This is a genomic window from Falsiroseomonas ponticola (assembly GCF_016805305.1).
GTDB classification, from domain to species: domain Bacteria; phylum Pseudomonadota; class Alphaproteobacteria; order Acetobacterales; family Acetobacteraceae; genus Falsiroseomonas; species Falsiroseomonas ponticola.
Window position 1 is genome coordinate 886131 of sequence record NZ_JAERQN010000001.1, and the last position, 108975, is coordinate 995105.

114 protein-coding genes (2 of these 114 running past the window's edge) are annotated in these 108975 nt (G+C 72.5%); 72 read left to right on the forward strand and 42 right to left on the reverse strand.

From position 1 onward, the window contains the following. From JJI54_RS04250 to JJI54_RS04260, 3 genes are all read left to right on the forward strand, one after another. A protein-coding gene (locus JJI54_RS04250; RefSeq protein WP_203071229.1) for an NAD-glutamate dehydrogenase crosses the window boundary here: on the forward strand, positions 1–3721 show its 3' portion. It extends 941 nt beyond the left edge of the window; 3721 of the gene's 4662 nt are visible here — the last part of the coding sequence; its start codon lies beyond the left edge, outside the window; the stop codon is at positions 3719–3721. Between the two features lie 74 nt (positions 3722–3795). Beyond that, the gene (locus tag JJI54_RS04255) at positions 3796–4293 is read left to right on the forward strand and encodes a mismatch-specific DNA-glycosylase (RefSeq protein ID WP_203071231.1); all 498 of its coding nucleotides are present in this window, start codon (positions 3796–3798) and stop codon (positions 4291–4293) included. Further along, positions 4290–5558, forward strand: coding sequence for an MFS transporter (locus JJI54_RS04260; protein WP_203071233.1), 1269 nt, complete (start codon positions 4290–4292; stop codon positions 5556–5558). The genes JJI54_RS04255 and JJI54_RS04260 overlap by 4 nt, the downstream gene beginning before the upstream one ends. Here JJI54_RS04260 and JJI54_RS04265 read toward each other — a convergent pair. Then, a complete protein-coding gene (locus JJI54_RS04265) occupies positions 5548–6438 on the reverse strand; it encodes a LysR family transcriptional regulator (RefSeq protein ID WP_203071235.1) in 891 nt (296 codons plus the stop codon). The genes JJI54_RS04260 and JJI54_RS04265 overlap by 11 nt on opposite strands. A 104-nt stretch (positions 6439–6542) precedes the next feature. On the opposite strand from JJI54_RS04265, the gene JJI54_RS04270 reads away from it, so the two are divergent. From JJI54_RS04270 to JJI54_RS04285, 4 genes are read left to right on the forward strand one after another with little or no spacing between them, the layout of a single operon-like run. Then, the gene (locus tag JJI54_RS04270) at positions 6543–7088 is read left to right on the forward strand and encodes a carboxymuconolactone decarboxylase family protein (RefSeq protein ID WP_203071237.1); all 546 of its coding nucleotides are present in this window, start codon (positions 6543–6545) and stop codon (positions 7086–7088) included. A 2-nt stretch (positions 7089–7090) separates the two neighbouring features. Beyond that, on the forward strand, positions 7091–7555 hold the full coding sequence (locus JJI54_RS04275; protein WP_203071239.1) for a nuclear transport factor 2 family protein: 465 nt from the start codon (positions 7091–7093) through the stop codon (positions 7553–7555). Further along, entirely contained in the window at positions 7552–8148 is a 597-nt protein-coding gene (locus JJI54_RS04280) for a pyridoxamine 5'-phosphate oxidase family protein (protein ID WP_203071241.1), read from the forward strand. Before JJI54_RS04275 ends, JJI54_RS04280 begins: the two co-directional genes overlap by 4 nt. Positions 8149–8187: 39 nt before the next feature. Next, positions 8188–9150, forward strand: coding sequence for a tripartite tricarboxylate transporter substrate-binding protein (locus JJI54_RS04285; protein ID WP_203071243.1), 963 nt, complete (start codon positions 8188–8190; stop codon positions 9148–9150). A gap of 10 nt (positions 9151–9160) precedes the next feature. On the opposite strand, the gene JJI54_RS04290 is transcribed toward JJI54_RS04285, so the two are convergent. From JJI54_RS04290 to flgE, 3 genes are all read right to left on the reverse strand, one after another. Further along, a complete protein-coding gene (locus JJI54_RS04290) occupies positions 9161–10960 on the reverse strand; it encodes a CocE/NonD family hydrolase (RefSeq protein WP_203071245.1) in 1800 nt (599 codons plus the stop codon). Positions 10961–11008: 48 nt separating this feature from the next. After that, a complete protein-coding gene (locus tag JJI54_RS04295) occupies positions 11009–12601 on the reverse strand; it encodes an ABC transporter substrate-binding protein (protein ID WP_203071247.1) in 1593 nt (530 codons plus the stop codon). A gap of 363 nt (positions 12602–12964) precedes the next feature. Further along, entirely contained in the window at positions 12965–14272 is a 1308-nt protein-coding gene (flgE, locus tag JJI54_RS04300) for a flagellar hook protein FlgE (protein ID WP_203071249.1), read from the reverse strand. 309 nt (positions 14273–14581) lie between these two features. Here flgE and JJI54_RS04305 point away from each other — a divergent pair, with 309 nt between their 5' ends. The 10 genes from JJI54_RS04305 (at position 14582) to JJI54_RS04350 (ending at position 25593) form a co-directional block, all read left to right on the forward strand. Then, a complete protein-coding gene (locus tag JJI54_RS04305; RefSeq protein ID WP_203071251.1) occupies positions 14582–15754 on the forward strand; it encodes a flagellar hook-length control protein FliK in 1173 nt (390 codons plus the stop codon). A 13-nt stretch (positions 15755–15767) separates the two neighbouring features. Beyond that, positions 15768–16487 carry a flagellar hook assembly protein FlgD gene (locus JJI54_RS32590; protein ID WP_203071254.1) on the forward strand — a complete coding sequence of 240 codons (720 nt, stop codon included), beginning with the start codon at positions 15768–15770 and terminating at the stop codon, positions 16485–16487. Between the two features lie 235 nt (positions 16488–16722). Next, entirely contained in the window at positions 16723–18393 is a 1671-nt protein-coding gene (gene fliF / locus JJI54_RS04315) for a flagellar basal-body MS-ring/collar protein FliF (RefSeq protein WP_203071256.1), read from the forward strand. Continuing rightward, complete coding sequence (fliG, locus tag JJI54_RS04320; protein ID WP_203071258.1) at positions 18390–19406, forward strand: flagellar motor switch protein FliG; 1017 nt, start codon at positions 18390–18392, stop codon at positions 19404–19406. The genes fliF and fliG overlap by 4 nt, the downstream gene beginning before the upstream one ends. Further along, the gene (locus JJI54_RS04325) at positions 19403–20086 is read left to right on the forward strand and encodes a FliH/SctL family protein (RefSeq protein ID WP_203071259.1); all 684 of its coding nucleotides are present in this window, start codon (positions 19403–19405) and stop codon (positions 20084–20086) included. The genes fliG and JJI54_RS04325 overlap by 4 nt, the downstream gene beginning before the upstream one ends. Positions 20087–20096: 10 nt before the next feature. Further along, the gene (gene fliN, locus JJI54_RS04330; protein WP_203071261.1) at positions 20097–20438 is read left to right on the forward strand and encodes a flagellar motor switch protein FliN; all 342 of its coding nucleotides are present in this window, start codon (positions 20097–20099) and stop codon (positions 20436–20438) included. Between the two features lie 4 nt (positions 20439–20442). After that, positions 20443–21783, forward strand: coding sequence for a sigma-54-dependent transcriptional regulator (locus JJI54_RS04335; protein ID WP_203071263.1), 1341 nt, complete (start codon positions 20443–20445; stop codon positions 21781–21783). A gap of 3 nt (positions 21784–21786) precedes the next feature. Next, on the forward strand, positions 21787–23880 hold the full coding sequence (gene flhA, locus JJI54_RS04340) for a flagellar biosynthesis protein FlhA (protein WP_203071265.1): 2094 nt from the start codon (positions 21787–21789) through the stop codon (positions 23878–23880). A 4-nt stretch (positions 23881–23884) separates the two neighbouring features. Beyond that, on the forward strand, positions 23885–24853 hold the full coding sequence (locus JJI54_RS04345; protein WP_203071267.1) for a flagellar biosynthesis protein FlhF: 969 nt from the start codon (positions 23885–23887) through the stop codon (positions 24851–24853). Next, a complete protein-coding gene (locus JJI54_RS04350) occupies positions 24850–25593 on the forward strand; it encodes a nucleotide-binding protein (RefSeq protein ID WP_203071269.1) in 744 nt (247 codons plus the stop codon). The genes JJI54_RS04345 and JJI54_RS04350 overlap by 4 nt, the downstream gene beginning before the upstream one ends. A gap of 105 nt (positions 25594–25698) precedes the next feature. Here the strand turns inward: JJI54_RS04350 and JJI54_RS04355 are convergent, their stop codons facing one another. The 4 genes from JJI54_RS04355 to JJI54_RS04370 form a co-directional block, all read right to left on the reverse strand. Then, a complete protein-coding gene (locus JJI54_RS04355) occupies positions 25699–26472 on the reverse strand; it encodes a DUF1217 domain-containing protein (RefSeq protein WP_203071271.1) in 774 nt (257 codons plus the stop codon). Positions 26473–26477: 5 nt separating this feature from the next. Continuing rightward, positions 26478–26903, reverse strand: coding sequence for a flagellar biosynthesis repressor FlbT (locus tag JJI54_RS04360; RefSeq protein WP_203071273.1), 426 nt, complete (start codon positions 26901–26903; stop codon positions 26478–26480). A gap of 11 nt (positions 26904–26914) precedes the next feature. Further along, positions 26915–27301 (reverse strand): flagellar biosynthesis regulator FlaF, encoded by a 387-nt coding sequence (locus JJI54_RS04365; RefSeq protein WP_203071275.1) that lies wholly within the window; start codon positions 27299–27301, stop codon positions 26915–26917. A 108-nt stretch (positions 27302–27409) separates the two neighbouring features. Then, the gene (locus JJI54_RS04370) at positions 27410–28294 is read right to left on the reverse strand and encodes a flagellin (protein WP_203071277.1); all 885 of its coding nucleotides are present in this window, start codon (positions 28292–28294) and stop codon (positions 27410–27412) included. Positions 28295–28584: 290 nt separating this feature from the next. Between JJI54_RS04370 and JJI54_RS04375 the strand changes: the two genes are divergently transcribed. From JJI54_RS04375 to JJI54_RS04400, 6 genes are read left to right on the forward strand one after another with little or no spacing between them, the layout of a single operon-like run. Next, the gene (locus JJI54_RS04375; protein WP_203071279.1) at positions 28585–31143 is read left to right on the forward strand and encodes a hybrid sensor histidine kinase/response regulator; all 2559 of its coding nucleotides are present in this window, start codon (positions 28585–28587) and stop codon (positions 31141–31143) included. Next, entirely contained in the window at positions 31140–31610 is a 471-nt protein-coding gene (locus JJI54_RS04380; RefSeq protein WP_203071280.1) for a chemotaxis protein CheW, read from the forward strand. The genes JJI54_RS04375 and JJI54_RS04380 overlap by 4 nt, the downstream gene beginning before the upstream one ends. Then, positions 31607–32650, forward strand: a complete 1044-nt coding sequence (cheB, locus tag JJI54_RS04385) for a chemotaxis-specific protein-glutamate methyltransferase CheB (protein WP_203071282.1) — start codon at positions 31607–31609, stop codon at positions 32648–32650. Before JJI54_RS04380 ends, cheB begins: the two co-directional genes overlap by 4 nt. Beyond that, positions 32647–33447, forward strand: a complete 801-nt coding sequence (locus JJI54_RS04390) for a CheR family methyltransferase (protein WP_203071284.1) — start codon at positions 32647–32649, stop codon at positions 33445–33447. Before cheB ends, JJI54_RS04390 begins: the two co-directional genes overlap by 4 nt. After that, positions 33444–34775, forward strand: a complete 1332-nt coding sequence (locus JJI54_RS04395) for a FliI/YscN family ATPase (protein ID WP_203071286.1) — start codon at positions 33444–33446, stop codon at positions 34773–34775. The genes JJI54_RS04390 and JJI54_RS04395 overlap by 4 nt, the downstream gene beginning before the upstream one ends. Further along, a complete protein-coding gene (locus JJI54_RS04400; protein WP_203071288.1) occupies positions 34775–35194 on the forward strand; it encodes a flagellar FliJ family protein in 420 nt (139 codons plus the stop codon). The genes JJI54_RS04395 and JJI54_RS04400 overlap by 1 nt, the downstream gene beginning before the upstream one ends. Here the strand turns inward: JJI54_RS04400 and JJI54_RS04405 are convergent. The 13 genes from JJI54_RS04405 to JJI54_RS04465 form a co-directional block, all read right to left on the reverse strand. After that, positions 35188–36240: an EscU/YscU/HrcU family type III secretion system export apparatus switch protein gene (locus tag JJI54_RS04405; RefSeq protein ID WP_203071290.1), complete on the reverse strand. Its 1053-nt coding sequence runs from the start codon at positions 36238–36240 to the stop codon at positions 35188–35190. The two genes, JJI54_RS04400 and JJI54_RS04405, sit on opposite strands and share 7 nt — an antisense overlap. 3 nt (positions 36241–36243) lie before the next feature. Continuing rightward, positions 36244–37011 carry a flagellar biosynthetic protein FliR gene (locus JJI54_RS04410; RefSeq protein ID WP_226381365.1) on the reverse strand — a complete coding sequence of 256 codons (768 nt, stop codon included), beginning with the start codon at positions 37009–37011 and terminating at the stop codon, positions 36244–36246. After that, a complete protein-coding gene (locus JJI54_RS04415) occupies positions 37008–37286 on the reverse strand; it encodes a flagellar biosynthetic protein FliQ (RefSeq protein WP_164695638.1) in 279 nt (92 codons plus the stop codon). Before JJI54_RS04415 ends, JJI54_RS04410 begins: the two co-directional genes overlap by 4 nt. 45 nt (positions 37287–37331) lie before the next feature. Next, complete coding sequence (locus JJI54_RS04420) at positions 37332–37646, reverse strand: flagellar hook-basal body complex protein FliE (protein ID WP_203071292.1); 315 nt, start codon at positions 37644–37646, stop codon at positions 37332–37334. After that, on the reverse strand, positions 37643–38053 hold the full coding sequence (gene flgC / locus JJI54_RS04425) for a flagellar basal body rod protein FlgC (protein ID WP_203071293.1): 411 nt from the start codon (positions 38051–38053) through the stop codon (positions 37643–37645). Before flgC ends, JJI54_RS04420 begins: the two co-directional genes overlap by 4 nt. 14 nt (positions 38054–38067) lie before the next feature. After that, entirely contained in the window at positions 38068–38454 is a 387-nt protein-coding gene (locus tag JJI54_RS04430; RefSeq protein WP_203071295.1) for a flagellar basal body rod protein FlgB, read from the reverse strand. Positions 38455–38498: 44 nt separating this feature from the next. Continuing rightward, positions 38499–41198 carry a hypothetical protein gene (locus JJI54_RS04435; protein ID WP_203071297.1) on the reverse strand — a complete coding sequence of 900 codons (2700 nt, stop codon included), beginning with the start codon at positions 41196–41198 and terminating at the stop codon, positions 38499–38501. A gap of 63 nt (positions 41199–41261) precedes the next feature. Then, positions 41262–41777: a hypothetical protein gene (locus JJI54_RS04440; protein ID WP_203071299.1), complete on the reverse strand. Its 516-nt coding sequence runs from the start codon at positions 41775–41777 to the stop codon at positions 41262–41264. Continuing rightward, positions 41770–42156, reverse strand: coding sequence for a chemotaxis response regulator CheY (locus JJI54_RS04445; protein WP_092953897.1), 387 nt, complete (start codon positions 42154–42156; stop codon positions 41770–41772). Before JJI54_RS04445 ends, JJI54_RS04440 begins: the two co-directional genes overlap by 8 nt. 45 nt (positions 42157–42201) lie before the next feature. Then, positions 42202–42807, reverse strand: a complete 606-nt coding sequence (locus tag JJI54_RS04450) for a MotE family protein (protein WP_203071301.1) — start codon at positions 42805–42807, stop codon at positions 42202–42204. Continuing rightward, a complete protein-coding gene (locus JJI54_RS04455; RefSeq protein ID WP_203071303.1) occupies positions 42804–43232 on the reverse strand; it encodes a DUF6468 domain-containing protein in 429 nt (142 codons plus the stop codon). Before JJI54_RS04455 ends, JJI54_RS04450 begins: the two co-directional genes overlap by 4 nt. Further along, complete coding sequence (gene fliM / locus JJI54_RS04460; RefSeq protein ID WP_203071305.1) at positions 43229–44374, reverse strand: flagellar motor switch protein FliM; 1146 nt, start codon at positions 44372–44374, stop codon at positions 43229–43231. Before fliM ends, JJI54_RS04455 begins: the two co-directional genes overlap by 4 nt. Continuing rightward, positions 44371–44877, reverse strand: a complete 507-nt coding sequence (locus JJI54_RS04465) for a flagellar basal body-associated FliL family protein (RefSeq protein WP_203071307.1) — start codon at positions 44875–44877, stop codon at positions 44371–44373. The genes fliM and JJI54_RS04465 overlap by 4 nt, the downstream gene beginning before the upstream one ends. Before the next feature lie 241 nt (positions 44878–45118). On the opposite strand from JJI54_RS04465, the gene flgF reads away from it, so the two are divergent. The 19 genes from flgF to JJI54_RS04560 all read left to right on the forward strand — a co-directional run bounded on the left by flgF (position 45119) and on the right by JJI54_RS04560 (position 64132). Beyond that, entirely contained in the window at positions 45119–45862 is a 744-nt protein-coding gene (gene flgF, locus JJI54_RS04470) for a flagellar basal-body rod protein FlgF (protein ID WP_203071309.1), read from the forward strand. 22 nt (positions 45863–45884) lie between these two features. Continuing rightward, entirely contained in the window at positions 45885–46670 is a 786-nt protein-coding gene (gene flgG / locus JJI54_RS04475) for a flagellar basal-body rod protein FlgG (RefSeq protein WP_203071311.1), read from the forward strand. After that, complete coding sequence (gene flgA / locus JJI54_RS04480; RefSeq protein WP_203071313.1) at positions 46670–47653, forward strand: flagellar basal body P-ring formation chaperone FlgA; 984 nt, start codon at positions 46670–46672, stop codon at positions 47651–47653. Before flgG ends, flgA begins: the two co-directional genes overlap by 1 nt. Then, positions 47650–48369: a flagellar basal body L-ring protein FlgH gene (gene flgH / locus JJI54_RS04485; RefSeq protein ID WP_203071315.1), complete on the forward strand. Its 720-nt coding sequence runs from the start codon at positions 47650–47652 to the stop codon at positions 48367–48369. Before flgA ends, flgH begins: the two co-directional genes overlap by 4 nt. A gap of 2 nt (positions 48370–48371) precedes the next feature. After that, complete coding sequence (locus tag JJI54_RS04490; protein ID WP_203071317.1) at positions 48372–49469, forward strand: flagellar basal body P-ring protein FlgI; 1098 nt, start codon at positions 48372–48374, stop codon at positions 49467–49469. 5 nt (positions 49470–49474) lie between these two features. Continuing rightward, the gene (locus JJI54_RS04495; protein ID WP_203071319.1) at positions 49475–49780 is read left to right on the forward strand and encodes a rod-binding protein; all 306 of its coding nucleotides are present in this window, start codon (positions 49475–49477) and stop codon (positions 49778–49780) included. Further along, positions 49777–50157 carry a hypothetical protein gene (locus JJI54_RS04500; protein ID WP_203071321.1) on the forward strand — a complete coding sequence of 127 codons (381 nt, stop codon included), beginning with the start codon at positions 49777–49779 and terminating at the stop codon, positions 50155–50157. The genes JJI54_RS04495 and JJI54_RS04500 overlap by 4 nt, the downstream gene beginning before the upstream one ends. Before the next feature lie 77 nt (positions 50158–50234). Continuing rightward, positions 50235–50504 (forward strand): flagellar biosynthetic protein FliO, encoded by a 270-nt coding sequence (locus JJI54_RS04505; protein WP_203071323.1) that lies wholly within the window; start codon positions 50235–50237, stop codon positions 50502–50504. Next, a complete protein-coding gene (fliP, locus tag JJI54_RS04510) occupies positions 50504–51250 on the forward strand; it encodes a flagellar type III secretion system pore protein FliP (protein ID WP_203071324.1) in 747 nt (248 codons plus the stop codon). The genes JJI54_RS04505 and fliP overlap by 1 nt, the downstream gene beginning before the upstream one ends. 84 nt (positions 51251–51334) lie before the next feature. Continuing rightward, positions 51335–52414 carry a methyl-accepting chemotaxis protein gene (locus JJI54_RS04515; RefSeq protein ID WP_203071326.1) on the forward strand — a complete coding sequence of 360 codons (1080 nt, stop codon included), beginning with the start codon at positions 51335–51337 and terminating at the stop codon, positions 52412–52414. Positions 52415–52463: 49 nt separating this feature from the next. Next, positions 52464–52766 (forward strand): STAS domain-containing protein, encoded by a 303-nt coding sequence (locus JJI54_RS04520; protein WP_203071328.1) that lies wholly within the window; start codon positions 52464–52466, stop codon positions 52764–52766. A 1-nt stretch (position 52767) separates the two neighbouring features. After that, positions 52768–53133, forward strand: coding sequence for a response regulator (locus JJI54_RS04525; protein WP_203071330.1), 366 nt, complete (start codon positions 52768–52770; stop codon positions 53131–53133). A gap of 3 nt (positions 53134–53136) precedes the next feature. Beyond that, positions 53137–55146: a chemotaxis protein CheA gene (locus tag JJI54_RS04530; RefSeq protein WP_203071332.1), complete on the forward strand. Its 2010-nt coding sequence runs from the start codon at positions 53137–53139 to the stop codon at positions 55144–55146. Positions 55147–55271: 125 nt separating this feature from the next. After that, positions 55272–58343, forward strand: a complete 3072-nt coding sequence (locus tag JJI54_RS32915) for a methyl-accepting chemotaxis protein (RefSeq protein WP_203071334.1) — start codon at positions 55272–55274, stop codon at positions 58341–58343. 84 nt (positions 58344–58427) lie between these two features. After that, positions 58428–58967: a chemotaxis protein CheW gene (locus JJI54_RS04540; protein WP_226381366.1), complete on the forward strand. Its 540-nt coding sequence runs from the start codon at positions 58428–58430 to the stop codon at positions 58965–58967. A gap of 28 nt (positions 58968–58995) precedes the next feature. Further along, the gene (locus tag JJI54_RS32920; RefSeq protein WP_203071336.1) at positions 58996–61563 is read left to right on the forward strand and encodes a methyl-accepting chemotaxis protein; all 2568 of its coding nucleotides are present in this window, start codon (positions 58996–58998) and stop codon (positions 61561–61563) included. 3 nt (positions 61564–61566) lie between these two features. Beyond that, positions 61567–62424: a CheR family methyltransferase gene (locus tag JJI54_RS04550; protein WP_203071338.1), complete on the forward strand. Its 858-nt coding sequence runs from the start codon at positions 61567–61569 to the stop codon at positions 62422–62424. Further along, entirely contained in the window at positions 62421–63056 is a 636-nt protein-coding gene (locus tag JJI54_RS04555) for a chemotaxis protein (protein ID WP_203071340.1), read from the forward strand. The genes JJI54_RS04550 and JJI54_RS04555 overlap by 4 nt, the downstream gene beginning before the upstream one ends. Before the next feature lie 17 nt (positions 63057–63073). After that, positions 63074–64132: a protein-glutamate methylesterase/protein-glutamine glutaminase gene (locus JJI54_RS04560; protein WP_203071341.1), complete on the forward strand. Its 1059-nt coding sequence runs from the start codon at positions 63074–63076 to the stop codon at positions 64130–64132. Between the two features lie 72 nt (positions 64133–64204). Here JJI54_RS04560 and JJI54_RS04565 read toward each other — a convergent pair whose 3' ends face one another. Next, positions 64205–65197, reverse strand: a complete 993-nt coding sequence (locus JJI54_RS04565; RefSeq protein WP_226381367.1) for an NAD(P)-dependent oxidoreductase — start codon at positions 65195–65197, stop codon at positions 64205–64207. A gap of 43 nt (positions 65198–65240) precedes the next feature. On the opposite strand from JJI54_RS04565, the gene JJI54_RS04570 reads away from it, so the two are divergent. Next, positions 65241–66092: an amidohydrolase family protein gene (locus JJI54_RS04570; RefSeq protein WP_203071343.1), complete on the forward strand. Its 852-nt coding sequence runs from the start codon at positions 65241–65243 to the stop codon at positions 66090–66092. On the opposite strand, the gene JJI54_RS04575 is transcribed toward JJI54_RS04570, so the two are convergent. The 8 genes from JJI54_RS04575 to hslV all read right to left on the reverse strand — a co-directional run bounded on the left by JJI54_RS04575 (position 66077) and on the right by hslV (position 73839). Beyond that, positions 66077–67090: a sensor histidine kinase gene (locus JJI54_RS04575; RefSeq protein WP_203071345.1), complete on the reverse strand. Its 1014-nt coding sequence runs from the start codon at positions 67088–67090 to the stop codon at positions 66077–66079. The genes JJI54_RS04570 and JJI54_RS04575 overlap by 16 nt on opposite strands. Before the next feature lie 119 nt (positions 67091–67209). Continuing rightward, positions 67210–67983 carry an FTR1 family protein gene (locus JJI54_RS04580; protein WP_203071347.1) on the reverse strand — a complete coding sequence of 258 codons (774 nt, stop codon included), beginning with the start codon at positions 67981–67983 and terminating at the stop codon, positions 67210–67212. A gap of 141 nt (positions 67984–68124) precedes the next feature. Beyond that, positions 68125–70224: a DUF4214 domain-containing protein gene (locus JJI54_RS04585; RefSeq protein WP_203071349.1), complete on the reverse strand. Its 2100-nt coding sequence runs from the start codon at positions 70222–70224 to the stop codon at positions 68125–68127. A 176-nt stretch (positions 70225–70400) separates the two neighbouring features. Then, positions 70401–71222, reverse strand: coding sequence for an EcsC family protein (locus JJI54_RS04590; protein ID WP_203071351.1), 822 nt, complete (start codon positions 71220–71222; stop codon positions 70401–70403). Positions 71223–71276: 54 nt separating this feature from the next. Continuing rightward, positions 71277–71669 carry a type II toxin-antitoxin system death-on-curing family toxin gene (locus JJI54_RS04595; RefSeq protein WP_203071353.1) on the reverse strand — a complete coding sequence of 131 codons (393 nt, stop codon included), beginning with the start codon at positions 71667–71669 and terminating at the stop codon, positions 71277–71279. After that, the gene (locus JJI54_RS04600) at positions 71666–71890 is read right to left on the reverse strand and encodes an AbrB/MazE/SpoVT family DNA-binding domain-containing protein (protein WP_203071355.1); all 225 of its coding nucleotides are present in this window, start codon (positions 71888–71890) and stop codon (positions 71666–71668) included. The genes JJI54_RS04595 and JJI54_RS04600 overlap by 4 nt, the downstream gene beginning before the upstream one ends. Positions 71891–71953: 63 nt before the next feature. After that, positions 71954–73279, reverse strand: a complete 1326-nt coding sequence (hslU, locus tag JJI54_RS04605; RefSeq protein WP_203071357.1) for an ATP-dependent protease ATPase subunit HslU — start codon at positions 73277–73279, stop codon at positions 71954–71956. After that, positions 73276–73839 (reverse strand): ATP-dependent protease subunit HslV, encoded by a 564-nt coding sequence (gene hslV, locus JJI54_RS04610; RefSeq protein ID WP_203071359.1) that lies wholly within the window; start codon positions 73837–73839, stop codon positions 73276–73278. Before hslV ends, hslU begins: the two co-directional genes overlap by 4 nt. Before the next feature lie 162 nt (positions 73840–74001). On the opposite strand from hslV, the gene hisB reads away from it, so the two are divergent. The 10 genes from hisB to JJI54_RS04660 all read left to right on the forward strand — a co-directional run bounded on the left by hisB (position 74002) and on the right by JJI54_RS04660 (position 79972). After that, entirely contained in the window at positions 74002–74598 is a 597-nt protein-coding gene (gene hisB / locus JJI54_RS04615) for an imidazoleglycerol-phosphate dehydratase HisB (RefSeq protein ID WP_203071361.1), read from the forward strand. Between the two features lie 2 nt (positions 74599–74600). Then, a complete protein-coding gene (locus tag JJI54_RS04620; protein WP_203071363.1) occupies positions 74601–75011 on the forward strand; it encodes a DUF2628 domain-containing protein in 411 nt (136 codons plus the stop codon). Continuing rightward, positions 75008–75661 (forward strand): imidazole glycerol phosphate synthase subunit HisH, encoded by a 654-nt coding sequence (hisH, locus tag JJI54_RS04625; protein WP_203071365.1) that lies wholly within the window; start codon positions 75008–75010, stop codon positions 75659–75661. Before JJI54_RS04620 ends, hisH begins: the two co-directional genes overlap by 4 nt. Further along, entirely contained in the window at positions 75658–76245 is a 588-nt protein-coding gene (locus JJI54_RS04630; protein WP_203071367.1) for a GNAT family N-acetyltransferase, read from the forward strand. The genes hisH and JJI54_RS04630 overlap by 4 nt, the downstream gene beginning before the upstream one ends. Before the next feature lie 5 nt (positions 76246–76250). After that, positions 76251–76979 (forward strand): 1-(5-phosphoribosyl)-5-[(5-phosphoribosylamino)methylideneamino]imidazole-4-carboxamide isomerase, encoded by a 729-nt coding sequence (gene hisA / locus JJI54_RS04635; protein WP_203071369.1) that lies wholly within the window; start codon positions 76251–76253, stop codon positions 76977–76979. A gap of 8 nt (positions 76980–76987) precedes the next feature. After that, positions 76988–77173, forward strand: coding sequence for a hypothetical protein (locus JJI54_RS04640; RefSeq protein WP_203071371.1), 186 nt, complete (start codon positions 76988–76990; stop codon positions 77171–77173). Positions 77174–77267: 94 nt separating this feature from the next. Then, the gene (hisF, locus tag JJI54_RS04645) at positions 77268–78038 is read left to right on the forward strand and encodes an imidazole glycerol phosphate synthase subunit HisF (protein WP_203071372.1); all 771 of its coding nucleotides are present in this window, start codon (positions 77268–77270) and stop codon (positions 78036–78038) included. After that, on the forward strand, positions 78038–78661 hold the full coding sequence (locus JJI54_RS04650) for a phosphoribosyl-ATP diphosphatase (RefSeq protein WP_226381368.1): 624 nt from the start codon (positions 78038–78040) through the stop codon (positions 78659–78661). Before hisF ends, JJI54_RS04650 begins: the two co-directional genes overlap by 1 nt. A 69-nt stretch (positions 78662–78730) precedes the next feature. Further along, on the forward strand, positions 78731–79117 hold the full coding sequence (locus JJI54_RS04655; protein WP_203071374.1) for a histidine triad nucleotide-binding protein: 387 nt from the start codon (positions 78731–78733) through the stop codon (positions 79115–79117). Positions 79118–79126: 9 nt separating this feature from the next. Then, positions 79127–79972, forward strand: coding sequence for a SirB1 family protein (locus tag JJI54_RS04660; protein ID WP_203071376.1), 846 nt, complete (start codon positions 79127–79129; stop codon positions 79970–79972). A gap of 33 nt (positions 79973–80005) precedes the next feature. Here JJI54_RS04660 and JJI54_RS04665 read toward each other — a convergent pair whose 3' ends face one another. Both JJI54_RS04665 and JJI54_RS04670 read right to left on the reverse strand, forming a co-directional pair. After that, a complete protein-coding gene (locus JJI54_RS04665) occupies positions 80006–80545 on the reverse strand; it encodes a hypothetical protein (protein ID WP_203071378.1) in 540 nt (179 codons plus the stop codon). A 147-nt stretch (positions 80546–80692) separates the two neighbouring features. Continuing rightward, on the reverse strand, positions 80693–82189 hold the full coding sequence (locus tag JJI54_RS04670) for a UdgX family uracil-DNA binding protein (RefSeq protein ID WP_203071380.1): 1497 nt from the start codon (positions 82187–82189) through the stop codon (positions 80693–80695). Positions 82190–82303: 114 nt separating this feature from the next. Here JJI54_RS04670 and JJI54_RS04675 point away from each other — a divergent pair, with 114 nt between their 5' ends. The 4 genes from JJI54_RS04675 (at position 82304) to JJI54_RS04690 (ending at position 86225) form a co-directional block, all read left to right on the forward strand. After that, positions 82304–83236 (forward strand): 2-dehydropantoate 2-reductase, encoded by a 933-nt coding sequence (locus JJI54_RS04675; RefSeq protein ID WP_226381369.1) that lies wholly within the window; start codon positions 82304–82306, stop codon positions 83234–83236. Then, the gene (locus JJI54_RS04680) at positions 83233–84114 is read left to right on the forward strand and encodes an aldose 1-epimerase family protein (protein WP_203071382.1); all 882 of its coding nucleotides are present in this window, start codon (positions 83233–83235) and stop codon (positions 84112–84114) included. Before JJI54_RS04675 ends, JJI54_RS04680 begins: the two co-directional genes overlap by 4 nt. A 102-nt stretch (positions 84115–84216) precedes the next feature. Next, entirely contained in the window at positions 84217–85914 is a 1698-nt protein-coding gene (locus tag JJI54_RS04685; RefSeq protein ID WP_203071384.1) for a methyl-accepting chemotaxis protein, read from the forward strand. Next, entirely contained in the window at positions 85911–86225 is a 315-nt protein-coding gene (locus JJI54_RS04690; RefSeq protein WP_203071386.1) for a BLUF domain-containing protein, read from the forward strand. Before JJI54_RS04685 ends, JJI54_RS04690 begins: the two co-directional genes overlap by 4 nt. Here JJI54_RS04690 and JJI54_RS04695 read toward each other — a convergent pair. The 4 genes from JJI54_RS04695 to JJI54_RS32595 all read right to left on the reverse strand — a co-directional run bounded on the left by JJI54_RS04695 (position 86191) and on the right by JJI54_RS32595 (position 90741). Continuing rightward, entirely contained in the window at positions 86191–87645 is a 1455-nt protein-coding gene (locus JJI54_RS04695) for a class I adenylate-forming enzyme family protein (RefSeq protein WP_203071388.1), read from the reverse strand. The genes JJI54_RS04690 and JJI54_RS04695 overlap by 35 nt on opposite strands. Continuing rightward, entirely contained in the window at positions 87642–88907 is a 1266-nt protein-coding gene (locus JJI54_RS04700) for an acyl-CoA dehydrogenase family protein (RefSeq protein WP_203071390.1), read from the reverse strand. Before JJI54_RS04700 ends, JJI54_RS04695 begins: the two co-directional genes overlap by 4 nt. A gap of 98 nt (positions 88908–89005) precedes the next feature. Then, the gene (locus JJI54_RS04705; RefSeq protein WP_203071392.1) at positions 89006–89707 is read right to left on the reverse strand and encodes an alpha/beta fold hydrolase; all 702 of its coding nucleotides are present in this window, start codon (positions 89705–89707) and stop codon (positions 89006–89008) included. After that, the gene (locus JJI54_RS32595) at positions 89704–90741 is read right to left on the reverse strand and encodes a M29 family metallopeptidase (protein ID WP_203071394.1); all 1038 of its coding nucleotides are present in this window, start codon (positions 90739–90741) and stop codon (positions 89704–89706) included. Before JJI54_RS32595 ends, JJI54_RS04705 begins: the two co-directional genes overlap by 4 nt. Before the next feature lie 74 nt (positions 90742–90815). Here JJI54_RS32595 and JJI54_RS04715 point away from each other — a divergent pair, with 74 nt between their 5' ends. Next, on the forward strand, positions 90816–91250 hold the full coding sequence (locus JJI54_RS04715) for a MarR family winged helix-turn-helix transcriptional regulator (protein WP_203071396.1): 435 nt from the start codon (positions 90816–90818) through the stop codon (positions 91248–91250). A gap of 153 nt (positions 91251–91403) precedes the next feature. Next, a complete protein-coding gene (gene ltnD / locus JJI54_RS04720; RefSeq protein WP_203071398.1) occupies positions 91404–92297 on the forward strand; it encodes an L-threonate dehydrogenase in 894 nt (297 codons plus the stop codon). On the opposite strand, the gene JJI54_RS04725 is transcribed toward ltnD, so the two are convergent. From JJI54_RS04725 to JJI54_RS04740, 4 genes are all read right to left on the reverse strand, one after another. Further along, positions 92275–93192, reverse strand: coding sequence for a PepSY-associated TM helix domain-containing protein (locus tag JJI54_RS04725; RefSeq protein WP_203071400.1), 918 nt, complete (start codon positions 93190–93192; stop codon positions 92275–92277). The genes ltnD and JJI54_RS04725 overlap by 23 nt on opposite strands. An 89-nt stretch (positions 93193–93281) precedes the next feature. Beyond that, on the reverse strand, positions 93282–93443 hold the full coding sequence (locus JJI54_RS04730; protein WP_203071402.1) for a hypothetical protein: 162 nt from the start codon (positions 93441–93443) through the stop codon (positions 93282–93284). A 166-nt stretch (positions 93444–93609) separates the two neighbouring features. Next, complete coding sequence (locus JJI54_RS04735) at positions 93610–94455, reverse strand: metallophosphoesterase family protein (protein ID WP_203071403.1); 846 nt, start codon at positions 94453–94455, stop codon at positions 93610–93612. After that, complete coding sequence (locus JJI54_RS04740; RefSeq protein WP_203071405.1) at positions 94455–95528, reverse strand: LacI family DNA-binding transcriptional regulator; 1074 nt, start codon at positions 95526–95528, stop codon at positions 94455–94457. Before JJI54_RS04740 ends, JJI54_RS04735 begins: the two co-directional genes overlap by 1 nt. Before the next feature lie 121 nt (positions 95529–95649). Here JJI54_RS04740 and JJI54_RS04745 point away from each other — a divergent pair, with 121 nt between their 5' ends. The 7 genes from JJI54_RS04745 to JJI54_RS04775 all read left to right on the forward strand — a co-directional run bounded on the left by JJI54_RS04745 (position 95650) and on the right by JJI54_RS04775 (position 101883). Further along, positions 95650–96672 carry a quinone oxidoreductase family protein gene (locus JJI54_RS04745; RefSeq protein ID WP_203071407.1) on the forward strand — a complete coding sequence of 341 codons (1023 nt, stop codon included), beginning with the start codon at positions 95650–95652 and terminating at the stop codon, positions 96670–96672. 31 nt (positions 96673–96703) lie between these two features. Further along, the gene (locus tag JJI54_RS04750) at positions 96704–97564 is read left to right on the forward strand and encodes a dioxygenase family protein (protein WP_203071409.1); all 861 of its coding nucleotides are present in this window, start codon (positions 96704–96706) and stop codon (positions 97562–97564) included. Between the two features lie 4 nt (positions 97565–97568). After that, positions 97569–98459, forward strand: a complete 891-nt coding sequence (locus JJI54_RS04755) for a BKACE family enzyme (RefSeq protein WP_203071411.1) — start codon at positions 97569–97571, stop codon at positions 98457–98459. Beyond that, entirely contained in the window at positions 98456–99199 is a 744-nt protein-coding gene (locus JJI54_RS04760) for an SDR family NAD(P)-dependent oxidoreductase (protein WP_203071413.1), read from the forward strand. Before JJI54_RS04755 ends, JJI54_RS04760 begins: the two co-directional genes overlap by 4 nt. Before the next feature lie 54 nt (positions 99200–99253). Continuing rightward, complete coding sequence (locus JJI54_RS04765; protein ID WP_226381370.1) at positions 99254–100237, forward strand: tripartite tricarboxylate transporter substrate-binding protein; 984 nt, start codon at positions 99254–99256, stop codon at positions 100235–100237. A gap of 69 nt (positions 100238–100306) precedes the next feature. Continuing rightward, the gene (locus JJI54_RS04770) at positions 100307–101209 is read left to right on the forward strand and encodes an ABC transporter substrate-binding protein (RefSeq protein ID WP_203071415.1); all 903 of its coding nucleotides are present in this window, start codon (positions 100307–100309) and stop codon (positions 101207–101209) included. Continuing rightward, complete coding sequence (locus tag JJI54_RS04775) at positions 101206–101883, forward strand: hypothetical protein (RefSeq protein WP_203071417.1); 678 nt, start codon at positions 101206–101208, stop codon at positions 101881–101883. The genes JJI54_RS04770 and JJI54_RS04775 overlap by 4 nt, the downstream gene beginning before the upstream one ends. Positions 101884–101952: 69 nt before the next feature. Here JJI54_RS04775 and JJI54_RS04780 read toward each other — a convergent pair whose 3' ends face one another. Continuing rightward, positions 101953–102969: a S1C family serine protease gene (locus JJI54_RS04780; protein WP_203071419.1), complete on the reverse strand. Its 1017-nt coding sequence runs from the start codon at positions 102967–102969 to the stop codon at positions 101953–101955. 181 nt (positions 102970–103150) lie between these two features. Here JJI54_RS04780 and JJI54_RS04785 point away from each other — a divergent pair, with 181 nt between their 5' ends. The 4 genes from JJI54_RS04785 (at position 103151) to JJI54_RS04800 (ending at position 106527) form a co-directional block, all read left to right on the forward strand. Further along, the gene (locus tag JJI54_RS04785) at positions 103151–105562 is read left to right on the forward strand and encodes a heavy metal translocating P-type ATPase (protein WP_203071421.1); all 2412 of its coding nucleotides are present in this window, start codon (positions 103151–103153) and stop codon (positions 105560–105562) included. Beyond that, positions 105559–105951: a Cu(I)-responsive transcriptional regulator gene (gene cueR / locus JJI54_RS04790; RefSeq protein WP_203071423.1), complete on the forward strand. Its 393-nt coding sequence runs from the start codon at positions 105559–105561 to the stop codon at positions 105949–105951. Before JJI54_RS04785 ends, cueR begins: the two co-directional genes overlap by 4 nt. Further along, on the forward strand, positions 105948–106142 hold the full coding sequence (locus JJI54_RS04795; protein ID WP_203071426.1) for a cation transporter: 195 nt from the start codon (positions 105948–105950) through the stop codon (positions 106140–106142). The genes cueR and JJI54_RS04795 overlap by 4 nt, the downstream gene beginning before the upstream one ends. Before the next feature lie 121 nt (positions 106143–106263). Further along, on the forward strand, positions 106264–106527 hold the full coding sequence (locus tag JJI54_RS04800) for a hypothetical protein (protein WP_203071428.1): 264 nt from the start codon (positions 106264–106266) through the stop codon (positions 106525–106527). Positions 106528–106558: 31 nt separating this feature from the next. Here JJI54_RS04800 and JJI54_RS04805 read toward each other — a convergent pair whose 3' ends face one another. Beyond that, entirely contained in the window at positions 106559–106834 is a 276-nt protein-coding gene (locus JJI54_RS04805; RefSeq protein ID WP_203072365.1) for a hypothetical protein, read from the reverse strand. 108 nt (positions 106835–106942) lie between these two features. Between JJI54_RS04805 and JJI54_RS04810 the strand changes: the two genes are divergently transcribed. Together JJI54_RS04810 and JJI54_RS04815 are read left to right on the forward strand one after the other, a co-directional pair. Next, entirely contained in the window at positions 106943–108514 is a 1572-nt protein-coding gene (locus JJI54_RS04810) for an alpha-amylase family glycosyl hydrolase (protein ID WP_203071430.1), read from the forward strand. 149 nt (positions 108515–108663) lie between these two features. Beyond that, positions 108664–108975, forward strand: partial view of a ribonuclease activity regulator RraA gene (locus tag JJI54_RS04815; RefSeq protein ID WP_226381371.1) — the start only. It continues 390 nt past the right edge of the window; only the first 312 of its 702 coding nucleotides appear in the window; it begins with the start codon at positions 108664–108666; its stop codon lies beyond the right edge, outside the window.

Below are 108975 nucleotides of genomic sequence, written 5' to 3' on the forward strand. Positions count from 1 at the left end.
GTTCCTCGGGCTCTTCGCGGCCGGGGCGTATAACCGCAACCCGCGATCCATCCCGCTGCTGCGCGCCAAGGTGCTGCGCATCCTGGCGGCGGCCGGGCTCGATCCCGAAAGCCATGACGGGCGCGCGCTGCGCAACATCCTCGACACCTGGCCGCGGGACGAGCTGTTCCAGGCGCCGGAGGCGGCGATCCTGGCGGGCTGCCGCCGCGCGCTCGACCTGCAGATCCGGCCGCGCGCGGCGCTGGTGGTGCGGCGCGATCCCTTCGAGCGCTTCGCGAGCGTCATCGCCTGGCTGCCGCGCGATACCTTCGACACGCAGATGCGCGAACGCGTGGGAAGGCTGCTGGCGGAGAGCTTCGGCGGCCGGCTTTCCGCCTTCTACACGCTGCTCGGCGACGCGCCGCTGGCGCGCGTCCACTACGTGATCGGCACCACGCCGGGCGCCGTGCCGGCGGTGGAGGAGGCGGCGCTGGAAGCGGCGGTGGCGCAGGCCACGCGCGGCTTCCGCGACCGGCTGGAGGAGGCGCTGCTGCGCGAGGCCGGCGCGGAATATGGCGCGCAGATGCTGGCGCGGTGGCGGGATGCTTTCCCACCGGCCTATCGCCAGGCGGAGACGGTGGCGACCGCGATCGGCGATCTGTCGCTGGCCAATGAACTGACGCATGGCGGAAGGCCGCGCGGCCAGTTGACACGCCCGGCGGGCGGCGGGCCGCGCAGCGTGATGCTGCGGCTGGCAAGCCCGGATGGGCCGCTGGCGCTGGCCGACGCGCTGCCGCTGTTCGAAAGCCTCGACCTGCGCGCGATCGAGGAAGTGCCCTATCGCCTGGACCCCGTAGGCGGGCCAGTGGTGGTGCTGCACGCCTACCGGCTGGAGGCGCGGGCGGATGTTGAGGAGGCGCGGCTGCAGGACGTGGCGGGCGCGCTGCACGCGCTGCTGCGCGGCGATGTGGAGGCCGATGGCTTCAACCGCCTGGTGCTGCGCGCGGGGCTCGACTGGAAGGAATGCTGGCTGCTGCGGGCACTATATCGCTGGCTGAAGCAGGTGGGCTTCCCCTTCGCCCAGGACAGCGTGGAAGCGGCGCTGGCCGCGCATCCCGATGCCGCGCGCATCCTGGTCGATCTCTTCCACACGCGCTTCGCGCCGGATGTGGCGGAGCGCGACGAGAGCAAGTTCGACGATGCCTGGCGCACGCTGCTGGATGGCGTGGCCAACCCCGACGAGGACCGCATCCTGTCCCGGCTGCGCACCGTGCTGGACGCGATGCTGCGCACGAACTTCTTCCAGGCCAAAGACTACCTGGCCTTCAAGATCGACAGCGCGAAGGCGGGGGACATGCCGGCGCCGCGGCCCTGGCGGGAGATCTTCGTCCACTCGCCGCGGATGGAGGGCTGCCATCTGCGCGCGGGCCCCGTCGCCCGCGGCGGCATCCGCTGGTCGGACCGGCGGGAGGATTTCCGGACGGAGGTGCTGGGGCTGATGAAGGCGCAGCGGCTCAAGAACGTCGTCATCGTGCCGACGGGGGCCAAGGGCGGCTTCATCCTGAAGCATCCGCCGCCCGCTTCCGACCGCGACGCCTTCATGGCGGAAGGCATCGCCGGCTACCGCACGCTGGTGCGCGGCATGCTGGATTTGACGGACAACTACGCCGCCGATGGCAGTGTGGTGACGCCGGATGCGGTGGTGCCGCGCGACGGCGCCGATCCCTACATCGTCGCCGCGGCGGACAAGGGCACCGCCACCTTCAGCGACATCGCGAACGGGCTTTCCGCCGACTACAACTTCTGGCTCGGCGATGCCTTCGCGAGTGGCGGCAGCGCGGGCTATGACCACAAGGGCATGGGCATCACCGCGCGCGGTGCCTGGGTGATGATCGACCGGCATTTCCAGGAGTTGCGCGGCGCGGGGGTGCAGGAGGCGGAATTCACCTGTGCCGGTGTCGGTGACATGTCGGGCGACGTCTTCGGCAACGGGCTGCTGGTGTCGGCGAAGACGAAGCTCGTCGCGGCCTTCGACCACCGGCACATCTTCATCGACCCCGATCCCGATCCGGCGGTCTCCTTCGCCGAACGGCAGCGGCTGTTTGCCCTGCCGCGCTCCTCCTGGGCGGATTACGAGGCGCGGCTGCTGTCGAAGGGGGGCGCGATCCTGCCGCGCAATGCCAAGACGCTGCCGCTCTCGCCCGAAGCCCGCGCGCTGCTGGGCATCGAGGCGGAGCGGGCGGAGCCGGCAGCCATCATGCGCGCCATCCTGACGCTGCCGGTCGATCTGCTCTATTTCGGCGGCATCGGCACCTATGTGAAGGCGGGCACGGAGACGCAGGCGGAAGCCGGCGACCGCGCCAATGATTCCATCCGCATCGATGGGCGCGAGGTCCGCGCGAAGATCGTGGGGGAGGGCGCCAATCTCGGCGTGACCCAGGCCGGGCGCATCGAGGCATCGCGCGCCGGCGTGCGCATCAACACCGATGCGCTCGATAATTCCGCGGGGGTCAGCACCTCCGACCACGAGGTGAACATCAAGATCCTGCTGGCCGAGGCGGAGCGGGAGGGCGTGCTGACGCGCCGCCAGCGCGACGAGCTGCTGGCGGCGATGACGGAGGAGGTCGGGCAGCTCGTGCTGGCCGATAACCACGCGCAATCCATCGCGCTGAGCCTGGAGGCGATGACGGCGGCGGACGACCTTTCCGCCCATGCGGCGCTGATGGCGCGGCTGGAGGCGGCGGGCTTTCTCGATCGCGCCGTCTCCGTCCTGCCGGATGCGGCGGCGATCCGGGCGCGGGCGGCGGCCGGGGAGGGGCTGACGCGGCCCGAACTCGCGGCGCTGCTGCCGGCGGCGAAGCTCTGGCTGGCGGAGGCGATCGAGGGGAGCGGGCTGGCGGAGGAGGCGGCGCTGGCGCCGCTGCTGGTCGATTACTTCCCGACCGCGCTCAGGGAGCGCTTCGGCGCGCAGATCGCGCGGCACCGGCTGCGGCGGGAATTGCTGGCGACGGCGCTGTGCAACCAGGTGGTCAACCGGCTGGGCGTGGCCGCGCTGGGGCGGCTGGCGGGGGCCACGGGATCGGGCGCCGCGGTGGCGCGGGCGGCCTGGCTGGCGGGTGCGCTGTTCGGCGTGGAGCCGGCGGCCGCCGCGATCGATGCCGCGGCGGCACCGGCTGCCACGCGGCTCTCGGCCCTGCTGGCGCTGCGGCGGCTGGAGGAGGGGGCGGCGCGGGAGTTGATGTCGGGCGGGCAGCAGGCGCTGGACGCCGCGCTGGCCGCGCTGCGGCCTGGGGTCGCGGCGCTGGTGGCGGCGGAGGTGGCGGCGCCGGGGGCGGAGGCGGCGCTGCTGCGGGAGGCCGGGATTCCGGCGGAGCCCGCCGCGCTGGCGGGCGCCGCGCCGCGGCTGGCAGCCGCGCCGGCGGTGGTGCGGCTGGCGGCCGAGACGGGGGCCGATCCCGCGGCTGCTGCTGGCGCCTGGCGCGCGGTGGGGGAGGGTTTCGCGCTGGAGGCGCTGCGCGCGGCGGCGGAGGCTGCGCGCGCCACCGGGCCCTTCGCCGCGCGGGCGAAGGCGGAGGTGCTGGCGGACCTCGCCGGCGTGCAGGCGCGGCTTGCCCGGGCGAGGCTGGCCGGTGGCGCCGCCCCGGCCGATGCGGAAGCCGCGCGCCTGGCGCGGGAGGCGGCTTCGGTAGGCGATCTGGTCGCCATCGGCGTCGCCGCCCGCGCCCTGGCGGCAGTCGCCTGATGACGGTCCAGGCCCGTCTCGGGCCTGGCGGATGGGGTCTGGGGAAGGCAGCGCCTTCCCCAGCGACGCCCGACGTGCTGCCAGACGTTCTGGCCTGGGGCCTGCGCCTCGTCTTCTGCGGCACGGCGGCGGGCCCTGAATCCGCGCGCCTCGGCGCCTATTACGCCGGCCCGCGCAACGCCTTCTGGCCCACCCTGGCGGAGGCCGGCTTCACGCCCGGGCTGCTGCGCCCGGCGGAGTATGCGCGGCTGCGGGACCACCGAATCGGCTTGACGGACCTGTCCAAGACCGGGCGCGGTATGGACCGGGACCTGTCCCCGGGGGATTTCGACATCGATCGTTTCTGGGCTGCCATGGCGTACTGGTCGCCGCGCGCCATCGCCTTCACGAGCCAGGAGGCCGGCGCCCTGGCGCTCCGCCGCCGCAAGCGGGACATGGCCTTCGGGGCGCAGCCCGCGGCGCCGGGGCGGCCCGCGATCTTCGTGCTGCCGAGCCCCTCGGCTGCCAATGGCCATTGGGCGAGGATGCGTCACCACTGGCATGACTGCGCGCGCGCCACGGGGTTCGCGTGACGGGGCATCGCGGGGAGACCAGGCGCATCTGGGCCTGGGCCTTCTATGACTGGGCGAACAGCGCCTTCCCGACCGTCGTCTCCACCTTCGTGATCGCCGCCTATTTCGCGCAGGGCATCGCGCCCGATCCGGCGACGGGCCAGGCGGCCTGGGGCTGGATGCAGTCGGCGGCGGGGTTCGGCGTGGCGCTGCTCTCGCCGCTGCTGGGCGCGCTGGCGGATGCGGGGGGGCGGCGGCGGCTGATGCTGGGTTTCTTCACCCTGCTGCTGTCGGCCAGCACGGCGATGATCTGGTTCGCCAAGCCCGACCCGGCCTTCATGACCTATGCGCTGGTCTGCGTCGGGCTTGCCACCATCGCCTTCGAACTCGGCACGGTCTTCTACAATGCGATGCTGCCGAGTGTCGCGACGCCCGAGCGGATCGGGCGCGTCTCAGGCCTCGGCTGGGGGCTCGGCTATGCGGGGGGGCTGGTGTGTCTTGCCCTCTGCCTGGTGCTGCTGGTGCAGCCCAACCCCTCGCCCATCGGGCTCGATCGCGGCCAGGCGGAGCATGTGCGGGCGGCGGCGCTGCTGGTGGCGGCGTGGCTGCTGGTCTTCGGCTGGCCGGTGCTGGTGGCGGTGCCGGATGCGCCGGGCCCGAAGCCGGGATGGGGGGAGGCAGCGCGAAAGGGTCTGGGGGAGATCGTGGCGCTGGTCCGCACCCTGCCGCGCAACCCGTCGCTGGCGCGCTTCATCCTGGCGCGGCTGTTCTACACGGATGGCCTCAACACCCTCTTCGCCTTCGGGGCGATCTATGCCGCGGGCGTCTTCGGCATGGGGATCGACCGCATCCTGCTGTTCGGCATTGCCATGAACGTGACGGCGGGGCTCGGGGCGGCGGGCTTCGCGCTGGTGGAGGACCGGATCGGGTCGCGCCAGATGGTGCTGCTGGCGCTGGCGGCGATGCTGGTCTTCGGCACGGGGCTGCTGCTGGCGACGACGGAGCTGGGCTTCTGGGTGCTGGCGCTCTCGCTCGGCCTGTTCTTCGGCCCCGCCCAGGCGGCGAGCCGCACCTTCATGGCCCGGCTGGCGCCGCCGGAGGAGATGGCGGCGCATTTCGGGCTCTTCGCGCTGTCCGGCCGCATCACGGGCTTCCTCGGCCCGGCGGCGCTGGCGGCGGTGACGACGGCGACGGGCAGCCAGCGGCTGGGGATGGCGACGGTGCTGGTCTTCCTCGGCGTGGGCGCGGCCATCCTGCTGACGGTGCGCGACCCCGTCAGGCGGTAGCGAAATGCCAATCGGCCCGCGCGACGGCGAGGTCGATGAATGCGCGCACGGCGGCGGAGAGCAGGCGTGAGGCCGGGTGGACGGCGTGGATGGGCAGGGGCGGCGGTTCGTGTCCCGCCAGCACCACGCGCAGCCGGCCGGCGGCCACGGCGTCCTTCACCTGGTAGCCCAGCACCTGCGTCAGCCCCTGGCCCTGCTCCGCCGCCCAGATCGCGGCATCGGCGCTGTTGGTGGTGAGCCGCGGCTGCACCACCACGCGATGGTCGTCCGCGAAGCGCCATTCCGACGCCTCCGCCAGGCCGGTGAAGCCGATGGTGGCGTGGCGCGGCAGCTCGCCGGGATGGGCCGGCGTGCCGTGGCGGTCGAGATAGGCGGGGGCGGCGACGACGACGCGCCGCGTCTCGCCCAGCCGCTTCGCGACCAGCCCCGAATCCGGCAACTGGCCGATGCGGATGGCGAGGTCCACGCCCTCCTCCACCAGGTTGATGGTGCGGTCGTTCAGCAGCAGCCGGACGGAAACCTCCGCGTGCTGGCCGAGGAAGTCCGCGACCAGCGGCGCGACGTGCAGGCGGCCGAAGACGGCGGGGGCCGTCAGGGTGAGGCGCCCGGCGGGGCGCGCGCGCTCCGATTGCGCGGAATCCTCGGCCTCCCGCAGCTCCGCCAGGATGCGCCGCGCGCGTTCCAGGAAGCGGGCGCCGGCATCGGTCAGGGTGACGGAGCGCGTGGTGCGCGCCAGCAGCCGCACGCCGAGCCTGTCCTCCAGCGCCGCGACCTGGCGGGTGATGGCGGAGGGCGCCAGGCCGAGATGCCTAGCCGCGGGGGCGAAGCCGTGGCGGTCCACGATGGTGACGAAGGCGGTCAGCGCGTCGAAGCGGTCCATGCCGCCATTGCACTCAGGGCAATGATGAAGTGTCAAGGATCATGATTATCGCGAACGACGCAACGGCGCAGGATCGGCGGCGTCATCCCGGAAGGAGACCACCCATGACCCGCCTCACCACCCACGCCGATATCGATGCCGCCCCGGCGGCCTCCCGCCCCTTCCTGCAGGCCGTGCGGAAGCAGATCGGCTTCGTACCCAACCTGTTCCGCACCGTGGCCAGCAGCCCGGCGGCGCTGGAAGGCTATCTCGGCCTCAGCGCCGCGCTGGCCAAGGGCAGCCTGCCGCCGGCCACGCGGGAACGCATCGCGCTGGCGGTCGCCGCCATCAATGGCTGCGACTACTGCCTGGCGGCGCACAGCCATATCGGCGCGACCCTCGCGAAGCTGGACAGCGCGGAGATCGCGGCCAATCGCGCGGGCTTCTCGAACGACCCCAAGGCCGATGCGGCGGTGCGCTTCGCCTCCAAGGTGGCGCGCGACCGCGGGCATGTGGATGACGATGCGCTGCGCCTGGTGAAGATCGCGGGCCATGACGAGGCCGAGATCATCGAGATCGTGCTGCACGTCGCGCTCAACACCTGGACCAACTACCTGAACAACGTGGCGGGGACGGAGGTGGATTTCCCGCCCGCGGCGCAGGCGGCGTGACCATGTCACGGCCGCCCCTGCCGCCCTTCGATGCCGGTTCGGCCGCGCGGAAGGCGCGGCTGGCCGAGGATGCCTGGAACAGCCGCGACCCCGCGCGGGTCGCGCTGGCCTATACGCCGGGCAGCCGCTGGCGGAACCGCGCGGAATTCATCGAGGGCCGCGCCGCCATCGAAGCCTTCCTCCAGCGCAAATGGGCGAAGGAGCTGGAATATCGCCTCATCAAGCAGGTCTGGGCCTTCGGCGGCGACCGCATCGCGGTGCGCTTCGCCTATGAATGGCACGATGCCACAGGCCAGTGGTGGCGCAGCCATGGCAACGAGAACTGGGAATTCGACGCGGAGGGGCTGATGGCCCGCCGCATCGCCAGCATCAACGACCTGGCGATCGAGCCCGCGCAGCGGCTGTTCCACTGGCCGCTCGGGCGGCGGCCGGACGACCATCCGGGGCTGGAGGAACTCGGGCTGTGACCCCCTCCAGCGACATCGCCTTCACATCAGCGGTGAAGGCCATCCAGGCGCGGCGCGGGTCGCGCGCCAGCTATGCGCGGATGGAGGAGCGGGGCGGCTGGGCCACGACCGTGACGCCGGACCTCGCCGCCTTCATCGCGGCGCAGACCAGCATCTTCCTGGCGACGGCGAATGCGGAGGGGCAGCCCTACATCCAGCATCGCGGCGGCCCGCCCGGCTTCCTCCGCGTGCTGGACGAAAGGACGCTCGGCTTCGCCGATCTCCGCGGCAACCGGCAATACATCACGCTCGGCAACCTGGCGGAGAATCCGCGCGCGCATCTCTTCCTGATCGACTACGCGCATCGGCGGCGCGTGAAGATCTGGGGCCGCGCGCGCGTCGTGGAGGATGATCCGGCGCTGCTGGAACGGCTGCGCATGCCGGGTGATGCCACACCGGCGGAGCAGGCGATCCTCCTCGACATCGAGGCCTGGGACGCGAACTGCCCCCAGCACATCCCCCAGCGCTTCGAGGCCGCGGATGTCGCGGCGGCGCTGGCGGCGCGGGACCGGCGGATCGCGGAACTCGAAGCCCTGCTGGCGGCGCGGGCATAGTCGGGTAGGCTCCCCTCCAACGAAGCCTGGAGGAACGCCATGCGCATCACCCGCCGCGCCCTGACGGGCGCCGCCGCCGCCCTGCTGCCGCTGCCGGCCGCGGCGCAGCCCGCCTGGCCCAACAAGCCCGTGCGCTTCATCATCCCCTTCGCGCCGGGCGGGCCGGTGGAGATCCCCGCGCGATTCATCGCGGAGCATCTCCAGCGCAAGCTCGGCCAGCCCTTCATCGTGGAGACGCGGCCCGGCGCGGGGGGCTTGTTGGGCACGCGCGCGGTGATGGCGACGCCGGATGCGCATAACTTCCTCTTCACCACCTCCGCCATCAGCATCCTGCCCGCCGTGATGCGCGACCCCGGCTATGACCCCATCGCGGATTTCATGCCCGTCTCCATCGTGCTGGATGCGCCGATGGGCGTGCTGGTGCGGCCCGACAGCCCGATCCGGGACCTGGCGGATTTGGTGGCGCGGGCGAAGGCGCGGCCGGGCAGCATCAGCTTCGGCACCGCCGGCAATGGCGCCACGACGCATATGGGCGGCGAATTGTTCAAGGCGCTGGCGGGGATCGACCTGCTGCACGTCCCCTATCGCGGCGCGGGGCAGAGCGTCACCGCGCTCTATGCGGGGGACACGGACCTGCTGATCGTCGGGCTGCTGGAGACGATGGCGCATGTGCGGGAAGGCCGGCTGCGCGCCATCGCCGTGACCTCGCCCCGGCGCAGCCCGGTGCTGCCGGACGTGCCCTCCCTGGCGGAAGCGGCGCCCGGCTATGGCGTGACGATCTGGTACGCGATCTTCGCGCCGCGCGGCGCGCCGCCGGCTGTGGTGGAGACGCTGGCGGCGGAAATGGCGCCGCTGGCGCAGGGGTCGAGCCTGGCGCAGCGCCTGGAAGCGGCCGGCGCGCAGCTCGTGCTCTCCGGCCCCGGGCCGCTCGGCGAGCGGATGCGCACCGAGGTGCCGATGTGGAAGGGCATCGCCGAACGCGCGCAGATCCGGCTGGATTGAGCGCGCGCCCTCATCCCCGCAGCGGCAGCACCAGGCGGCTGGCGCGATCGGCATCGAGGAAGACGGTGTTGGTCGCGATCCGCAGGCCGCGCGCCATGCCCTCCGCCTCCCCCGTATTCGGGTTCACGTCGAAGCGCGGGAAGTTGGAGGAGGAGACATCCAGCCGGATGCGATGCCCCGGCAGGAACAGATTGGCGATGGGCAGGGAGAGCCGGATGCGCCGCACCTGGCCGGGCTCCGCGAGCCGGGGGCGGGACGGGTCCTCGGCATAGCGCAGCCGCAGGATGGTGTCGCCAAGCAGCATCGCATAGCCGCGCGGATAATCGGCGGAGGCGGGGTGCACATCGACCAGCTTGACGGTGATGTCGGTATCCGGCGCGTCGGTGGCGACGAACAACTCCGCCACCACCGGCCCCACCACCTCCACCGCCTCGCGCAGCGGCGGCGTCTGGAAGACCAGCACGTCGGGGCGGGAGGCCAGCGGCAGGAAGGGCGGCGTGCAGCCATGGAAGCCCGGCCCCTCCACCTGGTCCTGGCTGCCCGGCAGCGCGAGGGGTTCGAGGGAGGAGAAGGCGCCGCCGATGGTCGGCACGGGATGGGCGGGGTCGAAGCGGAAGCGCGCGGGCTCCGCGCCGGCGGCCGGTGCCTCCCGCCGCAGCGCGCCATCGCCATGCAGGTGGAAGGCGGCCGGCACGGCATCCGGCAGCGGCCAGTCCGCGGCGGTGATCCAGCGCCCGCCATGATCCAGGTGCCCGCCCGGCGTGCGCCGCCCGCTGCCGCCGCCCATGACGAAGATGCGCACCGGCGGCTCCCCATCCCCGATCCCGCGCACGGCGTGGTCGAGGAAGCGCACGCGGTGCCGGTTCCAGTCGCCGGCCCAGGAATCGATCGGCGCCTCCACCCCGAAATCGACATCGCCGAAGACGCGCTGGCTGCGTTCCCCATGCGTCCAGGGGCCGAGGATCAGGCGCTGCTGCCCCCGCCCGGCGCGCTTCAGCCCGGCATAATTCGCCGTCACCGTGCCGGGATAGGGGTCGAACCAGGACGACATGTGCAGCACGGCGGCGCGGCTGTAGCGGTCGTGGAATCCCTCCGCCCACAGGCCGATGCGCTGCCAGGTCGCGTCGAAGGTGCCGGCGCGCCACTGGTCCAGCAGCACGCGTTCGTAATCGGGGTGGTGGCGCAGCGGCGAATGGCCGGCGCGCCAGGGCAGGCGGGTGAACCAGGCGGCCAGGTCCTCCGCCTCCAGCGCCGCGCGCAGCACCGGGTCGCGCGCCGCCTCCGGGGATCGCCGCGCCTCGTTGAAGGCCCAGCTCGCCTGCTTCAGCTCGAAGGCGCCGTTGTGGCGCACGGCGTTGCGCCAGGCATTGTCGAAGCCGCCGGAATCCAGCACCTGCGCCACCAGCCCCGGCGGGTCCAGGCAGCCCAGCGCGGCGGCGGAATGCGCGCCATAGGACATGCCGATGGTGGCGATGCGGCCATCGCACCAGGGCTGGGCGAGGATCCAGGCGCAGCTGTCGAAGCCGTCCTGGCCCTCGTTCAGGTATTTCTCGAAGATGCCTTCGGAGTCGCCGCGGCCGCGGCTGTCCTGCAGCAGCACGGCATAGCCCGCGCGGGTGAAATGCGCGGCGAGGCGCGGGCCATCCATCGGCACCGGGTCGGCGGCCGTCACCTCGATGCGCCGGGGCGCGTCGCGGCCATAGGGCGTGCGTTCCATGACCACCGGGAAGGGCCCGCCGCCCTCCGGCCGGTAGAGCGTGGCGGCGAGGGTCACGCCGTCCCGCATCGGGACGCGCAGCGTCGTGCTCATCGGATGATGCTCCGTCGCGTGCTCATCGCAGGATGCTCAACGGCGTGCTCACCGCACGACGCGCGCGAAGCGGATGGAGGTCTCGTCCAGCATGTTGGCGGCATGCTCGATATCGCCGCGCGACGCCCAGAAGGATTTCTGCCAGAGCAGCGGGATGATGCCCTGGTCCGCCATGGCGATGCGCGTGGCCTCCACCAGCAGGCGGTTGCGCTCCTCCTCGTCGAAGGTGGCCAGCGCCCGGGCCAGGGCGGCATCGAATTCGGCGTTGGAATAGCGGCCCCGGTTGGTGCCGCCCAGCCCGCGCGCCAGGTCCCGCGTGGCGAGCAGCCCGCGCAGCCCATCGGCGGAATGGGGCGAGGCGCTGTTGTAGGCGAAGAGGAAGGCGGAGAAGCGCTGGTCCGTCGCCTGGCCGATATAGACGTTGAACGGCATGGTGGTGACGCCGTTCACGCGGATGCCGCCGCGCGCCAGCATCTGGCCCAGCGCCTGCGCCATGGCCGCATCCTGCGGGAAGCGGTTGTTGGAGGAATGGATGGTCAGGCCGAAGCCGCTCGGCCAGCCCGCCTCCGCCAGCAGCGCCCGGGCACGGGGCAGGTCGAAGGGCATGGGCGCCAGGCCCGGATCGTAGCCGCCCTGGCCCACCGGCACGATCTGCCCGGCGGGCACGCCGCCGCCGGACAGCAGCGTGTTCACCAGCGCGTCGCGGTTGATCATCATGGACAGGGCCTGGCGCACGCGCGGGTCGCGCAGCGGGTTGCGGGCCATGGGCCGCCCTTCGGCATCCGTCACGAAGGGGCTTTCGTCCCGCGCGCTGTCGAGGGCCATGTAGGCCATGCGCGGCGTGACGATGGAGGTGACGCGGATGCCGCGTTCGCGTTCCAGCCGCGCCACATCCCCGGGCGGGACGCCATCGATGATGTCGACGCCGCCGGACAGCAGGGCGGAAAGCCGCGCCGCGGGGTTGGTGATGAAGCGCACCGTCACGCGCTCGAACTCGCTGGCGCCGCGCCAATGCCCGTCGAAGCGCGAAAGCCGCATCTGGTCGCCGGGCGTCCAGGACACGAAGCGCATCGGCCCGGTGCCGATCGCCGCCCGGCCGCTGTTGAAATCGGCGGTGCTCGCACCCTCCGCCGCGCGGCGGGAGGCGATGTAGACCTGCCCGATCTGTTCCAGCAGCAGCGGTGTCGGCACGGCGGAGGTGACGCGGATGGTCAGCGGATCGACGATCGTCATGGTCGCGATGTCGCCGACATTGCGCGCCCAGCTGGACGGGCTGTTCGGCACGTCCTTCGCGCGGGTCAGGGAGAAGACGACATCCTCCGCCGTGAAGGCCGATCCGTCATGGAAGCGCACGCCCTCGCGCAGCCGGATCTCCCAGGTCAGCGGATCGAGCACGCGCCAGGAGGCGGCGAGCGAGGGGCCGATCGCCTGGTTGACGTCGAAGTTCAGCAGGCTGTCGTAGATGTTGCGCATCGTCGATGCGTCATTGCCCGCATTGTTGAAATGCGGGTCGATGGCGGCGTGTTCCGCGACGCGGCCCATGGTGATGTCGCGCGCCGCCGCCGGGGTGGCGGCCAGGGCGGCGAGGGCGGCGGCCGCGGCGAAACGGGCCGCGGTTCCGCGGCGCTTCGGCGATGACATTCTGGAGCCTCCCGTGTTCGGCGTTGGCGAGGCTCGACCCATGCCCGCCGGCACCTCGCGGCCCCGCGATTGCGGCGATTACGCGCGTGCCGCCGGATGGCGTCAACCGCCGCGCGGGGGGCGGCGCGAAGCGGGCGGCCGCCTTCCTGGCGACCGCGCTGCCGGGGCAGCCCCGCGGCATCCTGCCGCGGAAGGACATGGCGGCATCCTGCCGCGCGCCGGTAGGGCGGCATCCTGCCGCGCATCAGTCGGGCGGCATCCTGCCGCGCATCAGTAGGGCGGCATCCTGCCGCGCATCGGTAGGGCGGCATCCTGCCGCGGGGCCTGGGCGGCGATCCTCGCCACCCCCGGATGCAGGCGCCGTCAGCGCTTCAGGTTGACGGTCTCCTGCAGCAGCTCATCCGCCGTCGTCACCAGCTTGGTGTTGGCGGAATAGGCGCGCTGGGCGACGATCAGCTTCGAGAATTCGGCGGCGATATCGACATTCGCCCCCTCCACCGCGCCGGCCTGCAGCGTGCCGGTGCCATTGGCGCCGATGGCGGAAACCTGCTGGCGGCCGGCTTCCTGCGTCAGCGCGAAGGCCTGGCCATCCAGCCGTTCCAGCGCATCCGGATCGGCGAAGCTCACCACCGGCACCTGCGCCACGGTGCGGCTTTCGCCATTGTCGTAGTTCACCACCACCTTGCCATCGGCCTGGGTGGCGACGGAGGCGAAGGCGCCGGCCGGCCCGCCATCGCGGGAGACGCCGCGCAGCTCATAGGCCGCGCCGCCATACTGCGTGACCCCGGCGGTGGAGCCGAAGCGGCCGAGGTCGATGCCGATGGTCTGGTCGGCGCCGCCGAAGCTGCCGGTGACGTTCAGCAGCGCATTGCCGGGGTTCGCGGGATCGAAGCGGCCGACGGTGTTGCCGGCGGCGTCCAGCACCTCCCCGATCGTGCCGGCGGGGGCGCCGTTGGTGCCGAAATTCACGGTGAAGGTGCCGAGTTCCGTCGCCGCGCCGCCGCCGGTCGCCGGGCGCGTCACCGCCAGCGTCCAGCTGTTGTCCCCCGCGCCGCGCGTCCAGCCGAGGTCGAGGGGATGCAGGTTGCCGAGCTGGTCATAGACCTGCGCCTGGGTCGAACCCGTGGTGCCGGCCGCCGCGCCGGCGGGCAGGTTGGCCGACAGGGTCACGGCCTCGGTCGGCGCGGGCGGCAGGCTGGCGCGATCGATGCGGATGGGGGACAGGCGCGTCGCATCCGGGGTGCCGGTGGCGGGGTTCACCGACCAGCCCTGCAGCACGTCGCCGCTGCCGTTCTGCAGGTAGCCTTCGCTGTTCAGGCGGAAATCGCCGGCGCGGGTGAACATGGCGCGGCTGTCGAAGCTGGTCTCCCCCGCCGCGCTGGCGACCGGGCGCGCCACGCTGAAGAAGCCGCGCCCGCTGATCGCCAGGGCCAGCGGGTTGTCCACCTGGCTGATCGTGCCCTGCACGTCGTTGGTGGCGTCCGTGTTCGCCACCACGCCGCCGGTGAAGCGGCTGGTGCCGGCATTGACCACCATGTCCTCGAAGCTGGTGTCGAGGCGCTTGTACCCCGTGGTCTGGCTGTTCGCGACGTTGTCCGAGATGTTCGCGATGGCCCGGCCCTGGGCATTCATGCCGGAGACGGCGGTGGCGAGGGAGTTGAAGAGGGACATGCGGCTGGCCTTGGTTCCTGTGGGTTCGCCCGAACGCTGATCGCCGCCGGGGGAAGCCCCTGGGGTGGCGTGCCAGGCACAGGGCAAGGGCCGTGCCAGGAGACGAGGCAAGGTTTAAGGCCGGGTTGACGCGGGCAGGCCGCGTTGACCGCCCGGCAATAGATGCCGGGCCGGCATCCCTGGCCGGGCCGGAACCGTCCGCCGCGCGGGTTGGCGCGCGGGCAAATCCTTGGCGGGGCGTGAACGGGCGGCTGGCCCGTTCATTGCTGTTCACAGCTTCGGCACCTTTGCCAGGGATCACCCCCCATCATGCTGTCCCCTGCCCCGACCCCGGGAGCGCCCCCGGCCGCGCCCGACGCCCCCCGCGCCTCGCGCCGCCCCGCCGCCGGCGGCTTCGATGCCGCGCTGCGCCAGGCGGAGGCGCCGGAGCCGGAGGCGCGCGCGGATCGCGGCCCCGCCGCCCCGCCCGGGGATGGCCAAGCCGCGCCGGCGGAGCCTGGCCGCCCCGGTGACGCCGAGGCCGCTCCCCCGGCCGCGCCGCAGCGCGAGGCGGCGCGGGAGGAGATCGCCGAGGCGATGCCTGGCGCGGTACCGGCCGAGGCCGCGCCCGCCGCGGCGCCGGACCCCCAGCCGGCCCTGCCCATGCCCGGCGATGCCGCCATGGCCCTCGCCCTGGCCGGCACCCCGCTGGCCACGCCCCCGGCCGACAAGGCCCCCCTCGGCGCGAGCGGCCCGCCTTCCGCCCCGCCGGATGCCGGGCCGGGCGGCCCGGCCGGCACCGCCACGCCCGCCGCCCTCGCCGCCGGCGCAGTGCCGGGGGAGGACACCCAGGCAGGCCAGGCCGCGTCCGGGGACGCCGCGGAGGCCCCGGCGGACAAGGCCGCAGCGCCCCCGCTGCCCGAGGCAGCACCGGGCGCCCCGCCGCCGGGCGATGGCACGGCGCCACCCGTGCCCGCCGCCGGCCCGCACCAGGCGCTGGCCGCCGCACCCCCGCCCGAAGCGCCGCCGCCCGCCCGCGCCTATGCCCCCGCCATGGCCGTGCCGGCGCAGCAGGTGGCCCCCGTGGTCGTCGCGCAGATCGCCCGCGGCGGCGATGCCTCCCGCCTCATCGTCCAGCTGCGCCCCGCCGAGCTCGGCGGCGTGGAGGTGGCGGTGGAAGCCCGCCGGGAGGGCGGCACGCAGGTGCGCATCACCGTGGAGCGGCCGGAGACGCTGATGCTGCTGCACCGCGATCGCGGCGCCATCGAACAGGCGCTGCAGGCCGCGGGGATCGAGGCGAGGCCGGAGACGCTCAGCCTCGGCCTCGGCGAGCCCGGTGGCGATCCCGGCCGCGATTCAGGCCGCGACCCTGGCCGCGATCCAGGCGGCGGTGCCGGCGGGCATGGCCGCGGCCAGCCCCGCGAAGGCCGCGCCGCCGCCACCGCCATTGCCATGCCCCCCGCGCGTCTGGTCGCGCGCGGGCTGCTCGACCTTGCTCTCTGAAGGGAGGATCCCGATGACCGCCGCCACCACCGCGACCAATGCCGCCGCCGCCACCGCGACGCGCGCCACCACCCCCACCAGCGCCGCCAGCGCCAATGCGGCCACCAGCTCCGCCGCCGCCAATGCCGCGCGGTCGCTCGGCGGGGACATGACCACCTTCCTGAAGCTGCTGACGACGCAGCTGCGCCACCAGGACCCGACCCAGCCCATGGATCCCAACCAGCTGACCCAGCAGCTCGCGCAATTCGCGGGGGTGGAACAGCAGATCGCGACCAACCAGCACATGGAAGCGCTGCTCGGCCTGCAGCGCACCTCCGCCCTGGTGGCGGCGACGCCGATGATGGGCCGGGACGTCGAAGTGGCGGCCGACCACCTGCAGCTCTCCAACGGCACGGCGCAGGAAGTGCGGCTGCCCGCCGCCGCCGGCAACGTCACCCGCGCCCGCGTGGCGCTGACCGACAGCACCGGCGCGGTGATCCGCGACGCCATCGTGCCGCTGGGCCGCGCCGCGACGGGCTGGAGCTGGGACGGCCGGACCAGCCAGGGCCGCCCCCTGGCCGATGGGCGCTACGGCCTGACCGTGACGGGGGTGGACGCCACCGGCGGCACCACCGGGCCGCTGGCCGCCGTGGTGGCCGGCACCGTCACCGGCATCTCGCAGGACCGGGATGGCGTGCAGCTCGCCCTCGGCGCGCTGACGACCGGCTTCGATACCTTGCGCCGCGTGAAGTGACGGCACGCGCGGCGGCGCGGCACCCGGCAGGGAATGCCGGTGCCACGCCGCCGGAATCAAGGACTTGCAGGGCGCTGCTACGCCTTGAAATGACTCGATAATCGATGCCACCGGAACGGGCCGCGGTTAACAGGAGGTAAAGGCACCCGGCAGAAGATGCCCACCGCGCGGCAGGACGCCGCCCGGGAGATCGCATGGTGCGCAAGCTGGCAACGGGCATGAAGGCGGGGCGGTGATGGGTGGCCTCGGCAACCTTCTGGCGGTTCTCCGTGGCCTCGGCCCCGCGCGCCTGATCGCGCTGGGCAGCGTCGCCGTCGCGACGCTCGGCGTGATCGGCTTCCTGGCCCTGCGCAGCGCGGAAGCGCCGATGGCGCTGCTCTATGGCGATCTCGACCAGCGCGACGCCGCGCAGGTGGTGCAGGCGCTGGAACGTGCCCGCGTGCCGCACCGCATCAGCCAGAATGGCGCGGAGGTGATGGTGCCGGCCGACCAGGTCGCGCGCCTCCGCCTCCAGCTCGCGCGTGACGGCATCCCCGCCGGCGGCTCCGTCGGCTATGAGATCTTCGACCGCCAGGGCGGCCTGACCGCCACCCCCTTCCAGCAGGACCTCAACCGCGTCCGCGCCCTGGAAGGCGAGATCGCGCGCTCCATCCGCACCCTCTACGGCGTCTCCGCCGCCCGTGTGCACCTGGTGATGCCGCGGCGCGAGCCCTTCTCGCGGGAGCGTGGCGAGGCGCAGGCGAGCGTGGTGTTGCAGATGCGCGGCGCGCAGCGGCTGGACCGCGAAGGCGTGCAGGCGGTGCTGCACCTCGTCTCCGCCGCCGTGCCGGGCCTGAAGCCGCAGAACGTCTCCATCGTCGATGGCCGCGCCGAATTGCTGGCGCGCGGCGGCCAGGCGCTGCCGGGCTCCGAGCAGGGGATCGCGCTGAGCGCGGAGGAGATGCGGCGCGCGCAGGAGATGCGCATCGCCCGCGGCGTGGAGGAGATGCTGGAGCGCACGCTGGGTTCCGGCCGCGTGCGGGTGGAGGCGACGGTCGAGCTGGATACCGACCGCGTGCAGATCACCGAGCAGCGCTTCGACCCGGACAACCAGGTGCCGCGCAGCACCTCCTCCTCCACCGAAAGCTCCCGCAGCGGGGAGCCGCAGAACGTCTCCGTCGCCAACCAGCTTCCCGGCGCGCCGACGACGCAATCCTCCGGTCCCCAGACCTCCGAGAACAAGCAGGAGGAGACGACCAACTTCGAGATCGGCCAGACCAGCCGCACCGTGGTGCGCCAGGCGCCGGTGCTGAAGCGCCTGTCCGTCGCCGTGCTGGTGGATGGCGTGATGGATCCGGGCGATGGCACCGCGGCACCCCGCTTCCGCGAAAGGAACCGGGAGGAGCTGGATCGCATCGCCGCCCTGGTGCGCGGCGCCATCGGCTTCGACGAGCGGCGTGGCGACCGGCTGGAAGTGGCGAGCCTGCGCTTCGCGGAGCCGATGGGCGGCCCGGCGGCGGAGGATGTGCCGAGCCTGCTGGCATCCCTGCTGACGCCCGCCGTGGTGACGCGGCTGACGGAAAGCGCGCTGCTGGCGCTGGTGGCGCTGATGGCCCTGCTGCTGCTCGGCCGGCCCGTGGTGTCCCGCATCACCGCCTCGCTCCAGCCGCAGCCCGTGCTGGCGGGTGGCGGCGGCGCGATGCTGGCGGCGGAAGGCGGCGTGGTCGCCGCCGCCACGGCCGGCGCGCTGCCCGGGCCCAGCAACGCCAACGATCCGCCGGCGCCCGAGGAATATGTCGATGTCGCGATGGTGCAGGGGCAGCTCCGCGCCTCCTCGCTGAGCCGCGTCTCGGGCCTGGTGGAGAAGCACCCCGATGAGGCGCTTGCCCTGATCCGCCGCTGGCTGTCCCCGGAAGACCGCAAATGAGCACGAGCTTCTCCGTCACCGCGGCGCTGTCCGGCCCGCACAAGGCCGCGGTGCTGATGCTGGCGCTGGGCGAGGAACGCGCGGCCATGCTGCTCGGCCGGATGCATGATGACGAGGTGCGCGACGTCTCCGCCGCCATGGCGTCGCTCGGCCCCATCTCCGCCCCGGTGGTCGAGCAGCTCTGCAACGAGTTCAGCGATGCGCTGGGCGATGCGGGCTCCCTCATGGGCGGGTGGGAGGCGACGGAGCGGCTGCTGCTGCGATCGCTGCCCAAGGAACGCGTGGCGCTCATCATGGATGAGCTGCGCGGCCCCGCGGGCCGCACCATGTGGGACAAGCTCGGCAACGTGAATGAGAACGTGCTGGCGAACTACCTGAAGAACGAATACCCGCAGACCGTCGCCGTAGTGCTGTCCCGCATCCGGCCGGACCACGCGGCGCGCGTGCTGTCCCTGCTGCCCGAAGCCTTCTCCATGGAAGTGGTCATGCGCATGCTGCGCATGGAAAGCCCGCAGGCGGAGGCGCTGGAGGGCGTGGAGCGCACGCTGAAGGCGGAGTTCATGTCGAACCTGGCGCGCGCCACGCGCCGCGACCCGCATGAGCTGATGGCCGAGATCTTCAACAACCTCGACCGCTCCACCGAGAACCGCATGATGGCGGCGCTGGAGAGCGTGTCGGATGACAGCGCGGCGCGCATCCGCCAGCTGATGTTCACCTTCGAGGATCTGAAGCGCCTCGACGCCAACGGCATCCCGGTGCTGCTGCGCGCGGTGGAGAAGGACAAGCTGGCGATCGCGCTGAAGGGCGCCTCGGAAGCGCTGCGGGAGCTGTTCCTGCGCGGCATGTCCGAACGCGCCGGCCGCATGCTGCGCGACGACATCGCCGCCCTCGGCCCCGTGCGCCTCAAGGATGTGGAGGAAGCGCAGGCGATCATCGTCGCGCTGGCCAAGGACCTCGCCCAGCAGGGCGCGCTGCGCCTGACCGATGGCGCGCAGGAGATGATGATCGAATGAGCACGCCGGATGAAGGTGGCGCCGGCTGGTACGCCGCGCTGCCGCGCCCGCTCTCCCGCGCCTCCGCCCTGGCCGGCACGCCCTACGCCTTCGCGCTGGATGATTTCAGCGAGCAGGAGCCGGTGGTGGTGGCGGCGCCGGAGCCGGAACCCGAGCCGGAGCCCGAGCCCGATCCGCTGCCCGCGCTGCTGGAGGCCGCCCGCGCCGAGGGCTTCGCCGCCGGCCACGCGGCGGGGCGGGAGGAGGCGCTGCGCGGCATCGAGGCCGCCACCGCCGCGACGCTGCGCGATGCCGCCTCCGCCCTCTCGCTTGGCGTGGCGGAGGCGCGGGAGGTGGCGGAGGCGACGGCGGATGCGGTGGCCCGCGCGGCGCTGGCCGCCGTGCTGGCCGCGCTGCCGACGCTGGCGGAGCGGTGCGCGGAGGCGGAGGTGATCCGCTTCGCCAGCGCGCTGCTGCCCTGCCTGGCCGGGGAGCCCGGCGTGGCCCTGCGCGTGGCGCCGGACCTCGTCGCCCCCGTCGCCGCGCGCTTCGCCGACCAGCCGCGGCTGGAGGTGCTGCCCGATGCGACGCTGGCGCGCGGCGATGCCCGCGCGGCCTGGCGCGGCGGAGAGGCGGCGCGGCACGCGGAAGCGGCCCGCCGCGCGGTGATGGATGCATTCGCCGGCTTCGGCCTGGCGTGAGGAGAGACCCATGAGCGACACGCGCAATCCCCTGGTGCTGGACGAGCTGAAGGATGCCGACCCCGCGCTGCGCCGCGCGGCGCAGGTGGCGCATCCCGGCAGCGGCGACCTCGGCGCCATCTACGACATCCCCGTGCAGGTCAGCGCCGTGCTCGGCCGCGCCACCATGCAGGTCAGCCAGCTGCTGAAGCTCGGCCGCGGCGCGATGATCGAGCTGGACCGCAAGCTGGGCGAGGCGGTGGACATCTACGTCAACAACCGCCTGGTGGCGCGGGGCGAGGTGGTGATGGTGGGCGACAACCGCCTCGGCATCACCATGACCGAGATCGTCAAGACCGACAGGGCGGGGTGATCGCATGTCCCGCCTGCTGATCCTCGGCGCGCTGTCCGGTCCGCTCGGCGTCGCCGCGCGCATGGCGCAGTCCCGCGGGGCGACCATCGCGCAGGCGGACAGTCTCGGCACCGCGCTGGCGCATCTGCGTGGGCCCGGTGCGGACCTGGTGCTGTGCCATGTCGGGCATGACGTGGCGGCGCTGCTGCGCGGCCTCTCGGCTGAACGCATCGCCTGCCCCGTCATCGCCTGCGGGCCGGAGGAGAATGCGGTGGAAGCCATCGCCGCCGTGCGCGCGGGGGCGCGGGATTTTCTTCCATTGCCGCCGGATGCGGACCTGATCGCGGCCATGCTGGAAGCGGCTGCGGGCCATGGGGAGGGCACGCAGGCGCCGGTGGCGCGCGACCCGGCCATGCTGGCCGTGCTGGCGCGCGCCAACCAGGTGGCGCGGGCGGAAGCGAGCGTGCTGATCACGGGCGAGAGCGGCACGGGCAAGGAAGTGCTGGCGCGCCACATCCACGCCGCCAGCCGCCGCGCGCGCGGCCCCTTCGTGGCGCTGAACTGCGCCGCGCTGCCGGAAGCGCTGCTGGAGAGCGAGCTGTTCGGCCATGAGAAGGGCGCCTTCAGCGGCGCCGTCGCCGCCCGCCGCGGCAAGTTCGAACAGGCCGATGGCGGCACGCTGCTGCTGGACGAGATCGGGGAGATGGACCCGCGCCTGCAGGCCAAGCTGCTGCGCGCGATCCAGGAGCGGGAGGTGGACCGCCTGGGCGGCACGCGCCCCGTGCGCGTCGATGTCCGCATCCTGGCCGCCACCAACCGCGACCTGGCCGCGGAAGTCCGCGCCGGACGGTTCCGGGAGGACCTCTACTTCCGCCTCGACGTGGTGCGCCTCAAGCTGCCGCCGCTGCGCGACCGGCCGGCCGATATCCTGCCGCTGGCCGAGCATTTCGCCCGCCGCTACGCGGATGCGAACGGCCTGCCGCGGCGCCTCTTCTCCATGGCCGCCCGCGCCGCCCTGCTGCGCCATCCCTGGCCCGGCAATGTGCGGGAGCTGGAGAACGCCGTGCACCGCGCCGTGCTGCTGGCGGAGGGGGCCGAGATCGGGCCGGAGGCGATCGAGCTCGCCCCCTGCGCGCCCCTGCCCAGCGCCGCGCCCGCGCCCGCGGGGGTGGAGGGCCTGGTCGGCCGGAAGGTGGAGGAGGTGGAGCGCGACCTCATCATCGGCACGCTGTCCCATTGCCTCGGCAACCGCACGCGGGCGGCGGAGATCCTCGGCATCTCCATCCGCGCGCTGCGCAACAAGATCCATGACTATCGCGCCTCCGGCCTCTCCGTGCCCGCGGCGCCCGGCTATGCGGTGGATTGATCGATGAGCACGACGACGACCAACCGCCTCGCCCTGCCCGGCTGGATGGCGGATGCCCGGCCGGGCGGCGACATCGCGCTGGCGCTCTGCGTCGTCGCGCTGCTCGCGATCATGCTGGTGCCGCTGCCGACGGTGCTGCTCGACCTCGGCCTCGCCATCTCCATCACCTCCTCCGTCCTCGTGCTGATGGTGGCGCTGTTCCTGAACCGGCCGCTGGAATTCACCAGCTTCCCGACCGTGCTGCTGCTGACCACGCTGCTGCGCCTCGGCCTCAATGTCGCGACGACGCGCGCCATCCTCTCCCACGGGCATGAGGGCCCGGCAGGGGCGGGGCAGGTGGTCTCCGCCTTCGGCGCCTTCCTGATGGGCGGCGACGTGCTGATCGGCCTGGTCGTCTTCGCCATCCTGCTGATCGTGAACTTCATGGTGGTCACGAAGGGCTCCGGCCGCATCGCCGAGGTCGCCGCGCGCTTCAGCCTGGACGCCATGCCGGGCAAGCAGATGGCGATCGACGCCGACCTTTCCGCCGGCATCATCGACGAGACGGAATCGCGCCGCCGCCGCAAGGAGCTGGAACAGGAAAGCGCCTTCTACGGATCGATGGATGGCGCCGCGAAATTCGTCCGCGGCGACGCCATCGCCGGCATCATCGTGACCTTCGTGAACCTGCTGGGCGGGCTCGCCATCGGGCTCGGCCGCCACGGCATGCCGCTGGCCGATGCGGTGCAGTCCTATTCGCTGCTGACCGTCGGCGACGGCCTGGTCAGCCAGATCCCCTCGCTGCTCGTCTCCGTCGCCGCCGGCATCGTCGTCACCAAGGCGGGCGCGGAAGGCCGGGCGGATCAGCTGCTGGCCACCCAGCTCGGCTCCGCGCCGAAGCCGCTGGCGATCGCGGCCGGCGGCGCCGTGCTGATGGCGTTGATGCCGGGCATGCCGATGCTGCCCTTCCTGGCCCTGGCCGGCGCCGCCGGCGCCGCCGCCTGGATCGGCCGTGGCTATGGCGTGGAGAAGCCGGCGGAGGCGGCCGCCATCGCCGCCGCCGCCAGCGGCCCGGCCGCGGAGGAGGCGCAGGCGCAGGACGCGCTGCGCGTGGATGGCGTGCGGGTCGAGCTCGGCTACGGCCTGCTCTCGCTCGCCGCCGGCGATGCGCCGCGGATGACGGACCAGATCCGCGCGCTGCGCCGGACGCTGGCCGCGGAGATGGGCTTCATGCTCCCCTCCATCCGCGTGCAGGACAACCTGACGCTGGAGCCCGACCAGTACCTGATCCGCATCAAGGAGCTGGAGGCGGGCCGCGGCACGCTGCGCGCTTCCCTGCTGCTCGCCATCGATCCCTCGGGCGGCGAGCCCTCGCTGCGCGGCGAACGCTGCCAGGAACCTGCCTTCGGCCTGCCCGCGGTGTGGATCGAGGAACAGCAGCGGGAGGAAGCGCTGGCCCGCGGCTGCACGGTGGTGGATGCCGCCGGCGTGCTGGCCACGCACCTGACCGAGATCATGCGGGAGAACATGGCGGAGCTGCTGTCCCACGCCGATACGCGCAAGCTGCTGGACGGCCTGCCGGAGGAGCAGCGCCGCATCGTGCAGGAACTGATCCCCGCCCAGGCGAGCATGGGCACCGTGCAGCGCGTGCTGCAGACCCTGCTGGCGGAGCGTGTCTCCATCCGCGACCTGCCGACCATCCTGGAGGGCATCCAGGAAGCCTGCTCCGCCGGCGCCCGCGCCGTGCCCGCCATCGTCGCCACCGTCCGCCTGCGCCTGGCGCGGCAGCTGACGGAGGCCGCCCGCGCGCCCTCCGGCCATGTGGCGCTGATCTCGCTCGGCGCCGAATGGGAAGCCGCCTTCGGGGAGGCGCTGGTCGGCCCGGCGGAGGACCGGCAGCTCGCCATGGCGCCCTCCCGCCTCACGGATTTCGTGCGGCGGCTGCGGGACGTGCTGGACCAGGCGGCGGCGCAGGGGGAAGCCCCGGTGCTGGTCTGCTCCGGCGCCATCCGCGCCCATGTCCGCGCCGTGGTGGAACGCTTCCGCCCCATGACCGCGGTCATGGCCCAGGGCGAGATCCACGCCCGCGCCCGCATCAGAACCCTCGGACAGGTCTGACCCCATGCGTATCCGGGTGTTGAAGGCGGCCTCCATGCCGGAGGCCATGGCGCGGCTGCGGGAGGAGCTGGGGCCGGATGCGGCGCTGCTCTCCAGCCGCCCGGTGAATGGCGGCGTGGAGGTGACGGGCGGCCTCGACCTCGATGACGAGGAGGAGGAGCTGCCGGTGCTGATCGGCGCGCCGCCCCGCGCGCCCCTGCCGGCCGCCTGCCGGCCGCGCGCCACCGATGATGCGGCGGCCATCGCGCTCGATTTCCACCGCGTGCCGGAAGCGCTGGCGCGGCGCCTGGCGGCGGCGCCGCTGGAGGCCTCGCTGGAAGCCAGCCTGCGCTTCGCGCGCCTGCCCGATGGCGTGGCGCGGCCGCTGCTGCTGGCGGGCCCCGCCGGCGCGGGCAAGACGCTGACCTGCGCCAAGCTCGCCGCGCGCCGCGTGCTGGGGGGCGAGGAGCCGCCGCTGGTGATCAGCGCGGATGCCGAACGCCCGGCCGCCGCCGAACAGCTGGCGGCCTTCACCACGCTGCTGGGCGCCACGCTGGCCGTGGCGCTGACGCCGGCCGCGGTGGCGCTGGCGATGGAAAGCCGCAGCCCCGGCCAGCCCGTGCTGATCGACACCGCCGGCTGCGATCCCTTCGACCCCGCCCAGGCGCGCATGATCGCGCAGCTGATCGCGGTGACGGGCGCGGTGGTGGCCCTTGTGCTGCCCGCCAGCACGGATGCGGCGGAAGCCGCCGACCTGGCGCGCGCCTTCAGCGCGCTGGGGGCCACGCATCTGGTGGCGACACGGCTCGATGCCTCCCGCCGCATCGGCGCGGTGGTGTCGGCGGCGGCGACGGCGGGGCTCGCGCTGGCGGAAGCCGGCACGGGGCCGCAGGCCGCGGATGGGCTGACGATGATGGAACCGGCCTGGCTCGCCGCCAGGCTGCGGCAACGATCGCATATCGAGGTCTCCGCGTGGGAGGGAGTGGCACCATGAGCGCTGGAAACGGCCGTCTGATCGCCGTGGCTTCCGGCAAGGGGGGTGTGGGCAAGACCTGGCTGTCCATCACGCTGGCGCAGGCGCTGGCGCAGCGCGGGCTGCGCGTGCTGCTGGCCGATGCGGATTTCGGCCTGGCGAATGTCGATGTGCAGCTCGGCCTGCATCCCTCCATCGATCTCATGAACGTCCTGACCGGCCGCGCCAGCTTCAAGGGCGCCGTGCTGCATCATGCGGAAGGCGGGTTCGACGTGCTGCCGGGCCGTTCCGGCGGCACCGCCATGGCCAACCTGCCGGCGGAGGCGATCGAGCATGTCGGCCTGCTGATGCGCAGCGCCGCCAATGCCTGGGATGTGGTGGTGCTCGACCTCGGCGCCGGGCTGGCGGCGGGCAACCGCCACCTGGCGGCGGTCGCCGACACGCTGCTGGTGGTCACGACGGATGAGCCGACGAGCCTGACGGACGCCTATGCCGTGCTGAAGCTGCATGGCCGCGACCGGCCGGATGGCGATGCGCGGCTGGTGGTGAACCAGGCGCGGGACGAGGCCGCGGGCCGGCGCACCGCGGCGGCGCTGCAGCATGCCTGCCGCACCTTCCTGCGCCGCAACCTGCCCGTCGCGGGCATCCTGCGGCGGGACGAACGCGTGCCGGACGCGATCCGCAAGCAGGCGCCGCTGCTGCTGCGCTACCCGAATTCCATGGCCGCGATGGATGCGACGGCGCTGGCGCGGGCGCTGTAGCGGAAACCCCCGGGGAAGGCGCCGGCCTTCCCCGCCCGGCGCGGCAACGCGCACGCGAAAAGGGCCCGGTGCGGCGCACCGGGCCCTTCGCGCAGGCGGCGGGCTTCAGAAGGTGAAGCCGAAATTCGGCGCGGGGATGGAGGACTTGTCCTCCGCGATCGTCAGGTAGCGCTGGATCAGCTTCTCCTTCTTCGCGGGGTCGGCCAGGTCCTCCACCTTGAAGCCGCGCTGCAGGGTGCGGGCCTGGGCCTCCACCTCCTGCAGCGCCAGCTCCTTCGGCAGGCCCGCGATGGTGCTGGCGATCCGGCGCAGCACCTTGTTGCCCAGCACGTCATAGACGCCCGTCCTGGTCGTGGTGGACATGGTCTTGAGGTAGAGGGCGTCGGAGACCGCCTGGCTCTTCTCCTCGATCGCCGTCAGGCGCTTGTAGTCCACCAGCCCGTCCAGGATCGTCTGCCGCGTCGCGGCAAGCCGCAGCGTGGACAGCCCGGTCTTGAACATGTCGAGCTTCTCCGCCGCCGTCTTCCAGCGCTTGTCGGAGAGGTTGAGGGCGAGCGACTTCTTGTCCGAGAGATCCGACATCAGCACGCGCTTCGCCATGCCGACATTCTGCGCATTGTCCGCGAGCCCCAGGCCCTGCATCAGTACGCGAACGGCCTCGGTGTCCCGGAACAGGTCGTCCGGCTTGCGCGCGCGGGCCAGCACGCGGTCCAGCCGCGCCATGTCCCGCAGGATGGCGGGGTCCTTCCTCAGCCGCGCCGTCTCCTTCTCCGCCGAGGACAGGCTCGTCTTGTAGAAGGTGAAGCGCTCCGGGGCGGTCAGCGTGACCGTCTGGTTGTCGGACCCGAACAGCGTGGAAAGCTGCGCCCCGGTGAGCATCGCGGCTACTCCTGCGGCGGTGCGGACAGCATCGCGTCGTCATGCGGGAACAGCTCCCGCACCCGGCGCATCGCCTCCCAGCACTTGCCCTCCTCCAGCTCCTCGATCGCGCGCTCGATCAGGCGCTTAACGGTGGCGGAGGTGCTGGCCTCGGCATAGTCGGCGGCCAGGCCGCGGGCGAGTTCCAGGAATTGCGGGCGCTCCGCATCCTCGCAGATATAGGCGGCCTGGATGGCGAAATAGAGCCGGCGCGCCGGCGTGTTCGCATCGTTCGGCGCCAGGATCTGCTTGCCGAACAGGAAGCGCACGCGGTTCGACAGCACGACGGAGGCGCGCGTCTGGAACTGCAGCGCGGCACCGTTGACGAGCATCTTGTCGCCGGCGCGGAATTCCAGCACCAGGCGGCTGCTGCGGTTGGAAGGGGGGGTCATCGCGGCGCTCATCAGGCTGCCCTCTGGCGGGCACCGAGGCCCGCGGCAAAATCCTCGGCGATCGAGGCCAGGAAATCGAGATCGGGCTCGGGGGCGCTCGCCTCCTTCACCGCGCGGCGCGCCACGGCGGCGATGGTCAGCCGCAGCTCCCGCGGCAGGGTCGAGACGGGATCGAGGACGATGCCCTCCACGGTGGCGAAGACGCGATGCGCATCGGCCGCGGCGCGGATGGAGGCCATGGGCGAGGCGTCGCGCATCGCATTGCGCAGGCGGGCGGCGAGGATGGCGAAGACATCCGCCTCCTGCTCGCGCTGGGACCGGCCGGACTGGGCGGCACCATAGGCACGGAAGGCCAGGGCGGCGTTGGCACGCGGCACATCTTGGGCCTCGGACAGCATGGCCGGTCTCTTCCTCGGCGAGGGCGCGCGGGGCGCCTGGAACGGATAGGGTCTCGGTGAAGGGGGTGGTCATGGGCCGGGGTCTCCCCCGGCCCATAGCCGTTCAGATCACTGGAACAGCTTCAGGAGCGCCTGCGGCGCCTGGTTGGCCGTGCTCAGCGACTGGGTGCCCAGCTGCTGGCGGATCTGCAGGGACTGCATGCGCGCGCTTTCCTTGGCCAGGTCGGCGTCGATCAGGGCGCCGAGGCCGCCGGACAGCGCGTCCAGCTTGTCCTTGTTGTAGGCGATCTGGCTGTCGATCGCGCGGCTGTCATTGCCGTACGTCGCCATCGCCAGGTTCGCCTGGGCCTCGATGCCGCCGAAATCGCCGGCATTGGTGCCGGACAGCGCCGTCTTCCAGAGCGCGGCGGCCGCCGCGGCATCCGTCGGATCGGCATCGACGTCATCGGCCAGCGTCAGGTCGAAGGTGCCGGAGGCCTGGCCGCTGAAGCTGTAGGTGTCGCCCTTCTCGTTGCGCACGACGTTGAAGTCGCTGCCCGCCGCGGCGGTCGCACCGTCCGCATTGGCCGAGACGCCCAGCAGGGACTTGCCGTTGTACGTCGCGTCGTTGACGTACTGGCCGATCTGCTTGGCGAGCTGGTCGTACTGCTTCATGTAGTTCAGGCGGTCCTCGCCGGTGACGTTGTCGTCAGCCAGCTTGACCATGACGCTCTTCACGTCCTTGAGGGCGGAGGAGATCTGGGTCAGGCCCGCCAGCGTGGTGTCGAGCAGGCCCTTGGCATTGCCGAGCTGCTCGTTCGCGCTGGTCACGCCGGCCACGTCGCCGCGCACCTTCTGGGCGACGGCGAAAGCCGCACCATCGTCCTTCGCGTCGGCGACGCGCAGGCCGGTGGAGACGCGCTTCTGCGTCGTCGCCATTTCGTCGGCTGTCCGGTTGAGGGACTGCAGCGCGACCATCGCGCCGTAGTTCGTCATGACGGAGTTGGCAGCCATGGTTGTCATCCTCTTGCGACATCGCCCCGCGGATCTTCCGGGGGCGTGGTGCCAGCGGCCCTCGCTTCGGGGCATGGCACCAGGGGGAAGACGGTCGCCTTCGGGATCATCCCCGGCACCATCAGGTCCGCTCGTTCATGGAGCGGCGGTGAGCGGAAACTGATGCACGTCTATTGCCCAGGTGTTGACGGAACCCGCCGTCCCCGCACCCCGGTCGGAACGGGTTGCGATTAACACCGCGCTATCATCTGCCTGCGATCCAGGCGCCGACCCTCATGTCTGGATGTGCGATGGAAGACCTGCTCGCCGAGTTTCTCGCGGAGACAAGCGAAGCGCTCGCGGATCTCGATACAGCCCTCGTCGCGCTGGAACGCCAGGGCGGTGACAGGGAAACCCTCGCCCAGATCTTCCGCACCGTCCACAGCGTGAAGGGCGCGGCCGGCTTCCTCGGCCTGCATCGCCTGGGCGCCGTGGCGCATGCGGCGGAAAACCTGCTTGGCCTCTACCGCGATGGCGCGGCTTCCGTCAGCCCCGCCGGCGTCACCGCCGTGCTCGGCGCCGTGGACGCCATCCGCACCATCCTCTCCGGCCTGGCGGAGACGGGCGCGGAGCCCGCGGGCGACGATGCCGCGCTGGTCGCGGCGCTGGAAGCCGCGCAGACCGGCGGCGCGCCCCCCGCCGCCGCGCCCCCCGCTGCCGCGCCGGTGGAGAAGCCGGAGCCGGTGGTGGAGGTCGCGGCGCCCGTCGCCAGCGCGCCCGCGCCGCCCCCGCCCGCGGTGGCGGAGGCACCGGCGCCCGCCCCGGCCGAAGCCGCCGCCGCCCCCGCGGCCGCCCTGCCGACGCAGAGCATCCGCGTCTCCCTCGGCGTGCTCGACGAGCTGATGACGCTGGCCTCCGAGCTGGTGCTGGTGCGCAACCAGCTGCTGCAGATCGCGCGCGGGGAGGAAGCCTCCCCCTTCGCGGCGCCGCTGTCGCGCCTGTCGCGCATCACCTCCGACATGCAGGAGGGGGTGATGAAGACGCGCATGCAGCCGGTCTCCGCCGCCTGGGGGCCGCTGCCGCGCATCGTCCGCGACCTCGGCACCGAGCTCGGCAAGCGCATCGACCTCGTGATGTCCGGCGGCGACACGGAACTCGATCGCCAGGTGCTTGAACTGATCCGCGATCCGCTGACGCATATCGTGCGCAACAGCTGCGACCACGGGCTGGAAGGGCCGGAGGCGCGCCGCGCTGCGGGCAAGCCGGAAACCGGCCGCATCGCGCTGTCCGCCCGCCAGGAAGGCGGCCGCATCGTCATCGAGATCGCCGATGACGGCCGGGGCCTCGACCTCGCGCGCGTCCGCGCCCGCGCCCTGCAGCGCGGCCTGGCGACGGAGGCCGAGCTGGCGGCGATGCGGGACGAGGACGTGGCCCGCTTCGTCTTCCATGCCGGCTTCTCGACGGCGGAGGCCATCACCGCCGTCTCCGGCCGCGGCGTCGGCATGGATGTCGTGCGCAGCAACATCGAACGCATCGGCGGCACGGTCGATCTGCAGACCTTCTCCGGCCGCGGCACCACGCTGACCATCCGCATCCCGCTGACGCTCGCCATCGTCTCCGCCCTGGTCGTCCAGGCCGCCGGGGAACGCTTCGCGGTGCCGCAGGCGACGGTGGTGGAACTGGTCGGCCTGGGCGGCGGCGGCGCCACCGTGGAATGGCTGGATGCGGCGCCGGTGCTGCGGCTGCGCGGCCAGCTGCTGCCGCTGGTCGCCCTCGGCCCGCTGCTGGGGCTGGAAGCGGCGCAGGAAGGCGGCGCGCCCGTCGGCGGCTTCGTCGCCGTGCTGCAGGGCGATGCCGGGCGCTACGGCCTGCTGGTCGATACCGTCTTCGACACGGAGGAGATCGTGGTGAAGCCCGTCGCGCCGATCCTGCGCGACCTCGCCGGCTTCTCCGGCAACACCATCCTCGGCGATGGCAGCGTCATCATGATCCTCGATCCCGCCGGCATCGCCCGCATGGCGGGGGTCGGCGCCGGCAGCGCCGTGGTGGATGACAGCCTGGTGGAGACGCAGGACCTGACCCAGGTGCTGGTGTTCCGCGCCGGCGGATCGCCGACGCCCATCGCCGTGCCCCTCGGCGTCATCGCGCGGCTCGAATCCCTGCCGGGCAGGAGCATCGAGATCGCGGGCGGCAAGCATGCCGCGCAGTATCGCGGCCAGCTGATGCCGCTGGTGCCGATCGGCGCCTGGGCGCCGCCGGCGCCGGATGCGATGCAGCCCGTGCTGGTCTTCCAGGACGGCGCGCGCCAGCTCGGCCTGGTGGTGGACGAGATCGTGGACGTCGTGGAGGAATCGCTGGCGCTGCGCCCCTCCGCCGAACAGGCGGGCTTCCTCGGCTCCGCCATCGTCTGCGGCCGCGTCACCGATGTGCTGGACTGCGCCTATTGGCTGCGCCAGGGCGACCCGAGCTGGTTCGGCAAGCCGGATGCGACCGTGCCGAAGCTGCTGCTGGTGGAGGATAGCGGCTTCTTCCGCCAGATCGTCGTCCCCGCCCTGACCTCGGCCGGCTATGACGTGACCGCCAAGGCCGATGCCGTGCAGGCGCTGCAGCTGCGCGCCGAGGGCCAGATGTTCGACGCCGTGCTGACCGACATCGAGATGCCGGGCATGGACGGGTTCGAGCTGCTGGCGGAGGTGCGCCGCGACGGCCCCTGGAAGCGCACGCCGATGGTGGCGCTGACGGGCCGCGCCGGCCCGACGGAGGTGGCGCGCGGCCGCGCCGCCGGCTTCCACGACTTCGTCGCGAAATTCGACCGGGACCGCGTGCTGAGCGCGCTGGCCGCCGCCATCGGGCAGGAGAACCGCGCATGAGCGCCGCCGCTTCCCATGAAACCGACCTGCTGCTGACGCTGCAGGTCGGCGGCCGGCTCTGCGGCCTTCCCGTCTCCCGCATCCGCGACGTGATCCGCTGCGAACGCATCGCCCGCGTGCCGCTGGCGCCGCCCGGCGTCGCCGGGCTGCTGAACCTGCGCGGCCGCATCGTCACGGCGGTGGATCTCCGCGATCGCCTCGGCCTGCCGCCCGCCGCGCCCGATGCCGCCCGCATGAACGTGGTGGTGGAGGAGCGCGGCGAACTCTACAGCCTGCTGGCCGACGGGGTGGGGGAGGTGCTGTCGGTCAACCCGGAATCGCGCGACGACGTGCCCCACACGCTGCGCGGCCCCTGGCGCGAACATGCGGTGGCCGTGCACCGCCTGGATGACGGCCTGCTGATCGAACTGGATGCGGACCGCATCCTGGCCTTCGGCGCACGCAGCGGCGGCGACATGCGTCGATGAGCATCGAGCCGCTGCGCGTCCTTGTCTGCGACGACAGCGCCGTGGCACGCGCCGCCGTGGTGCGCATCCTGGATGGGGATCCCGCCATCCGCGTCGTTTCCCGCGCCCGCAACGGGCGGGAAGCGGTGGAGGCGGTGCGCGCCGGCGGCATCGATGTCGCGCTGCTCGACCTCGAGATGCCGGTGATGGACGGGCTCACCGCCCTGCCGCTGCTGCTGCAGGCCGATCCCGGGCTGCGCGTGCTGGTCGTCTCCTCGCTCAGCGCGCAGGGCGCCGGCGTCGCGATGAAGGCCATGCGGCTCGGCGCCGTCGATTGCCTCGGCAAGCCGGCGCCAGGCCAGGACGCCACCTTCGCGGAGGAGCTGCTGGCGCGCATCAAGGGCAATGGCGCGCTGCGCCGCCGCGGCGTGCCGCCGCAGCCCGCGCCCGCCCCCGCGGTGCCGGCGCGCCGCCTGCCCATCGCGCCCGGCACCGGCCCCGCGGTGCTCGCGATCGGCGCCTCCACCGGCGGGCCGGAGGCGCTGGCCACCATCTTCCGCGCCTTCCGCGTGCGGCCGCGAATCCCCATCCTGCTGACGCAGCACATGCCGGACGCCTTCATCCCCATGCTGGCGGAACACCTCTCCCGCCTCGGCCCCGTGCCGGTGGCGGTGGCGAAGGACCATGGCGCGCTGGTGCCCGGCACCGCGCTGCTGGCGCCGGGCGGCACGCATCTGGTCGTGGCGCCGGGGCCGGAGGTGACGCTCGCCTCCTCCCCGCCGGAGCATTTCTGCCGCCCCGCCGTTGACCCGATGCTGCGCAGCGTTGCCGCCATCTTCGGCGCGCGCGGCGCCGCCGTGGTGCTGACGGGCATGGGATCCGATGGCGGCGCCGGCGCCGCGGCGGTGGATGCCGCCGGCGGCCTGGTGCTGGCGCAGGACCAGGCCAGCAGCGTGGTCTGGGGCATGCCCGGCGCCGTCGTCGAACGCGGCGCGGCGCGGGAAGTGCTCCCCATCCAGGAACTCGCCCGGCGCGTCGCCGAACTCGCAGGTGCCGCATGACCGATGCCGGATTCACGGAGATCGCGCGCGCCATCCGCGCCATCTCCGGCCTCGCCCTCTCCGCCGACAAGGGCTACCTGCTGAAGGCGCGGCTGGCGCCGATGATGAAGCAGCGCGGCCTCTCCACGCTGACGGAACTCGCCAGCCGCCTGCCGACCGCGGAAGGCCCCGCCCTGTTGCGGGAGATGGCGGAAGCCACCACGACGAACGAGACGAGCTTCTTCCGCGACGTGCTGCCGATCCGCCAGATCGCGGAGGCCGTGCTGCCGGAGCTGGATGCGGCGCGCCCGCCCGGCGCGCCGATCCGCATCTGGTCCGCCGCCTGTTCCTCCGGCCAGGAAGCCTATTCCGTCGCCATGGCGGCGGAGGAGGCGGGCTGCCGGCGGCGGCTCGACATCCTCGGCACCGACCTCTCCGCCGCGATGGTGGAGCGTGCGAGGGGCGGCCTCTACACGCCCTTCGAGATGGAGCGCGGCCTCTCCGCCGCGCAGCGCATGCGCTGGTTCCGGCAGGAGGCCGAGGGCTGGCGCGTGGCGGAACAGCTGCGCCGCTGCTGCCGGTTCGAGGTGCTGAACCTGCTGGGCGATCTGCGGACCATCGGCACCTTCGACATCGTGCTGCTGCGCAACGTGCTGATCTACTTCGACCCGCCGACCAAGGAACGCGTGGTCGCCGCCTGCGCCGCGCATCTGGCGCCGGATGGCGTCATCTGCCTGGGCGCCACGGAGACGCTGCTCGGCCTGCAGGCGCCGCTGGTGCCCGTGCCCAGCCTGCGTGGCGTGTGGCGGCGCGCATGAGCATCGCGCTCTCCGCCCGCCGTGCCGCCGATGCGCTGCGCGTGGTGGGTTCCGGCGAACGCATCCAGGGCGCCGTCGCGGCGATCGATGCGCTGTCGGTAGAGGTCACGGGCCTCAGCGGCTTCGTCGCCATCGGCTCGCGCCTCTCGCTCGCCTCGCCGGAGGGCGAGGTGGCGGCGGAGGTCGTGGCGATCTCGCCCAAGGGCGCGCGGGCCGTCGCCTTCGCGCCGCTGGATGGCATCCGGCTCGGGGCCCCCGTCGCGCTGGCGGGCACGGCGACGCTCTCGCCCGGCCCCGGCTGGCTCGGCCGGGTGGTCGATCCGCTCGGTCGCCCGGTGGATGGCAAGGGGCCGCTGCCGCCCGGCCCCGTCGCGCTGCCCGTGCGCGTCAAGGCGCCGGAAGCGGCGCTGCGCGCGCGGCTCGGCCCGCGGCTCGACCTCGGCGTGCGGGCGCTGGATGGCTTCTGCACCATGCGGCGCGGCCAGCGCCTCGGCCTCTTCGCCGCTTCCGGCGTCGGCAAGTCCACGCTGATGTCCATGCTGGCGCGCGGCGCGGATTGCGACGCGGCAGTGATCTGCCTGGTCGGCGAGCGCGGGCGCGAACTCCGCGAATTCATCGAGGACGATCTGGGCGAGGAAGGGCTCGCGCGCAGCGTCGTCGTCTGCGCCACCTCCGACGCGCCGGCGCCGATGCGCCGCGAAGCGGCCTTCGCCGCCATGACCATCGCGGAATCCCTGGCGCGGGAGGGCAGGCATGTCCTGCTGATGATGGACAGCGTCACGCGCTTCGCCCTCGCCTGCCGGGAGATCGGGCTGGCGGCCGGGGAGGTGCCGGCGACGCGCGGCTACACGCCGGGCGTCTTCGCGGAGCTGCCGCGGCTGCTGGAACGCGCGGGCCCCTGCCTGGAGAACCAGGGCGGCCACATCACCGGCCTTTTCACCGTGCTGGTGGAAGGCGACGACCATGACGAGCCGGTGGCGGACGCCGTGCGCGGCATCCTGGACGGCCATGTGGTGCTGGACCGAAGGATCGGGGAGCGCGGGCGCTGGCCCGCCATCGACGTGCTGCGCAGCCTGTCCCGCACCGTGCCGGGCTGCCTGACGGAGGCGGAGCGCCCGGTGGTGCTGCGTGCGCGGGCGATGCTGTCGCTCGCGGCGGAAATGGCGGACCTGGTCCGGCTCGGCGCCTATCGCGCCGGCACGGATCCGGCGGTGGATGAGGCGCTGCGCCTGGCGCCGCGGATCGAGCAGTTCCTGGCGCAGCGGAAGGATGAGGCGCGCATCGGCGTCGATGCCGCCTTCACGCGGCTGGCGGAGGCGATGCGCTGATGGCGCGGCGCGATCCGCTGGCGGCGTTGCTGAAGCTGCGCGGGCTGGAAGTGGCGGCGGCGCGGCGGGACCTGGTGGCCCGCCAGGCCGGCGCCGCCGCGGCCGCGGCGCGGGAAGCCGCGGCGCGCCGCGCGATGGAGGCGGAGCTCGCCGGCGGCGGCGATTTCGCCGACAGCCTGGCCGCCTGGCTGCCCCTGGCGCGCGCCGCGCGGGAACGCGCGGCCGGCGAGGCCGCGCTGGCGTCCCAGGCGGTGGAGGCCGCGCGCAGCGCCCTGGCCCAGCAGCGCGCGCGGGAACGCGCGGTGGAATGGCTGCTGGACCGCCGCGCGCAGGAAGCGCGGGACAAGGCGATGCGGGCCGAGCAGAATGCGCTGGACGAGGCCGCGCAGCGCCGCGGCCAAGCGTCCCGCCTTCAGTAGCGCGGCTGCTTCAGCCGCCAGACCAGCGCGATGATTTCCGCCACCGCGCGGAAATGCTCCTCCGGGATCTGCGCATCCTCCGGCAGCTTGTAGAGGGCGCGGGCCAGCGGCGGGTTGGGGATGATCGGCACGCCATGCTTGTCGGCCGCCGCGCGCATCTTCGCCGCCAGCTCGTCCACGCCGCGGGCGATGATGCGCGGCGCGGCGTCCCGGCCGCGTTCATAGGCCAGCGCCACGGCGTAATGCGTCGGGTTCGTCACCAGCACGGTGGCATTCGCCACCTCCGCCACCTGCCGCCGCCGGCCGCGCCGGCGCATCTGCGCCAGGCGATGGGCGCGGAAATGCGGATCGCCCTCGCTCTCCTTGTGCTCGTCCTTCATCTCCTCCCGCGTCATGCGCAGCTTGCGGGCGTGCTGGATGCGCACCCAGAGCACGTCGATGGCCGCGATGCCGCAGAGCGAGACGAGGGTGGCGGACAGCAGGCTGCCGAGCCGCGTCGCGATCACGTCGGTCAGCGCTTCCGGCCCCTCCGCCAGCGCGGCGACGAGGGCGGCGATATCCTCCACCTGCCAGTAGAGCGCGACACCCACGGCGCCGAGCTTCACCAGCGTGCGGCCGAATTCCTCCAGCGCATGCTTGCCGACCATCTTCTTGAAGCCCGCGATGGGATTGAGGCGCGAGAACTGCGGCGCCAGCCCCTTGCCGGAGACCAGGAACTGCGTCTGCAGCAGCGTCGCCGCCACCGCGCCGGCCGCGGCCAGGCCGCCGACGCCGAGGATGGCGGGCGCGGCCGCCAGCGCCAGGTCGATGGCCGCGTCATGCGGCTTCAGCTGATGGGCATGGGCGAACAGCGTGGCACCGGATTGCATCATGGCCCGCCCCGCCTCCGGCCCCATCATCGCGAGGCCGAGCGCGGCACCGCCGAGGGAGGCGGCGTGCACCGCTTCCCGCGAGAGGGGGACATCGCCCTCGCGCCGCGCCTTCTCCAGCTTCTGCGGTGTGGCGGCCTCTGTCCGGTCCTCGGCGTCCTTCTCTTCCTCGGCCATCGCTCAGCCGAGCCCCGGCAGCAGCGACCAGGCGGCGCGGGCGCTGTCCATCCATTGCGCGAAGATCGCGGGCAGCAGCAGGGCGAAGAGGGCGAGGCCGGCGAGCACCTGCGCCGGCGCCGCCAGCACGAAGACCTGCGCCTGCGGCGCGACTCGGGCCAGCAGGCCGGTCGCCGCCTGCGCCACGACGGCCAGCAGCAGCAGCGGCGCGGCGAGCCTTGTCGCCAGCACCAGGCTGGCGGCGCTGGCCTCCACCATCGCCTGGGCGGCGATGTCGCCGCCGAGCACCGCGCCGGCCGGCAGCACCGCATAGCTTTCCGCCAGCGCGCGCAACGGCAGCGCATAGAGCCCGGAGGAGAGCGCGAGCGCCGCGGCGGCCAGGCCCATCAGGCGCGACAGCGCCGTGCTGCCCGCGCCCATCGTGGGATCGGGCGCGAAGATGCTGGACAGGCCGATGAAGCTGCCGGCGAGCTGCCCCGCCATCACCAGCGCCAGCGCCACCAGCCGTGCCAGCATGCCGATCCAGAGGCCGATCGCGACCTCGCCCGCCATCAGCAGCGCATAGGCGCCGATATCGTCCGGCGCCGGCGGCAGGGCGGGCATCAGCCCGGGCAGCAGCAGCGGCACCAGGGCCAGCACCAGCGCCAGGCGGAAGGGGGCGGGGATGTCCATCTCCCCCAGCCCCGGCAGCAGCAGCCCGCAGGCGCCGAGCCGCGCCACCAGCAGCATGGCCGCGAAGGCGATCTCCGCCAGTTCGGGCGTGCCGGTCAACCGGCGCCGCCCACGGCGACGATGCGGTCGAACAGCGTGGTGGTGAAGCCGCGCATGATGCCGGCCGCCGCCGATCCGCCAAGCAGCAGCGCGATGCCCAGCGCCAGCATCTTCGGCACGAAGGCCAGCGATGCCTCCTGGATCTGCGTCAGCGCCTGCACCACGGCGATCGCCATGCCGATGACGAGCAGCAGCACCAGCAGCGGTCCGCCCAGCAGCAGCGCCGTCCACAGCGCCTGCTGGCCGGCGAGTGCGATCGTGTCGCCATCGGCCATGATCAACCGCCTCCTGCGGTTCAGTCCCGGAAAAGCGCGACGGTGCTAGACCGCCATGCGCATCACGTCCTGGTAGGCCGTGACCATGCGGTCGCGCACCGCGACGGCGGTCTGCAGCGCGAGTTCGGCGCGGCCGACGGCCATCACGACTTCCGTCGTGCCCATCTGGCCGGTGAGGCCGGCCTGCGTCGCCTGGTCCGCCTGGCGGGCCTGGCTGACGGCCTGCTGCATCACCTGGCCGAGCACGGCCTCGAACCCATCGCCGACGCCGGCGCCGGCGGCGGGGGCTTCCGCCCCGCCCAGCCCGGCGGTGGCGCGATAGGCATTGAGCGCGGGGGTGGCGCTGGAGAAGGTCATCATCCGCGAAGGGCCTCGATGGTGCGCATCAGCATGCCGCGCGTGGTTTCAATGACGGAGAGGTTGGCGCCGTAGCTGCGCTGCGCCTCGCGCATGTCCATGACCTCGATGAGGCTGTTGACGTTCGGCATCTTCACGTAGCCGCGTTCATCCGCCGCGGGATGCTGCGGATCGTAGCGCTGCGGGAATTCCCCCGGCGCCGTGCCGATGCGCGATGCCTGCACGGTGGGCGCGCCCAGCGTCTGGTCCATGCGGTTGCTGAAGGTGACGGTGCGGCGGCGATAGGGATCGGCGCCCGGCGTCTGCCCGGTGCTGTCGCGGTTCGCCAGGTTCTCCGCCACCACGCGCAGCCGCGTGGATTGCGCGGCCATGCCGGCGGCGGAGATGGTGAGGGCGCGGTCGAGGTCCATGCGGTCCCGTTCCTTCAGCTGCCGCGGCCGAGCGCGGTGCGGTACATGCCGGCCCAGCGGCGATGGAGCGCGAGCGCCATCGCATGGGCCTGGTCGGTATCGGCGACCTTCAGCGCCTCGCGGTCCAGCGAGACGCCGTTGCCATCCGGGCTGGTCTCCACCGCCGCGCGGTCGGGCCGCGCGCGGCCATCGCCGTTCGGGCCCGCCATGTGGCGGGGGGAGGTCTGCGCCATGGCCTGCTGCGCCGCGTTCACGGCCTGGGCGAAGGGCGTCAGGTCCCGCGGCCGGTAGCCCGGCGTGTCGGCATTGGCGATGTTCTGCGCCAGCACGCGCTGGCGCTGTTCCAGCCAGTGAAGGCGCCGTTCGGCCAGCGCCATGGGCGTGGTGCGGTTGCTGTCCATGGCGGGACCTTCGCCCAGGGGTGATTCAGCGTTGTTAACCGCGCTCAGCGCAGCGTCCGCGCCTGGTTCTGCAGCGCGCGGGCGCCGGCGATCTCCTCGCGCAGCCGCGGCAGGGTCAGCGCGCCGCTGCTGCGGGATGCCAGCGCCGCGAAGGCTTCCGTGAAGGCGCCGGGCGGCAGGCGCGGCGCGTAGCGGTCGCGCAGCGCATCCAGCCCCGCCTGGTCCCCGCCCAGCGCCAGGAAGGCGGCCATGCGCAGCAGGTCGCGCCGCGCGGCGTCGTCCAGCGGGCCCTCGGCGGGCATGCTGCGCCGCATGTGCTCGGCCAGCGCGGTGGCGGCGCCGGTCCAGTCCTGCGCTTCCGCCAGCAGCTCCGCCAGCGGCGCGGCGCCATCGGGGCCCAGCGCCCGCAGCACGCCGATGGCGCCGGCGCGGTCGCCGGCCTGGCGCCGCGCATTCGCCTCCGCCAGCGCGCGCCGCAGCCCGATCTCCCCGGGCAGGGCGGCGCCGCCGCTGTTGCGCAGCGCCTCCAGCGCCGCCGTGGCATCGCCCTCCGCCAGCCGCGCTTCCGCCAGCCGCACGGCGAGCCCGCCGGGATCGGTGCTGGCCGGCATCGCTTCCCGCAGCAGGGTGGCGGCCTGGGCCGGCAGCTCCATGGCCATCAGCCGTTCCGCGATGCGCGCCACGGCGGCATCCAGCGCGGGGTCCGGCACCAGGTTGGCGCGCTGTTCCGCCAGCAGGCGCGTGGCCTCCAGCGGCGGCAGCGCGGCATCCGCCAGCGCGCCGAGCGTCGCCCCCCGCATCGCCGCGCGCAGGCCTTCCGCGGCCTCCGGGAAGGCGCCCGCGGTGTCCTGCATCAGCGCCAGCGCCTGGCCGTGCTGGCCGGCGCGGGACCGCAACTCGGCCGCCCGCTGGCGCCGCTGCAATTCGCGCTGGTCGCCGCGCCAGGCGGGGATGGAGGCTTCCAGCGCCTCCGCCGCCGCCGCCGCGTCGATCCGCCCCGTCGCCAGGCGCAGCTCCGCCAGCCGGCCGAGCGCCCGTGCGCGCGCATCGCGGTCGCGGTTCCCGGCCAGGCTGGAATAGGCGAGCAGCGCGGGCTCGACCTCGCCCCGCGCTTCCAGCACGCGGGCCCAGGCGAAGCGGGAGAGCGGGTGGTTGGAGGCCTCGCCCCCCGCCTCCACCAGCGCCGCCGCATCCCGCATCGCGCCGCCTTCGGCCAGCGCGGCGGCGATGGGCGGCAGCAGGCGGTTGCGCAGCGCGGCGGGATAGGCGGTCAGCAGCGGCAGCGCCGCGCGGAAAGCGGGATCGGCGATGCGCCCATCCTCCTGCACCCCCGCCACGCCGCGCCACAGCGCGGCCTCCCCTTCCGCCGGCAGGGCCGGGTTGGCCAGCGCCTCCCGCGCCTCCTCCAGCCGCCCGGCGAGGAGCGAGGCGGCGGCGGAGAGCAGCAGCGCCTGGGGCTGCTGCACGCGGCGCGGATCATCCCCGGTGGCGAGCTTCAGCGCCGCCTGCGCTTCCGGCGCCAGGCCGAGGGCGAGCAGCGTCTCCGCCAATTCGCCGCGCAGCGAATCGCGCGTGGCCGCCGGCGCCGCGGCGATGCGCGCCAGCAGGTCCTGCCGGCGCGCCAGCAGCGTGGCATCGGATTCGTCGCGCAGGTGCAGCAGGCGCGGGATGCTGGCATGCGCCGCCATCGGATGCCGCGCATCCGGCAGCAGCGACAGCGCATTGCCGAGCCGCGTGGGGTCGATCGGCGTGCCGCGCGGCTTGGGCCCGGTGGCGGGCGTGATCAGCCAGCCCTGCGCGTCGCGGCTGATGCCGGAAGCCGCCGGCAGGCGCAACGCCGTGCCGCCCGGCATCTCCACGATCTCCGCCCCCGCCAGCAGCGGGCTGATGCGGCGCAGCCGGGCGATGTCGGGCGCGGTCGCGTCCTCGAACACCAGCAGCACGCTGTCGCCCCGCATCACCGCGGCGGTGGCGCCGGAGAAGGGCAGGCGGATTGGCGCGGGCGCGGCTTCCGTGCCCGGCGGCGCGGCGACGATCGGCGGCGGCGCGGCGGGGGCCTGCGCCATCGGGGGCGCGGCAGGGGCGGGCGACGAGACAGGTGGCGCCAGGACGGGGGGCGCCGCGGCCGTTGCCGAGGCGGGCGCAGGGGCCGGCGGCGGCGCGGCCACCGGCATCGGCGCGGGTCCGGGCGCCGGCGGCGCTGCAGGCGGCGCGGCAGGCGGCGCGGCAGCGACCGGCGTCGGCAGCGCGTGCTTGCCCGGCGCTGCTGCGGCGGGCTGGGTGGCGGCGCGGTGGGACGGGGGCGGCTCCGCCGCGGCCTGCACGGCGGCCGGCGCGCCCTGCGGCGCGCGCGGCGCGGCGGCGGCCGGCGCGACCGGGTCCAGCAGGTCCACCACGACGGAGGTGCCGACCGTCAGGTGCCGCACCCGCACGCCCGGGCGCAGCGCGAAGACCATGCCCTCCGCCGAGGGCTCCGCCCCCGCCAGGTTGCGCAGCGGCCGCGCCAGCGCGCTGGTGTCGAGCCGCGCGGCGCGGCCGAATTGCAGCGACGCCGTTTCCCCGTTCTGCACGACGCTGTAGGGCACGTTCTCCGGCCAGTCGAAGACGATGCGCGTGAAGGTGGGGTGGATGCCGGTGCGCACGCGGATGGAAGGCGCCGCCCCGCGCACATCCTGCCCCGCCACGGGACCGCCGAGGGCGAGGAGGCCGGCGCAGAGCCAGGCGGCGACACGGGTGCGGGACATCGGGCGGAACCTCGGCTGGACGGGAAGGGGCACAGGGCCGCGGGCGGCGCTGCGCCCGCGCCCTCAGTCGAACAACGCGTCGATGGCGGATTGGCTGATGCCGTTGCCCGGCAGCTGCGGGCCGTTCAGCAGCGTGGCCGCCGCGGCCATCGCGGGCAGGCGTTCCGGGATGCCCTGGCGCGCCCGCGCGATCCGCCGTTCCACCGCCTGCAGCGCGGCCACCACCTTGGCGATGCGCTGCCCGGTGATGTCCTGGAAGGAACAGGCTTCGTAGATCCGCGTGATCGCGTGCTGCAGCAGGTCGGCATCCGTGTCGCCGACACGGGCGGCGACCGTCTCCAGCGCCTCGCAGCTGTCCAGGATCTCATGCGTCGCCTGGGCGGTGTGGGAGACGATGGCCGCAAGCTCATCCGTCGCGCCGGGGATGTCGGCGGCATCCGTGTCATCGGCCCGCAGTGCGGCGACCTCCTGCCGCGCATCGGCGATGATGCGGCTCAGCGCATCGAGTTCCGACATCAGCGACCGGACGGTGGTGTCCAGGTCGTCCCGGATCGAGGCGGGCGGCGCCTGGTCAGGCATGGACCAGCACCTTCTCGATCTTGTCGCGCAGCGTCTCCGCGTTGAAGGGCTTGACGATGTAGTTGGACACGCCCGCCTGCTTGGCGGCGACCACGTTCTCCGTCTTGCTTTCCGCCGTCACCATGATGAAGGGCAGGTGCTTCAGCCGCGCATCGGCGCGCACTTCCTTCAGCAGGTCGAGCCCCGTCATCGGCTGCATGTTCCAGTCGCTGATCACCAGGCCGAAATTGCCGGCCCGCAGCTTGGCCAGCGCCTCATGCCCGTCGCTGGCCTCGTCGGTCTCGTTGAACTCGATCTGCTTCAGCAGGTTGCGGATGATGCGCGTCATCGTCTTGTAGTCGTCGACGACGAGAACCTTCATGTTGCGGTCGATCGTCATGGCAGTCCTGTCCCTTCTGTTCAGGCGGCGTGGTCCGGCCCGGCATCAGGCCGGGGGGCGAGCGGCACGGAGGCGGGCGAGTTCGACGGTCAGCTGGCGGACGCGGTCCGGCAGCATGGCGCCGAGAACGGGGGCGGCCTTGCGGTCGTTCATCCGTTCGACGACCTGCACCAGCACGGGCAGGTCGAGTTCGTTGAAGACGGCGGCGGCCTCGCGCGGGCGCATCGTCTCGTACAGCTTGGCCATGGTGCGCCAGTGCGATTCCTCGCGTTCCCGCGCATCCACATCCGCCTGTTCCAGCCGGCCCTGCAGGGCGGTCAGCTCCGCCAGCCGTGCGGCCAGGCGCTGTTCCGCGACGGCCAGCAGGGCTTCGCGGGTCGCGATGGCGCGCTCCCGGTCCTCCAGCGCCTCGCGCCGTGCGCGCAGCCCCGCGGCCATGGCGTCCGTGGCACTCGGCGCGGCGGCGGGTGCGGGTGCGGCAGGGGCGGGCGCCGGCGCGGCGGGGGGCGGATCCGCCGCCATGGCGGGGGCGGACAGGCTGATCACGCCGCCGCTCATCAGCGGGAAGTCGCGGATCAGCGCCATGCCCTTCAGCCCGAGCAGGAAGCCCGCGACGACGAGGAGAAGGCGGACGGCATTGGCGGCGTTCATGCGCTGCGGCTCCGGCTGATGGCGCGCAGCAGCTCCTGCTCGGCGCGCGCGCGGGGAACGGGGGTGGCGCCCGGGGCCTCCGCCGCCGGGCCGCGGCCGCCGCCCCGCAGCCCGCTATCCAGCCGGTCCGCCGCCACGCCGGCGCGCTCCGTCAGGAAGCGCAGGTCGTCGCGCAGCGCCGTCGCCGCCTGCACCTGCTCCGCCACGCTGCGGGACGCGCTGTCGGCCGTGGCGCGCAGCCGCACGATGGAGGCCTCAGCCTGCTTCGTCGCCTCGGTGAAGCCGCGCACGCTGTCCATGACGGCGGAGCGGTCCTTGTTGAGCCCGCTGAGCGCCCGTTCCAGCCGCAGCGCGGCCGGCAGCGCGGCGACGATGCCCAGCACCAGCGCCGCCTCCAGCAGCCATTCCATCATCGCCATGCTCATGCCGCTTCCTCCGCCCCCCGGCCGGCGTCGTCGCGCGCCAGCACATTCTCGATCCTGACCGCCAGGCGGTCGTTGCGGCGGCCGACCAGGCCTTCGAACAGCGAGGTCTCCCCGCAGCGCAGCCGCACCGGCGCGCCGGGGCCGACATTCAGCAGGATCTGGTCGCCCACCTGCAGGCGCAGCACGTCGGAAAGGGCCATGGTCTGCTCATCCAGCACGACGTCGAGCGCGACGCCGGTCTGCCGCAACTCCTCGGCCAGATGTGTTTCCCAGATGCTGTCGCGGCCGAACTTCTCGCCCATGAACTGCTGCAGCAGCAGGTCGCGCACCGGCTCCAGCGTCGCGTAGGGCAGCATCAGCTGCAGCTCCCCGCCCCGGCTGTCCATGTCGATGCGCAGCCGCACCAGCACGGCGGCGTTGGAGGAGCGGGAGATCATCGCGAAGCGCGGGTTCACCTCCAGCCGCTCGAACTTGAAGCGCACGGGCGACAGCGGCGCGAAGGCCTCCGACAGATCGTTCATCACGACATTGACCAGGCGCTCCACCAGCGTGCGCTCAATCGTCGTGTAGGGCCGGCCCTCGATCCGCATGGCGCTGGTGCCGCGCCGCCCGCCCAGCAGAACGTCCACCACCGAGTAGATCAGCGCGGAATCGACGACGACGAGGCCGTAATTGTCCCATTCCTCCGCCTTGAAGACGGACAGCATGGCGGGCAGGGGGATGGAGTTCAGGTAGTCCCCGAAGCGCAGCGACTGGATCTCGTCGATCGAGACCTCGACGGTGTCGGAGGTGAAGTTGCGCAGCGTGGTGGAGAGGATGCGCACCAGCCGGTCGAAGACGATCTCCAGCATCGGCAGGCGTTCGTAGGAGACGAGGCCGCGCGCGATGACGCGCTCCATCCCGCTGCCGCCGCCATCATCCCCGCCATTGCCGTTGCCGAAGCCGAGCAGGCTGTCGATCTCGGCCTGGTTGAGCACGCGCGTCGGCTCCGCCGTCGCCGCCGGCAGCGGCGCGCTTTCCGTCAGGATGCGCTCGGCGGCCGCATGGGCGGCCAGGTCGTCCTCCGCGGCCTCGGCCAGGGCGGCGCCCCAATCATCCTCCGCCGGCTCTGCCATGGCGGTCTTGGGCAGCTCGTCGCTCATTGCACGATCAGTTCGACGAAGAGCACGTCGGTGATGGTGCCGGCCCGCGTCGCCAGGTTGGCGCGCGCCAGCAGCTCCTCCCGCAGCCGCTGCGTGCCGATGCTGCCGCGCAGCTCCTCCGGCCGCATCTCCCGCAGATAGGTGGTGAACAGGTCCTGCAGTCGCGGCATGGCCGCCATCGCGATCGCCGCATCCTCCCGCCGCGCCACCTCCAGCCGCGCCTTGAGGCGGACGAAGGATTGCCGACGCGCGCCGGCATTCAGGTTGGCGACGATGTCGGGGATCTCGACGAAGACGGGCGGCGCGGCCTGGGGCGCGGCCGCTTCCTCGTGGTGCGCGGCGCCGCCGCCGAAGGGCGGCAGCTTGAGGAAGAAGGCAGCGCCCGCGCCGCCGCCCGCCAGCAGGACCACGGCACCCGCGATGATGAGGAGGCGCGCCTTGCCCTTCTTCGCCGATCCCTTGGAGGCGGATGCGTCCTTCGCTGCTGCAGCGCCGTCGGTCATGGGGCCCCCGTCCTGGAATGCAGGATCGATCTATGCCCCGGCTGTTAACGCGTCCTTGCCCGGCCGGACCCCCCTTCAGACCCCGGCAACAACTGGCCCGTAGATCGGGACCCGAGGCGGAAGAACTGCCGTGGACCCTGGCTGGCCGGAAGGCCGGCAAGGTGGTCGCGAGGATCCCGACCGCCTGCCCCATCGCGCATCGCCGGACCGCCGGCGGTGCGACCAGGAAGGACCGCGGCGCATGGACACGCCTGGCTATATCGTCCTGTCACGCCTGGCCTCGCAGGCACGGGCGACGGATGTGCTGGCGGCGAACATCGCCAATGCCGGCACGCCGGGATTCAAGGCGAGCCAGACCATCTTCGCCCAGCAGCTGGCACGCCAATCCGGCGCGGAAACGCCCGCGGGCGGCGAACAGCTGGCCTTCACGCTGGACCGCGCCACCTGGCGCGACATGTCCGCCGGCGCGCTGCGCCATACCGGCAATCCGCTCGACCTCGCGCTGGGCGGCGATGGCTTCTTCGCCGTGCAGACCCCGCGCGGCGAACGCTTCACCCGCGCCGGGCACTTCACCCTCTCCCCCGACAGCCAGGTGGTGGACCCCGAGGGCAACCCCCTGCTGGGCGAGGGTGGCCAGCCCCTGGTGCTGCCGCCCGGCGATGTCCGGCTGGAGGTGAAGGGCGACGGCACCATCGCCAGCGAAAGCGGGCCGCTGGGCCGGCTGCGCGTGGTGCGCTTCGACGATGCCCAGCGCCTGGTGGCGGAAGGCAGCCGCCTGTTCAGCGCCCCGCAGGGGGTGGACGCGCAGGCGGTGGAACGCCCCGCCGTGGTGCAGGGCGCCGTCGAGGAATCCAACGTCAGCCCGGTGGCGGAGCTGACGCGCCTCACCGCCGGGCTGCGCGAATTCCAGTTCGCCGCCCAGTTCATCGAAAAGGAAGGCGAGCGCCTGGGCGGCGCCGTCGACCGCATCCTCCGCCGCCGCTGAACCGACAGGAACCGAAGACGCCATGCGCGCACTCGATATCGCCGCCACGGGCCTGCAGGCCCAGCAGACCAACGTCGAAGTCATCTCCAACAACATCGCGAATATGAGCACGACGGGCTACAAGCGCCGCCGCGCCGAGTTCCAGGACCTGATCTACCAGAACCTGCGCCGCGCCGGATCGCAGAGCAGCGACCAGGGCACGGTCCTGCCCTCCGGCGCGCAGCTCGGCCTCGGCGTGCGCACGGCCGCGATCTACCGCATCTCCGAACAGGGCAGCCTGACGCAGACGGAGAACCGCTTCGACCTCGCGGTGCGCGGCAATGGCTACTTCCCCGTGACGCTCCCCTCCGGCGAGACCGCCTATACCCGCGCCGGCAGTTTCGGCCTGGCGCCGGATGGCACCATCGTCACCGCGGATGGCTTCCCGGTCTCCGGCGGTATCGTGGTGCCGGCCGCCGCGCGCGACGTGACGATCAACGCGGCCGGCGAGGTGCTGGTGAAGCTGGATGGCCAGGTGCAGCCGCAGAATGTCGGCCAGATCCAGGTCGCCATCTTCCCGAACGAGGGCGGGCTGGAAGCCACCGGCGACAACATGTTCCTCGCCACCCCGGCCTCCGGCCAGGCGCAGCCCGGCGTGCCCGGCGCGGTCGGCTATGGCCAGATCCAGCAGGGTTTTCTCGAATCCAGCAACGTCAACGTGGTGCAGGAGATCACGAACCTCATCACCGCGCAGCGCGCCTACGAGATGAACAGCAAGGTCATCACCGCGGGTGACGAGATGCTGTCCACCCTGACGCGGATGCGCTGATGCGCGCGTGGTCGCCCCTTCTCGCACTGTCGCTCCTGGCGCTGCCCGCCCTCGCGCAGCCGCCCGCGCCGCGCGCGCAGGCCGTCGTGGAAGCGGCTGTCGTGACGCTGGGCGACATCTTCGAGCATGCGGGCGCGCGGGCGGACGCCACGCTCGGCCCCGCCCCCGCGCCCGGCCGCCGCTTCGTGGTGGAGGCGCCGCAGCTGGCCGCCATCGCGCGCGACTATGGCCTGGCCTGGCGCCCCCTCGCGGGGGATGAGCGCGTGGTGGTGGAACGCCCCGGCCGCGCCATGCGGCGTGAGGAGGTGCTGGAGCCGCTGCGCGCCGAACTCGTCGCGCTCGGCGCCGATCCCGAACTCGACCTCGACATCCCCGGCTTCCAGCCGCCCAACCTGCCCGCCGGCGCGCCCGATGCGCGCATCGCGGTGGATGGCGCGCTGTGGGACGGCGTCTCCCGCCGCTTCTCCGCGACGCTGGTCGTGGTGGCGGAAGGCATGCCGACCTTCACGCAGCGCGTCAGCGGCAGGGCGGTCGCGATGCGCGATGTCGTCGTCGCGGCGCGCCCGCTGCGGGCCGGGGAGATGGTGATGCCGGGCGACGTCACCGTCACCCGCCAGGCGGTGGACCGCGCCGCCCCGAATGCGGCGGAGGATGCGGAAGCCGTCACCGGCCAGCGCCTGCGCCGCGCCATCGCCGCGGGCCAGACCGTCTCCGCCGCCGATGTCGCCGCCGCCCCCGTCATCGCCCGCGATTCCGTCGTGCAGCTGCTGCACCAGGCGCCGGGCCTGACGCTGACGGCCCAGGGCCGCGCGCTGGAAGACGGCTTCCGCGGGCGCACCCTGCATGTCCTCAACCTCGCCAGCGGCAGCGTCGTGCAGGCGGAAGTGCTGGGCCCCGGCCGCGCGCGCGCCGTCGGCGCCGCCATCACGCTTCCCCCCGCCATCGCCGCCCGCGTCAACCGCAGGGACCAAGCCTCACGATGAAGCGCACCCTTCCCCTCCTGCTCCTGCTCTCGCTGGGCGGCTGCTCGGAGCGCCTGGCGGAGCTGGGGCGCGCCCCCTCCATGGCGCCCATCGAGAATCCGGGCGGCGCCCGGCCGATCAGCATGCCCATGCCCGCCGCGCAGACCGCGCCGGCGGAGGCGAATTCGCTGTGGCGCCAGGGCAGCCGCACCTTCCTGCGGGACCAGCGCGCCGCGCAGGTCGGTGACCTCGTCACCGTGCTGGTCGCGATCGAGGATCGCGCGCAGCTGCAGAACACCACCGAACGGTCGCGCGCCAACAGCGAATCGCTCGGCCTGCCGCGGCTGCTCGGCCTCGATGCCAGCTATGGCCGCCTGCTGCCGAACGGCTTCGATCCCTCCCGCCTCGTCTCCGGCGCCTCCGACAGTTCCTCGGCCGGGGCGGGCCAGATCCAGCGGACGGAGACGGTGACGCTGCGCGTCGCCGCGACGGTCACGCAGGCGCTGCCAAACGGCAACCTCGTCGTCGCCGGCCGCCAGCAGGTGCGCGTGAACCATGAGCTGCGCGACCTCCAGGTCTCCGGCATCATCCGCCCGCAGGACATCGCCAGCGACAACACCGTCAAGCATGACCGCCTGGCGGAAGCCCGCATCGCCTATGGCGGCCGCGGGACGATGAGCGACGTGCAGCAGCCCCGCTACGGGCAGCAGCTGCTCGACATCATCCTGCCCTTCTGACCATGCGCAGCCTGATCTTCCTGCTCGGCCTGCTGGTCTCGCTGCCCGCGCTCGGGCAGGGCGGCGTGCGCATCAAGGACATCGCGGATGTCGAGGGCATGCGCGACAACCAGCTGGTCGGCTACGGCCTGGTGGTCGGCCTGCCCGGCACCGGCGACCGCCTGCGCAATGCCGTCTTCACCCGCCAATCCCTGATCGGCATGCTGGAACGGCTCGGCGTCAACACGCGGGACCAGGAACGGCAGCTGGAGACGCGCAACGTCGCCGCCGTGATGGTCACGGCCAACCTGCCGGGCTTCGCGCGCACGGGCAGCCGGATCGATGTCTCCGTCGCCGCCCTCGGCGATGCCACCAACCTCACCGGCGGCACGCTCGTCGTCACGCCGCTGCTCGGCGCGGACGGGGAAGTCTATGCCGTCGCCCAGGGCGCGGTCGCGACCGGCGCCATCGCGGCGCGCGGCGCGGCGAGTTCGGTGACGCGCGGCGTGCCGACCGCGGCGCGGATCGCGAATGGCGCGATCGTGGAGCGGGAGGTGGGCTTCGCCTTCGCCTCCCGCCCCGCCATCCGCCTGGCGCTGCGCAACCCGGACCTGACCACGGCGCGCCGCATCGCCGCCGCCGTGAACCGCTACGCCCCCGGCAACCCCGCCAGCGCCACGGATCCCCGCAGCGTGACCATCGCGCTGGCCGGCCGCGACGCCATCGGCTTCATCGCGGAGATCGAGCAGCTGCGCGTGGAACCCGACAGCGTGGCGCGGGTGGTGATCGAGGAAGCCTCCGGCACCATCGTCATGGGCGCCAATGTGCGCATCTCCACCGTCGCCATCGCGCAGGGCAACCTGACGATCCGCGTGACGGAAACGCCGCAGGTCAGCCAGCCCGGGCCGCTGTCCAACGGCCAGACCGTGGTGGTGCCGCGCACCAACATCGAGGTGGACGACCAGAACGAACGGCGCCTCGGCATCCTGCGCGGCGGCACCACGCTGCAGGACCTGGTGCAGGGGCTCAACCAGCTCGGCGTCGGGCCGCGCGACATGATCTCCATCCTGCAGACCATCAAGGCCGCCGGCGCGCTGCAGGCGGAGCTGGAAGTGAGGTAGTGGCCATGGACCTTTCCACCCGCCTGCCGGGCGGCACGCTGCCCGCCGTGAACGCGCCGCGTCCGCTCAACCCGGGCACGACCACCGCCGCGCAGCGCGCCGCCGCGCAGACCTTCGAAGGCCAGGTTCTGGGCGCCATGCTGCAGCCCATGTTCGCGGGGCTGGACGGCAAGGGCCTGTTCGGCGGCGGCACCGGCGAAGCGCAGTGGCAGCCGATGCTGGTGCAGGAAATGGGCAACGCGATCGCGCGGCAGGGCGGCTTGGGCCTGGCCGAGGCGGTCATCCGACAGATGCAGAGGAACAGCCGATGACCACGATGCTGCTGGACGCCGCCGAGACCCTGGAAGCCCTGCTGCGGCAGGAGACCGCCGCGCTGAAGGCGCGCGACCTGCGCGCCGCCGCCGCGCTGCAGCCCGCCAAGACCGTGGCGGTGGAGGAATTCGTCAAGGCGCGCGCCTCGCTCGATACCGGCGCCGCGCTGGATCATCGCCTGGCGCTGCTGGTCGATGGCCTGCGCGACACCGCGGCCGCCAATCGCGCGGCGCTGGAGGATGCGCTGGCGCTCCAGGCCCGGGTGGTGAAGGCCATCGCCCGCGTCGCGACGCGGCCGGAAGGCAATGGCCTGCCCGGCTATGCGCGCCCCGCCCGCCCGGGCACCGGCGCCGTCGCCTTCTCCGTCCGCGCGTGAACCGCGCGGTTAACAGCGAATAAACGGCCGGAGTTCTCCTTCAGGTCCATCGACTGGCACGGCAGGAGGCCGGCTTCATGGACCCCCAACTGATCGGGACGGCACTCGCCGCGCTGGCCGGCGTGCTGTTCCTCATCCTGCTGCTGGCCCGCGGGCTGCGCCGCCTGGGCTGGGCGCCCGCCTCGGCCGGGGCCGGCACGCGCCGCCTGGCGGTGGAGGAGGCGCTGCCCCTCGATGGGCGGCGCCGCCTGCTGCTGCTGCGCTGCGATGGCCGCCCGCTGCTGCTGCTGACGGGCGGGCCACAGGATGTGCTGATGCCCCTGCCGCCTTCGGCGGAGGCCGGGTGATGCGCCGCATCCTGGTCCCGCTGGCCTGCCTGCTGGCGCTGCTGCTGCCGGGCCTGGCGCTGGCGCAGAGCGTCAACATCGACATGGGCCAGCAGGGCGGCGCGGGCGCCACGGCGCGCCTCGTGCAGCTGACCGCGCTGATCGGCCTGCTGTCCCTGGCACCCTCGTTGCTTGTGATGGCGACGGCCTTCGGGCGCATCATCATCGTGCTGTCGCTGCTGCGCAGCGCCATCGGCGCGCAGGGCGTGCCGCCCAACCCGGTGCTGATCGGCCTCGCCCTCTTCCTCACCTGGTTCGTCATGCAGCCGGTGCTGGAACAGTCCTGGACGCTCGGCCTGCATCCGATGTCCCAGGGCACGATCGACGAGATCGCGGGCCTCAAGGCCGCGGCCGAACCTTTCCGCGCCTTCATGGTGGCGCATGCCCGGGATTCCGACCTGGCGCTGTTCCTCGACCTCGCCAACCTGCCCGTGCCCGCGGCCGGGGAGGAGATGCCCTGGCGCGCCCTGGTGCCCGCCTTCATGGTGGGCGAGCTGCGCCGCGCCTTCGAGATCGGCTTCCTGCTGTTCCTGCCCTTCCTCATCATCGATATCGTCGTCGCCAGCGTGCTGATGGGCCTCGGCATGATGATGCTGCCGCCGCCCGCCATCTCCCTGCCCTTCAAGCTGGTCTTCTTCGTCCTGGTCGATGGCTGGCGCCTGATCGCGGGCAGCCTGGTGCAGGGCTTCGGTGTCGGCAACGGTTGAGAAGTGTCGCACGATATAGGAATCAACAGACGCTAAACACTTGTCTCGCAGGTTGGGGCGTCATCCCACCAGCGGACATGCCTCGTGACCCCCTATGATGTGCCGGCCGCGCCGGACCCCCTTCTGCCCGCCCGTCCCGGCGCGGCCGAGGCGCTGCTGGCGCAATGGGTCGAGCTCGGCGAGATCGAGCGGCGCGCCTTCATCGCGATGACGGAGGAGGTGAACGCCTCCGCCCGCCTGATCGAGGACAGCACCGTCGCCCTCAGCGCGAAGTTCCGCCACCTGGCGGAAGCCGCGGAGGCGCAGACCGCGCGGGTGGAGCGCGTGGCCGCGATCGCGCGGATGATCGAGGTGGAGGGCCGCCCGATGCCGCTGGCGGAGGCCACCGCCTTCGTCGAGGCGATGCTGGGCCGTGCCGTGACCGGCCTGCTGGATGCGGCGGCGCAGGCGGCCCGCATGATGAAGGCGCTGGATGAGGTGAAGCAGGAAGTGCGCGGCGTGGAAGCCTGCGTCACGCGCATCGAGGCGATCAACCGCCAGGCTCAGTTCGTCGCCATCAACGCGACCATCGAGGCGCATCGCGCGGAAGGCGCCGGCGGCACCTTCAAGGTCATCGCGCATGAGCTGAAGGAGCTGGCGAAGGAAACCAACGCCACCTCCCGCCTCGTGCATGAACGCATCACCGCCGCGGGCCGCGGCGTCAGCGCCGCGCAGGCGGATCTCGCCCGCATCGCGGGCGGCGACAACGCCGATATCGGCAAGGGCCAGGCGCGGCTCGCCGCCGTGATGGCGGGGATGGTGGACCAGAACAGGGCGCTGTCGGAAACCCTGGCGGAGGCGCGCGACGCCGCCGCCGGCATCGATGCCATCGTCGATGGGCTGGTCACGGGCGCGCAGTTCCAGGACCGCACCAACCAGCATCTGACCCATGTGATGGAGGCGATGGGCGTGATCGGAGACGCCGCCGGCGCCCTGCAGGCGGAGACGACGCGCGCCTGGCCGGCGCTGGTGCCGACGCTCCGCGCCGACGGCCCGCTGCTGCGCCGCATGCTGGACCAGCAATCGCTCAGCAGCGTGCGCGCGCGCTTCCTCCATCGCCTGCTCGATGACGGCGCGCCCGTGCCGGAGGAGCCGGACGGCGCGGGCGATATCGAGCTGTTCTGACGGATCGGTCGAGGGAATGCGCCGGCGCTGTGCCGGCGGGATGAATGGGATGATGGCTGTGACGACGATGATGGGTGAGGCCGGCGCGGTGCATCGCCTGCCCCCGGTGCTTGACCTGGCGGCGGCGGAGCCGCTGGCCGCCGCGCTGCGCGCGCGGCTGCCGGATGGGCCGATCTGCGTGGATGGACAGGATGTCGAGCGTGCCTCGACGCCCTGCATCCAGGTGCTGGCGGCGGCGGCGGCCACCGCGCGCGCGCGCGGCTTCGTCTTCCGGCTGGAGAATGCCTCGGCCGCGATGGCCGAAGCGATCGAGGATCTTGGACTGGGACAGGCCCTGGAAGGGGACAGGTGACATGGCGAAGCGTGTGATGACCGTGGATGATTCGCGGACGATGCGGGAGATGGTCTCCTTCACCCTCCGCAAGGCGGGGTTCGAGGTGAGCGAGGCGGAGGATGGCCAGAAGGCCCTGTCCGCCCTGCAGGCGAAGCCGGTGGATGTGGTGATCACCGACCTCAACATGCCGGTGATGGACGGCGTGGCGCTGATCCGCGCCCTGCGGGCCGACCCGAAATGCCGGTCGCTGCCGATCCTGATGCTGACGACGGAATCCGATTCCGGGAAGAAGATGGAAGGCAAGAACGCCGGCGCCACCGGATGGCTGGTGAAGCCCTTCGATCCCGACAAGCTCGTCGATGTCGTCAAGCGGGTCGCGGGCTGAGCCATGAGCTTCGACCACCTCCGCGCGACCTACTTCGAGGAAAGCGCCGAGCTTCTCGAAAGCGCCTATGCGCAGCTCTCGGCCCTGGCCGAGGATCGCGCGGATGGTGACACGCTGCATGCGCTGTTCCGCGCGATCCATTCCATCAAGGGCGGCGGCGGCGCCTTCGGCTTCACCCGCCTGGTCGGCCTGGCGCATGTCATGGAGACGCTGCTGGACCGCATGCGGGATGGCAGCCTGGCGGCCACGCCGGATCGCGTGGCGCTGCTGCTGAAGGCGACGGATGCGCTGGCGGATTTCCTCGGCGCGGAGCAGCGGGAGGACGCGATGCCCGCCGGTGCGGAGGATGCGCTGATCGCGGCGCTGGGCGCGATGGTGGAGGCGCCTGGCAACGGCGCGCCGCCACCGGCCATGGCGGAGGCCGCCGCGCCCGCCGCGAAGCCCGGCACCGGCTGGCGGATTCTCTTCCGCCCGCATGCCGCGCTGTTCAGGCACGCCAACGAACCGCTGCTGCTGATCCGCGCGCTGCGCGCGCTCGGCCCCCTCGCCGTCACGCCGCTGCTGGACCGCCTGCCGGGGCTGGAGGCGCTGGAGCCGGAGGATGCGGTCCTCGCCTGGACGCTCGACCTCGCCGCCCCCGTCCCGCGCGGGCAGGTGGAGGAGATCTTCGAATTCGTCGTCGATGACTGCGATCTCGCGATCGAACCGCTGGTCCCCGCCGTGGAGCAGCCCGTGCTGGCCGAGGCGCAGGCGCAGGCCGCGGCCCCGCCCGCCGGGGCCCGGGCGGAGCAGCCGGCCGCCGTGCAATCGGTGCGCGTGGACGTCGCGAAGGTGGACCGCCTGGTCAACCTGGTGGGGGAGCTGGTGATCAACCAGGCCATGCTCCTCCAGCTCGGCAGCGCCGTGCCGCCGGAGGTCTGCCCCGGCCTGGTCGCGGGGCTGGAGACGCTGTCGCAGCACCTGCGCGAATTGCAGGAAGGCGTCATGGCCATCCGCACCCAGCCCGTGAAATCCGTCTTCTCCCGCATGCCGCGGCTGGTGCGGGAACTCTCGGCCCAGCTCGGCAAGGAAGTGCGCCTGGTCGTGACCGGGGAGGCGACGGAGATCGACAAGACCGTCGTCGAGCAGCTGGCCGATCCCCTCACGCATCTGCTGCGCAACGCGCTCGACCACGGGCTGGAAGCGCCGGACCAGCGCGAGGCCGCGGGCAAGCCGCGCCAGGGCACCGTGCATCTCTCCGCCGAGCAGCGCGGCGGCCGCATCCTGATCGAGCTGAGCGACGATGGCCGCGGCATCGACCGCGCGCGCGTCCTGGCCCGGGCACGGGAACGCGGCATCGTCGCCTCCGATGCCGTGCTGACGGATGCGGAGATCGACGAGCTGATCTTCATGCCGGGCTTCTCCACCGCGGCCGTCGTCTCCGCCGTCTCCGGCCGCGGTGTCGGCATGGATGTCGTGCGGCGGAACATCCAGTCCCTCGGCGGCCGCATCACAGTGGAATCGCGCCTGGGCGAGGGGTCGCGCTTCGTCCTCTCCCTGCCGCTGACGCTGGCGGTGATGGATGGGCTCGTCGTCTCCGTCGGGCGGGAAGCCTATATCCTCCCGATCTCCGCCATCGTCGAAAGCCTCCGCCCGCGGCCGCAGGACATCCATGATGTCGTCGGCCGCGGCCAGGTCCTTTCCATCCGCGGCGCCTACATCCCGCTGCTGGCGCTGCACCGCGTCTTCGGCGTGGCCGATGCGGTCACCGACCCGTCGCGCGGCATCGTCGTGATCGCGGAGACGGACCATGCCGGCCGCATCGGGCTGCTGGTCGATGACCTCGTCGGCCAGCACCAGGTCGTGGTGAAGAGCATGGAGGAGAATTACGGCCCCATCCCCGGCATCGGCGGCGCCACGATCCTCGGCAATGGCCGCGTCGCGCTGATCCTGGATGTCGCGGGGCTGGCGGAGCCGGCGGAGCGCACGCGCGCCGCGCGCCCATCCGCGATGCCTGCCGCCGCGCTGCACTGAATGCGCGGAGGCCGCGCGCCGGCGAACGGGCCGCAGGGCCCGCATCGTCCTGTCCACCCCACTGCCTGCCCTGCCGGACGCCGCAAAGGCGCCGGCCCAACAGAAGACCAATGAGGAAGAAAACCATGTTCATGGGACGAGCGGCGAGGGCCCTGCTGCCCGCCGGCTTCACCGATCGCCGATCCGGCCGCGACCGGCGCGCCACGATGCGCAGCCTGCTGGCCGCCCAGGCGGCCTTCCAGCGGACGCAGCCGATGCTGACCCTGGCGGCGGATGGCGAGGTGCTGGAAGCCAATGACCGCTTCGCCGCGCTGCTCGGCCTGGCGCCGGAGGCGCTGGTCGGCCGCGCCCATGCCGCGCTGCTGACGCGCGCGGAGCGTGACGGCGCCGACCATCGCCGCTTCCGCGATGCGCTGGGGCGCGGCGAAGACGCGGTGGCGCGGCTGTGGCACCTCGGCGGCAATGGCGGCGACGTGCTGCTGGAACTCTCGGCCGCGGTGATGGCGGCGGAGTCTGGCAGCCCGCCCTCCATCGCCATCCTCGCGCGGGATGTCACCGCGGTGGCGGCGGCGGAGGCCCGCGCCCTGGCGGATCGCGCCATGGTCACGGCCTGCGCCCTGCCGACGATCCTGGTCGATGACGATTTCGCCGTGGTGGAGATGAACGATGCCGCCCGCGCCATGCTGCGGCAGCATGAGGCCGGCTTCCGCGCCCTGTGGCGGGAGACGGAGGCCACCCGGCTGCCGGGCACGCGGCTCGAGGGCCTACCGCGCGAACTGGCCGCCTGCCGCCGCGGCACGGAGCGTGCGGAGATCGATGTGGGGGAGGCGCGGTTCGGCGTCTCCGTCACCGCGCTGGACGGCGTCCCCCGCCGCCTGGTCGAGTGGCAGGAGGTGACGCAGGCCGCGGCGCTCCGCCGCCGGATTGCCGCGCTGGACCGCACCATGGCGTCCATCGAATTCGGGCTGGATGGCCGGATCCTCCACGCCAACGCGAATTTCCTGGCGCTGCTCGGCTACACGCTGGAGGAGATCCGCGGCCAGCACCATTCGCTGTTCATCGAGGCCGCCGAACGCCAGGGCCCGGCCTACCGCGCCTTCTGGGAGAAGCTGGCCCGCGGCGAATACGATGCCGGCCGCTATCGCCGCATCGCCAAGGGCGGGCGGGAGGTCTGGATCCAGGCGAGCTACAACCCCGTGCTGGATTCGGATGGCAAGCCCCTCCGCATCGTCAAATACGCCGCCGACGTGACCGCGGCCTGCGAGCGTGAGGCGGATGCCGCCGGGCGCCTCACCGCCATCGACAAGGTCATGGCGGTCATCGAGTTCACGCTGGATGGCCGCGTCCTCGACGCCAACGCCAACTTCCTCTCGACCCTCGGCTACACGCTGGAGGAGATCCGCGGCCAGCACCATTCGCTGTTCGTCGATGCGGGCGAACGCCAGGGGCCGGCCTACCGTGCCTTCTGGGAGAAGCTGGCCCGCGGCGAATACGATGCCGGCCGCTATCGCCGCATCGCCAAGGGCGGGCGCGAGGTCTGGATCCAGGCGAGCTACAACCCCGTCCTCAACGCCAATGGCAAGCCCGTCAAGGTGGTGAAGTACGCCACGGACGTCACCGCCGCCGCGCTGCAGGAAGCCGATCTGCGCGGCCAGATCGCCGCCATCGACAAGGCGCAGGCGGTGATCGAGTTCAGCCTGGATGGCCGCGTGCTGACGGCGAACGCGAACTTCCTGGCGACGCTCGGCTACACGCTGGACCAGGTGCGCGGCCAGCACCATTCGATGTTCGTCGATGCGGCGGAGCGCCAATCGCCCGCCTATCGCGCCTTCTGGGACAAGCTCGGCCGCGGCGAATACGATTCGGGCCGCTACCGGCGCCTCGGCCAGGGTGACCGCGAGATCTGGATCCAGGCCAGCTACAACCCGATCCTCGACCTCAACGGCCGCCCCTTCAAGGTGGTGAAGTATGCCAGCGACGTGACGGCCGAAGTGATGGCCGCGCGCGCGCTGGCCGTCACGGTCGGCAAGGCGGAGGAAGTCGTCACCGCGGCCCTCGCCAATGATTTCGTCCCGCGCGTGCCGACCGAGGGCGTGGAAGGCGCCGTCGCGCGCCTCGCCGGCGGCATCAACCGCATGGTGGACGGGATGGCGGAGCAGTTCCGCTTCGGGGAGGCGCTTCGCCTGGCGGTGAGCGAGACGCAGGACGTCGTCGGCGCCGCCCAGGCCAATGATCTGACGCGCCGCGTGCCGCTGGATGGCAAGGCCGGGGAGATCGGCGCGCTGTGCGGCGGGGTCAACGGCCTGCTCGACACCATGACGGGCGTGATGACCGCCATCACCGAAAGCTGCGGCACCATCAACGTCGCCTCGCGCGAGATCGCGGTCGGCAATGCCGACCTCTCGCAGCGGACGGAGGAACAGGCCTCGAGCCTGGAGGAGACCTCCGCGAGCCTGGAGGAGCTGACCAGCACGGTGAAGCAGAACGCGGAAAGCGCGCTGCAGGCGAACAAGCTGGCGGCCTCGGCCAGCGAGATCGCGACGCGCGGCGGCATGGTGGTGACGGAGGTGGTGCGGACGATGGACGGCATCACCCAGTCCAGCCGGAAGATCAGCGACATCATCGGCGTGATCGACGAGATCGCCTTCCAGACCAACATCCTGGCGCTGAACGCGGCGGTGGAAGCCGCCCGCGCCGGGGACCAGGGCCGCGGCTTCGCGGTGGTGGCGGCGGAGGTGCGCAACCTGGCGCAGCGCAGCGCCAATGCGGCGAAGGAGATCAAGGCGCTGATCTCCGACAGCGTGCAGAAGGTGGATAGCGGGTCGAAGCTCGTCGCCTCCGCCGGCCAGACGATGGACGAGATCGTCACCTCGGTGAAGCGCGTGACGGACATCATGGCGGAGATCTCGGCCGCCTCGCAGGAACAGTCGGCGGGGATCGAGCAGGTTAACGTCGCGGTCGTACAAATGGACAAGATCACGCAGCAGAACTCCGCGCTGGTCGAGGAAGCCGCCGCCGCCGCGAAATCCATGGAGCAGCAGACGGACGTGCTCATGCAGATGGTCTCCGCCTTCCGCCTCCATGAAGGCAAGGCCCCGCCGGCGACGGCGCAGGCGCCGCGCACCGAACCCGCGCCCGTGGCGCGGCGCGCGACGCGCGCGCCGAGGAAGGACGACGGGGATTGGCGGTCCTTCTGATGGCAAGCGGGCGACAGGTTCGAGACGTGGTGACGGGTTCGGGTGCCGGGCGGTCCGGCACCAGCCCCATGCGGGAAGGCTGAGATGCAGACGTCGATTCAGTCCCGGCCGGCCGGGATGGAAGCACAGCCCCGCGGGGCGATCATGGCCGCCGGGGCGGGCGGTGCGGCGCAGTACATCACCTGCACGCTGGATGCGGCGGAATACGGGATCGACATCCTGTCGGTGCGGGAGATCAAGGGCTGGTCGGAAACCACGGCCCTGCCGCACGCGCCGGCCTGGGTGCGCGGCGTGATCAACCTGCGCGGCACGATCGTGCCGATCCTCGATCTCCGCGCGCGCTTCGGGCTCGGCCCCACGGCGGCGACGGCGATGCATGTGGTCGTCATCATCCAGACGGCGACGCGCATGGCCGGGCTGCTGGTGGACAGCGTGTCCGACATCATCACCGTGGCGCCGGAGGATGTGCGCGCCGTGCCGGAGATCGGCACCGGCGTGCCGGAACGCCTGCTGGCCGGCCTGATCCCGCGCGAGGGCAGCATGGTCTCCCTCGTCTCTCTCGACAACCTCATCAACCTGCCGGACGCCGACCTGGCGCCGGGCCTCCCCGCAACCCTCTCCTGACCTCGTCAGCGAAGGAGTCACCATGTTCATGAGCCGGACGGTGCGGGCCCTGCTGCCCGCCAGCTTCACGGAGCGGCGCAGCGGAACCGACCGCCGCGCCTCGATGCGCGACATGGCGGCCATGATGGCCGCCATCGACCGGACGCAGCCGATGATGCTGCTGGGCGCCGATGGCGTGGTGCAGGACGCGAATGCGCCGCTCGCCGCGCTGCTGGGCGTGCCGGTGGAAGCGCTGGTGGGCCGGCCGCATGCGGCGCTGCTGCTGGAGGCGGAGCGCGATGGCGGCGCCTATCGCCGCTTCCGCGATGCCATCGCGGCGGCGCAGCCCGCGCAGGCCCGGCTGCGCCACCAGGCCGCGGGCGGCCAGGCGGCGGTGCTGGACCTGGTCGCGCAGTCGCTGGCGGCGGAACCCGGCCAGCCGGCGCGCCTCGTCGTGCTGGCGCGCGACGTGACGGAGGAGGCGAAGAGCCAGCATGTGGGCCAGTCGCTGGAGAAGGTCTCCGCCGCCATCATGATGGTGGACCGCGACTTCATCGTCACCCATGTCAACCGCACCACGACCGAGCTGCTGAAGCGCTACGAGACGCAGTTCCGCAAGATCTGGCCGAACTTCGTGCCGGAACGCATCGTCGGCATGTGCATCGATACCTTCCACCGCGACCCCGGCCACCAACGCCGCATGCTGGCGGACCCGTCGCGCCTGCCGCACCGCACCGACATCACCGTGGGCGATGTGCGCTTCGCCCTCACGGTCAATGCCAGCCACGCGGCCGATGGCAGCTATGACGGCAACATCCTGGAATGGCAGGAAGTGACGGCGCTGCGCACCCAGCAGGGGCAGCTCGCCGCCATCGACAAGGCGATGGCCGTCATCGAGTTCACGCTGGATGGCCGCGTCATCCATGCGAATGAGAACTTCCTCTCCGTCCTCGGCTATGCGCTGGAGGAGGTGCGCGGCCAGCACCACGCGATGTTCGTCGATGCCGCCTATCGCCAGAGCCCGGAATACAAGGCGTTCTGGGACAAGCTCGGCCGCGGGGAGTATGAGTCCGCGCAGTACCGGCGCATCGCCAAGGGCGGGCGGGAGGTCTGGATCCAGGCCAGCTACAACCCGATCCTCGACGCCAACGGCAAGCCCTTCAAGGTGGTGAAATACGCCACCGACATCACGGCGGCGAAGCTGCAGGATGCGGATTACCGCGGCCAGATCGCGGCGATCGACAAGGTGATGGCGGTGATCGAATTCGGCCTGGATGGCCGCATCCAGACCGCGAACCCGAACTTCCTGCAGACGCTGGGCTACACGCTGGATGAAGTCCGCGGCCAGCACCATTCCATGTTCGTCGAGGCCGCCTACCGCCAGGGCCCCGAATACCGCCTGTTCTGGGACAAGCTCGCGCGTGGCGAGAATGATGCCGGCCAGTACCGGCGGCTCGGCAAGGGGGGGCGTGAGGTCTGGATCCAGGCCAGCTACAACCCGATCCTCGACATGAACGGCAAGCCCTTCAAGGTCGTGAAATACGCCACCGACATCACCGCCCAGGTACAGGCGTCTGAAGCGCTGAAGCAGGCCGTGGCGCAGACCCAGGCGGTGGTGGGCGCGGCGCAGGCGAATGACCTCAGCCGCCGCGTGCCGCTGGATGGCAAGGTGGGGGAGATCGGGGCGCTCTGCGCCGGCATCAACGGGCTGCTCGACACCATGTCGGGCGTCGTCGCCGGCATCACCGAAAGCTGCGCCACCATCGCCACCGCCTCCCGCGAGATCGCGATGGGCAACACCGACCTCTCGCAGCGGACGGAGGAGCAGGCCTCGAGCCTGGAGGAGACCTCCGCGAGCCTGGAGGAGCTGACCAGCACGGTGAAGCAGAACGCGGAAAGCGCGCTGCAGGCGAACAAGCTGGCGGCCTCGGCCAGCGAGATCGCGACGCGCGGCGGCATGGTGGTGACGGAGGTGGTGCGGACGATGGACGGCATCACCCAGTCCAGCCGGAAGATCAGCGACATCATCGGCGTGATCGACGAGATCGCCTTCCAGACCAACATCCTGGCGCTGAACGCGGCGGTGGAAGCCGCCCGCGCCGGGGACCAGGGCCGCGGCTTCGCGGTGGTGGCGGCGGAGGTGCGCAACCTGGCGCAGCGCAGCGCCAATGCGGCGAAGGAGATCAAGGCGCTGATCTCCGACAGCGTGCAGAAGGTGGATAGCGGGTCGAAGCTCGTCGCCTCCGCCGGCCAGACGATGGATGAGATCGTGGGCTCCGTGAAGCGCGTGACGGACATCATGGCGGAGATCTCGGCCGCGTCGCAGGAACAGTCGGCGGGAATCGAGCAGGTCAACGTCGCCGTCGCGCAGATGGACAAGATCACGCAGCAGAACTCGGCCCTGGTCGAGGAAGCGGCCGCCGCCGCCAAGTCGATGGAGGAGCAGACGGAAGCCCTCTCCGGCATGGTCTCCGCCTTCGTGCTGAATGCGGAGGAAGCGCCGCCCGCCCCCAAGGGCCGCGCCGCGCCGCGCAGCGCGCCCCGGCCCGCCGCCCGGCCCGCCAAGGCCGCGCCGGCCAAGGCCGCGGCGGCGGATGACGAGTGGAAGGAGTTCTGATCCATGTCCGCCGCGGCAGCCCTGCCCGGATCCCCGGTCGCGGCCCTCATGCAGGACGTGATCCTGCATGACGAGGATTTCGTCGCCATCGCCGCCATGGTGCGCGAAGCGTCGGGCATCGTCCTCGGCCAGAACAAGCGGGACCTGGTGCATGGGCGGCTGCGGCGCCGGCTGCGCGCGCTCCGCCTCACCAGCTTCGCCGACTACCGCGCGATGCTGGATGGGCCGGAGGGCGCGGAGGAACGGGTCCGCATGATCAACGCGATCACGACGAACCTGACCGGCTTCTTCCGCGAACCGCATCATTTCGACGCGCTCGGCGACCGCGTGCTGCCCGCCCTGCCGCGGGACCAGCGGCGGCTTCGCATCTGGTCGGCCGGCTGTTCCTCCGGGGAGGAACCCTACAGCATCGCCATGACGCTGCACCGCGCCATGCCGGACCTCGAGGCCTGGGACGCGAAGGTGCTTGCCACCGACATCGACACCGACATGGTGGCGCATGGCGCGGCAGGACTCTACGGGATGGAACGCGCGGCGGCCATCCCGGCGGAGCTGCGGCGCGCCCATGTGCGCCGCGTCGATGCCTCCACCGTCGCCATGGGCGACGAGCTGAAGGAGCTGATCGCCTTCCGCTCGCTCAACCTGCTCGGCCCCTGGCCGATGCGCGGCCCCTTCGATGCGATCTTCTGCCGCAACGTCGTCATCTACTTCGACAAGCCGACGCAGCGCGTGCTGTTCGACCGCTTCGCGGAGATGCTGAAGCCCGGCGGCATCCTGTTCGTCGGGCATTCCGAAAGCCTCTACCGCGTCAGCGAACGGTTCACGCATCTCGGCCGGACCATCTATCGCAGGGTCCAATGAGCGCCGCCCTGGCGCTGCCGGGCCTTTCCCATGATGGCGCCGCGCTGCAGTCGCGCCTGCTGCTCGCGGGCGATCCGCTGCCCGGGCGGCGCGCGACGAAGGTCGGCCCGGGGGAGTTCCATGTGGCGGCGGAGGAGGAGGCGGTGATCGTCACGGTGCTCGGCTCCTGCATCGCCGCCTGCATCCGCGACCCCGTCGCGCGGGTCGGCGGGCTCAACCACTTCATGCTGCCGGTCGGCGTGGAGGGTGGCTGGGGCAAGGCGGCGGCCAGCCTGCGCTACGGCAATTTCGCGATGGAGCGCCTGGTGAATGAGCTGATGGCCCGCGGCGCCCGGCGCGACCGGATGGAGGTCAAGCTGTTCGGCGGCGCGCGGCTCGGCGCCAGCACGGATTCCGTCGGCCAGCGCAACATCGACTTCATCGAGGCCTATCTGCGCGCGGAGGGCATGGTCGCGGCGGTGCGGCACCTCGGCGGCACGCGCGCGCGCAGCGTCGTGTACCAGCCCGTCGAGGGCCGCGCCTATATGCGCCTGCTGCCGGAGGCGACGGAGACCGTCTCCGCCGTCGAGGGCCGCCTGCGCCGCCACCTCGCCACCCGGCCCGTGGCCGGCAGCATCGAGATCTTCGAATGAACGCAAGGACGCAGGCGATGCCGATCAGGGTGCTGGTGGTGGATGACAGTGCGCTGATCCGGCAGCTGTTGACGGAACTCCTCTCCGCCGCCCCGGGGATCGAGGTGGTGGGCACGGCGGGCGATCCGCTGGTGGCGCGGGAGAAGATCAAGGCGCTGTCGCCGGATGTCCTGACGCTGGACATCGAGATGCCGAAGATGGATGGCCTCAGCTTCCTGGAGAAGCTGATGGCGCTGCGCCCCATGCCGGTGGTGGTCGTCTCCACCCTGACGCAGAAGGGCACGGATGCGGCGTTGCGGGCCCTCGAACTCGGCGCCATCGACTATGTCGCCAAGCCGCTGCTGGATATCCGCAGCGGCATGACCGCGCTGGGTGAGGAGCTGGTCGCGAAGGTCCGCACCGCCGCGGCGGCGCGCCCGCGCGCGCGGGCGATGCGCGCCGTGCCCAGCGCGCCGCTGCAGGTGGATGCCAACCTCTCCACCGCCGGGCGCATCGTCGCGGTCGGCGCCTCCACCGGCGGGGTGGAGACCTTGCAGCAGCTGCTGCTGCAGATGCCCGCGACCGCGCCCGCCATCGTCATCACCCAGCACATGCCGGCGGGCTTCACCACCAGCTTCGCCAGGCGGCTCGACCAGCAATGCGCGATGACGGTGGTGGAGGCGACGGATGGCCGCCGCATCCTGCCCGGCCAGGTCTATATCGCGCCCGGCGCCCGGCACCTGGAGGTGACGCGCACCGGCGCGCATTACGCCTGCCGCCTGCATGATGGCCCGGCGGTGTCGGGCCATCGTCCCTCGGTCGATGTGCTGTTCCATTCCGTCGCCGCGGCGGCGGGGCAGAACGCCATGGGCATCATCCTGACCGGCATGGGGCGGGATGGCGCGAACGGGCTGCTCGCCATGCGCCGCGCCGGGGCGCGCACGCTGGGGCAGACGGAGGCGAGCTGCGTCGTCTATGGCATGCCCAAGGCCGCGATGCAGGCCGGCGCGGTGGAGCAGGAGATGACGGTGGATCAGCTGGCGCGGGAGATCGTGCGCGCGCGGGAGGCCGAGCCGGCCCGCCGCGGAGCGGCCTGACGGGCGCCGCGGAGCGGCCTGAACTGCACCGCGGAGCGGCCTGACGGGCGCCGCGCCGGCTGGCCCGGCCGATCAGCGCGCTTTCGCCCAGGCGGCGAAGCGCGTCGCCTGCTCCTCGTTCACCGCGCCATCCGGCATCTCCCCCCGCGCCAGCATGCCCACCTGGCGCACCGTGTCCATCGCCTGGTGCTCCGCCGCTTCGGGCGTGAGGCCGCCCACATGCGGCGTCGCCACCACATCGGGGCGCGCCGCCAGGCGCGGATTCGGCCGCTGGTCCGGCGCGCTGCCCACATCCATCGCGGCACCGCGGAGATGGCCACCCTCCAGCGCCGCTTCCAGCGCCGCCTCATCCACCAATTCGCCGCGGCTGAGATTCACCAGCAGCGCGCCGCGCTTCATCCGCGCGAAGGCCGCCGCATCCATCAGGTGCCGCGTCTCGGGGGTGGAGACGGCCAGCGGCATGACGACGTCGCTCATCGCCAGCAGCGCGTCGCGCGTCACTGCCTCCACGCCCTCGACCGGCGCATGGGGATCATGGACGACGACGCGCATGCCCATCGCCGTCGCGATGGGGGCGATGCGCCGCGCGATGCGCCCCCAGCCGATCAGGCCGAGCGTCCTGCCCTCCAGCTGCATCCCCATCCGCACCGCCGGCAGCGTGCCGTTGTGGTAGGCGGTGCTGCTGGCGGAGACGCCGCGCGCCAGGTCCACCATCATCCCGATGGCGAGTTCCGCGACGCTCGCCGTGAAGCCCGGCGTCGCGCGCGTCACCAGCACGCCGGCGGCGGAGGCGGCGGGCACATCGATGGTGGAGATGTCCACGGCCACGCGCAGGAAGGCCAGCAGCCCCGGCGCCGCGGCGAAGGTGGCGGGCAGGCCCGGCGTCGAACGGTCGGCCACGATGCAGTGGCAGCCCTCCGCCGCCCGGGCCAGCGCTTCGCCGGACAGCGGCGCGTCGCCGCTGTGCAGCACCACCTCCGCCACCTCGCGCAGCGCGGCCTCCGCCCGGGGCGGGTAGTAGCCGGCCCGCATCTCCGGCGTATGGGTCAGGAACACGCGCATCATGGACGTCTCGCCCTTTGGTTCTTCTGGTCCTAGCCTAGGGGGCATGAGCATGCCGCACGAGATCCCCTTCACCGCGGGCACCGCGCCCCCCCGCATCGCCGTGCCGCGTGGCGCGGTGGATTGCCACCATCACGTCTATGACGGGCGTGCGCCGGTGGCGCCGGGCGGGCGGCCGCATGCGGATGCGACGCTGGCCGACCATGCGCGGGTGCTGGCGCGGCTCGGCGTGGACCGGCATGTGCTGGTGCAGCCCTCCACCTACGGGCTCGACAACACGCTGCACCTGGAAGCGCTGCGCCAGGCCGGGCCGGCGCGGGCGCGGATGGTGGCGGTGGTGGCGCCGGATGCGCCGCTCGCCGATCTGCGCGCCATGGCGGCGGCGGGCGTGGTCGGCGCGCGCGCCAACCTGGTGCAGGGCATCCCGCTGAGCGTGGCGGATGTCGCGCCGCTCGGCCGGCGGCTGGCGGAGGTGGGCTGGCATCTCCAGCTCTACGCGACGCCGTCCATCATCGCCGGGCTCGGCCCCGTGCTGCGCGCGCTGCCCTGCCCCGTGGTCTTCGACCATTTCGCGCAGCTGCCGCTGTCCGGCTGGCAGGCCGATCCGGCCTGGGGCGTGGTGATGGAGCTGATGCAGGCGGGGCGCGGCTGGATGAAGCTCTCCTCCCCCTATGCGCTGGACCAGGCGCGGCCGGAGGCCGTGGGCGACCTGGCCCGCGCCCTGGTGAAGGCGGTGCCGGAGCGGCTGGTCTGGGGCACCAACTGGCCGCATCCCAACGCCACCACCATCCCGGACGACGCCGCGCTGCTGGACCGCCTGGCGGACTGGGCGCCGGAGGCCGCGGTGCGGGACGCGATCCTGGCCGGGAACCCCGCGCGGCTCTACGGCTTCGGCTGAGCGTCCGCCGCCGGCCCGGCCCAGCTCGCCATCGGGAAGCGCAGCTCCGCCCGCAGCCCCTCCGGCGTCCAGTCCAGCGCCTGCGTGCCGCCCAGGCGCCGGATCTGCGACTGGATCACCGCCATGCCGGTGCCCTTGCGCGCGGGCGGCGCGGCCAGCGGGGCGCCGCCCCGCTCCGCCCAGCGCAGCACCACCGCCGCGCCCTCGCACCGCGCCTCGATCCGCACCTCCCCGGTCGCGGCGGCCAGGGCGCCGTGCTTCGCGGCATTGGTCGCCATCTCGTAGAGGATCATCGCCACCGGCTGCACCGCATTCGGCACCAGGTCCGGCACCTCATCGACCTCCAGCGTCAGGTGGTCGCGATAGGCGGCGAGTTCGGAGGCGATCAGCAGCGCGAAGGCGGCCGGGTGCCGCGCCGCCTGGTCCAGCAGCGTCTGCGTGCGGGCGAGGGAGAGGATCCGCCCTTCCAGCCGCCGCTTGTAGTCCGGCACATCCGCCGCATCGGTCAGCCGCAGCAGCGCCTGCACGACGGAAAGCGTGTTGTTGGCGCGGTGGTTCACCTCCCGCACCAGCAGGGATCGGCGTTCCTCGGCCTCCGCCACATCGGTCACGTCGCGCAGCATGCCGACGATGTGGGTGCGCGCGCCGGGCGGGCCGAACATGCGGCCCAGGAACTCGATATGGCGGATGGCGCGGTCGGTCTGGCGGATGATGCGGACGCGCTCGCAATAGATGTCGCGGTTGCGTTCGCCGCGCAGGTCGGCCGCGAAGGTGGCGCGCGCGGATTCCAGGTCCTCGGGGTGGTAGCACTCCCAGAACCCCGTGCGGTCCACGGGCATGCCGGGCGGCGCCGGCAGGCCGAACATGGAGAAGGCGTTGGGGGTCACCACGACCTGGCCGGTCGCCACGTTGGATTCGAAGAAGGCGATGCCGAAATTCTCCATCGCCAGCCGTGCCCGTTCCCGTCCGGCTTCCGAGCCCAGGTCGAAGCCGATCATCCAGGCACCATGTCGCGCAGGCCGCCGCCCCCCAGATCCTTCCGGGGGCAATTCTACCAGCCCGCCTTCCACCCGGCCAGCAGCGGCGCCGGGGGGGCGCCCCACCCGGCCGCCCGGCCCTATTCCGCGGCCGCCGGCCCGGGGGCCGGCCGCCGCCGCGGCAGGAAGGCAACCGGCGCCAGGCACAGCACGAGGAGGAAGGCCACCAGCGCCTCCGCATTGTCCGGCAGGCCGATCGCCAGCAGCGCCGCCGGCAGGTCGATCGGCGTGAAGCCGATGAAGGCCTGTTCCTGCATCTCCTGCACCGCCGCGGCGGTGAAGCGCGCCGCCATCACCAGCAGGAACAGGCTGGTGCCGAGGAAGAGGGGCCGCAGCGGCAGGCGGCGCGTGCCGCGGCGGATCACCACCCAGAAGCCGGCCAGCACCGCCGCCGCCACCGCGGCCCCGGCCAGCACCGGCAGGGGCTGCTGTTCCGCGCCCAGCGCGGCCAGGAACAGCACCGTCTCCGCCCCTTCCCGGAACACGGCGAGGAAGCCGATCGCGGCGACGGCCAGCGCCACGCGCCGGCTTTCCAGCGCGCGGCCGGTGCGCTGCTTCAGCGCCTCCGACCAGGCGCGGGGGTCCGCATGCCGCGCCAGCCAGCCGCCGGTCCACAGCATCAGGGCCGCCGCCAGCAGGCAGGTGGCGGCCTCCACCCGGTCATCATGCTCCCCGCCCAGGAAGATGGCGTAGAGGATGGCGACGACGATGCTGGCGCCGAGCCCGCCCGCGGCGCCCCAGCCCAGCGCGGCCCCCCGTTCCGGCGCGGCACGGCCGATGAAGGCGGCCAGGGCGGCGAGGACCAGCACGGCTTCCAGCCCCTCCCGCAGCAGGATCAGGCCAGCATCGAGCATGAGGGACATCGGGACAGGGCCTTGTGCGATTGCGAGTCGTTCGCAACATAGGGCCCGGGCCGGGGGATTTCACGTGAAACAACCGCAAGCCGCGGCCCCGGGCTGGGCCCGGGACCGCGGCCGCGCATCGGGCGATGGCCGTCAGGCGATGGCGGAAACGCCCTCCGCCGCGCGGGTCTGCACGGCGGCCTGGAATTCCCAGAAATCGGCCAGCGCGGCGGCCAGGTCGGTGGTGGTGGCGCCCTGGGCGAACAGGCCGCCCCATTCCGCCAGCTCCGCCGCATCCGGCGCACGGCCGAGCGCACCCTGGTGCAGCAGCGTCGCCACCCCGGCCTCGTCCAGCCCGGCGATGCGGGACTGGTATTCCGCCGTCTCCGTCAGGGCGCGGGCGACATCCGCCGGCGTCCAGCCGCCATCGAGCTGCGCATCCAGCGCGCGCAGCTCCGCCAGCGTGGCCTCGCGGCCATAGGCCATCTGTACCAGGCCGGCGCCGAAGCTCATGCCCCAATCCGCGACGAAGGTGCCGCTGGCGGGGGTGGGCTGGGCGGCGAGGACATAGGGCTCCGTCGCCACCATCACCAGGAAGTCGGCGCGGTTGCTGGCCTCCAGCCGTTCCAGCAGCAGCGCGACGCCGCTTTCCAGCGGCGGCGCCCCGGCCGCGTTGGTCCAGGCCGCGGTGACGAAGTCCCGGTCATCGGCGATGGCGCCGATGCCGCCCTGCGCCAGGAAGCCCTCCGCCAGGTCGCGCGCCGAAATCCGCCCGGCATCCAGCGCATCCGCCGCCCAGCCGGTGCCGAGCAGGGAGGAATCGCGCCCCAGCACCATGTCGTGCAGCCGGTCGGCCAGCGCGGCATTGCCGCCGGGGCCGATCACCTCCCGCCCATCGGCGAAGCGGATCTCGCTGCCGCCGATGGTGGTGCTGCGGCCATCCGCGGTGGTCACCAGCGCAAGCTCGGGGCCCACCAGCGTGACCGTCGCCTGCTCCCGCAGCAGGGTGGTGGTGTCGATCCCGGCGGGCAGCGCGGGCTGCGGCGCGGGGGTGGGGGCGGGCTCCGGCACGGGTTCCGCCACCACGGGCGGCGCCGGCGCGACGACCGGCGGCGCGGGCTCCGCGACAGGCGGCGCGGGCTCCGCCACGGCCGGCGTCCCGATCGCCACCCCCGTCGCCGCGGTCCAGACCGGCAGGCCGGTGCTGTCCGTCACCGCATGGCCCTGGCCGGTGCGGTCGGCGCCCCAGAGCTTGCCGATGCCCCAGGCATAGTCGAGCACCGCGCCCACCGGCAGCGCCTGCCCGAAGCTGACCACCAGGCTGTCCGCATCCAGGATGGCGGCACCCGTGGCCTGCACGCGATCCCCGTTCGGCAACAGGGCGGACCAGCCGACGCCCGCGGCCGCATCCGCATCCAGCGCGGCGAAGCCCGCCGCGCCGTCATGCCGCACATCCACCTGCAGCCTCGTGGGCTCAAGCCGCGTCGCCGCCACCACCTGCGGCCCGTCGGAGGCGATGTTGCCGCCCGCGAGCGCCACCGGCGATCCCGGCTTCGCGAAGGCCGCGAATTCCTCCGCCGCCACGCGGGCGATGCGCCCCGCGATGATCAGCGCGTCGGAGGCCGAGATATGCGCGCCGCCATATTCCCGCGTCGCGTCGTTGCCGTCGTAATTGTCGAGATCGACATTGAGGTCCGGCGCCCGCGCCGCGATGCGCGCGTTGAAGGCGGGGTCGGCGGCCAGCGCCTCCATCGCCTGGCGGATCGCCTGGTGGCCGGCATCCGTGCCGTCGCCATAGGGATGCGCCGCGACATAGAGGTAGGGGATGTCCCGCCCCAGCACCTGGCGGACCAGCCCCGCATCCACCCGCATCGCCTCCGCCAGCGATGCCGCGGCAAGGCCCGGGTCGCGGCTGTCATATTCGCTGTGCAGCCAGACCATGGCGGTGGCGTCGCCCGGCCCCTCCGCCCGGTATTGCTGCATGCGGGCCAGGAAGAGCTGCTCCAGCTCCCCCGCCTGCCAGCCGCCGCTGGCGGTCGGGTCCATCCATTCGTCGAGGAAGGCCGTCGCGGGATAGGCGGTGTCGCCGCCCTGGCCGTCCCGGTCATAGACCAGGGTGACGCGGTCATTCACCCCGTCGAAGCCGAGCAGCCGCTCCACCTCCGTCACCAGCCGCCCCGCGCCGGCGAAGCCATCGAGTTCGGCGAGATAGGCGGCATTGGACTGGCCGCGAAGGATGAGGTCGAGCTGCAAGGCGGAAGGCCCCCGGTTGTTGGTTCCGGGGGGCAATGCCGCGCGCCCGTCATGGTTCGGCGCTCTGACGGGCTAGTGAGAATCAGCGCGGCAGGGGGCGGAACGTTGCGCGTCGGCGCGATCCTGCCGCGTCACGCCTGCGTGTGGCGCCGCCGCCGCGGCGGCGGCTGCCCCATTCAGGCCATGAAGCGGGCGTCGCGCGTGGCGGCGATCGCCTCATAGGCCGCCTTCACCGCCGCCGGCCCGTGCAGCCGCTCCAGCCGGCGCACGGTGAAATGCCCCTCCGCCACGGCGCGGAAATGCTCGAGGAAGGCGAGGTTGATGGCCGCCCCGCCCGCCGCGCCGATCAGCGGCGCCGCCTGGGCGGAGACCTTCAGCGCCACCGGCCCGCCGAAGCGCGCCGCGATGGGGCCGAGGAAGCCCGGCAGCAGCATCCCCGCCATGCCCTTGCCGACCGCGCCCTTCAGCGCCTCCGCCAGCGCGACGCGGACGGCGAAGTAGCCGGATTCGGCCGCGTCATCCCGCGCATCCCGCCCGCCCAGCGCGAAGACCTTTAGGCATTCGGCGGCCACGAGCGGATCGGCCAGGTCCTCCCCCTGTTCCGCCGCGATGGCGGCGATCTGGCGCAGCAGCAGGGTGGTGGAGACCGGCAGTTCCATCAGCGTGCCCGGCAGGCCGAGCGCGCCCCCCGCCGCGCCGCTGGCCGCCGCCAGGCCGCGGTGGAACCAGGCGGTGGGCAGCGGGGTCGGGTTGGCGCTGGGCGAGGCCTTGAGCGCCGCCTGCATGGCGCTGGACAGCGCCTTGCGCACCGCGCCGTCCAGCATGGACTGCACGCCGGATGGCAGGCGGGACCGCAGCGCCTCCACCGGCGTGCCGACCATGCCGGCGATGCGCGCGGCGAGCGAGACGGTCTCCAGCTGCGCCACGGCGCGGGCCAACTCGGCCTGCGCCTCGTCGCTCAGGGTGCTCGGCGGGGGAGGGGCGATGGTGAGGGACATACGGCACCATATGGGGGTTCGCGGCACGCGGCGCGACCGCGCTCGCGCGTGTTGTTACGCACGAGGCGCCGTATGGTCCCGCAGCCAGGTCGCGAATTCATCTTCCGAGAGGTCGCCGGCGGCGAGGTCGAGCATGGCGACCACGCAGTCCGCATCCCCCGCCGTCAGGTCGAGCCCGTTCAGGCCGAGGAAGACTTCGACCGCCACGAAGGCCGTGCGCTTGTTGCCATCCACGAAAGGATGGTTCCGCGCCAGGCCGAAGCCGAGCGACGCGGCCAGCCCGCAAAGGTCCGGCTCCCCATAGGTCGCCAGGTTGAAGGGGCGGGCCAGCGCGCTTTCCAGCAGGCCGAGGTCACGCACGCCCTCGCCCCCGCCATGCTCGGCCAGCTGGGCCTCGTGGATGGCAAGGGCGACCTGGAGCGTGATCCAGGTGACGCCGTCGGTCATTTCGCCAGCTCGCGCAGCACGGCGCGGCGCCGGTTCATGACGCGGCGCGCTTCCTCCATCTGCTTGTCGAATTCAGGATCGGCGCGCTTCAGCCGAAACCCGTCCGGCGCTTCCAGCAGATGGAGCGTGTCGCCTTCCGCCAGCCCGAGCTTGGCCAGCAACTCCTTCGGCAGCACCACCCCCACCGAATTGCCGATCGCGCGCAGCTTGAGGGTCGCCATGTCATCGCCTCCGTGGATACGGAGATTATAACGCGCCGACCCCACCCGTGTCCACGCCTGTTATTACAGGATGAAGCGCGAGAGGTCCGCGCTGCCCGCCAGCGGCGCCACGCGCGCCTTCACCAGCGCGCCATCCACCGTGATCGTCTCGCCGCCCCGGTCGGAGGCGGTGAAGGAGATCTCGTCCAGCAGCCGCTCCATCACGGTGGCGAGCCGCCGCGCGCCGATATTCTCGACCGTCGCGTTGATCTCGGCCGCCAGCTCCGCGATCGCATCCGTCGCGTCGCTGGTGATGTCGAGCGTGACACCCTCCGTCCCCAGCAGCGCGACGTACTGCTTCACCAGCGAATGCTCGGGCTCCGTCAGGATGCGGCGGAAATCGTCGCGCGTCAGGGCGGAGAGTTCGACCCGGATCGGCAGGCGGCCCTGCAGTTCCGGCAGCAGGTCACTCGGCTTCGCCTGGTGGAAGGCGCCGGAGGTGATGAAGAGGATGTGGTCCGTCTTCACCGGCCCGTGCTTGGTCGTGACCGTCGTGCCCTCGATCAGCGGCAGCAGGTCGCGCTGCACGCCCTCGCGGGAGACGTCGCCGCCGCGGAAGCCGCTTTCGCTGGTGCGGGCGCAGACCTTGTCGATCTCGTCGATGAAGACGATGCCGTTGTTCTCGGCGTTCGCCACGGCCTCGCGCGTCAGCGCCTCCTGGTCCAGCAGCTTGTCGGCCTCGTCCTTCAGGAGGGCCTGGCGGGCCTCGGGCACCGTCATCTTGCGGGGCTTCTGGCGGCCGCCGAACATCTTGCCCAGCATCTCCTGCATATTCTGCATCTGCAGGCCCTGGGCGCCGGGCAGGTCCATCATGCCGATCGGCATGCCGCCGGTGGTGTCGGCGACCTGCACCTCCACCTCCCGCGTCTCCAGCTGGCCTTCCCGCAGCATGCGGCGGAATTTCATGCGGGTCTCGCCGGAAGCGCCTTCGCCGACCAGCGCCGAGATGAGCTTCTCCTCGGCCGCCAGCTCCGCCTTGGCCTGCACGGATTTGCGCGAGTTCTCCCGCGTCTGCGTGATCGAAACCTCGACGAGGTCTCGAATGATGCTGTCCACGTCGCGGCCGACATAGCCGACCTCGGTGAACTTCGTCGCCTCCACCTTCAGGAAGGGCGCATTGGCGAGCTTCGCCAGGCGGCGCGCGATCTCCGTCTTGCCGCAGCCGGTCGGCCCGATCATCAGGATGTTCTTCGGCACCACCTCCTCCCGCAGCCCGGGGCCGAGCTGCTGGCGGCGCCAGCGGTTGCGCAGCGCGATGGCCACGGCGCGCTTGGCGTCGTTCTGGCCGACGATGTGGCGGTCGAGCTCGCTGACGATTTCCCGCGGGGAGAGGTTCACGGTTTCCGTCACGGCTCGATGGTCTCCAGCACGATGTTGCCGTTGGTGTAGACGCAGATGTCGGCGGCGATCTTCATGGCACGGCGGGCGACTTCCTCGGCCGGGACGCCCTCCACCGTCAGCAGCGCGCGGGCGGCGGCCAGCGCGTAATTGCCGCCGGAGCCGATGCCGATGACGGCGTCCTCGGGTTCCAGCACGTCGCCCTGGCCGGTCAGCAGCAGGGACCGCTTGGCGTCCGCCACGGCGAGCAGCGCTTCCAGCCGCCGCAGGTAGCGATCCGTCCGCCAATCCTTGGCGAGTTCGACGCAGGCGCGTTCCAGCTGGTCCGGGAAGCGTTCCAGCTTCGCCTCCAGCCGTTCCAGCAGGGTGAAGGCATCGGCCGTGGCGCCAGCGAAGCCGGCCAGGACCTTGCCCTGGGCGATGCGCCGCACCTTGCGCGCATTGCCCTTCACGACGGTCTGGCCCAGCGAGACCTGGCCATCCCCGGCCATCGCCACCCGCCCATCCTTGCGGACGCAGAGGATGGTGGTGCCGTGCCAGCCGAGGGGATCATGAGGGGAGTGTGTGTTCATGGCCCGCGCATGTGGCACCGGGGCAGTGCCAGTGCAATGCGAGCGGGAACGCCGGCGGCGCAGAACAGAAATGCAACACCTGAGGGCCGTCGGGGCGATTGTTGCCCCGCCGTCATCACCCGGCCGTGGACCCCGCCCGCCCTATCCGCTAGTGCAGCGCCCATGACGCGCACCGCCAGCATCGCCCGCGCCACCTCCGAAACCGATATCCGCCTGACCCTTGCCCTGGACGGCACCGGCCAGGTGGAGGTCGCGACCGGGGTCGGGTTCTTCGACCACATGCTGACCGCGCTCGCCCGCCATTCCCTGATGGACCTGACCGTCGCGGCCAGGGGCGACCTGCATATCGACGACCACCACACGGTGGAGGATGTCGGCATCGTGCTGGGCCAGGCGCTGCGCCAGGCGCTGGGCGACAAGCGCGGCATCCGCCGTTTCGGCCAGTGCCTGCTGCCGATGGACGAAGCGCTGGCCGAGGCCGCGATCGACATTTCCGGCCGTCCCTTCCTCGCCTGGTCCGTCCCCTTCCAGCGCCCGAAGATCGGCACCTTCGACACCGAGTTGGTCGAGGAATTCTTCCGCGCTTTCGCCTTCAACAGCGGGATCACGCTGCACGTCACCCTCAAGGCCGGCAGCAACGCCCACCATGTGGCGGAGGCCTGCTTCAAGGCGGTGGCCCGGGCGCTCCGGATGGCGGTGGAACCCGATCCGCGGATGACTGGAAAAATTCCCTCCACCAAGGGCTCGCTGGAGGGCTGATCGTGAAGCTCTACACCGTCCATGCGGCGCCGCCCCCGCCCCCCTCCTGGTCCGAGGGGCCGGAGGGTTGGCCGGAGCCCAAGGTGCGCCCGCCGGTCCTGGTGCCGGAAGGCTTCTCGCTGGCCGCCACCATCCTCGGCCCCTTCTGGTTCGCCTGGAACCGGCTGTGGTGGGAAGCCCTCGCCCTGCTGGTCCTGGTCATCGCCGCCGCCATCCTGCTGCCGGAACCCGTGCTGAGCGTCACCACCGTCGTCCTCCACCTGCTGGCGGGGTTCGAGGCGCGGGACCGCCTGCGCGCCCGCCTCGCGCGGATCGGCCTGCCGGAACGCGGCGTGGTGGTGGCGGACAGCCTCGATACCGCCTGGTTCCGCCTTGGCCAGCAGCGGCCCGACCTGGTGCGGAGCCTGCCGTGAGGATCGCCGTCATCGATCCGGGCTCGGGCAACCTCGCCTCCGTCACCCGCGCGCTGGAACGGGTCATCGGCGAAACGGGCGTCGCCGCGCAGGTCGCGGTGACGACCAGCGCCGCCGATGTTCGCGCCGCCGATCGCGTGGTCCTGCCCGGCCAGGGCGCCTTCGCCGCCTGCCGCCGGGGGCTCGATGCCCTGCCCGGCATGGTCGACGCCCTCACCGACAGCGTCATGACTCGCAAAAAGCCCTTCCTCGGCATCTGCGTCGGCATGCAGCTGATGGCGGAGCGCGGGCTGGAACATGGCGTGACGCCCGGCCTCGGCTGGATCGCGGGCGAGATCGCGCCGATGGACCCGCGCGACGAATCCGGCACCGCGCTACCCCTGCCGCAGATGGGCTGGAACGCGCTGGTGCTGGACCAGCCCGCGCATCCGCTGCTGGCGGGGCTGGCGCCGGGGGCGCATGCCTATTTCGTGCATTCCTACGCGCTGGCCGGCGGCAAGGCGGGCGAATTGCTGGCCAGCGCCACCTATGGCGGCAAGGTCCCGGCCATCATCGGCCGCGACAACATCGCCGGCACCCAGTTCCATGTGGAGAAGAGCAGCCTGGTGGGCTTGCGCATCCTCGCCAATTTCCTGCGCTGGACACCATGAGCCCGACCATCCAGCGCGGCGGCCAGCACAAGCTGGCGGTGGAGATCGTCACCGAACTCTCGGCCCATGACCTCGACGAACTCTGCGAGGCGACGAACGCCGCGATCATCGAGGGTGGCGGCTTCGGCTGGGTGCAGAGCCAGGACCGCGCCGCGCTGGCCCGCCACTTCAAGGGCGTGCTGCTGGTGCCGGACCGCACGCTCTTCGTGGCGCGGCTGGACGGCACCGTAGTCGGCAGCGCGCAGCTGGTCCGCCCGCCCCGCAACAACGAGGCCCAGGCCTTCGCCGCCCAGCTGACCCACGCCTATATCGCCCCCTATGCCCGCGGCCATGGCCTGGCGCGGCAGCTGGTCGAGCGCGTCGAGGAATACGCCGCCGGCACCGGCATCCGCGTGCTGAACCTCGACGTGCGGGAGACGCAGTCGAGCGCCATCGCGCTGTTCGAGGGCCTCGGCTACACGCGCTGGGGCACCCATCCCGCCTATGCGCGGGTGGAAAGCCGCACCGTCGCCGGCCATTTCTACCACAAGTTGCTGGAGCCCGGCCGCGGGCGCAGCACGGAAAGCCTGATCGGGGGCGGGTGACACCCATGGGTTTCGTTCTCTACCCCGCCATCGACCTCAAGGGCGGGCAGGTCGTGCGCCTCAAGCGCGGCGACATGGCGCAGGCGACCATCTATGCCGATGATCCCGGCGCGCAGGCGGCCAGCTTCGCCGCGCAGGGCTTCGCCTGGGTGCATGTCGTGGACCTCGACGGCGCCTTCGCCGGCAAGCCCGCCAACGTGGAAGCCGTGAAGCACATCATCGCCGCCGTGCCGGGGCTCTCCGTGCAATTGGGTGGCGGGATCCGGGACATGGCGACGGCGGAAGCCTGGCTCGCCGCCGGCGTCACCCGCATCATCCTGGGCTCCGCCGCCGTGAAGGACCCCGATTTCGCCCGCGCCGCCTGCCGCGCCTTCCCGGGCCGCGTGGCGCTGGGCATCGATGCGCGGGACGGCTTCGTCGCGACCGAAGGCTGGGCGGAAACCAGCGCCACCAACGCCGTCGATCTGGCAAAAGCCTTCGAGGGCTCGGGCGCGGCCGCCATCATCTACACCGACATCGCCCGCGACGGCATGCTGAGCGGCGTGAACGTCACGGCCACCGCGGCGCTGGCCCGCGCCGTCACCATGCCCGTCATCGCCTCCGGCGGCGTCGCCTCCACCGATGACATCGTGGCGCTGAAGGCGGAAGGCGTGGTCGCCGGCGCCATCCTCGGCCGCGCGCTCTATGACGGCCGCGTGGAACCCGCCGCCGCCCTGGCCCTCGCCGCCGCCTGAGCGCGGGCATGGCCGTCCCGCTGCAACTGGCGGAGACGGCCTGCTTCATCCTCGCGGCCTGGCTCGCGGTGCGGGTGCTGGCGCGGCTGCTGAAGGGGCGGGCGGTGCCGCTGCGGGACCGCAACCTGCGCGCCGCGCTGGTCCTGGCATTCGCCGGGCTGCTGCTGGGCTGGGTCCGCCAGATCATCGCTTGACCGGCGGCGCCCCAGGTTCCAATCACGCCCTGCCGCCGCCACCCGGCGCGGCCCCTGACAACCCTGGACATCCCGTCCCTGCGGAGCGCCCCCGGTGCTGGCCCTGCGCGTGATCCCCTGCCTCGACGTCAAGGACGGCCGCGTCGTCAAGGGCGTGAACTTCCTCGAACTCCGCGATGCGGGCGATCCCGTCGAGCAGGCGCGGATCTATGACCGCGAAGGCGCGGACGAGATCACCTTCCTCGACATCACCGCGAGCCATGAGGGGCGGGACACGATGCTCGACGTCGTCTCCCGCACCGCGGCGCAGGTTTTCATCCCGCTGACCGTGGGCGGCGGGGTGCGGGCGGTGGAGGCTATGCGCCGCCTGCTGCTGGCCGGCGCCGACAAGGTGTCCGTCAATTCCGCCTTCGTGTCGGACCCCGCGCTGGTGACACGCGGTGCGGAGGCCTTCGGCAGCCAGGCCATCGTCGTCGCGATCGATGCGCGGTCCTCAGGCGAGGGAAAGTGGGAGGTCTTCACCCATGGCGGCCGCCGCGGCACCGGGATCGACGCCATCGAGTGGATCCGGGAAGCCGAACGCCGCGGCGCCGGTGAGATCCTGCTGACCTCCATGGACCGGGACGGCACCCGCCAGGGCTTCGACCTCGGCCTGCTGCGCGCCGCGCGGGCGGCGGTCCGGCTGCCCATCGTCGCCAGCGGCGGCGTCGGCGCGGTGGAGCATTTCGTGGAAGGCGCAGGGGCCGGCGCCACGGGCCTGCTCGCCGCCAGCGTCTTCCACTACGGCCAGATGCGGATCGCGGAGGCGAAGGCCGCGCTGGAACAGGCGGGGCTGCCGGTGCGCCCGATGGCGGAGGCCGCGTGATGGGCAAGGCCGCGACCCCCAAGGCGAAGGCCCCGAAGCCCAAGGCCCCCAAGGCGAAGGCCCCGAAGGCGAAGGTCCCGAAGGCGAAGGTCCCCAAGGCCAAGATGCTGAAGGCCAAGCTGCCCAAGGCGAAGAAGAAGGCGCTGAAGGTGGCGGCCGCCCTGCCGCTGCCCCCCACCATCCCCGTCGCGCAGCAGCTCGCCATGCCCAAGGCCGCGAGCGCCGCCGGCGCCGGCGCGCTCGCCCCCTTCACGGTGGAGGGCGCGGAGGCCGCGATCCTCGACACGCTCTGGCGCACCGTGGAGGCGCGGCGCGCCGCCGGCGATGTGGAGCATTCGCACTCCGCCCGCCTGCTGGCGCGCGGCACCGCCAAGGTCGCCCAGAAGCTGGGGGAGGAGGCGGTCGAATGCGTGATCGAGGCGACGATGGGCAACCGCGCCGCGACCGTGCTGGAAAGCGCCGACCTGCTCTATCACCTCATGGTGCTCTGGGTGGATGCCGGCATCGCGCCGGCGGAGGTCTGGGCCGAACTCGCCCGCCGCCAGGGCATTTCCGGCATCGCGGAGAAGGCGTCCCGCCCCAAGGGCCTGGTGCGCGCGGCGAATACCACCAAGCTGCCCTGACGGCGGGTTGCGCCTTCCCGGCACCGTCGCCAGAACAGGGGCGCTGACCACGCCCGCGGAGCTTCGACGATGACGCGCATCACCGGCCTGCCGCCCTATGACCCGCAAAACATCTTCGCGCGCATCCTGCGGGGGGAGATTCCCTGCAAGCGCGTGCTTGAGGATGCCTTCGCGCTCGCCTTCCACGACATCAACCCGCAGACGCCCGTGCATGTGCTGGTGATCCCGAAGGGGCCCTATGTCTCCCACGCCGATTTCAGCGCGAATGCGAGCGATGCGGAGGTCGCGGGCTTCTGGCGCGCCGTCGGCAAGGTCGCGCGGGACCTCGGCCTCGAATCCACCGGCTATCGCATCCTGTCCAACATGGGCGAGGATGGCGGGCAGGAGGTGCCCCATTTCCACGTCCACATCTTCGGCGGCCGTCGCGTCGGCCGCATGGTGCCGGCGCAGGGCTGAGGAAGCCGCATGAGCAACCCGCTGCAGGACACCCGCGCGGCGCTCTCCGCCCTCGGCACCTTGCCGGATTCGGAGATCGATATCGGCCTTGCCGCGCTGCAGCTGGCGCGCATCGACGCGCTGGATGCGGATTGGCGCGCGGGGGCGGAGCACCTGACGGCGCTGGCCCGCGCCGCGGTGAATGCCGCGGCCGCGGATAAGGAGGCGGATGCCGGGGATGTGGCGCGCCGCCGTGCCGTCCTCGCCCAGGTGATCCATGGCCAGTTCGGCTATGTCGGGGATGAGGAAACCTATGAGGACCTGGCCAACGCCAACCTGCTGCGCGTGATGGAACGCCGGCGCGGCCTGCCGGTCGCGCTCGGCATCCTCTGGCTGCATGCGGCGGAGGCCGCGGGGTGGGAGGCGCATGGCATCGACTTCCCCGGCCATTTCCTGGTCGCCCTTGCGGGGCGCGGCCAGGTGGTGGTGGATGTCTTCGCCGGCGGCCATGCGATGGAGGCGCGCGACCTGCGCGCCACGCTCAAGCGCTTCGCGGGGGACCAGGCGGAGCTTGGTCCCGCTTCCCTCGCCCGCATGGACAAGCGCGCGGTGCTGCTGCGGCTGCAGAACAACATCAAGGTGCGCCGCCTGCGGGATGGCGACCTGGCCGGTGCCATCGCCTGCACGGAGGACATGCTGCGCATCGCCCCCGATGCCGCGCCGCTGTGGCGGGAGGCCGGGCTGATGCACCAGCGCCTCGACCAGATCGGCGCCGCCATCGCCGCGCTGGAGAATTTCCTCAAGCTGGTGCCGGAGGGCCCCCAGGCCGCGCGGGTGAAGGGCCTGCTGGAGGAGCTGCGCCAGCGCCTCAACTGACCGGGTGCCCGCCAGGTTATCTCTCCGGCGGGATCAGCCTGGCCTGCCCATGATCTGCGAATGCTCGATGAAATAGACGACGAACAGGAAGGGCGACAGCACGGTCAGGACCGAGGCCCACAGCAGGGCCGTCCGGTACAAGGAATCCCTGAACGCGATTTCGGCCAGGATGAAGGTCTCGTGGTTGCGCGCAACTGCCTGCTCCGCGGGTGTCGCCGCCTTACCGCTCATCCGGTTGCCGAGCCTGTTCCAGCCGAAGATCTCGAAGCGAAGACAGCGCAGGCAGCAATAGGCGGCGAGGATGTAGAGCGTGATGAAGGCGGCGGAGCATATCTTCGTCACGAAGTGGTTCTCGGCGGCGGAGATCGCGACGCTGATGGCAGCGATCATCAGCGAAACATGGGTCAACAACGCCGCGGTCTTGCTGTCGAGGATCGCGAAGATGCTCCCGGTCGCGCTCCAGAGTTCCGCCGGCTCATAGGTCGGCCCCCCCGGTTCGGCTAGCCTCGTGCCGGCGCGCGGCTCGATATGGACGGTGGCTGTCTGGCGGATTTTCTCGGCGAAGTCCGGCATGCCGGGTGCCGCGCCGACCGCGCAGCGCATCCACAAGCGATAGCACAAGCCGCCCCGTTCGCCGTCCCCAATGACGCCCAAGACCGCCCCCGACTCCGTGAATTTCCGGAATGAGATGGTGCAGGGTTGGGCGGCCCGCAAGTCGCGCTATTCCCCGGCGGCCAACCCCGCGGCGGTGCCCGCCCCCTTCAGATCCTCCACAAACCGGGAAAACTCCCGCGCCTGCCCCTCCTGGTCCGGGATGCGCAGCAGGTAGCTCGGATGCACCGTGGCGAAGACCGGGTGGCCTTCCAGCGCCGTCACGGTGGTGCCGCGCGTCTTCATCACCGGCAGCTTCTTGCCCGTCAGCGCCAGCAGCGCGGAGGCGCCGAGCGCCACGACGAGCTTCGGCGCGACGAGCCCGACCTCCCGCAGCAGGAAGGGCCGGTAGTAGGTGATGTCGCCGGCGTCGGGCGACTGGTGCAGGCGGCGCTTGCCCGTCGGCGTGAACTTGAAGTGCTTCACCGCATTGGTGACGTAGGCGGCATCGCGCGGCAGGCCCGCCGCCTCCATCGCGCGGTTGAACAGCCGCCCCGCGGGGCCGACGAAGGGGCGGCCCTGGATGTCCTCCTCGTCGCCGGGCTGTTCGCCGACGAAGAGCAGCGGCGCGCCGACCGCGCCCTCCCCGAACACCGGCTGCGTCGCGCGCGTGGTCCAGTCCGGCAGGTCGGCCCTGCCGAGCAGTTCCTGGCGGAGGTCGGCCAGCGCCAGGGCGGGATCCTTGGAGGCGTCGAGCAGGTCCATGGCGGCATCAACGCGCGGCGCCGCGATCGGCTGCGCGGGCACATGCACGGCGCGCTGCGGCTGCGGGTTGGGCGCGGCGCCGCCCCGGGCCACCATCTCCCGGACGCGCTGGGGCGCTTCCGCGAGCAGGCGGGGAATCTCGAAGGTCTCCGGCATGTTCCGCCAGTATTTCCGCGGCATCTCCGCCCGCATGGCGTTGGGCTTCACCCGGGCGGGGTTGAAGATCGCGGCGTAGTAGGCGCGCCAAAGGGGTTCCACCGCATCGTCCGGCGGCACCTCGGCGCGGTTGCCGCCGGGGCCGAAGGACAGGGTCGAGCCGTCCCAGCCCACGGTGCGGCGGGGCGTGACGATGGTCCAGCGCAGGCTGGCGAAGCGGCGGACGAAGAAATCGGCCTCCGCCTCCTCGATATGGTGGTCGGGCTCGAACCAGGCGACGTGGCGCGTGCCGGCCTCCGTCTCCACCTGCCGGAAGCGCAGGAAGGCGTGCATCTTGTGGGCATCCCGCCGCACCGCCTTGGCCATCGCCTCCAGCCGTGCCACGGCGGGGTCAGTCGAGACCTGCATCAGCGCGGCCTCCCCCGCATGGATGCGCCAGAGCAGCCCGTAGAGCAGCGCGAATCGCTCCGGATCGCTGTGGCGGATCGCGATCTCGGCGAGCCCCATGAAGGCGCGGGGCACGGTGAAGCGGCCGGGCTCGGCCGGCGGCGGGGGGGCGGGCGAATCGCCGAACAGGCCGGGGCTGTCCCCGGCCACGCGCCATTCCACCTGGTCTGGCCTGAGCCCCGCCGCCACCAGGCCGCGCGCCGCCTGCCGCCACCCCGCGAAATCCGCCGGCCCTGCCAGGATCGCCGCGACCGTCATCCGATGCTCCTCCAAGCCCGCCAGAACAAATATAGAACACATCGCCCGCCCTCAAGCGAGTCTTGGAGGGGCGGCCCGCATCGGTGATCCTCGCCGCCCACGGGGGAACGGATGATGGCGATGCGGATGCTGGTGCTCGGCGCGGGGGCGCTGGGGGGCTATTTCGGCGGGCGGGCGATGCAGCGGGGGCTGGACGTCACCTTCCTGGTCCGCCCCGCCCGGGCCGCCGCCCTGGCGCGGGACGGGCTGCGCATCCGCAGCACCCATGGCGATGCCGATCTGCGCGTGGCGACGGTGGAGCGCGCCGGCCCCGGCTTCGATGTCGTGCTGCTGTCCTGCAAGGCCTATGACCTGGATGCGGCGATCGAGGCCATCCGCCCGGCCGTCGAGGCCGGCGCCCGCGTGCTGCCGGTGCTGAACGGGCTGTCGCATATCGACCGGCTGAATGCCGCCTTCGGCGCGGATCGCGTCTGGGGCGGGCTCGCGAAATGCGCGGCGACGCTGCGGCCGGATGGCACCATCCAGCACCTGAACGACTGGCACTGGCTGACCTTTGGCGAACAGGACGGCGCGATGGGTGGCCAAGCCGCCGCCTTCGCCGCCGCCCTCGGCCAGGCGCCGGGGCTGGTGGCGGAAGCGGTGCCCGATATCCGGCGCCGGATGTGGGAGAAACTGGTGCATCTCGGCACCGTGGCCGCCGGCACGGTGCTGATGCGCGCCAGCGTGGGGGAGATCGTGCGCGCCGGCGGCCGCGGCTTCCTGCTCGCGCTGCTGGAACGCAACGCCGCCATCGCCGCCGCGAAGGGCTTTCCCATGTCGCCCGGTTTCATGCAGGGCTACCGGGCCATGTTCTCCGATGCCGGAAGCGCCTACACCGCCTCCATGCTGCGGGACCTGGAAGCGGGCGGACGGACGGAGGCGGAGCACATCCTCGGCTTCCTCACCGATTCCGCCCGCGCGGCCGGGGTGCCGGAGGATCTTCACGCGCTGGCCCTGCTGCACGCCCGCGCGCATGACCAGCGGCGGGAGGCGAAGCGACTGCCATGAGCGGTTCAGGGGACCGGATCAGCCTCGGCACGCCGAAGCTCAAGGCCATGGTGAAGGCCGAGGGCGCGGAACTCACCAGCCTGAAGGACGGGGAGGGCCGGGAACTGCTCTGGCAGGCGGAAGCCGCCTGGCCCCGCCATTCCCCCGTGCTCTTCCCCATCGTCGGCCGCGTGAAGGATGACCGGCTGCGCCTGGGCGAGGCCAGCTTCCCCATGGGCCAGCACGGCTTCGCCCGCGACAGCCGCTTCACCCTGGTGGAGCAGGACGCGACCGGCTGCCGCTTCCTGCTGGCCGACAGCGAGGCGACGCGCGCCATCTACCCCTTCGCCTTCCGCTTCGAGGTCGCCTACGCCCTGCATGGCGCGACCCTCGCCGTGACCTACAGCGTGACGAATCCGGGGGAGGGGACGCTGCCCTTCTCGGTCGGCGCGCACCCCGCCTTCCGGTGGCCGCTGCCCGGCGGCGCCGGCAAGCTGGCGCACCGCATCGAGTTCGAGCAGGAGGAAGCCGGCCCCTTCTTCCGCCTGAACGAGGCCGGGCTGATCGACCAGGCGCCGCACGCCCTGCCGACCCATGGCCGCACGCTGGGGCTGCGGGAGGACCTGTTCCGCCCCAGCGCCATGATCCTGCTGAACCCCGCCAGCCGGCGCCTGCATTACGGCGCGCCGGGCGCCCCGGTGCTGGAAGTGGCCTGGCAGGGCTTCGGGCAATTCGGCCTCTGGATGAAGCCCGGCGCCGATTTCCTCTGCATCGAGCCCTGGGCGGGCTACGCGGATATCGCGGGCTATGAGGTGGACCTCTGGTCCAAGCCGGGGATCGAGATGCTGAACGCCGGGGAAACGCGCCGCTTCACCTGGCGTGTTTCCGTCACGGAATGAACCGCGTTAGCTCTTACTGAAGGGTAGCCATGCCAGATCGGCATCGCGGCATCATGGCCGCGATCAGGGGCGAACACCGCCCTGTTGTGGCGGGAGAATCCGATGCGGCGTTGGTTCGACAACCTGTCCCTGCTCTGGAAGACGATGCTGCCGGTGGGGCTGCTCGTCCTCGTGGCCATCGGCAGCGCCACCTACGCGCTGCGCCTGGCGAACCAGGTGGACCACACCTACTCCACCCTGGTGGAGGGCGAAGCCAGCGCCGCCACCGCCTCGGCCCGCATCAACCCCGTGCTGCTCGACATGGCGCAACTGGTCTGGCGCAGCCTGGCGCTTGGCGAACCCGCCGCGATCGCGGAGGCGCAGCGGGAGGTGGAGCAGGCGGGCGCCCTGATGGCGACGCGCATCCGTGACCTGAGGGAAGCCGTTGCCGGCACCCCGGTGGTGGCGCAGATCGACGTGATCGAGCAGCGCTTCCAGGCGCTGCGCAACACGGCGCTCGGCGCGCTGCGGCTGATGGCGGAAGGCCAGCAGCGCGTGGCGGAAGCGCAGCTCCGCCGCGAATTCACGGGCCAGGTGGCCGAGCTGCGCCTCGCCACCCGCAGCCTGACCGATACGCTGGTGGAGCGCGCGGACCGCCGCAGCGCCGTCGTCTCCGAGGAGGTGGACGCGGCCGTCCTGGTCGCCGCGGGCGTCCTGGCCGGCGCGATCCTGCTGTCCATCATGGCGGCGGTGGCGATGACGCTCGGCGTCGTGGTGCGCCCGCTGAAGCGCCTGCAGCAGGCCACCGCCGGCGTCGCCGCCGGCCGGCTCGATACCGCCGTGCCCGAAACCGGCCGCGGCGATGAGGTCGGCACCATGGCGCGCGCCCTGTCCACCTTCGCCGACGGCCTGCGCGAAGCCGCCGCGCTGCGCGCGACGCAGGAAGACCAGAAGCGCGCGCTGGAAATCACCCGCAAGCAGGACCTGCAGCGCGTCGCCCAGCAGCTGGAGGAACGCGTCGGCGGGGTGGTGGAGGGCATCGCCTCCGCCTCCACCGAGCTCAACGCCGCCGCCACCTCCCTGGTCGGCATCGCGGAGCAGGGCGCGATCCGCGCCCATACGGTCAGCCAGGTGACCACCGCCACCAACGAGAATGTCGGCACCGTCGCCGCCGCGACCGAGGAACTGGCCAGCTCGGTGGCCGAGATCGCGCGCCAGGTGAATGAAAGCACCACCGTCGCCCGCGCGGCCGTGGAACAGGCGGAACGCACCAACAGCACCGTCGCCAACCTGAACGACGCCTCGCAGAAGATCGAGGAAGTGCTGCGCCTGATCGGCGACATCGCCGGCCAGACCAACCTGCTGGCGCTGAACGCGACGATCGAGGCCGCGCGCGCCGGCGACGCCGGCAAGGGCTTCGCGGTGGTGGCGAGCGAGGTGAAGTCGCTGGCCGGCCAGACCACGCGCGCGACGGAAGGCATCGCCCAGCAGATCAAGGCGATGCAGGACGCGACGCGCGGCGCCGCCACCGAGATCGGCGCCATCCGCGACACCATCGTCCGCATCAGCGACATCGCCGTCACCATCGCCGCCGCGGTGGAACAGCAGGGCGCCGCGACGCAGGACATCGCCCGCAGCGTCCAGGCCGCGGCCGGCGGCACGCGCGACGTCGCCACGCGGATCGAGGAAGTGCGCGCCGCGGCCGGGGAAACCGGCGGCGCTGCCACGCAGGTGAACGCCACGGCCAGCGACCTGTCCAGCCAGGCGGAGGCGCTGCGCCGCGAGGTCCGCGACGTGCTGGCGACGCTGCGCGCGGCATGACGCTGCACCGGCCCCTGCACCGTATCGTGGCGATGAGCGTGGGCGAGCCCGGCGTGGCGGCGGACCCCGCCGCCGTGGCCGCGCTGGCGGAACGCCTGCGCGCGGGGCTGCTGGCGCGCGGCGTCACCGGCTGCCTCTCGCTGCGCGGCCACTGCATCGGCCAGGTGCTGGAAGGCCCGCCGCGCGCCGTGCGCAACGCCTTCGCGCGCCTCAAGCGGGACTGGCGCCACCGCGACCTGGTGGTGCTGGAGGATCGCGCCGTGGCCGCGCGGGAATTCAGCGACTGGGGTGTGCGGCCACCATCTCCCTGAGCCGCGCCACTTCCACCTTGCCGAGCGCGGTGCGCGGCAGGGCGGGCAGGGCGACGACGGCGCGGGGCTGCTTGAAGCGCGCGATCTGGCCCTCGAAATGCGCCAGCACGCGGGCGGGGTCGAACCCCTCCCCGGGGACCACGACGGCGATGGGCACCTCGCCCCAGCGCGGATCGTCACGGCCGACCACGGCGCCTTCCGCGACGCCGGGGGCCGTGCGCAGCAGGCGTTCGACCTCCGCGGGATAGATGTTCTCGCCGCCCGAGATGATCACGTGCTTGAGGCGGTCGGTGAACCAGTAGCGGCCCTCCGGGTCGACGCGCCCGACATCGCCGGTGGGGAACCAGCCATCGGCGGTCAGCGCATCGTCGCGCTTCCAGTAGCCGCGCAGCACGGCGGGGCCGCGCACCTGGATCTCGCCGTCCGCGCCGGGCGGGCAGGGGGCGCCGGCGGCATCCACCAGGCGGCATTCCGCATGCAGGGCCGGGCGGCCGATGGAGCCGGGCGCGGCCAGCGCTTCGTCACGGGTCTGGACGATGGCGATGGGGCAGGTCTCCGTCGCGCCATAGACCTGCTGCACCGGGATGCCGCGCTGGTGGAAGGCTTCTATCAGCGGCAGCGGCACGTCCGACGACCCGGCGCCGATGGCGCGGAGCGAGGAGAGGTCGGCCGAGCCCCAGCGCGGATGCGAGACCAGCGCCTGCATCACGGCCGGCACCAGCAGCGTCAGCGTCGGGCGCCCCTGTTCCACCGCGTCGAAGAAGGCATCGGCCTCGAAGCGCGGATGCAGGATGACCTCGGCCCCCACGCAAAGCGCCGGCGTGGTCTGGATATTGAGGCCGCCGACATGGAACAGCGGCAGCACCGTCAGCACGCGGTCATCGGGCGAGAGTCCGAAGGTGGCGATGGCGTTCAGCGCGTTGAAGCGCAGCGCCCGCTGGTCGAGCACCGCGCCCTTGGGGCGGCCCGTGGTGCCGCTGGTATAGACCAGCAGCAGCGGATCATCGTCGGTGCCCGTCGTCTCAACGGGCGCGCCATGCAGCATCGTCGCATCGACGACGGCGCAACCTTCGGGCGCGGCGTCCGCGGCAGCCTGGAGAAAATCCGGGGTCGCCAGCAGCAGGGATGCGCCCGCATCCTCCAGGATGAAGCGCCATTCCGGCGCGGCCAGGCGCCAGTTCAGCGGGACCTGCATCGCGCCGAGCCGCGCGCAGGCCAGCAGCGCCACGATCTGCGCGGGGTGGTTGTGGCCGAGGAAGCCGATGCGGTCACCCCGCCCGATGCCGCGCGCCGCCAGCGCCCCGGCCATGCCGGCAACGGCAGCGTCCAGCGCGCCATAATCCAGCACAGCCCCGCCGAAGCGCAGCGCGATGCGGCCGGGCGGCGGCGAGCCCGCCCAGCGATGCACCGGCGCGCTCAATCCACCTCGCCCTTCTCATACAGCGTGTCGCGGCCGAGGCGATCCAGGCAGAGTTCCGCCGTCCAGGGCAGCATCAGCGCGCCGCAGCGGCTGTCGCGGTACATCCGTTCCAGCGGCAGCGACTTCAGCATGGACTGCCCGCCGCAGGTGCGGATGGCGAGCGCGCAGAGCGCATTCGCATTCTCCATCACCGTGTATTGCGCGGCCAGCGCGCGCATCATCTGGTCCTTGGTGGGATCAGGCCGCGCATCGGTGATGGCCTGGAACCACAGCGCCTTGGTCTGTTCCAGCATGATGCGCATCTGCGCGACGGCGATCTGCTTGGTCGGATACATGCGGCGCTTCACCGGCGGCGTGCCCGGAACCTCGCCCCGCAGATACTTCACGGTGAAGTCGTAGGCCGCCTGGCAGATGCCCATATAGGTCGGCGACAGCGTCATGAACATGTGCGGCCACCGCGTCGCCGCCTGGAAGTAGAGGCCGGGCGGCATCAGCGCCGCATCCTCCGGCACGAAGACATCCTTGAAGATCAGGTTGCGGGAGACGGTGCCGCGCATGCCGAGCGGATCCCACTCGCCCTCCACCGTCACACCCGGCGCGGTGGCCGGCACGCCGAGATAGAGCGTGTCCCTTCGCGACAGTTTCTCCCCGTCATGCACCTCCGTGCAGAGGATGCCGTAGTAATTGGCGTGGCCCGCGAGACTGGCGAAGATCTTCTTGCCGTTGATGAGGAAGCCGCCCTCGACGCGCCTGGCCGTGGTGCCGAAGGCCGCCGCGCCGGCCGCCGCCGCGCCGCCCTCGGAGAAGGGCTGCGAGTAGATCGCGCCATCCGCCAGGATGCGGTCGTAATGCATCCGGCGCCGGCGGCGATGCTCGGCGCGCGCATCCCCGGGAATGTCCAGATCCTCGGTCAGCGCGCCGGTCCAGAGGGTGGAGCAGACATGCATGTTCCAGGTCAGCGCGGTGGCGCCGCAATACCGGCCGAGTTCGGCGGCGGTCATGCAATAGGCACGGAAATCCGCACCGAGCCCGCCTTCATCCTCCGGGATGCAGATGCCGAGCAGCCCCTCGCGATGCATGTCGCGGTAGTTGTCGGTGGGGAAGGCGGCCTCGCGGTCCCAGCGCGCGGCGCGGGGCGCCAGCACGGTGGCGCCGAAGCGGCGCGCCTTGGCGGTCAGCTCGGCCTCGAAGGGCGTCAGCCGGAAGGCCTCCGCGTCGAAGATCGGCGCGTCTTCCAGCGTGGTGGCGGGCAGGGCGTCCATCGGCGTCATCTCCAGGATCGGTCTTGAGCGTTCATGCCCGCTGTGCGGGACGCAGCTTCTTTCCGCGGCCATGCTGTCGGGCATGAATGCACAAGCCCTCAGCTCTCCAATGCGTCGCGCAGCGCGGCCGCGAATTCGGCGGGTTTCTCGAGATGGATCAAATGCCCGGCTTCGGGAATCACGATGATCCGCGCGCCCGGAATCGTCTCCGCCATGCGCTGCATGGTCTTGAGCGGCGCGGCCTGGTCGCGTTCGCCCGCGATCAGCACGGTCGGCACGCTGATCCGCGCCATGTCCGCTCGGCGGTCGAAGGTCGTCAGGCAACGCAGCGTGTCGCGATAGACATCCTCCGGCACCGCCTGCATCGCTTCCAGCGCGCGCGGATAGGCGTCCGGCGCCGCGTCCGGGCCAAACATGCCTTCCAGCATCGCGGATGCCGCGTCCCGCATCGTGCTGCCCTCCAGCGGGCCGAGGCGCGCGCGGAGGAAAGCGTCGGCGAAGCTCGGGTCGCGGCCGCCGAAGGCCGCCGTGGTGCCGTAGAGCACCAGCTTCGCGACGCGGTCGGGATGGGTCGCCGCGAAATCCTGCGCCACCATGCCGCCCATGGAATGGCCGACCAGCGTCGCCTTCGCGATGCCCTTCGCGTCCATCGCCGCCAGCAGTGCCGCCGTCAGCGCGGGGAAGGTCATCGAAGGCAGGGGCGCCGTGCCGCAGAAGCCCGGGAACGGCCAGTCGAGGGCGCCCGGCACCAGATTACCCCAGGACGGGCCGCCGATGCCGTGCAGCAGGATGGTGGTCATGGAACGAGCCTCCCCTCGATGACGACGGGCTCGCCATCCAGCGCGATGGTGCAGCCGAAGACGGGGATGTCGAAATGCCCCTCCGTGAAGCGGCCCGCGAATTCATTGGCGCCGGTCGAGAACAGGAAGTTCCCGGCGGCGGCGCGCAGCTCCGTCCCGTTGGTGTCGCGCGCGCCATAGGCCAGCAGCGCCTCCCGCCGCGCGCGGGGGTTCATCCCCCAGCCGACATGGCTGACCGCATAGGCCGCGCGATCGCCCCAGGCGGCGAGATACTCGCGCATGGCGATGGCGTCGGTGCCCGCGCCCTCGATCGCCGTGACATGGTCATCCACCAGCGTCAGGCGGACGGGGCTTTCGATGTAGCGCTTGAAGGTCAGGTTCGCGTCGCCCGGCGCCAGCACCAGCGTGCCGTTGACGGTGCCCGCGCGCGGGAAGCTGACGACGACGCCGCCCGGCCAATGCGCGATGGTGCCGGGCCGGTCCGTCCAGCCCCAGACCCCCGCGGTGATGGCGCCCGCCATGTCCACCACCAGGTCGGTGCCCGCGGCGCTCGTCACGGTCATCCGCTTCGCGGCCCGTGCCCGCTTCACCGCGGCCTTCACCGGCGCCTCATCCGCGGGCAGCGGCACCAGCCGCTCCAGCGCCTCCGGATGCTCGTTCGACACCATCAGGATGCGCGAACCCGCCGCCAGGATTTCCTTCAGCTCCGGCGCGTGCAGCAGCCCCTCCAGCGTCAGGTCCAGGATCAGGGAGGACGCCTTCAGCGCCGCCAGCGCGCCAGGATGGCCCTGCAGCGCGCGGGACGCGCCCGTGGATCGCACCGGCACCGGCGCCGTCTGCCGCGGCGTCGGCACCACCAGGCGGAAGGGCCGGCAGCCCAGGCGATGCGCCGCCAACTCCGCCAGGTCGATGTTCAGCGGACGGGACTGGCTTTCCGCCAGCAGGCAGACGACCTCCCCCGGCTGCGCCTTGCAGAGGCGGAGCACGGCCTCGAAGGCCTCGATCCAGGCGGGCTCGATCCGGTCGTCGCGCAATCCCGGGCACTCCCTGACGTTGCCCCAAGGATAACGCTGGTCCGCGACATATGAAAAGTCATATGTTGGCCGCCATGGGCGAATCCCCCCGCTTCGTCGATGGCTACCTGCTGGCCCTGCTGGCGCGGGCGAGCCATGCGGCCTCCGCCGGCTTCCATGCGCAGCTCAAGGCGCGCGGCGTGGCGGTGCCGGTCTGGCGCGTGCTGGCGACGCTGGAAGGCGCGCCGCAGGGCGTGACGGTGGGCGAACTGGCCGAGACCTGCCTGATGCAGCAGCCCACCATGTCCAAGCTGCTGGACCGGATGGAGGCCGATGGCCTGGTGGCGCGGCAGCGCCAGGGCCGCACGATGCGGGTGATGCTGACGCCGCCCGGCGCCACCCTGGCCGCCGCGCTGGTGGCGGAAGCCCGTGCCCATGAGGCCGCGCTGCTCGCCCGCCATGCCGGCGCCGCCCCCGCCCTGAAGGCGCTGCTGCGGGACATTGCGGGGCCTTCATCGGAAGCGGGCTGATCCCCATCTCCCGCCCATGCCATCTCCGGACAAGCTCGGCCGCATCGTGCTGGTGCTGCTCGTCATCTCCGCCCTCGTGCAGATCGCGCGCCTCGTCTTGTCTTGAGCCCTGCGCCCGGTAAGGGTGCGGCCGACACGCAGGGAGCGCGCGCGATGAAGGTGGCGGTGATCGGCCTCGGGGCCATGGGCATGGGCGCGGCCTTGTCCTGCCACCGCGCGGGCCTGGCGACCACGGGCTGCGACATGCGGGATTCCGCGCGCGCCGAATTCGCCGCGGCCGGCGGCGCCACCGCCGCCAGCGCGGCCGGGATCGAGCAGGGCACGGAGGCCGTGCTGCTGCTGGTCGTGAACGCCGCGCAGACCGAAGCCGCCCTGTTCGGGCCGGAGGGCTGCGCCCCGCGCCTCGCGCCGGGCGCCGTCATCCTCTCCTCCGCCACCATGGGCCCGGCGGACGCGAAGAAGCTGGCGGAGCGTGCCGAGGCGGCGGGCTTCCTCTACCTCGATGCGCCGGTATCGGGTGGCGCCGCCAAGGCCGCTTCCGGGGAGATGACGGTGATGGCCTCCGGGTCCCCCGCCGCCTTCGCCAAGGCGCGGCCGGTGCTGGATGCGGTGGCGGCCAAGGTCTGGGAACTCGGCGATGCACCCGGCATCGGCGCCACGGTGAAGGTCGTGCACCAGCTGCTGGCCGGCGTGCATATCGCCGTGGCGGCGGAGGCGATGGCCCTCGGCATCCGCGCCGGCGCCGATCCGCGGCAGCTCTATGACGTGGTGACCAGCGCCGCCGGCAATTCCTGGATGTTCGAGAACCGGATGGCCCGCGTGCTGACCGGCGACGACGCGCCGCGCAGCGCCGTCGACATCTTCGTCAAGGATCTCGGCCTGGTGGCGGAGATGGCGCGCGGGCTGAACCACCCCGTGCCGCTGGCCACCCAGGCGCAGCAGCTCTTCACCGCCGCCAGCGCCATGGGCCATGGCCGCGCGGATGATGGCTTCGTCATCCGCGTCTGGCAGGCGCTGACGGGAATCACCCTGCCGGGGAAGCCGTAAGCCGCCGCGCGGCCTTCGCCCGGCGCTTCGCCAGCGTCCGCCGCGCCCAGATGAACACCCCCGTGCCCAGCAGCCCGACCAGCGCGACCGAGGTGACGAGGTTCAGCGCGCTGCCCAGCAGGCCGCCCCAGCCACCCTCATGCAGCAGGCGCGGCCAGTTGTCGGGCTGGCGCACCAGCCCCTCGGGCCCCGCGCGATAGGCGATGGCGGTGCCGCGCTCATCCAGCACCCGCACCAGCCGCCCGCCGCCGATCGGGCGGATGAAGTCCAGCCCATCCAGGTCATGCCGCGCGGCCACCTGGCGCAGCGTCTCCAGCAGCGGGGGCGTCGCGCCCGGCGGCACCGGCGCGGGCGTGGTGAAGGTGATCCCGAAGGCCAGCGCCAGGCCGGTCAGCGGGCTGCCGACCAGCAGCGGCAGCAGCGCCCAGCCCGTCACGCGGTGCCAGCCGCCCAGCGTGTTGCGCAGCCTGGGCCAGCCCAGCAGCAGCCCGGCCAGGCCCAGCGCCACCAGCGCGATGGTGCTGGCGACCACCAGCCAGCCGAGGTCGAGCAGCAGCCGTTCATGCAGCCCGCGCATGGTGCGGAACAGGCCCGGCAGGGCGGTGGGCTGCACCGGCACCGCGGTGGCAAGGTCATAGGTCGTGGACGCCCCGCGCCCGCCCAGGCTCGCCGTGCCCGCATAGCCCTGGATCGCCAGCGCACCCCCGCGCCCGGCCGGCCCCGCGGCCTCGATGATGCGTTCCAGCCGCTCCAGCGTGACGGTGCCGTCCGGGGTCGTCGCCTTCAGCGCCGGCTCGACGGACAGCACGAGGCCGGACAGGATCACGGCCAGCAGCGGCAGCGCGAAGACCAGCGCCACCCAGCGGTGCAGCTTCAGGAAAAGGACCTTGCTCATCACGGCACCCGTCACGTCACGGATGCTGTCCTACAAGGCCGCCCATCACGCGTGGGTGATGAAGTGTCACGCTTCGTGACGGCGCCGCCTCAGCTGATGGCGGCGACCACCACGGCGATGGCCAGCAGCAGGACCGCGAGCGCCGCGCCCGCCCGGCCCAGCTCCGCCGCCTTCTCCCGCGTCATCAACGGCTCGGCGGGCCGGCGGGCCGTCGCCTCACCGGGGGTTGTCTCGGCATAGGGGTCGCGCAACCCCAGGAATTCCGACTTTTGCTGCTTGGTTTGCGACATTGCCGGCCCTGTTTGACCACGATGCAGTCATAGCCGGGCCGATTCGACCCGGAAACCGATCACGGGTTGAGGAGGCCGGTTTCTCGCCCTCCTCAAAATAACGACGATCTCTTTTTCGTGAGCGGCGTCACCCCTGCCGCGGATAGGTCTCCGCCCGCACTTCCTCCAGGAAGGGCGCGCGGATCCCGGCGGGGGAGACGAGTTCGACCTCGACATGGTCCGCATGCAGCCGGTGCCGCAGGAAGCCCGCCACGCGCTCCCCCGGGATGCCCGGCTGGATCTCCGGCTCGCAGACGAAGGAGGCCGGGGGCGCCCAGGCATGCGTCACCTCCCCCCGCCGCACCAGCCGGTGCAGGTGCAGGTGGCCGGAGGCGACGAGCCGCAGCGCCGGGTGGGACAGCAGCGGCGCCAGCGCCGCGCGGGCGGCGGGCGGCACCGACCAGTAGTCGAAGCCGTCCTCCATCCCCTGCAGATAGGGCGGCTTGTGCAGGAACAGCGCGATGCGCCGCCGGCCCAGCCCCTCCAGCGCCGCGCCCATGAAGCCGACCTGCTCGGCCTCCCGCGCCAGGCCGGTGCCCATGATTTCCGTGTTCAGCCCGACCAGGCGCCAGGATTCGCCGCCGGGCCCGTCCAGGTCCTGCACGAAGCGGTCCGGGCCGATCAGGCTGTCCCAGCGCGCCAGCCGCGCCCCGTCCACCACCTGCGCCGGCATGGTCTCCGCCGTGCTGCCGACATCGTGGTTGCCCGGGATGGCCAGCAGCGTGCCCCGCCCGGCCGCGCGGCGGAAGGCGGTGGCGGCGAAGGACAGGTCCGCATCCCGGTCCGCCCCATCCAGGGAGAGGTCGCCGCTGGCGACCAGCGCGACGGGCGGGTCCGCATGCAGCACGGCCTCGATCCGCGCCATGTTGGCCTGGAAGACGGTGGTGCGGGGGCCGAGATGCGCGTCCGAGATCTGCGCGACGATGATGGGCATCAATGATCCTGTTTCGGCGCGCGGGTGGAAGCGCGGATGACGAGTTCCGGCACCAGGCGGGTGTCGCGGCGCGGCGCGGCGGGTTCCGCGATCTCGGCCAGCAGCGCTTCCGCCGCTTCCCGCCCCATGGCGGCGTGCTGGATGCGGATCGTGGTCAGCGGCGGGTCGATGAGGTCCACGAAGGGCATGTCGTTGAAGCCCGTGACGGAGAGGTCGGCGCCGGCCCGCAGGCCGCTTCCCTGCAGCACGTCGTAGACGCCAAGGCATAACATATCGTTCGCGACGACCAGCGCGGTGAAGCCCGGCCCCGCCAGCAGCGCCCGCATCGCCGCCTGCCCCGCCGCGCGCGTATAGCCCGCCGCATCCACCATCGCCGCCGGTTCCAGCCCCGCCGCCCGCAGGGCCTCGAGAAAACCCTCGCGCCGGTCGATGGCGGTGGAAACGCCGGGCGGGCCGGCGAGATGCGCGATGCGGCGATGGCCGAGCCCCACCAGATGCGCCACCGCCAGCCCGATGCCGTGCCGGTCGTCATTCGTGACGGCGGAGGTGCTGGCGCCCGGCAGGCGCCGGTTGATCAGCACCGCGGGGATGCCGAAGCGGGCGCAAAGCTCGATCGCATGCGTGCCCTCCGCGGCGGAGGCCATCATCAGCCCGTCCACCAGGTGCTCCGCCATGCGGGAGATCAGCATCTCCTCCCGCGCCGGGTCGTTGTCCGTGTTCGCCACCAGCGTCGCATAGCCCTGCGCCGCCAGCAGCGTTTCCGCCGCGCGGACGATGGGCGGGAAGATCGGGTTCACGAGGTCCGGCACCAGGATGCCGATGGTGCGCGACCTGCGCGTGCGCAGCCCGGCCGCGAGCGCGGAGGGCCGCCAGCCCAGCGCCGCCGCCGCCTGCGCCACGCGTTCCACCACCGCCTCCGTCACCATCCCCCGCGTCGCCGGGTTCAGCGCGCGGGACACGGTGGAGGCATGCACCCCCGCCGCGCGGGCGACATCGGCGATGGTGGCGCGCCCGCAGCTGGGCGCGGAAGCGGCGGGCGGGCCAGGGTCCCGGGGAAGGCGGCGTTGCGGCATGGGTGCACCATCCTAGCCCCTCATGTCGGGATTGGGGCAATGCAATCGATTGCAGAAGATGCTTGACCCCCTCCGGGCCGATGCTTACGAAGGGATGAACGCCCTGAGGAACCGTCCTGCAATGAATGACGCGCCGCTCGCCCTGGACACGCGCGCCAGCCTGCCCAGCCACGCCCCCGCGCTGCGCTTCCAGCGCCATGGCGGGCCGGAGGTGCTGGCCGTGGAGTCCATGCCCGTGGCCGCCCCCGCCTCGGGCGAGGCGCTGGTCGAGGTGCATGCCGCCTCCATCAACCCCTCCGACGTGAAGAACGTGCTCGGCCGCATGAAGCAGACCGTGCCGCCGCGCACGCCGGGCCGGGATTTCGCCGGCGTGGTGGTGGCCGGCCCGGCGGAGTGGCTGGGGGCGGAGGTCTGGGGCACCGGCGGCGATATCGGCTTTACGCGGGATGGCACGCACGCCGCCTACCTGGCCGTCCCGGTCGGCGCCCTGTCCCGCAAGCCCGCGAATCTCAGCTTCGAACAGGCCGGCGCGGTCGGCGTGAACTACATCAGCGCCTGGATCGGCCTCGACTACGCCGCGATCAAGGCAGGGGAGACGCTGCTGGTCATCGGCGCCAGCGGCGGCGTCGGCGGGGCCGCCTGCGGCATCGCCCGCGGCAAGGGCGCCCACGTCATCGCCGCCTGCCGCGGCCAGGCGGAGCCCTCCTCCCCCGCCCGCCACGCGACCGACAACTTCATCGACCTGAACGAGCCCGACTTCGCCGCCCAGATCGCCAGGGCCACCGGCGGCAAGGCGATCGACGTGGTGTTCGATTGCGTCGGGCGGCCGGATCTGGTGGAGCCCGCGCTGGCCGCGCTCGGCTTCGGCGGCCGCGCCATCCTCATCTCGGGCAGCCCCGGTGAGAGCATGAAGGTGGAGATGATCCCCTTCTACCGCCGCGAATGCCGCCTGATCGGCGTGGACAGCCTGAAGCGCAAGGCGGCCGAATGCGCGCCGATGATGGATGCGCTGCGCCCCGGCTTCGAATCCGGCACCTACCCCGCCCCCGCCATCGCGGAACGCCACGCGCTGGCCGATGGCGCGGCCGCCTACGCCTCCGTCGCCCGCGGCACCCGCGGGCGCGTCGTGCTGAACATGCGCTGACCATTCCCGCCCCCAGGGAAGGAGAACGACCATGGCCGACGGCCACATCACCTATACCAGCGAGAACCTGACGGAGGCCGTGCTCGGCCGCATCCGCCCCGACGCCGATCCGCGCATCCAGAAGGTCATGACGGCGCTGATCCGCCACGTGCATGATTTCGTGAAGGAGGTGGAGCTGACGCCGGAGGAATGGGAGCAGGGCGTCGCCTTCATCACCGAACTCGGCCGCTGGTGCGACGACAAGCGGCAGGAGGTGATCCTGCTGTCGGACATCCTTGGCGTCTCCATGCTGGTCGATGCCATCGCCCACCGCACCCATGCGAGCGTCAGCGAAACCACGGTCCTCGGCCCCTTCCACCGGGAGAATCCGCCGGTGATGAAAAACGGGGAAAACATGTCCCCGGGCGTGGAGGGCGAGCCGCTCGAGGTCGAGATCCGCATCCTCGACGCCGACGGCCATCCGCTGGAGGGCGCGCAGGTCGATACCTGGCACACCTCGCCCGAGGGTTTCTACGACAGCCAGCTCGGCGACGAGCACAACATGCGCGGCCGCTTCGTGACGGGCCCCGACGGCGTGGTCGCCTTCCCGACCGTCGTCCCCGCCGCCTATCCCGTGCCGCATGACGGGCCCGTGGGCCGCGTGCTGGCGGCGATGGGCCGCGGGCCGATGCGCCCCGCCCATGTCCATTTCTGGATCAAGAAGCCGGGCTACCGGGACCTCATCACCCACATCTTCAAGGATGGCGATCCCTACCTGCATGATGATGCGGTCTTCGGCGTGAAGGCCTCCCTCGTCACCGACTGGGAAGCCTCCAAGGCCGAAGGCAGGCCCGCCCGCCTCACCTATGAATTCCGCATCCCGAAGCTGGATGCGGCTACCGCGAAGGACTGAGAACATGCGTCGCAAGGTCATCCTCACCTGCGCGGTGACGGGCAACATCACCACCCCCGAGCAGACGCCCTACCTGCCGATCACGCCGGAGCAGATCGCGAATGCCGCGATCGATGCCGCCAAGGCCGGCGCCGCCGTCGCCCACATCCATGTGCGGGATCCCGAGACGGGCAAGCCCTCCATGTCCCTCGACCTCTACAAGGAGGTCGTGGACCGCATCCGCTCCTCCGGCACCGATGTGGTGATCAACCTCACCACCGGCCCCGGTGGCCGCTTCGACCCGTCCCGCGACAATCCCCGCGTGGCCGGGCCGAACAGCACGCTGCTGCCGCCGGAAAAGCGCGTGGAGCACATCGTCGCGCTGAAGCCGGAGATCGCGACGCTCGACCTGAACACGATGTGGTCGGGCAATGCGGTGGTCATCAACGCGCCCTGGTCGGTCACGAAGATGGCCGATCTGATCTACAGCGTCGGCACCATCCCGGAGCTGGAGGTCTTCGATTCCGGCGACATCGGATTGGCAAAAAACCTGATGGAGCAGGGCGTGCTGAAGGGCCCCTGCCTGTTCCAGGTCTGCATGGGCATCCGCTGGGGCTTCGACTGGGATCCGCAGACGCTGAACTACGCGAAGTCCATCCTGCCCCCGGGCAGCCCCTGGGCCGCCTTCGCCATCGGGCGGATGGAATTCCCCATGCTGATGCAGGCCTGGCTGCTGGGCGGCCATGTGCGCGTGGGGCTGGAGGACAACATCTACCTCAACAAGGGCGAGCTCGCGACGAGCAACACCGTGCTGGTGGAACGCGCCGTTCGCCTGCTGCGTGAATTCGGCGTGGAGCCGATGACCGCCGCCGAGGCCCGCGCGGAGCTCTCCCAGGTCGGCGGCTGGTCGCGATGAGCCGCGGCGTATTGATCGTCACGGGCGGCGGGCGCGGCATCGGGGCGGAAACCTGCAAGGCCGCCGCCGCCGATGGCTGGACCGTCGTCGTCAACTACGCGCGTGACGCCGGCAGCGCCGCCGGCGTCGTCGCGGCGATCGAGGCCGCGGGCGGCAAGGCCCATGCCGTGCAGGCCGATGTGCAGACGGAAGCCGGCATCACCGCGCTGTTCGAGGCGGCCGATGCCATCGGCCCCCTGCGCGGCCTGGTGAACAATGCCGGCGGCAGCGCGGATGCGAAGATCGCCGACCTCACCACGGCCGATTACGACCGGATGATGGACAGCAACCTGCGCACCACCGTCTTCTGCGCGCGGGAAGCCGTGCGCCGCATGGCGACGGATCGGGGCGGCGAGGGCGGCGTCATCGTCAATGTCGGCTCCCGCGCCAGCGTGCTGGGCGGCCAGCCCGGCCGCGTGATGTATGCCGCCGCCAAGGGCGCGGTCGATGGCTTCACCGCTGGCCTCGCCAATGAGGTCGGGAAGCTCGGCATCCGCGTCTGCACCGTGCGGCCGGGCGTGATCCGCACCGCCACCCACGAAGCGAAGGCCGGCGCCGAACGGCTGAAGACCATGACGGCCGCCATCGCCCTCGGAAGGCCCGGGGAGCCGGAGGAGGTCGCGGCCCTCATCACCTTCCTGCTTTCCCCGGCCGCTTCCTACATGACCGGCACGCTGGTGGATATCGGCGGCGGCCGCTGACCCCTTCGCCTAACGCTGACGGCTTCGCGTAATCATAACGGAGGACAACGAACCATGATGATGAGGACGACGCGCCGCCTGCTGGCGGCCGCGGCGCTGGCCCTGCCCTTCCTCGGCGCGGCACAGGCGCAGAGCTGGCCCGAACGCCCGATCACCATGGTGATCCCCTTCGCCCCCGGCGGGCCGACCGACGTGGTCGGCCGCATGATCGCCGAGGCCATGGGGCGGGAGCTGAACCAGAACGTGGTGGTGCAGAATGTCGGCGGCGCCGGCGGCACCACCGGCACGGCGCGCGTCGCCGCCGCCGCGCCGGATGGCTACACCATCCTGCTGCACAACATCGGCATCGCCACCGCCCCCACCCTCTACCGCCGCCTGCCCTATGACCCCGTGACGGCGTTCGAGACGGTGGGCCTGGTGACGGCGACGCCGATGATCTGGCTGTCCCGCCCCGGCCTGCCCGTGACGAATTTCGCGGAGATGATCCGCCTGGTGCGCGAACGGGGGGAGGCGGTGAACCTCGCCAATGCCGGCCTCGGCTCCGCCAGCCAGCTCTGCGGCACGCTGTTCCAGGCAAGCCTCGGCGTGCGCTTCACCACCGTCTCCTACACCGGCTCCGGCCCGATCTATCCGGAGCTGATGGCGGACCGGCTCGACATCTATTGCGACCAGACCACCTCCGCCTCCTCCTTCGTCACCAGCGGGCGCGTGCGCGGCCTGGCGGTGACGACGGCGGAGCCGATGGCCCAGCTGCCGGGCATCCCGACCGCGGGCCAGGCCGGGCTGCCGGGCTTCGAGATCGGCATCTGGCACGGCATCTACGCGCCGAAGGGCACGCCCGCGCCGGTCGTCACGCGGCTGAACCAGGCGCTGCGCGCCGCGCTGGCCGATCCCCGCGTGGTGACGCGGATGAATGAGCTGGGCAGCCCGCCGGAGCCGGTGGAGCGCCAGAACCCCGATGTGCACCGCGCCCATCTGATCGCGGAGATCGCGCGCTGGCGCCCGATCCTGCAGGCCGCGGGCCAGTTCGCGGATTGATGGGATTCGCCTGACGACTGCCACGGGCAGGGATGCACCCGCATCCCTGCCTTTTCTTTTGAGGTGCGCATGCAGACCCTGAACGTCGTCGCCTTCGCCGGCGCCTCCAACCTCGCGCTCTGGGCGGGCACGAAGCACGGCGTCTTCGCGCGCCATGGGCTGGAGATCGCGCTGTCGCTGACACCGAACTCCAAGGCGATGGCGAGCGACCTCCATGCCGGCTGCTTCGACCTGGCGCTGACGGCGGTGGACAACATCGTCGCCTATGACGAGGGGCAGGGGGAGGTGGAACTGCCCGGCCCCGCCGATTTCGTGGCCTGGCTCGGCGTGGATGACGGCATGCTGAACGTCATGGCGGTGCCCGGCATCGCCGACATCGCCGCGCTGCGCGGCCGGCGCGTCGCGGTGGATGCCATGACCACCGGCTTCGCCTTCGTGCTGCGGGAAATCCTGGGCCGCGCCGGAATCGCCGACACGGTCGAATGGGTGGCCGTCGGCGGCGGCGCGCAGCGCCTGGCCGCGCTGGTGGAGGGCGCGCAGGAGGCGACGCTGCTGAACACGCCGCTCGACCTGGCGGCGGAGGCGAAGGGCTGCCTGCGCCTGGCCCGCGCGCAGGATGTGGTCGGCCCCTACCAGGGCATCGTCGCGGCCTCCCGCAGGGCGGTGCTGGCGGAAAAGCGCGCCGCGCTGGTCGCCTTCGCCCGCGCATTTCGCGAAACGCTGGCGCTGCTGGATGCGGACCACGCGGAGGCCGCCGCCATCCTGGCCGAGGGCGCGAAGATGCCGCCCCCCGTCGCCGCCCGCGCCGTGACCGCGCTGCTCGATCCCCTCCGCGGCATCACGCGCGACCTCTCGATCAGCGAGGCCGGCCTCGCCACCGTGCTGCGGCTGCGCAGCCACTTCACCGGCAAGGCGCTCACCGATCCGTCGCGCTACCTCGACCCCTCGATCCGCGCCGAGGCCTTCGGATGAGCGACAGCTTCCGCGCGGGGCTGGAGGCGGCGCGGGCCAAGCGCGGCTACCTGCTGCCCCATCACGGCCTGTTCCGCCTGCTCTCGCCCGGCTTCGCGGAAGCCTATGAGGCCGCCTATGGCCGCCTCGCCCTGCAGCCCGTGGCCCTGCCGGCGGAGGAGAAGGAGTTCCTCTGGCTGGTCATCACCGCCGTGGTCGGCAGCGCCACCGCCCGCCACCACGTCCGCCGCTACCGGGAAGCGGGCGGCGGGATCGAGGGCGTCGAGGCCGCCCTCCGCCTGGCCGGCTTCGCCGCCGCGCGGTCCCGCTTCGACTTCGCGCAGGAGGGTTGGGCCGGGCAGCTTCCAGGCTGGGACGCCGGGGCGGCGGAGGCCTCCGCCCTCGAAGCCCTCACGCCCACCTTGCCGCCATCACGCCGCGCCCTGGCGCTGCTGGCCGCCTGCACGGCGCGGCGCGATTCCGCGGGGGTGCAGCGCTACCTCCGCGCCGCCTATGCGGCGGGGCTCGAGGAAAACTGGATGGCGGAGGCGATGTGCCTGACGGTGCAGCCGGCGGGGCTGCCCAACGTCGTGCATGCGGCAGGGCTGTGGCGCGGGCTGATCGCGGCGGGGGAGGTGCGGGCGTCGGAGGAATTCAGGGCCTGGGTGGAGATACCGGCGGAGGGGGATGCGTGATTCTGGGAAAGGCTCTGCCTTTCCCAGACCCTATCCGCCAGGCCCGAGACGGGCCTGGACCGTCTCAAGTCAGGGCTCACACCGCAGCATGACCGTGGCGCGATGGGCGATGTCGCCGACATCGGCGGCGCTCTTCTCCGCGCCCCGGCTCTCCGCCGTGCGGAACTCCTGGTTGTTCCGCCGCAGGAAAGCCTGCGCCGTCTCCCCCTTCACCGCGAAATTCACATTGTCCACGTTCTGGACACGGCGATTGTCGAGCTTCGCCACCACCACGCCCACCACATTCCCCTGCATGTCCAGCAGCGGCCCGCCCGAATTGCCGGGCTGCACCTCCGCGCTGATCTGGAAACGCGTCTGGTCATTGGCCACGCCACCGAAGGCATTGATCTCCCCGCGCGTCAGCTTGGGGTCGGACGACAACAGGCCGGACAGCGGGAAGCCATAGGCCACCACCCCCTCGCCCCGCCGCACCGCCGGCGCCGCGCGGAAGGCCAGCGTCGGCCCCGGATTGCCCGGCACCGCCAGCAGCGCCAGGTCCAGCCGCGCATCCGCCTGCCCCTGCACCGTCGCCGCCAGCCAGCGCCCATCCGCGGTCCGCGCCAGGATCCGGCCGCAACCATCGATGACATGGTGGTTGGTCAGCACCCGGTCCGGCGCCACCACGAAGCCCGTGCCGGACGACACGCGCCGCGCGTTCTGGTTCGGCCGCGCCTGCGCCACCGGCGGCAGCGGCGCGCTCGCGGTGGTGATCTCGATCCGCGCCTCCGCGCAGATGTCGCGGTCCCGCAGCAGCCCCTCCCGCCCATCGGCCAGCACCAGGCGGATGTCGAAGCGGCACCCCGCATCCTGGTTCACCCGCAGCGGGAAGGCCGCATTGGTCGGCAGCGGGCCCCGGTTCAACAGGTTGCTGCCCCAGTCCGGCCGGCCGCTGCGCACGGCATGCAGCGCCGTCGCCTCCTGCCCCGTGCGGTTGACGATGCGGACCGGCTCCGCCTGGGAAGTCCCCTGGGGCGGCGCCGGCGCCTGGGCCGCGGCGGGCACGGCGAGGCTGAGGGAGAGCAGGATCACGGACGAAATGTTGCGCATGGCGCCGCCCATGTCGTTCGCCCCCGGTTCCGCGTCAACGGCTTCGAAAACCATCGGCGAAACTGAGATGGATCAAGGCGGCCGCCTTCCAGAGCGGACAATCTCGGGGAAATCGAGGCGGGGTGCTTGACCCTCCCATTGTGGGAGACACCACCTTCGCTCCATGGAACCGAAGCCCCCGATGCCCGAGGCCCCCCTCGCGCCGCCCCCGACCCTCTCTCTCCCCGTGGAGGGGATGACCTGCGCCAGCTGCGCCGGGCGGGTGGAGCGTGCGCTGGCGAAGGTGCCGGGCGTCGCCGCCGCCAGCGTGAACCTGGCCTCCGAGACCGCGACGGTCGCCGGCACCGCCGCGCCCGCCGCCCTGGCCGCGGCGATCCGCGCCGCCGGCTACCAGGTGCCGGAGCAGGAACGCACGCTGGGCATCGAGGGCATGACCTGCGCCAGCTGCGCCGGCCGCGTGGAACGCGCGCTGGCGAAGGTGCCGGGCGTGCTCTCCGTCAGCGTGAACCTGGCCGCGGACCAGGCCACCATCCGCGCCCTGGCGGGGGTGGAGGAAGCGGCCCTGGCCGCCGCCCTGTCCCGCGCCGGCTATGCCCTGGCCAGCACGCCGGCGCAGGATGACGGCGCCGCCGATGCCGCGAAACTGGCGCGCCAGCGGCGGGACCTCGTCCTGGCCGGGCTGCTCGCCGCGCCCTTCCTCATCGGCATGCTGGGCATGCCCTTCGGCCGGGACTGGATGCCGGATGGCTGGGTGCAGCTGGCGCTGGCCATCCCGGTGCAGTTCTGGTTCGGCGCGCGCTTCTTCCGCGCGGGCTGGGCGGCGCTGCGCAACCGCACCGGCAACATGGACCTGCTGGTCTCCATCGGCACGCTGTCGGCCTTCCTGATGAGCCTCTGGCTGCTGGTCCAGCATGGCGGCGGCCATACCCATGCGCTGTATTTCGAGGCCGCCGTCGTCGTCATCTTCTTCGTGATGCTGGGCAAGTACCTGGAAGCCCGTGCCAAGCGCGGCACCGGGGCGGCCATCCGCGCGCTGCTCGATTTGCGCCCCCGCACCGCCCGCCGCCTGGATGCGCAGGGGCAGGAGCAGGAAGTGCCCGCCGCCGCCCTCGCGCTCGGCGATCGCGTCGTGGTCCGGCCGGGCGAACGCATCCCCGTCGATGCCGTGATCGAACAGGGCGAGGCCGGCATCGACGAAAGCGCCCTGACCGGCGAAAGCCGGCCGGTGGAAAAGCGCCCCGGCGACAAGGCCGCGACCGGCACGGTGGTGCTGGATGGCCGCCTGGTGCTGCGCGCCACCGCCATCGGCGCGGACACGACGCTGGCCCGCGTCGCCGCCCTGGTCGCCGCCGCCCAGGCCAGCCGCGCGCCGGTGCAGAAGCTGGTCGATCGCGTCAGCGCCATCTTCGTCCCCGTCGTCATCGGCCTCGCCGCCGTCACGCTGCTGGCCTGGCTGCTGATGGGCGCGGGGTTCGAGGCCGCGCTGCTCAACGCCGTCGCCGTGCTGGTCATCGCCTGCCCCTGCGCGCTCGGCCTCGCCACGCCCGCCGCCATCATGGCCGGCACCGGCGCCGCCGCCCGTGCCGGCATCCTGATCCGCGATGCGGAGGCGATCGAGCGCGCCCAGGGCATTTCGCTCGTCGCCTTCGACAAGACCGGCACGCTGACCGAGGGGAAGCCGCGCCTGGCGTCGCTGCACCCGGCGGAGGGGATCGACCCCGCCGAGGCCCTGGCCCAGGCCGCCGCGCTCCAGGCCGGCAGCGAACACCCGCTGGCCCGCGCCGTCCTCGCCGCCGCCGGCGCCACGCCCGATCCCGCCACGGGCTTCCGCGCCCTGCCGGGCCGCGGCGTGGAGGGCACGGTCGCCGGCCGCCGCCTGGCGCTCGGCAGCCCCCGCCTGCTGTCGGAATCCGGCGCCGATCCCGGCCCGCTCGCCACCACCGCCCGGGTGGAGGCCGCGCAGGGCCGCAGCATCGCCTGGCTGCTCGATCCCGCCGCGCCGCGCGCCCTCGCGCTGCTGTCCTTCGAGGATGCGCCGAAGCGCGGCGCCGCATCCGCCGTCTCCACGCTCCGGGCCATGGGGGTGGAGGTCGCGATGCTCTCCGGCGACAACCAGGCGGCGGCCTCGGAAGCCGCGGCCCGGCTCGGCATCGCCCGGGTGGCGGCGGAGGTCCTGCCCCAGGACAAGGCCGCCCATGTCGCCGCCTGGCGGCGGGAAGGATCGCGCGTCGCCATGGTGGGCGATGGCGTAAACGACGCACCGGCGCTGGCCGCCGCGGATCTCGGCATCGCCATGGGCACCGGGACCGATGTCGCGATCGCGGCGGCGGGCGTCACCCTCATGCGGGGCGATCCGGGGCTGGTCCCGGCCGCGCTCGACATCACCCGCAGAACCTATCGCAAGCTCAAGGAAAACCTGTCATGGGCCTTCGGGTACAACCTGCTCGGCATTCCTCTGGCGGCGGCGGGCTTGCTCTCTCCGCCGGTGGCGGGGGCGGCCATGGCGCTGTCCTCCGTCTCGGTGGTGGCGAACGCGCTGCTGCTCTCTCGGTGGAAGCCCCCCGCGCCCCCGCCCTCCGGGCGCGCGGCATGAATATCGGCGAAGCGGCCGCGCGCTCCGGCGTCTCGGCCAAGATGATCCGCCACTACGAATCCATCGGCCTGGTCACGGCGACGCGCCGGGCGAATGGCTACCGCAGCTACGGGCCGCAGGATGTGGCGGTGCTGCGCTTCATCCGCCATGCGCGGGACCTCGCCTTTCCGCTGGAGGATATCCGCAAGCTGCTGGCGCTGTGGCGGGACCGGTCGCGCGCCAGCGCCGATGTGAAGCGCCTGGCGCTGGACCATGTGACGGCGCTGGAGGCCAAGGCCGCCTCCCTCCAGGCCGTGGCTGACAGCCTGCGCCACCTGGCGCAGCATTGCGCCGGCGATGACCGGCCGGACTGCCCGATCATCGCGGAGCTGGAGGGCAAGCCGGCATGACGGTGACGCTGAAGGTCGAGGGCATGAGCTGCGGCCATTGCGTGAAGGCGGTGACGGGCGCGATCCAGGCGCTCGACCCCGCCGCGCGGGTGGCGGTGGCGCTGGAGAGCGGCACCATCACGGCGGAGACGGTGCTGACCCCCGCCCAGGTGGCCGCCGCGGTGGCCGAGGAAGGCTACAAGCCGGCCTGACCGCGCGGTCAGGCAATCCCGCCCACCGCGCCCGCATTCACTGACCGCGCGTTCAGCGAATCCGCCGGCAACGCCCGGGCCTCGCGCCGCGTTCGCGCGGGGTGTGCGGAAAGGGCGGTGCATGGCGATCCTCGGGGCGGCTTGGCCCGATGTCTTCAAATGGGCCGCGACCGGGCTGACCATTGCCGGCGCCGGCACCACCGCGGCCGATCTCGGCCGGCGTGCCACGGGCTGGGGCTTCGCGCTGCTGTCCGGCGGCTCCGCCTGCTGGCTGGCCTCCGCGCAGCTGGAGCAGGAAAGCCAGCTCGGCCTGACCAACCTGGTGCTGCTGGCGCTGAACCTCTTCGGCGTCTGGCGCTGGCTGGTCCGGAAGGCCCCGCCCTGAGACCTGCGGGGGGCAGGGCCCCCCGCGCGGCCTATCGCCGCCTGATCCGGTCCGGCGCGATATCCACCGGCCCGCCCCGCAGCTGCGCCTGCTCCATCATCTCCCCGGGCTGGGTTTCCCCGGGATGGATCGGGTCATCGACATGGCCGGCGGCGCGGGGATCGCCCGTGCCCTCGTCGGTATTGTCCCCGGCGGAATCCGCCATCTCCCCGCTCTCCCCGGGCCGCACCCTTTCGCCGCCCGGCAGGGTCGGGCGCAGCGCGTCCTCGGACCCGCGCATCTCGTCGATCCTGTCCTTGTCGTCCATGGCCCGTCCTCCTGCTGAGGGGGCGGGAACGCGGGGCCGGCGCGGGGGGTTGCGGGAACCCCGGGGCGGCCTCGTGCCTTGCAGGGGCGCGATGGCGGGAGCGGCGGGATGACCGATTGGTGGCGGGGCGCGGTGATCTACCAGGTCTATCCGCGGTCCTTCCGGGATTCGGATGGGGACGGGGTGGGCGACCTGCGGGGCATCCTGCAGGGCCTCGACCATGTCGCGGGCCTTGGCGTGGACGCGGTCTGGCTCGCGCCCGTCTATGCCTCGCCCCAGGCCGATTTCGGCTATGACGTGGCGGACCACTGCGCGGTGGATCCGCGATACGGCACGCTCGAGGACCTCGATGCCGTCATCGCGGGGGCGCATGCGCGCGGCCTCAAGGTCATGCTGGACCTGGTGACGGGCCACACCAGCACCGCCCATGCCTGGTTCCGGGAAAGCCGGGCGCGGCGGGATGGGCCTCTGGCCGCCCGCTATGTCTGGGCGGATGCCAAGGCCGATGGATCGCCGCCCAACAACTGGCTCTCCGTCTTCGGCGGCCCCGCCTGGCGGTGGGAGCCGCGGCGGCGGCAATACTACCTGCACCATTTCCTGGCCGAGCAGCCCGCCCTGAACCTGGAGGACCCGGCCACGCTCGATGCCGTGGCCGGCATCATGCGCTTCTGGCTGGCCCGCGGCGTCGATGGCTTCCGGCTGGATGCGCTGGATTTCGTGGCCCATGACCCCGCGCTGCGGGACAACCCCGCCGCCCCCCCGCGCCCCGAACCGCCCGCCAAGCTCTTCGGCCTGCAGCTGCACCAGCACGACATGATGGGCCCGGGCACCGGCGCCATCCTGCGCCGCTTCCGGCAGGAGGCCGATGCCGCCGGCGCCGCGCTGATGGGCGAATTGTCCTCCCAGCCCGGCGCCCATGCCCGCGTCGCCCGCGCCACGGCGCCGGGGCTGCTGCACATGGCCTATACGCTGGCGCCGCTGCGCGCCGGCTTCGACCATGGCGTCGCCCGCGCGCTGGTGGAGGCCGCCGCCCAGCCGGAGGGCTGGCCCTGCTGGAACTTCAGCAACCATGACGTGGTCCGCGCCGCCACGCGCTGGTCCCCCGGCGGCGTGCCGGACCCCGCCGTGACGCGGCTGCTGATGGCCCTGCTGCTGACGCTGCGCGGCAGCGCCTGCCTCTACCAGGGGGAGGAGCTGGGCCTGCCCGAGGCCGAGCTGCCGTTCGAGGCGCTGCGCGACCCCTTCGGGATCAGCTTCTGGCCGGATTTCGCGGGCCGCGACGGGTCCCGCACGCCGATGCCCTGGGATGCCGCGCTGCCCCATGCCGGCTTCACCACCGGCACGCCCTGGCTGCCGGTGCCGGAGGCGCATCGCGACCTCGCCGTCTCGATGCAGCAGGAGCCCGGCAGCATGCTGGCCTTCACGCGGGAGCTGCTGGCCACGCGGCGCGCCAGCCTGGCGCTGATGGCGGGCGCGCTGCACCCGATCGACCTGCCCGCCCCCCTGCTGGGGTTCGAGCGGCGGGAGGCGGCGGACCGGGTGCGCTGCCTGTTCAACCTCTCGCCCGGCCCGGTGCCCGTGCCGGCGGGGTTGCGGGGTGGGGCGGCGCTGTCGGGCAGCCCGGTCGGCGCGGCGAGTGAGGTGCTGCCAGGCTGGGGCGTGGCGCTGGCACGGGTATAGGCGGCGCCAGAACCCGGCGGTCCAGGGTCCCCCTGGACCCTGGCGAGGGGGTCTGAGGGGGAGCAGCGCTCCCCCTCCACCTGGACGCGCGCGCCGCGCTGCGCTTAAGCGCCCCGAACCTTTCTGCCATGGCAGCCGGAGCCGCCCCCATGAACCCCGCCACGCGCGATGCCCTGATGGGCGTCACCACCGCCACCCTCACCACGGTCCTGCTGAAGAAGGGCGTGCGCTTCTGCTACATCGCGGGCAGCCGCCCGATCGTGCAGGGCCCGGCGAAGCGCATCGTCGGCCCCGCCTTCACGCTCCGCTTCACGCCGACGCGGGAGGACCTGGCGACGGTGGAGAGCTGGTCCTCCCCCCGTTCCACCCGCGCGGCGATCGAGGAGATGCCCGAGGGCTGCGTCGCCGTCGCGGACGCCATGGGCAACACGGCGGCCGGCATCTTCGGCGACATCCTCTGC

What these genes read in the sequence shown, in the direction of transcription:
- JJI54_RS04575 (WP_203071345.1), bottom strand. Translation starts at nt 67,090, where the DNA reads ATGATCGGCTTCGACCTGGGCTCGGAAGCCGGACGGGAACGGGCACGG.
- JJI54_RS04525 (WP_203071330.1), top strand. Translation starts at nt 52,768, where the DNA reads ATGGCGAAGCGTGTGATGACCGTGGATGATTCGCGGACGATGCGGGAG.
- JJI54_RS04380 (WP_203071280.1), top strand. Translation starts at nt 31,140, where the DNA reads ATGAGCGCCGCCGCTTCCCATGAAACCGACCTGCTGCTGACGCTGCAG.
- JJI54_RS04770 (WP_203071415.1), top strand. Translation starts at nt 100,307, where the DNA reads ATGCAGACCCTGAACGTCGTCGCCTTCGCCGGCGCCTCCAACCTCGCG.
- JJI54_RS04590 (WP_203071351.1), bottom strand. Translation starts at nt 71,222, where the DNA reads ATGTCCCTCACCATCGCCCCTCCCCCGCCGAGCACCCTGAGCGACGAG.
- JJI54_RS04660 (WP_203071376.1), top strand. Translation starts at nt 79,127, where the DNA reads ATGAGCAACCCGCTGCAGGACACCCGCGCGGCGCTCTCCGCCCTCGGC.
- JJI54_RS04505 (WP_203071323.1), top strand. Translation starts at nt 50,235, where the DNA reads ATGGACCCCCAACTGATCGGGACGGCACTCGCCGCGCTGGCCGGCGTG.
- JJI54_RS04595 (WP_203071353.1), bottom strand. Translation starts at nt 71,669, where the DNA reads ATGACCGACGGCGTCACCTGGATCACGCTCCAGGTCGCCCTTGCCATC.
- JJI54_RS04350 (WP_203071269.1), top strand. Translation starts at nt 24,850, where the DNA reads ATGAGCGCTGGAAACGGCCGTCTGATCGCCGTGGCTTCCGGCAAGGGG.
- JJI54_RS04555 (WP_203071340.1), top strand. Translation starts at nt 62,421, where the DNA reads ATGAGCGCCGCCCTGGCGCTGCCGGGCCTTTCCCATGATGGCGCCGCG.
- JJI54_RS04735 (WP_203071403.1), bottom strand. Translation starts at nt 94,455, where the DNA reads ATGCCCATCATCGTCGCGCAGATCTCGGACGCGCATCTCGGCCCCCGC.
- JJI54_RS04430 (WP_203071295.1), bottom strand. Translation starts at nt 38,454, where the DNA reads ATGGACAGCAACCGCACCACGCCCATGGCGCTGGCCGAACGGCGCCTT.
- JJI54_RS04465 (WP_203071307.1), bottom strand. Translation starts at nt 44,877, where the DNA reads ATGACCGACGGCGCTGCAGCAGCGAAGGACGCATCCGCCTCCAAGGGA.
- JJI54_RS04305 (WP_203071251.1), top strand. Translation starts at nt 14,582, where the DNA reads ATGCTGTCCCCTGCCCCGACCCCGGGAGCGCCCCCGGCCGCGCCCGAC.
- JJI54_RS04750 (WP_203071409.1), top strand. Translation starts at nt 96,704, where the DNA reads ATGGCCGACGGCCACATCACCTATACCAGCGAGAACCTGACGGAGGCC.
- JJI54_RS04520 (WP_203071328.1), top strand. Translation starts at nt 52,464, where the DNA reads ATGATGGCTGTGACGACGATGATGGGTGAGGCCGGCGCGGTGCATCGC.
- JJI54_RS04650 (WP_226381368.1), top strand. Translation starts at nt 78,038, where the DNA reads ATGGGCAAGGCCGCGACCCCCAAGGCGAAGGCCCCGAAGCCCAAGGCC.
- JJI54_RS04295 (WP_203071247.1), bottom strand. Translation starts at nt 12,601, where the DNA reads ATGTCATCGCCGAAGCGCCGCGGAACCGCGGCCCGTTTCGCCGCGGCC.
- JJI54_RS04415 (WP_164695638.1), bottom strand. Translation starts at nt 37,286, where the DNA reads ATGGCCGATGGCGACACGATCGCACTCGCCGGCCAGCAGGCGCTGTGG.
- JJI54_RS04715 (WP_203071396.1), top strand. Translation starts at nt 90,816, where the DNA reads ATGGGCGAATCCCCCCGCTTCGTCGATGGCTACCTGCTGGCCCTGCTG.
- JJI54_RS04440 (WP_203071299.1), bottom strand. Translation starts at nt 41,777, where the DNA reads ATGCCTGACCAGGCGCCGCCCGCCTCGATCCGGGACGACCTGGACACC.
- JJI54_RS04345 (WP_203071267.1), top strand. Translation starts at nt 23,885, where the DNA reads ATGCGTATCCGGGTGTTGAAGGCGGCCTCCATGCCGGAGGCCATGGCG.
- fliM (WP_203071305.1), bottom strand. Translation starts at nt 44,374, where the DNA reads ATGAGCGACGAGCTGCCCAAGACCGCCATGGCAGAGCCGGCGGAGGAT.
- JJI54_RS04725 (WP_203071400.1), bottom strand. Translation starts at nt 93,192, where the DNA reads ATGAGCAAGGTCCTTTTCCTGAAGCTGCACCGCTGGGTGGCGCTGGTC.
- cueR (WP_203071423.1), top strand. Translation starts at nt 105,559, where the DNA reads ATGAATATCGGCGAAGCGGCCGCGCGCTCCGGCGTCTCGGCCAAGATG.
- JJI54_RS04500 (WP_203071321.1), top strand. Translation starts at nt 49,777, where the DNA reads ATGACCACGATGCTGCTGGACGCCGCCGAGACCCTGGAAGCCCTGCTG.
- JJI54_RS04690 (WP_203071386.1), top strand. Translation starts at nt 85,911, where the DNA reads ATGACGCTGCACCGGCCCCTGCACCGTATCGTGGCGATGAGCGTGGGC.
- JJI54_RS04285 (WP_203071243.1), top strand. Translation starts at nt 8,188, where the DNA reads ATGCGCATCACCCGCCGCGCCCTGACGGGCGCCGCCGCCGCCCTGCTG.
- JJI54_RS04370 (WP_203071277.1), bottom strand. Translation starts at nt 28,294, where the DNA reads ATGGCTGCCAACTCCGTCATGACGAACTACGGCGCGATGGTCGCGCTG.
- flgF (WP_203071309.1), top strand. Translation starts at nt 45,119, where the DNA reads ATGGACACGCCTGGCTATATCGTCCTGTCACGCCTGGCCTCGCAGGCA.
- JJI54_RS04560 (WP_203071341.1), top strand. Translation starts at nt 63,074, where the DNA reads ATGCCGATCAGGGTGCTGGTGGTGGATGACAGTGCGCTGATCCGGCAG.
- hisB (WP_203071361.1), top strand. Translation starts at nt 74,002, where the DNA reads ATGACGCGCACCGCCAGCATCGCCCGCGCCACCTCCGAAACCGATATC.
- JJI54_RS04455 (WP_203071303.1), bottom strand. Translation starts at nt 43,232, where the DNA reads ATGAGCATGGCGATGATGGAATGGCTGCTGGAGGCGGCGCTGGTGCTG.
- JJI54_RS04400 (WP_203071288.1), top strand. Translation starts at nt 34,775, where the DNA reads ATGGCGCGGCGCGATCCGCTGGCGGCGTTGCTGAAGCTGCGCGGGCTG.
- JJI54_RS04655 (WP_203071374.1), top strand. Translation starts at nt 78,731, where the DNA reads ATGACGCGCATCACCGGCCTGCCGCCCTATGACCCGCAAAACATCTTC.
- flhA (WP_203071265.1), top strand. Translation starts at nt 21,787, where the DNA reads ATGAGCACGACGACGACCAACCGCCTCGCCCTGCCCGGCTGGATGGCG.
- JJI54_RS04530 (WP_203071332.1), top strand. Translation starts at nt 53,137, where the DNA reads ATGAGCTTCGACCACCTCCGCGCGACCTACTTCGAGGAAAGCGCCGAG.
- fliP (WP_203071324.1), top strand. Translation starts at nt 50,504, where the DNA reads ATGCGCCGCATCCTGGTCCCGCTGGCCTGCCTGCTGGCGCTGCTGCTG.
- ltnD (WP_203071398.1), top strand. Translation starts at nt 91,404, where the DNA reads ATGAAGGTGGCGGTGATCGGCCTCGGGGCCATGGGCATGGGCGCGGCC.
- JJI54_RS04445 (WP_092953897.1), bottom strand. Translation starts at nt 42,156, where the DNA reads ATGACGATCGACCGCAACATGAAGGTTCTCGTCGTCGACGACTACAAG.
- JJI54_RS04810 (WP_203071430.1), top strand. Translation starts at nt 106,943, where the DNA reads ATGACCGATTGGTGGCGGGGCGCGGTGATCTACCAGGTCTATCCGCGG.
- JJI54_RS04490 (WP_203071317.1), top strand. Translation starts at nt 48,372, where the DNA reads ATGCGCAGCCTGATCTTCCTGCTCGGCCTGCTGGTCTCGCTGCCCGCG.
- flgE (WP_203071249.1), bottom strand. Translation starts at nt 14,272, where the DNA reads ATGTCCCTCTTCAACTCCCTCGCCACCGCCGTCTCCGGCATGAATGCC.
- JJI54_RS04270 (WP_203071237.1), top strand. Translation starts at nt 6,543, where the DNA reads ATGACCCGCCTCACCACCCACGCCGATATCGATGCCGCCCCGGCGGCC.
- JJI54_RS04600 (WP_203071355.1), bottom strand. Translation starts at nt 71,890, where the DNA reads ATGGCGACCCTCAAGCTGCGCGCGATCGGCAATTCGGTGGGGGTGGTG.
- cheB (WP_203071282.1), top strand. Translation starts at nt 31,607, where the DNA reads ATGAGCATCGAGCCGCTGCGCGTCCTTGTCTGCGACGACAGCGCCGTG.
- JJI54_RS04705 (WP_203071392.1), bottom strand. Translation starts at nt 89,707, where the DNA reads ATGACCACCATCCTGCTGCACGGCATCGGCGGCCCGTCCTGGGGTAAT.
- JJI54_RS32590 (WP_203071254.1), top strand. Translation starts at nt 15,768, where the DNA reads ATGACCGCCGCCACCACCGCGACCAATGCCGCCGCCGCCACCGCGACG.
- JJI54_RS04800 (WP_203071428.1), top strand. Translation starts at nt 106,264, where the DNA reads ATGGCGATCCTCGGGGCGGCTTGGCCCGATGTCTTCAAATGGGCCGCG.
- JJI54_RS04765 (WP_226381370.1), top strand. Translation starts at nt 99,254, where the DNA reads ATGATGATGAGGACGACGCGCCGCCTGCTGGCGGCCGCGGCGCTGGCC.
- fliF (WP_203071256.1), top strand. Translation starts at nt 16,723, where the DNA reads ATGGGTGGCCTCGGCAACCTTCTGGCGGTTCTCCGTGGCCTCGGCCCC.
- JJI54_RS32915 (WP_203071334.1), top strand. Translation starts at nt 55,272, where the DNA reads ATGTTCATGGGACGAGCGGCGAGGGCCCTGCTGCCCGCCGGCTTCACC.
- JJI54_RS04640 (WP_203071371.1), top strand. Translation starts at nt 76,988, where the DNA reads ATGGCCGTCCCGCTGCAACTGGCGGAGACGGCCTGCTTCATCCTCGCG.
- JJI54_RS04450 (WP_203071301.1), bottom strand. Translation starts at nt 42,807, where the DNA reads ATGAACGCCGCCAATGCCGTCCGCCTTCTCCTCGTCGTCGCGGGCTTC.
- JJI54_RS04265 (WP_203071235.1), bottom strand. Translation starts at nt 6,438, where the DNA reads ATGGACCGCTTCGACGCGCTGACCGCCTTCGTCACCATCGTGGACCGC.
- JJI54_RS04680 (WP_203071382.1), top strand. Translation starts at nt 83,233, where the DNA reads ATGAGCGGTTCAGGGGACCGGATCAGCCTCGGCACGCCGAAGCTCAAG.
- JJI54_RS04390 (WP_203071284.1), top strand. Translation starts at nt 32,647, where the DNA reads ATGACCGATGCCGGATTCACGGAGATCGCGCGCGCCATCCGCGCCATC.
- JJI54_RS04405 (WP_203071290.1), bottom strand. Translation starts at nt 36,240, where the DNA reads ATGGCCGAGGAAGAGAAGGACGCCGAGGACCGGACAGAGGCCGCCACA.
- JJI54_RS04755 (WP_203071411.1), top strand. Translation starts at nt 97,569, where the DNA reads ATGCGTCGCAAGGTCATCCTCACCTGCGCGGTGACGGGCAACATCACC.
- flgA (WP_203071313.1), top strand. Translation starts at nt 46,670, where the DNA reads ATGCGCGCGTGGTCGCCCCTTCTCGCACTGTCGCTCCTGGCGCTGCCC.
- flgG (WP_203071311.1), top strand. Translation starts at nt 45,885, where the DNA reads ATGCGCGCACTCGATATCGCCGCCACGGGCCTGCAGGCCCAGCAGACC.
- JJI54_RS04685 (WP_203071384.1), top strand. Translation starts at nt 84,217, where the DNA reads ATGCGGCGTTGGTTCGACAACCTGTCCCTGCTCTGGAAGACGATGCTG.
- JJI54_RS04745 (WP_203071407.1), top strand. Translation starts at nt 95,650, where the DNA reads ATGAATGACGCGCCGCTCGCCCTGGACACGCGCGCCAGCCTGCCCAGC.
- JJI54_RS04355 (WP_203071271.1), bottom strand. Translation starts at nt 26,472, where the DNA reads ATGCTCACCGGGGCGCAGCTTTCCACGCTGTTCGGGTCCGACAACCAG.
- JJI54_RS04760 (WP_203071413.1), top strand. Translation starts at nt 98,456, where the DNA reads ATGAGCCGCGGCGTATTGATCGTCACGGGCGGCGGGCGCGGCATCGGG.
- JJI54_RS04335 (WP_203071263.1), top strand. Translation starts at nt 20,443, where the DNA reads ATGTCCCGCCTGCTGATCCTCGGCGCGCTGTCCGGTCCGCTCGGCGTC.
- JJI54_RS04540 (WP_226381366.1), top strand. Translation starts at nt 58,428, where the DNA reads ATGCAGACGTCGATTCAGTCCCGGCCGGCCGGGATGGAAGCACAGCCC.
- JJI54_RS04420 (WP_203071292.1), bottom strand. Translation starts at nt 37,646, where the DNA reads ATGATGACCTTCTCCAGCGCCACCCCCGCGCTCAATGCCTATCGCGCC.
- JJI54_RS04780 (WP_203071419.1), bottom strand. Translation starts at nt 102,969, where the DNA reads ATGCGCAACATTTCGTCCGTGATCCTGCTCTCCCTCAGCCTCGCCGTG.
- fliN (WP_203071261.1), top strand. Translation starts at nt 20,097, where the DNA reads ATGAGCGACACGCGCAATCCCCTGGTGCTGGACGAGCTGAAGGATGCC.
- JJI54_RS04805 (WP_203072365.1), bottom strand. Translation starts at nt 106,834, where the DNA reads ATGGACGACAAGGACAGGATCGACGAGATGCGCGGGTCCGAGGACGCG.
- hisA (WP_203071369.1), top strand. Translation starts at nt 76,251, where the DNA reads ATGGGTTTCGTTCTCTACCCCGCCATCGACCTCAAGGGCGGGCAGGTC.
- JJI54_RS04375 (WP_203071279.1), top strand. Translation starts at nt 28,585, where the DNA reads ATGGAAGACCTGCTCGCCGAGTTTCTCGCGGAGACAAGCGAAGCGCTC.
- JJI54_RS04630 (WP_203071367.1), top strand. Translation starts at nt 75,658, where the DNA reads ATGAGCCCGACCATCCAGCGCGGCGGCCAGCACAAGCTGGCGGTGGAG.
- JJI54_RS04365 (WP_203071275.1), bottom strand. Translation starts at nt 27,301, where the DNA reads ATGCTGTCCGAGGCCCAAGATGTGCCGCGTGCCAACGCCGCCCTGGCC.
- JJI54_RS04495 (WP_203071319.1), top strand. Translation starts at nt 49,475, where the DNA reads ATGGACCTTTCCACCCGCCTGCCGGGCGGCACGCTGCCCGCCGTGAAC.
- JJI54_RS04550 (WP_203071338.1), top strand. Translation starts at nt 61,567, where the DNA reads ATGTCCGCCGCGGCAGCCCTGCCCGGATCCCCGGTCGCGGCCCTCATG.
- JJI54_RS04675 (WP_226381369.1), top strand. Translation starts at nt 82,304, where the DNA reads ATGGCGATGCGGATGCTGGTGCTCGGCGCGGGGGCGCTGGGGGGCTAT.
- JJI54_RS04395 (WP_203071286.1), top strand. Translation starts at nt 33,444, where the DNA reads ATGAGCATCGCGCTCTCCGCCCGCCGTGCCGCCGATGCGCTGCGCGTG.
- JJI54_RS04775 (WP_203071417.1), top strand. Translation starts at nt 101,206, where the DNA reads ATGAGCGACAGCTTCCGCGCGGGGCTGGAGGCGGCGCGGGCCAAGCGC.
- flgC (WP_203071293.1), bottom strand. Translation starts at nt 38,053, where the DNA reads ATGGACCTCGACCGCGCCCTCACCATCTCCGCCGCCGGCATGGCCGCG.
- fliG (WP_203071258.1), top strand. Translation starts at nt 18,390, where the DNA reads ATGAGCACGAGCTTCTCCGTCACCGCGGCGCTGTCCGGCCCGCACAAG.
- JJI54_RS04785 (WP_203071421.1), top strand. Translation starts at nt 103,151, where the DNA reads ATGCCCGAGGCCCCCCTCGCGCCGCCCCCGACCCTCTCTCTCCCCGTG.
- JJI54_RS04325 (WP_203071259.1), top strand. Translation starts at nt 19,403, where the DNA reads ATGAGCACGCCGGATGAAGGTGGCGCCGGCTGGTACGCCGCGCTGCCG.
- JJI54_RS04435 (WP_203071297.1), bottom strand. Translation starts at nt 41,198, where the DNA reads ATGTCCCGCACCCGTGTCGCCGCCTGGCTCTGCGCCGGCCTCCTCGCC.
- JJI54_RS04580 (WP_203071347.1), bottom strand. Translation starts at nt 67,983, where the DNA reads ATGCTCGATGCTGGCCTGATCCTGCTGCGGGAGGGGCTGGAAGCCGTG.
- JJI54_RS04740 (WP_203071405.1), bottom strand. Translation starts at nt 95,528, where the DNA reads ATGCCGCAACGCCGCCTTCCCCGGGACCCTGGCCCGCCCGCCGCTTCC.
- flgH (WP_203071315.1), top strand. Translation starts at nt 47,650, where the DNA reads ATGAAGCGCACCCTTCCCCTCCTGCTCCTGCTCTCGCTGGGCGGCTGC.
- JJI54_RS04665 (WP_203071378.1), bottom strand. Translation starts at nt 80,545, where the DNA reads ATGCCGGACTTCGCCGAGAAAATCCGCCAGACAGCCACCGTCCATATC.
- JJI54_RS04700 (WP_203071390.1), bottom strand. Translation starts at nt 88,907, where the DNA reads ATGGACGCCCTGCCCGCCACCACGCTGGAAGACGCGCCGATCTTCGAC.
- JJI54_RS04275 (WP_203071239.1), top strand. Translation starts at nt 7,091, where the DNA reads ATGTCACGGCCGCCCCTGCCGCCCTTCGATGCCGGTTCGGCCGCGCGG.
- JJI54_RS04570 (WP_203071343.1), top strand. Translation starts at nt 65,241, where the DNA reads ATGAGCATGCCGCACGAGATCCCCTTCACCGCGGGCACCGCGCCCCCC.
- JJI54_RS04565 (WP_226381367.1), bottom strand. Translation starts at nt 65,197, where the DNA reads ATGATGCGCGTGTTCCTGACCCATACGCCGGAGATGCGGGCCGGCTAC.
- JJI54_RS04670 (WP_203071380.1), bottom strand. Translation starts at nt 82,189, where the DNA reads ATGACGGTCGCGGCGATCCTGGCAGGGCCGGCGGATTTCGCGGGGTGG.
- JJI54_RS32920 (WP_203071336.1), top strand. Translation starts at nt 58,996, where the DNA reads ATGAGCCGGACGGTGCGGGCCCTGCTGCCCGCCAGCTTCACGGAGCGG.
- hslV (WP_203071359.1), bottom strand. Translation starts at nt 73,839, where the DNA reads ATGAACACACACTCCCCTCATGATCCCCTCGGCTGGCACGGCACCACC.
- JJI54_RS04795 (WP_203071426.1), top strand. Translation starts at nt 105,948, where the DNA reads ATGACGGTGACGCTGAAGGTCGAGGGCATGAGCTGCGGCCATTGCGTG.
- JJI54_RS04360 (WP_203071273.1), bottom strand. Translation starts at nt 26,903, where the DNA reads ATGACCCCCCCTTCCAACCGCAGCAGCCGCCTGGTGCTGGAATTCCGC.
- JJI54_RS04290 (WP_203071245.1), bottom strand. Translation starts at nt 10,960, where the DNA reads ATGAGCACGACGCTGCGCGTCCCGATGCGGGACGGCGTGACCCTCGCC.